General features: G+C 61.1%; 100 protein-coding genes, 1 pseudogene and 1 riboswitch (2 of these 102 cut by a window edge). Of the genes and pseudogenes, 64 read left to right on the top strand and 37 right to left on the bottom strand.

The annotated features are described in order from the left end of the window. From ABH945_RS24760 to ABH945_RS24750, 3 genes are all read right to left on the bottom strand, one after another. Positions 1-759 carry the 5' portion of an ATP-binding protein gene (locus tag ABH945_RS24760; RefSeq protein WP_429252252.1) on the bottom strand. Its footprint begins 324 nt before the window's first position, so only the first 759 of its 1083 coding nucleotides appear in the window; its start codon is at positions 757-759; its stop codon lies beyond the left edge, outside the window. Between the two features lie 665 nt (positions 760-1424). Beyond that, positions 1425-1946: a flavin reductase gene (locus tag ABH945_RS24755; RefSeq protein ID WP_429252251.1), complete on the bottom strand. Its 522-nt coding sequence runs from the start codon at positions 1944-1946 to the stop codon at positions 1425-1427. Positions 1947-1993: 47 nt separating this feature from the next. Beyond that, positions 1994-3376, bottom strand: a complete 1383-nt coding sequence (locus ABH945_RS24750; RefSeq protein ID WP_429252250.1) for an LLM class flavin-dependent oxidoreductase — start codon at positions 3374-3376, stop codon at positions 1994-1996. Between the two features lie 253 nt (positions 3377-3629). Here ABH945_RS24750 and ABH945_RS24745 point away from each other — a divergent pair, with 253 nt between their 5' ends. Further along, positions 3630-4199, top strand: coding sequence for a helix-turn-helix domain-containing protein (locus ABH945_RS24745; RefSeq protein WP_429252249.1), 570 nt, complete (start codon positions 3630-3632; stop codon positions 4197-4199). A 148-nt stretch (positions 4200-4347) separates the two neighbouring features. Here ABH945_RS24745 and ABH945_RS24740 read toward each other — a convergent pair whose 3' ends face one another. After that, positions 4348-4722 carry a BON domain-containing protein gene (locus ABH945_RS24740; protein ID WP_074768363.1) on the bottom strand — a complete coding sequence of 125 codons (375 nt, stop codon included), beginning with the start codon at positions 4720-4722 and terminating at the stop codon, positions 4348-4350. Positions 4723-5165: 443 nt separating this feature from the next. On the opposite strand from ABH945_RS24740, the gene ABH945_RS24735 reads away from it, so the two are divergent. Further along, on the top strand, positions 5166-5951 hold the full coding sequence (locus tag ABH945_RS24735; RefSeq protein WP_074771090.1) for an IclR family transcriptional regulator: 786 nt from the start codon (positions 5166-5168) through the stop codon (positions 5949-5951). 15 nt (positions 5952-5966) lie between these two features. On the opposite strand, the gene ABH945_RS24730 is transcribed toward ABH945_RS24735, so the two are convergent. Beyond that, on the bottom strand, positions 5967-7772 hold the full coding sequence (locus ABH945_RS24730; RefSeq protein ID WP_429252248.1) for an acyl-CoA dehydrogenase: 1806 nt from the start codon (positions 7770-7772) through the stop codon (positions 5967-5969). A 264-nt stretch (positions 7773-8036) separates the two neighbouring features. Here ABH945_RS24730 and ABH945_RS24725 point away from each other — a divergent pair, with 264 nt between their 5' ends. The 5 genes from ABH945_RS24725 to ABH945_RS24705 all read left to right on the top strand — a co-directional run bounded on the left by ABH945_RS24725 (position 8037) and on the right by ABH945_RS24705 (position 14455). Continuing rightward, positions 8037-8810, top strand: coding sequence for an SDR family oxidoreductase (locus ABH945_RS24725; RefSeq protein ID WP_074768367.1), 774 nt, complete (start codon positions 8037-8039; stop codon positions 8808-8810). Between the two features lie 75 nt (positions 8811-8885). Further along, positions 8886-10109, top strand: a complete 1224-nt coding sequence (locus ABH945_RS24720; RefSeq protein ID WP_429252247.1) for an acyl-CoA dehydrogenase family protein — start codon at positions 8886-8888, stop codon at positions 10107-10109. Positions 10110-10250: 141 nt separating this feature from the next. Beyond that, the gene (locus ABH945_RS24715) at positions 10251-11960 is read left to right on the top strand and encodes a long-chain fatty acid--CoA ligase (protein WP_074768371.1); all 1710 of its coding nucleotides are present in this window, start codon (positions 10251-10253) and stop codon (positions 11958-11960) included. Further along, the gene (locus ABH945_RS24710) at positions 11957-13513 is read left to right on the top strand and encodes a class I adenylate-forming enzyme family protein (protein ID WP_429252246.1); all 1557 of its coding nucleotides are present in this window, start codon (positions 11957-11959) and stop codon (positions 13511-13513) included. The genes ABH945_RS24715 and ABH945_RS24710 overlap by 4 nt, the downstream gene beginning before the upstream one ends. Positions 13514-13549: 36 nt before the next feature. After that, complete coding sequence (locus tag ABH945_RS24705) at positions 13550-14455, top strand: SDR family oxidoreductase (protein ID WP_074768375.1); 906 nt, start codon at positions 13550-13552, stop codon at positions 14453-14455. 105 nt (positions 14456-14560) lie between these two features. Here the strand turns inward: ABH945_RS24705 and ABH945_RS24700 are convergent, their stop codons facing one another. The 5 genes from ABH945_RS24700 to ABH945_RS24680 all read right to left on the bottom strand — a co-directional run bounded on the left by ABH945_RS24700 (position 14561) and on the right by ABH945_RS24680 (position 19188). Next, positions 14561-15745, bottom strand: coding sequence for an ABC transporter substrate-binding protein (locus tag ABH945_RS24700; protein ID WP_074768377.1), 1185 nt, complete (start codon positions 15743-15745; stop codon positions 14561-14563). Positions 15746-15854: 109 nt separating this feature from the next. Next, entirely contained in the window at positions 15855-16562 is a 708-nt protein-coding gene (locus tag ABH945_RS24695) for an ABC transporter ATP-binding protein (RefSeq protein ID WP_429252245.1), read from the bottom strand. Beyond that, entirely contained in the window at positions 16549-17313 is a 765-nt protein-coding gene (locus ABH945_RS24690) for an ABC transporter ATP-binding protein (protein ID WP_429252244.1), read from the bottom strand. The genes ABH945_RS24695 and ABH945_RS24690 overlap by 14 nt, the downstream gene beginning before the upstream one ends. Further along, positions 17306-18316, bottom strand: coding sequence for a branched-chain amino acid ABC transporter permease (locus ABH945_RS24685; protein WP_429252243.1), 1011 nt, complete (start codon positions 18314-18316; stop codon positions 17306-17308). The genes ABH945_RS24690 and ABH945_RS24685 overlap by 8 nt, the downstream gene beginning before the upstream one ends. Positions 18317-18324: 8 nt before the next feature. After that, positions 18325-19188 (bottom strand): branched-chain amino acid ABC transporter permease, encoded by an 864-nt coding sequence (locus ABH945_RS24680; protein ID WP_429252302.1) that lies wholly within the window; start codon positions 19186-19188, stop codon positions 18325-18327. Between the two features lie 585 nt (positions 19189-19773). On the opposite strand from ABH945_RS24680, the gene ABH945_RS24675 reads away from it, so the two are divergent. Beyond that, on the top strand, positions 19774-20541 hold the full coding sequence (locus ABH945_RS24675) for a class II aldolase/adducin family protein (RefSeq protein WP_074768386.1): 768 nt from the start codon (positions 19774-19776) through the stop codon (positions 20539-20541). 90 nt (positions 20542-20631) lie between these two features. Here ABH945_RS24675 and ABH945_RS24670 read toward each other — a convergent pair whose 3' ends face one another. Further along, positions 20632-21723, bottom strand: coding sequence for a porin (locus ABH945_RS24670; protein WP_083380039.1), 1092 nt, complete (start codon positions 21721-21723; stop codon positions 20632-20634). 717 nt (positions 21724-22440) lie between these two features. Between ABH945_RS24670 and ABH945_RS24665 the strand changes: the two genes are divergently transcribed. The 4 genes from ABH945_RS24665 to ABH945_RS24650 all read left to right on the top strand — a co-directional run bounded on the left by ABH945_RS24665 (position 22441) and on the right by ABH945_RS24650 (position 26339). Next, a complete protein-coding gene (locus ABH945_RS24665) occupies positions 22441-22755 on the top strand; it encodes a hypothetical protein (RefSeq protein WP_429252301.1) in 315 nt (104 codons plus the stop codon). A 504-nt stretch (positions 22756-23259) separates the two neighbouring features. Then, the gene (locus ABH945_RS24660; RefSeq protein ID WP_429252242.1) at positions 23260-24438 is read left to right on the top strand and encodes a quaternary amine ABC transporter ATP-binding protein; all 1179 of its coding nucleotides are present in this window, start codon (positions 23260-23262) and stop codon (positions 24436-24438) included. Beyond that, a complete protein-coding gene (gene choW / locus ABH945_RS24655; protein WP_074768390.1) occupies positions 24431-25333 on the top strand; it encodes a choline ABC transporter permease subunit in 903 nt (300 codons plus the stop codon). The genes ABH945_RS24660 and choW overlap by 8 nt, the downstream gene beginning before the upstream one ends. Before the next feature lie 7 nt (positions 25334-25340). Further along, positions 25341-26339, top strand: a complete 999-nt coding sequence (locus tag ABH945_RS24650) for a GlxA family transcriptional regulator (RefSeq protein WP_074768392.1) — start codon at positions 25341-25343, stop codon at positions 26337-26339. A 51-nt stretch (positions 26340-26390) separates the two neighbouring features. Here the strand turns inward: ABH945_RS24650 and ABH945_RS24645 are convergent, their stop codons facing one another. After that, on the bottom strand, positions 26391-27473 hold the full coding sequence (locus ABH945_RS24645; RefSeq protein ID WP_074771093.1) for a GlxA family transcriptional regulator: 1083 nt from the start codon (positions 27471-27473) through the stop codon (positions 26391-26393). Between the two features lie 239 nt (positions 27474-27712). Between ABH945_RS24645 and ABH945_RS24640 the strand changes: the two genes are divergently transcribed. The 7 genes from ABH945_RS24640 to ABH945_RS24610 all read left to right on the top strand — a co-directional run bounded on the left by ABH945_RS24640 (position 27713) and on the right by ABH945_RS24610 (position 36301). After that, positions 27713-29116 carry an L-serine ammonia-lyase gene (locus ABH945_RS24640; protein WP_429252241.1) on the top strand — a complete coding sequence of 468 codons (1404 nt, stop codon included), beginning with the start codon at positions 27713-27715 and terminating at the stop codon, positions 29114-29116. A 73-nt stretch (positions 29117-29189) separates the two neighbouring features. After that, the gene (locus tag ABH945_RS24635) at positions 29190-30434 is read left to right on the top strand and encodes a sarcosine oxidase subunit beta family protein (RefSeq protein WP_074768396.1); all 1245 of its coding nucleotides are present in this window, start codon (positions 29190-29192) and stop codon (positions 30432-30434) included. A gap of 13 nt (positions 30435-30447) precedes the next feature. Beyond that, positions 30448-30774, top strand: a complete 327-nt coding sequence (locus ABH945_RS24630) for a sarcosine oxidase subunit delta (protein WP_074768398.1) — start codon at positions 30448-30450, stop codon at positions 30772-30774. Continuing rightward, the gene (locus ABH945_RS24625) at positions 30771-33773 is read left to right on the top strand and encodes a sarcosine oxidase subunit alpha family protein (RefSeq protein WP_429252240.1); all 3003 of its coding nucleotides are present in this window, start codon (positions 30771-30773) and stop codon (positions 33771-33773) included. Before ABH945_RS24630 ends, ABH945_RS24625 begins: the two co-directional genes overlap by 4 nt. Beyond that, complete coding sequence (locus ABH945_RS24620; protein WP_074768402.1) at positions 33763-34419, top strand: sarcosine oxidase subunit gamma; 657 nt, start codon at positions 33763-33765, stop codon at positions 34417-34419. Before ABH945_RS24625 ends, ABH945_RS24620 begins: the two co-directional genes overlap by 11 nt. 39 nt (positions 34420-34458) lie before the next feature. Beyond that, entirely contained in the window at positions 34459-34722 is a 264-nt protein-coding gene (locus ABH945_RS24615) for a hypothetical protein (protein WP_074768404.1), read from the top strand. Positions 34723-34882: 160 nt separating this feature from the next. Further along, on the top strand, positions 34883-36301 hold the full coding sequence (locus ABH945_RS24610; RefSeq protein ID WP_429252239.1) for an MFS transporter: 1419 nt from the start codon (positions 34883-34885) through the stop codon (positions 36299-36301). 88 nt (positions 36302-36389) lie between these two features. Here ABH945_RS24610 and ampC read toward each other — a convergent pair whose 3' ends face one another. Then, complete coding sequence (ampC, locus tag ABH945_RS24605; RefSeq protein ID WP_429252238.1) at positions 36390-37562, bottom strand: class C beta-lactamase; 1173 nt, start codon at positions 37560-37562, stop codon at positions 36390-36392. A gap of 303 nt (positions 37563-37865) precedes the next feature. On the opposite strand from ampC, the gene fdhA reads away from it, so the two are divergent. After that, positions 37866-39065: a formaldehyde dehydrogenase, glutathione-independent gene (fdhA, locus tag ABH945_RS24600; RefSeq protein ID WP_429252237.1), complete on the top strand. Its 1200-nt coding sequence runs from the start codon at positions 37866-37868 to the stop codon at positions 39063-39065. 97 nt (positions 39066-39162) lie between these two features. Here the strand turns inward: fdhA and ABH945_RS24595 are convergent, their stop codons facing one another. Continuing rightward, positions 39163-40158: a GlxA family transcriptional regulator gene (locus tag ABH945_RS24595; protein ID WP_074768412.1), complete on the bottom strand. Its 996-nt coding sequence runs from the start codon at positions 40156-40158 to the stop codon at positions 39163-39165. A 468-nt stretch (positions 40159-40626) separates the two neighbouring features. Here ABH945_RS24595 and ABH945_RS24590 point away from each other — a divergent pair, with 468 nt between their 5' ends. The 10 genes from ABH945_RS24590 (at position 40627) to ABH945_RS24545 (ending at position 53221) form a co-directional block, all read left to right on the top strand. Next, positions 40627-41901: a serine hydroxymethyltransferase gene (locus ABH945_RS24590; protein WP_429252236.1), complete on the top strand. Its 1275-nt coding sequence runs from the start codon at positions 40627-40629 to the stop codon at positions 41899-41901. Between the two features lie 41 nt (positions 41902-41942). After that, positions 41943-42914 (top strand): dipeptidase, encoded by a 972-nt coding sequence (locus ABH945_RS24585; RefSeq protein ID WP_429252235.1) that lies wholly within the window; start codon positions 41943-41945, stop codon positions 42912-42914. Positions 42915-42958: 44 nt separating this feature from the next. Further along, positions 42959-43495: a DUF5943 domain-containing protein gene (locus ABH945_RS24580; RefSeq protein WP_074768418.1), complete on the top strand. Its 537-nt coding sequence runs from the start codon at positions 42959-42961 to the stop codon at positions 43493-43495. 76 nt (positions 43496-43571) lie between these two features. Next, positions 43572-45635, top strand: coding sequence for an FAD-dependent oxidoreductase (locus tag ABH945_RS24575; protein WP_429252234.1), 2064 nt, complete (start codon positions 43572-43574; stop codon positions 45633-45635). Between the two features lie 2 nt (positions 45636-45637). Continuing rightward, positions 45638-47551 carry a (Fe-S)-binding protein gene (locus ABH945_RS24570; RefSeq protein ID WP_429252233.1) on the top strand — a complete coding sequence of 638 codons (1914 nt, stop codon included), beginning with the start codon at positions 45638-45640 and terminating at the stop codon, positions 47549-47551. A gap of 4 nt (positions 47552-47555) precedes the next feature. Beyond that, positions 47556-48731, top strand: a complete 1176-nt coding sequence (locus ABH945_RS24565; protein WP_429252232.1) for an electron transfer flavoprotein subunit alpha/FixB family protein — start codon at positions 47556-47558, stop codon at positions 48729-48731. Next, positions 48728-49507, top strand: coding sequence for an electron transfer flavoprotein subunit beta/FixA family protein (locus ABH945_RS24560; protein ID WP_429252231.1), 780 nt, complete (start codon positions 48728-48730; stop codon positions 49505-49507). Before ABH945_RS24565 ends, ABH945_RS24560 begins: the two co-directional genes overlap by 4 nt. Positions 49508-49580: 73 nt before the next feature. After that, a complete protein-coding gene (locus tag ABH945_RS24555; protein WP_429252230.1) occupies positions 49581-50894 on the top strand; it encodes an aromatic ring-hydroxylating oxygenase subunit alpha in 1314 nt (437 codons plus the stop codon). Between the two features lie 32 nt (positions 50895-50926). Further along, entirely contained in the window at positions 50927-52216 is a 1290-nt protein-coding gene (locus ABH945_RS24550) for an FAD-binding oxidoreductase (RefSeq protein WP_429252229.1), read from the top strand. A gap of 147 nt (positions 52217-52363) precedes the next feature. Then, positions 52364-53221 (top strand): glycine betaine ABC transporter substrate-binding protein, encoded by an 858-nt coding sequence (locus ABH945_RS24545; protein ID WP_074768432.1) that lies wholly within the window; start codon positions 52364-52366, stop codon positions 53219-53221. 81 nt (positions 53222-53302) lie between these two features. On the opposite strand, the gene purU is transcribed toward ABH945_RS24545, so the two are convergent. Both purU and ABH945_RS24535 read right to left on the bottom strand, forming a co-directional pair. Next, positions 53303-54178 carry a formyltetrahydrofolate deformylase gene (gene purU / locus ABH945_RS24540; protein ID WP_429252228.1) on the bottom strand — a complete coding sequence of 292 codons (876 nt, stop codon included), beginning with the start codon at positions 54176-54178 and terminating at the stop codon, positions 53303-53305. A 170-nt stretch (positions 54179-54348) separates the two neighbouring features. After that, entirely contained in the window at positions 54349-55281 is a 933-nt protein-coding gene (locus ABH945_RS24535) for a LysR family transcriptional regulator (RefSeq protein WP_429252227.1), read from the bottom strand. A gap of 109 nt (positions 55282-55390) precedes the next feature. On the opposite strand from ABH945_RS24535, the gene ABH945_RS24530 reads away from it, so the two are divergent. Beyond that, positions 55391-56032 carry a glutathione S-transferase family protein gene (locus ABH945_RS24530; RefSeq protein WP_074768438.1) on the top strand — a complete coding sequence of 214 codons (642 nt, stop codon included), beginning with the start codon at positions 55391-55393 and terminating at the stop codon, positions 56030-56032. A gap of 32 nt (positions 56033-56064) precedes the next feature. After that, positions 56065-58125 carry a pyridoxamine 5'-phosphate oxidase family protein gene (locus tag ABH945_RS24525; protein ID WP_429252226.1) on the top strand — a complete coding sequence of 687 codons (2061 nt, stop codon included), beginning with the start codon at positions 56065-56067 and terminating at the stop codon, positions 58123-58125. A 55-nt stretch (positions 58126-58180) separates the two neighbouring features. On the opposite strand, the gene ABH945_RS24520 is transcribed toward ABH945_RS24525, so the two are convergent. From ABH945_RS24520 to ABH945_RS24505, 4 genes are all read right to left on the bottom strand, one after another. Continuing rightward, positions 58181-58897 (bottom strand): O-methyltransferase, encoded by a 717-nt coding sequence (locus tag ABH945_RS24520; RefSeq protein ID WP_074768443.1) that lies wholly within the window; start codon positions 58895-58897, stop codon positions 58181-58183. A 93-nt stretch (positions 58898-58990) separates the two neighbouring features. Then, the gene (locus ABH945_RS24515; protein ID WP_074768446.1) at positions 58991-59305 is read right to left on the bottom strand and encodes a hypothetical protein; all 315 of its coding nucleotides are present in this window, start codon (positions 59303-59305) and stop codon (positions 58991-58993) included. A gap of 12 nt (positions 59306-59317) precedes the next feature. Beyond that, positions 59318-59905, bottom strand: a complete 588-nt coding sequence (locus tag ABH945_RS24510; RefSeq protein WP_074768448.1) for an RNA polymerase sigma factor — start codon at positions 59903-59905, stop codon at positions 59318-59320. Positions 59906-60075: 170 nt separating this feature from the next. Continuing rightward, positions 60076-62337: a TonB-dependent siderophore receptor gene (locus tag ABH945_RS24505; protein WP_429252225.1), complete on the bottom strand. Its 2262-nt coding sequence runs from the start codon at positions 62335-62337 to the stop codon at positions 60076-60078. Between the two features lie 1007 nt (positions 62338-63344). Here ABH945_RS24505 and ABH945_RS24500 point away from each other — a divergent pair. The 13 genes from ABH945_RS24500 (at position 63345) to ABH945_RS24440 (ending at position 78768) form a co-directional block, all read left to right on the top strand. Then, positions 63345-64007: a MarC family protein gene (locus ABH945_RS24500; RefSeq protein WP_429252224.1), complete on the top strand. Its 663-nt coding sequence runs from the start codon at positions 63345-63347 to the stop codon at positions 64005-64007. Between the two features lie 167 nt (positions 64008-64174). Next, on the top strand, positions 64175-64993 hold the full coding sequence (locus ABH945_RS24495; RefSeq protein ID WP_429252223.1) for an ABC transporter substrate-binding protein: 819 nt from the start codon (positions 64175-64177) through the stop codon (positions 64991-64993). Positions 64994-65099: 106 nt separating this feature from the next. Further along, positions 65100-65849 (top strand): amino acid ABC transporter permease, encoded by a 750-nt coding sequence (locus ABH945_RS24490; RefSeq protein ID WP_429252300.1) that lies wholly within the window; start codon positions 65100-65102, stop codon positions 65847-65849. Beyond that, positions 65846-66541 carry an amino acid ABC transporter permease gene (locus tag ABH945_RS24485; protein ID WP_429252222.1) on the top strand — a complete coding sequence of 232 codons (696 nt, stop codon included), beginning with the start codon at positions 65846-65848 and terminating at the stop codon, positions 66539-66541. The genes ABH945_RS24490 and ABH945_RS24485 overlap by 4 nt, the downstream gene beginning before the upstream one ends. Positions 66542-66654: 113 nt before the next feature. Beyond that, complete coding sequence (locus ABH945_RS24480; RefSeq protein WP_429252221.1) at positions 66655-67884, top strand: SfnB family sulfur acquisition oxidoreductase; 1230 nt, start codon at positions 66655-66657, stop codon at positions 67882-67884. A 19-nt stretch (positions 67885-67903) separates the two neighbouring features. Continuing rightward, positions 67904-69115, top strand: a complete 1212-nt coding sequence (locus tag ABH945_RS24475) for an SfnB family sulfur acquisition oxidoreductase (RefSeq protein ID WP_429252220.1) — start codon at positions 67904-67906, stop codon at positions 69113-69115. Between the two features lie 30 nt (positions 69116-69145). Next, the gene (locus ABH945_RS24470; protein ID WP_429252219.1) at positions 69146-70519 is read left to right on the top strand and encodes an LLM class flavin-dependent oxidoreductase; all 1374 of its coding nucleotides are present in this window, start codon (positions 69146-69148) and stop codon (positions 70517-70519) included. Positions 70520-70675: 156 nt separating this feature from the next. After that, complete coding sequence (locus ABH945_RS24465) at positions 70676-72157, top strand: MFS transporter (RefSeq protein WP_429252218.1); 1482 nt, start codon at positions 70676-70678, stop codon at positions 72155-72157. A 23-nt stretch (positions 72158-72180) separates the two neighbouring features. Beyond that, complete coding sequence (locus ABH945_RS24460) at positions 72181-73728, top strand: sugar ABC transporter ATP-binding protein (RefSeq protein WP_429252217.1); 1548 nt, start codon at positions 72181-72183, stop codon at positions 73726-73728. Further along, positions 73725-74780, top strand: a complete 1056-nt coding sequence (locus tag ABH945_RS24455) for an ABC transporter permease (protein WP_074768466.1) — start codon at positions 73725-73727, stop codon at positions 74778-74780. Before ABH945_RS24460 ends, ABH945_RS24455 begins: the two co-directional genes overlap by 4 nt. A gap of 160 nt (positions 74781-74940) precedes the next feature. Beyond that, the gene (locus ABH945_RS24450; protein WP_429252216.1) at positions 74941-76179 is read left to right on the top strand and encodes an SfnB family sulfur acquisition oxidoreductase; all 1239 of its coding nucleotides are present in this window, start codon (positions 74941-74943) and stop codon (positions 76177-76179) included. 77 nt (positions 76180-76256) lie between these two features. Continuing rightward, the gene (locus tag ABH945_RS24445; protein ID WP_429252215.1) at positions 76257-77639 is read left to right on the top strand and encodes an LLM class flavin-dependent oxidoreductase; all 1383 of its coding nucleotides are present in this window, start codon (positions 76257-76259) and stop codon (positions 77637-77639) included. Positions 77640-77685: 46 nt separating this feature from the next. After that, positions 77686-78768 (top strand): substrate-binding domain-containing protein, encoded by a 1083-nt coding sequence (locus ABH945_RS24440; protein WP_429252214.1) that lies wholly within the window; start codon positions 77686-77688, stop codon positions 78766-78768. Between the two features lie 92 nt (positions 78769-78860). Here the strand turns inward: ABH945_RS24440 and ABH945_RS24435 are convergent, their stop codons facing one another. The 3 genes from ABH945_RS24435 to ABH945_RS24425 all read right to left on the bottom strand — a co-directional run bounded on the left by ABH945_RS24435 (position 78861) and on the right by ABH945_RS24425 (position 82630). Then, positions 78861-80039 carry a tyrosine-type recombinase/integrase gene (locus ABH945_RS24435; RefSeq protein ID WP_429252213.1) on the bottom strand — a complete coding sequence of 393 codons (1179 nt, stop codon included), beginning with the start codon at positions 80037-80039 and terminating at the stop codon, positions 78861-78863. Between the two features lie 1165 nt (positions 80040-81204). Next, complete coding sequence (locus ABH945_RS24430; protein WP_429252212.1) at positions 81205-81858, bottom strand: ureidoglycolate lyase; 654 nt, start codon at positions 81856-81858, stop codon at positions 81205-81207. A 43-nt stretch (positions 81859-81901) separates the two neighbouring features. Further along, entirely contained in the window at positions 81902-82630 is a 729-nt protein-coding gene (locus ABH945_RS24425) for an alpha/beta fold hydrolase (protein ID WP_429252211.1), read from the bottom strand. A 156-nt stretch (positions 82631-82786) separates the two neighbouring features. Between ABH945_RS24425 and ABH945_RS24420 the strand changes: the two are divergent. From ABH945_RS24420 to ABH945_RS24380, 9 genes and pseudogenes are all read left to right on the top strand, one after another. After that, positions 82787-82984: pseudogene (locus ABH945_RS24420) on the top strand (porin); the annotation flags it as partial. Between the two features lie 204 nt (positions 82985-83188). Beyond that, positions 83189-84145 (top strand): LysR substrate-binding domain-containing protein, encoded by a 957-nt coding sequence (locus ABH945_RS24415; RefSeq protein ID WP_429252210.1) that lies wholly within the window; start codon positions 83189-83191, stop codon positions 84143-84145. A gap of 316 nt (positions 84146-84461) precedes the next feature. Then, the gene (locus tag ABH945_RS24410; protein WP_429252209.1) at positions 84462-85436 is read left to right on the top strand and encodes an ABC transporter substrate-binding protein; all 975 of its coding nucleotides are present in this window, start codon (positions 84462-84464) and stop codon (positions 85434-85436) included. A gap of 86 nt (positions 85437-85522) precedes the next feature. Next, positions 85523-86548 carry an amidohydrolase family protein gene (locus tag ABH945_RS24405; RefSeq protein WP_429252208.1) on the top strand — a complete coding sequence of 342 codons (1026 nt, stop codon included), beginning with the start codon at positions 85523-85525 and terminating at the stop codon, positions 86546-86548. Positions 86549-86592: 44 nt separating this feature from the next. Next, complete coding sequence (locus tag ABH945_RS24400) at positions 86593-87480, top strand: amidohydrolase family protein (RefSeq protein WP_429252207.1); 888 nt, start codon at positions 86593-86595, stop codon at positions 87478-87480. Then, complete coding sequence (locus tag ABH945_RS24395; RefSeq protein WP_074770652.1) at positions 87477-88334, top strand: HpcH/HpaI aldolase family protein; 858 nt, start codon at positions 87477-87479, stop codon at positions 88332-88334. Before ABH945_RS24400 ends, ABH945_RS24395 begins: the two co-directional genes overlap by 4 nt. Beyond that, the gene (locus tag ABH945_RS24390; RefSeq protein WP_429252206.1) at positions 88335-89885 is read left to right on the top strand and encodes an acetolactate synthase large subunit; all 1551 of its coding nucleotides are present in this window, start codon (positions 88335-88337) and stop codon (positions 89883-89885) included. A gap of 28 nt (positions 89886-89913) precedes the next feature. After that, positions 89914-90807 (top strand): phosphate ABC transporter substrate-binding protein, encoded by an 894-nt coding sequence (locus tag ABH945_RS24385; RefSeq protein WP_429252205.1) that lies wholly within the window; start codon positions 89914-89916, stop codon positions 90805-90807. A gap of 150 nt (positions 90808-90957) precedes the next feature. Continuing rightward, positions 90958-92250 (top strand): MFS transporter, encoded by a 1293-nt coding sequence (locus ABH945_RS24380; protein ID WP_429252204.1) that lies wholly within the window; start codon positions 90958-90960, stop codon positions 92248-92250. Between the two features lie 482 nt (positions 92251-92732). Here ABH945_RS24380 and ABH945_RS24375 read toward each other — a convergent pair whose 3' ends face one another. Both ABH945_RS24375 and ABH945_RS24370 read right to left on the bottom strand, forming a co-directional pair. Beyond that, positions 92733-93965, bottom strand: a complete 1233-nt coding sequence (locus ABH945_RS24375; RefSeq protein WP_429252299.1) for an ABC transporter substrate-binding protein — start codon at positions 93963-93965, stop codon at positions 92733-92735. An 89-nt stretch (positions 93966-94054) separates the two neighbouring features. Next, the gene (locus ABH945_RS24370; RefSeq protein ID WP_429252203.1) at positions 94055-95299 is read right to left on the bottom strand and encodes a DUF1479 domain-containing protein; all 1245 of its coding nucleotides are present in this window, start codon (positions 95297-95299) and stop codon (positions 94055-94057) included. 97 nt (positions 95300-95396) lie between these two features. Between ABH945_RS24370 and ABH945_RS24365 the strand changes: the two genes are divergently transcribed. Then, positions 95397-96353 (top strand): helix-turn-helix domain-containing protein, encoded by a 957-nt coding sequence (locus ABH945_RS24365; RefSeq protein ID WP_074768502.1) that lies wholly within the window; start codon positions 95397-95399, stop codon positions 96351-96353. A 37-nt stretch (positions 96354-96390) separates the two neighbouring features. Here ABH945_RS24365 and ABH945_RS24360 read toward each other — a convergent pair whose 3' ends face one another. Next, positions 96391-97935 (bottom strand): methyl-accepting chemotaxis protein, encoded by a 1545-nt coding sequence (locus ABH945_RS24360; RefSeq protein WP_074768504.1) that lies wholly within the window; start codon positions 97933-97935, stop codon positions 96391-96393. A gap of 299 nt (positions 97936-98234) precedes the next feature. Here ABH945_RS24360 and ABH945_RS24355 point away from each other — a divergent pair, with 299 nt between their 5' ends. After that, entirely contained in the window at positions 98235-98675 is a 441-nt protein-coding gene (locus ABH945_RS24355; RefSeq protein WP_429252202.1) for an SET domain-containing protein, read from the top strand. A 100-nt stretch (positions 98676-98775) separates the two neighbouring features. Here ABH945_RS24355 and ABH945_RS24350 read toward each other — a convergent pair whose 3' ends face one another. Next, a complete protein-coding gene (locus ABH945_RS24350; RefSeq protein WP_429252201.1) occupies positions 98776-100848 on the bottom strand; it encodes a TonB-dependent receptor in 2073 nt (690 codons plus the stop codon). Between the two features lie 25 nt (positions 100849-100873). Between ABH945_RS24350 and ABH945_RS24345 the strand changes: the two genes are divergently transcribed. Beyond that, positions 100874-101251, top strand: a complete 378-nt coding sequence (locus tag ABH945_RS24345; RefSeq protein WP_429252200.1) for a hypothetical protein — start codon at positions 100874-100876, stop codon at positions 101249-101251. Between the two features lie 58 nt (positions 101252-101309). On the opposite strand, the gene ABH945_RS24340 is transcribed toward ABH945_RS24345, so the two are convergent. Continuing rightward, entirely contained in the window at positions 101310-101597 is a 288-nt protein-coding gene (locus tag ABH945_RS24340) for a helix-turn-helix domain-containing protein (RefSeq protein ID WP_429252199.1), read from the bottom strand. A gap of 335 nt (positions 101598-101932) precedes the next feature. Here ABH945_RS24340 and ABH945_RS24335 point away from each other — a divergent pair, with 335 nt between their 5' ends. Together ABH945_RS24335 and ABH945_RS24330 are read left to right on the top strand one after the other, a co-directional pair. After that, complete coding sequence (locus ABH945_RS24335) at positions 101933-102322, top strand: surface-adhesin E family protein (RefSeq protein WP_074768510.1); 390 nt, start codon at positions 101933-101935, stop codon at positions 102320-102322. A 144-nt stretch (positions 102323-102466) separates the two neighbouring features. Then, positions 102467-102646, top strand: a riboswitch (yybP-ykoY riboswitch). 12 nt (positions 102647-102658) lie between these two features. Next, on the top strand, positions 102659-103249 hold the full coding sequence (locus tag ABH945_RS24330; RefSeq protein ID WP_074768512.1) for a TMEM165/GDT1 family protein: 591 nt from the start codon (positions 102659-102661) through the stop codon (positions 103247-103249). 75 nt (positions 103250-103324) lie between these two features. Here ABH945_RS24330 and ABH945_RS24325 read toward each other — a convergent pair whose 3' ends face one another. The 4 genes from ABH945_RS24325 to ABH945_RS24310 form a co-directional block, all read right to left on the bottom strand. After that, entirely contained in the window at positions 103325-103939 is a 615-nt protein-coding gene (locus ABH945_RS24325) for a hypothetical protein (RefSeq protein WP_074768514.1), read from the bottom strand. A gap of 67 nt (positions 103940-104006) precedes the next feature. Further along, the gene (locus ABH945_RS24320) at positions 104007-104798 is read right to left on the bottom strand and encodes a molybdopterin-dependent oxidoreductase (RefSeq protein ID WP_429252198.1); all 792 of its coding nucleotides are present in this window, start codon (positions 104796-104798) and stop codon (positions 104007-104009) included. A gap of 2 nt (positions 104799-104800) precedes the next feature. Beyond that, a complete protein-coding gene (locus ABH945_RS24315) occupies positions 104801-105394 on the bottom strand; it encodes a cytochrome b/b6 domain-containing protein (RefSeq protein WP_074771098.1) in 594 nt (197 codons plus the stop codon). Between the two features lie 410 nt (positions 105395-105804). Then, positions 105805-106128: a hypothetical protein gene (locus ABH945_RS24310; protein WP_429252197.1), complete on the bottom strand. Its 324-nt coding sequence runs from the start codon at positions 106126-106128 to the stop codon at positions 105805-105807. A 210-nt stretch (positions 106129-106338) separates the two neighbouring features. Between ABH945_RS24310 and ABH945_RS24305 the strand changes: the two genes are divergently transcribed. Next, a complete protein-coding gene (locus tag ABH945_RS24305; RefSeq protein WP_074768520.1) occupies positions 106339-106554 on the top strand; it encodes a hypothetical protein in 216 nt (71 codons plus the stop codon). Between the two features lie 94 nt (positions 106555-106648). Here ABH945_RS24305 and yddG read toward each other — a convergent pair whose 3' ends face one another. Then, complete coding sequence (yddG, locus tag ABH945_RS24300; protein WP_074768522.1) at positions 106649-107554, bottom strand: aromatic amino acid DMT transporter YddG; 906 nt, start codon at positions 107552-107554, stop codon at positions 106649-106651. A 281-nt stretch (positions 107555-107835) separates the two neighbouring features. On the opposite strand from yddG, the gene ABH945_RS24295 reads away from it, so the two are divergent. Then, the gene (locus tag ABH945_RS24295; protein WP_074768524.1) at positions 107836-108039 is read left to right on the top strand and encodes a hypothetical protein; all 204 of its coding nucleotides are present in this window, start codon (positions 107836-107838) and stop codon (positions 108037-108039) included. A 75-nt stretch (positions 108040-108114) separates the two neighbouring features. Then, entirely contained in the window at positions 108115-108693 is a 579-nt protein-coding gene (locus ABH945_RS24290) for an NnrU family protein (RefSeq protein ID WP_074768526.1), read from the top strand. A 72-nt stretch (positions 108694-108765) separates the two neighbouring features. On the opposite strand, the gene ABH945_RS24285 is transcribed toward ABH945_RS24290, so the two are convergent. Then, complete coding sequence (locus tag ABH945_RS24285) at positions 108766-109932, bottom strand: mandelate racemase/muconate lactonizing enzyme family protein (protein ID WP_429252196.1); 1167 nt, start codon at positions 109930-109932, stop codon at positions 108766-108768. Between the two features lie 129 nt (positions 109933-110061). Here ABH945_RS24285 and ABH945_RS24280 point away from each other — a divergent pair, with 129 nt between their 5' ends. Next, complete coding sequence (locus tag ABH945_RS24280; protein ID WP_429252195.1) at positions 110062-111021, top strand: LysR family transcriptional regulator; 960 nt, start codon at positions 110062-110064, stop codon at positions 111019-111021. A 42-nt stretch (positions 111022-111063) separates the two neighbouring features. Here ABH945_RS24280 and lhpH read toward each other — a convergent pair whose 3' ends face one another. The 3 genes from lhpH to lhpI form a co-directional block, all read right to left on the bottom strand. Beyond that, positions 111064-112071 (bottom strand): trans-3-hydroxy-L-proline dehydratase, encoded by a 1008-nt coding sequence (gene lhpH / locus ABH945_RS24275; protein WP_429252194.1) that lies wholly within the window; start codon positions 112069-112071, stop codon positions 111064-111066. A gap of 54 nt (positions 112072-112125) precedes the next feature. After that, a complete protein-coding gene (locus tag ABH945_RS24270; RefSeq protein ID WP_074768534.1) occupies positions 112126-113247 on the bottom strand; it encodes a branched-chain amino acid ABC transporter substrate-binding protein in 1122 nt (373 codons plus the stop codon). 116 nt (positions 113248-113363) lie between these two features. Further along, the gene (gene lhpI / locus ABH945_RS24265) at positions 113364-114287 is read right to left on the bottom strand and encodes a bifunctional Delta(1)-pyrroline-2-carboxylate/Delta(1)-piperideine-2-carboxylate reductase (protein WP_429252193.1); all 924 of its coding nucleotides are present in this window, start codon (positions 114285-114287) and stop codon (positions 113364-113366) included. A 339-nt stretch (positions 114288-114626) separates the two neighbouring features. On the opposite strand from lhpI, the gene ABH945_RS24260 reads away from it, so the two are divergent. Beyond that, on the top strand, positions 114627-115343 hold the 5' portion of the coding sequence (locus ABH945_RS24260) for a FadR/GntR family transcriptional regulator (protein WP_429252192.1). 24 nt of this gene lie beyond the right edge of the window; only the first 717 of its 741 coding nucleotides appear in the window; it begins with the start codon at positions 114627-114629; the stop codon falls past the right edge of the window.

Below are 115343 nucleotides of genomic sequence, written 5' to 3'. Positions count from 1 at the left end.
ATTCGACATCACGCGTTCGAGGAACGTGCGCGGCAGGCAGAACTCCGCGCCTGCATCGAGTGTGCTGTTGAAAAGGCTGGCATCCAGCGAACTGGTCAACACGAACCTGTCACGGATGAATGCGTCCACCGGTATGTCGCTCTCCGGCGTCGTCGTGCATCCGCTGGCTTCGACAAACTGCGTGGCGATATGCGAGAACAGGTCGACATCTTCCACCAGCGCAACGCGCTTATGCCACTCGTTGATCTGCAGCGCGGTTCCACGCAGGCGGACCGCATGCGCTTCGAGGTCCTTCGCGAGCGCGGCCAGCGTCGCCGACTGTTGGGCGCTGGCGTGGCAACGCCGGGTCAGCATTTCGTCGAATGTGCGGGCGAGATCACGCAAGCGTTTCGGGCCTTTCTCCGTGATGCCATGACGGACGCGGCTGTCGCTCGCGACTGCGCAGAAGCTCGTCGCGAGGTTTCGCATCGGACGGCCGAGCAGCCAGCTTCCGGCCAGGCCGAGCGCGGCCGACAACAGCAGAATCAGGCCGGCACAGATCAGCGGGTTGTCCGCGGACAGATAGCTTGGGTCGTCGTCGAACAGGCTTGCGTCGTCCGGTGAGGCGTCACGCGCGCGCAAAAAGCGGCGATCTGCTGAGCCTGTCCAACTGTGATCGATATCGTCGCGCAGGCTGACCAGCTGTGCCCGGTCGACCAGCATCACGGCCGGCGGCGCGATCGAGAATGGCGAGGTTCGAGTGGAAGACGAACGCAGCACCGCGCGTTCCGCCCGAAACCTCGGCTGGACTCGCGGAAGTTGCGAAGCACGACCCTGTGACGAATCCACGAGGCCGGCATGCTGGATTGACGCTGCCACGGCGTACGAGTCGATGCTCGATATCAGCATCGCGGTTAAAACGATGGCTCGTTGAAGCAATCTGATCAATCGTTCCTCTTCGGCTCTGATCGAAAGTGGATGAATCCGGCGCGGGGCATGCCAATGCCATAAGCGACGCCGGACCACGCTTTATCGGGTATAGGGGTTTCCGCTGGTTTTTTTTCGTGAGACGGCCGTCCGCGAAAACTTCGCACGAGCAACCGTAAGCCAAAGCAATGATCGGCGATTCGGGCGGCTCAGGAAATTGCGAATACTGGGGGACATCGGCCAACTGCTTACGAGATGTTACGTATTTTATCGGCTCGATGCAGGATGCATGGCGAATATGAAAGCGTGCCGGTGTTCTGGAGACCGGTCTGCGGCCTTGTGCCGGAGGCTTGCGAGGAGGGCGGTGTCAAAGGCACGGCATCGACGCCGCGCGCAGCCCGGCTATTGAAAAATGACTGGAGCAATGCGGGAGAGAAATCCGCGCAAGCTCGCCCCGGCTTTGCGCGCAAACAGGCGAATAGACGACGGCGACCGCAAGCATCGCTTGCCAGGCGTACTCACTGTGCCGATTCAGCCAGCACCGCCGCATGCAGCGAATACTCGCCGACGCGATGATAACGGCGGCCGTAGTAAATCAGCGCGTCGCCGGCGACACGCGTGTGCGTGGCCTGCACCGCGCAGAAGAACACCGTGTGCGTGCCGACTTCAGTGGCCGATTCGATCTCGCAGTCGAGCGATGCCAGCGCCTCGCGCAACACCGGTGCGCCTGTCGCGAGGTGTTCCCATTGCGCGGCGGCGAAGCGTTCGGCCACCGGCAGCGCGCTATTGGCAAAATGCGCGGCGAGCGGTTGCTGTCCGGCATTGAGCACGTTCACGCAGAGCCTGCCGTTGGTGCGAAATGCGGCGTTGTTGCGGCTGCTCCGGTTGATGCAGACCAGCAGCGTAGGTGGCTCGTCGGTGACGCCGCACACTGCCGACGCGGTGCATCCCGCGAGACCTGCTGGGCCGTCGCTGGTGATGATGTTGACGGCCGTGCCGAGTCCGGCCATGGCGTCGCGAAAGGCGGTTTTCTCGAGCATGTGAGCCTCTGTGCTGAATGAACCCGACTGAACCCGGTTGAACAGACTCAACCCGCCGCGCTCTCCGCACTCGCGGGCGAACGGAATCGCGCCGCCGTGTGCGTATCGGGCAGACGTGCGTGACCGAACAGCTTCTCGCGCAAGGTGCCGTCGCGATACGCGCGCTTATACGCGCCACGCTCCTGAAGAAGCGGCACGACCAGTTCGATGAAATCTTCGAAGCACTCGGGCGCGACCGTGCGCGACAGATTGAAACCGTCCACGCCGGTTTCCTCGGTCCAGGCAATCAGTTCATCCGCGATGCGCTCGGCCGAGCCAACCAGCGGCGTCTGACGGCTGCCGAGCACCATCTGTTCGAGCAGCTTGCGCCGGGTCCATTGCGGACCGGCGGCGCGTGTCATCGCTTCGACATTCGACACGATCGCCTGGCTCTTGCCGGTCTCGATCGGCTCGTCAATGTCGTAGCGCGCGAAGTCGATGCCGAGCGACGCCGCCGCATGCACGAGCGCGGCCTCGGAACTCACGTATTGCCGGTAGTCCTCGAACTTCTCCTGCGCGTCGCGATCGGTGCGTCCGGTGATGACGGTTTGACCGAGCAGCACCTTGATATCGTCCGCGCGTCGGCCGCCCGCCAACGCGTGCGCGCGAATATCGTCGACGATGTTTTTCACCGCCGGCTTCGCCTGACCGTTGACGAACACGCACTCCGCATGCGCCGCCGCAAACCGCTTGCCGCGCGCCGACGAACCGGCCTGATACAGCACCGGCGTACGCTGCGGCGACGGCTCGCTCAGGTGCATCGCGTCGACCCGGTACTGCTTGCCGTGATGATGGATCACATGCACTTTCGACGCATCCGCATAGACGCCCCGGCTTTTATCGCGCAGCACCGCACCATCTTCCCAACTGCATTCCCACAGTTTGTAGACCAGTTCCATGTATTCGTCGGCCAGGTCGTAGCGGTCGTCGTGTGCCATCTGACCGGTCAGGCCGATTGCACGCGACGCGCTGTCGAGATAGCCGGTGACGATGTTCCAGCCGACCCGGCCGCGCGTCAGATGATCGAGTGTCGACATGCGCCGCGCGAACAGATACGGTTGCTCGACGGTGAGATTGGACGTGACGCCGAACGACAGATGACGCGTGACCGCGGCCATGGCCGGTATCAGCAGCGTGGGATCGTTGACGGGCACCTGCACCGCGCCGCGAATCGCGGCGTCCGGGTTGCCGCCATAGACGTCGTAGACTCCGGCGACATCGGCGAAAAAAATGCCGTCGAACAGACCCGCTTCGAGCGTGCGGGCGTAGTCGGTCCAATATTGAAGGTCGGTATAGCGGGACGATTGATCGCGTGGATGCGTCCACATGCCTTGCTGGATGTGGCCGACGCAATTCATGTCGAATGCGTTGAGAACGATTTCCTTCGGCATGGTGTCTTCCTGCTCAGGTGGACGAATGCTTACGGTTTCCATTCAGTGAATACGATTTTGCGCAGTGTGTGGCGTCGTATTCGTGCGTTGAATATAGTGGACGAAAAATTACTATGCAAGACGATGAGCGTGACTTTTAATGATTGCAGGGTCGCTGCGTAGCGTGCGTGATGTGCTCGTCGTGACGCCGTCACTCACGCAGACTCGCTCGATATAATTTCGCGGTGCTCACTTGTCCCATGACGATCTCTCCATGTCCGAATCCATTACCGTCGATCTGACTCTAGCGATTTCGTCGCGCGTGAAGGCCGAGCGCGAGGCGCGAAACTGGTCGCTGAGCGAACTGGCGGAACGCTCGGGTGTGTCGAAGGCGATGATCAGCAAGATCGAAAGAGGCGAGGCCAGTCCGACCGCGACGGTGCTCGGACGTCTGTCGGGCGCTTTCGGTCTGACCTTGTCGACGTTGCTGGCGCTGGCCGAGCAGACCGGCGAGCGGCTCGCGCGTCGCGCGGATCAGAGCATCTGGCAAGACCCGGAAACCGGTTATATCCGGCGACGCATATCGCCGCCTACGGGCGGCGTGCTGGAGTTACTCGAAATCGAATTGCCGGCGGGCGTGAGAGTGCCTTATCCACCGGATGCTTTCGTGTTTCAGCATCAGCAGATATGGGTGACGCAAGGGGTGCTGAATTTCCGCGAGGGCGAGCAGGAATACCGGCTGGAAACGGGAGATTGTCTGCAACTCGGCGCGCCGGTCGAGTGCGAGTTTTTCAATGCGGGCGATGACGTGTGCCGTTACGTTGTCGGTCTGGTGAGACGTTGAACGACACGTTGAATTACACGTTGAACTACAGCGGAAATTCCAGATACCAGGACACTGGCGTGAATGCAACGTGAGTGAAACAGCAGGTAACGCCACCTGCCCGCGAGATTCGCGGCAAGTGGCGCCACCCTGACCGATAACCGACCGCTCAACCTCCGCCGCCACCGCCTTGCACGCCAAGGGTGATCCGGTTATTCACCGACTTCACACCGGCCACGCCCTTGGCGACATCTCCAGCCTGCTGGATCTGGCCGCCTTCAGGCACCGTTCCCGTCAAGGTCACCACGCCGGCACGCGCCCGTACGAACACGTTCGATACGTTGAATCCCTGTGTCCTCGACAAAGCGCGGCGGACGTCCCGGCCCAGCTTCCGGTCGCCCGTGCGCATGGCGGTACTGGGATTGGTCGCCGGCGCGGCCGTGGTGGCGGGTGCCATTGCGTCGCTGGCCTGGGCGTAGGCGCCGGACGTGGTGGCCACGCACATTGCAAGTCCGAGCGCCTTCAAAAGATTGGCTGTTTTCACGTTTTCTCCATCCTCGATAAGTTGGTGTCGCTTCGTTGCATGCAAAAAACCGCGCGCTTGCGAGCTTGTCTCCGCCCACGAGGAACGCCCTGTCTTATAGAAGAGCGTTGCTACGGCGCTCCCGGCGCGCTTAAACAATACTCCAGCAAACGCGCAAATGCTGAAAAAATCGGTGCGGGTGTTGCATTGCGTGACAGCTCGCGGCAAAGCACCCGTGATTAACGTTCACTATTTCGGACTATAATTTTGCAGCCCGGATCACCCCCAATCCACCTTGCGGTTTGTCCTTCAGATACAGCCGTTTCGCGGGAGCGCGTTTCGTTTTGAGCAAAAATTATCCTGGTACGGTGGATCAGTCCGACGCCCCCGCGAGCGGCGACCCGGCAGTCGGCGACCCGGCGCACACCGCGTCTTCATCCGCGAAGGCGCCCGCGGTTCTCGCCATGCGAACCGCCCACGAAGCGCACAAGGACGACCGCCACTTCGTCACGGCGCTCGCGCGCGGGCTCGAAGTGCTGGCCTGTTTCCGTTCCGGCGACAAATCGTTGAGCAATCAGGAACTGGCGGCGCGCTGCCGCTTGCCTAAATCGACGGTATCGCGGCTGACTCATACGCTGACGCTGCTCGGCTATCTGATCCATTTGAAAGAGAGCGGCAAGTACCGGCTCGGCACGGCGTCGCTCGCGCTGGGCAGCGCGATGCTCGCGCGGCTCGACGTGCGCAAGATTGCGCGGCCCGTGATGCAGGAACTCGCCGATATTTCCGGCGCGACAGTTTCGTTGGGCACGCGCGACCGGCTCTCGATGATCTACGTGGAAAATTGCCGTGGCTCGGTCGCGCTCACGTTGACGCTCGAAGTCGGCTCGCGCATTCCGGTCGCGACATCCGCGATCGGCCGCGCGTGGCTCGCGGCGATTCCTGAACACGACCGGCTCAGCTTCATGGAGCAGGTGCGCGAACTGGACCATATTGCATGGCCGAAAACACGTCGCGGAATCGAAAAGGCGCTCGACGAATACCAGACGCTTGGCGTCACGACTTCATTCGGCGACTGGCAGAAAGACGTGAACGGCATTGCACGCGCTTTCCAGCCGGGCGGCGAATTGCCGATTATGGCGATCAACGTGGGCGGTCCTTCGTTCAAGCTTTCGAAAGAATTTCTGCTTGAAGAAGTCAGGCCACGACTGATCGATGTCGTGACCCAACTCGAAACCGCGCTGTCGCATTGAGCGGCGAGCTTCCGGCTAGAACCACTGCGGCGCCATGTTGAGCGTGGTGTCGTCGAGACTGCGGAGCGTCGCGAGCATCAGCGTGACGCGCGGCAATTCCCAACGGAAGAACCACTGGCACGCGTGCAGTTTGCCGCTGTAGAAGTCTTTATCCGCGTCGCTTTTCGCATGGGGTTGAGCGGCGTTTGCCACCACGGCCTGCTTCAACCACGTCCACGCCATCACGATATGACCAAATGCTTCGAGAAACGCGTTCGCGTTCGCGAGCGCGCGCCCGGTGTCGCTGGCGAGCGTCGGCAATAGAGCTTCTACAGTCGCAGTGAGATCACGCCATGTTCCTTCAAGTGCTTCTGCGTAAGCATGTAATGGCGCGTGGCTGCGCGCGTTGTTGATCGTCTCGCGTATTTCACGCCCGAGCAATTCAAGCGCGGCCCCCTGTTTCATCACTACCTTACGGCCCAGCAGATCGATTGCCTGAATGCCGTGCGTGCCTTCGTGAATCATGTTCAGGCGGTTGTCGCGATAGAACTGTTCGACCGGGTATTCGCGCGTGTAGCCATAGCCGCCATGAATCTGGATCGCCAGGCTATTCGCTTCGAGACACCATTGCGACGGCCACGATTTCACCACGGGCGTCAGCAGATCGAGTAGCAGGCCCGCTTCGTCGCGCGCGGTTTCGCTCTCGCCGGTTTTCTGTTCGTCGACCAGACGCGCCGCATACAGGCACAGCGCGTAAGCCCCTTCTACATAGGCCTTTTGTGCGAGCAGCATGCGCCGCACGTCGGCGTGTTCGATCAGCGGCAATTGCGGATCGAGCGGGTTCTTGTTGGTCGGATGACGTCCTTGCGGCCGTTCGCGCGCGTAATCGAGCGACGCCAGATAGCCACGATAGCCGAGCATCACCGCGCCGAGACCGACGCCGATACGCGCCTCGTTCATCATATGGAACATGTAGGCGAGGCCCTGATGCGGTTCGCCGATCAGCTCACCGATGCATTCGCCATGTTCGCCGAACGACAGCATGGTCGATGTCGTGCCGCGCCAACCCATCTTGTGGATCAGCCCCGCGAGCGCGACATCGTTGCGCGCACCGCGGCTGCCGTCGTCGTTGACGTGATACTTCGGCACCGTGAACAGCGAGATGCCTTTGACTCCCGGCGGGCCGCCCGGAATACGCGCGAGTACCAGGTGAACGATGTTCTCGCTCAACTCATGGTCGCCGGCGGAAATGAAAATCTTGTTGCCGCGAATCGAATAGGTGCCGTCGGGGTTCGGCGTTGCACTGGTGACGAGATCGGACAGGCTCGAACCCGCCTGCGGTTCGGTCAACGCCATCGTGCCGAACGTGCGGCCTTCGAATAACGCCTGCAAATACTTGCGCTTTTGCGATGCGCTGCCAAAGCGTTCGATCACGTTCGCATTCGCCGTGGTCAGCATCGCGTAAGAGGAGGTCGCGATGTTCGCGCTCTTGAACAACGACAGGCACGCAAACGAAATCAGCGACGGCAACTGCATCCCGCCATATTCGTAATCTTTGCCCGCTGCGAGAAAACCGGTGGCGCGCAACGCGTCGAGTGCTTCTTTCACTTCGAGCGGCAGCGTGACCCGCTGACCGTCGAATTGCGGTTCGTGCTCATCGAGCAGACGGTTGTGCGTCGCGAATTTTTCGACGGCCACCGCATGCGCGGTTTCGAGCGCCGCATTGAACGTTTCGCGGCTGTGGTCGGCATGACGCGCGCGCTGCGTGAGCGCCTCGGCGTCGAGCACTTCGAACAGCTGGAAATCCAGATCACGCGAATTGATGATCAGCGCATCTTGCATGGGAAAAGATCCGTCCAAAAGTAAGCCGCTATGCAGAACAGCTCGCTTAAACGTAGCGCGAAAGCTCGTTGAAGTGCCTGCATAACCCGTTTGAAAAGTGCGGTATTCGGGTAAGTCCCGATGACCCTTCCGTCGATGATGCGTGCCAGTTTATAACGAAAGTGAATGAGCGTGCTTTTATTTACACGCCGAATTCCGGCACGTATGATGGGTGAAAAATATGGAATCCAAATCTGCATAGCGGAACAACTGGAGGAGCGACGAATGTCTGTGAAAGACCTGTTTCAACTGGACGGCAAGGTGGCATTGATCACGGGAGGATCGCGCGGACTCGGTCTGCAAATGGCCGAAGCGCTCGGCGAGATGGGCTGCCGGGTGGCCATCACTGCGCGCAAGTCGGGCGAACTCGCCGAAGCGAAAACGCATCTGCAGGCGCGGGGCATCGAAGTGCAGACGGTGGTGAACGACCTGCAGCGTTTCGAGGGTATTCCCGGTCTCGTCGATGAAGTGCTGGGCGTGCATGGGCGCATCGACATTCTGGTGAATAACGCGGGCGCGACGTGGGGTTCGCCCGCCGAAGAGTATCCCGATGAAGCGTGGCACAAGGTGATGAACCTGAATGTCAACGCGCCGTTTTTCCTCGCGCGCGAAGTGGGCAAGCGCAGCATGATTCCGCGCCGCGCGGGCAAGATCATCAACGTCGCTTCGGTGGCCGGATTGAAGGGCTCGCCCCCCGGCATGAACACGATTGCCTACAACACATCAAAGGCCGCAGCGATCAATTTCACGCGCGCGCTCGCGGCGGAATGGGGCAAGTACAACATCAACGTCAATGCAATCTGCCCCGGGTTTTTCCCGTCGAAAATGTCGGAAGGCCTGCTCGACAAACTCGGCGACACGATCGTCGAGCGCACGCCGTTGCAACGTCTGGGTGGCGACGAAGATCTGAAAGGACCGGTGGTGTTTCTCGCGAGCGAAGCGTCGCGCCACGTCACGGGCCAGTATGTCGCGGTCGACGGAGGCTCGATCATCGTCTGAGTGAGCGCGTGCCATTTGCGAAGCGCGGCGCAATCAGTGCGCTGCGTTCATCGATAAAAATCAAGGAGACGCCGCGTGAATTTTGAGTACTCGGACAAGGTCAAGAGTTTGCAGAAGCGCCTGAACGCTTTCATGGACGACTACGTCTATCCGGCCGAAGCGGTTTTCGAAGCACAGATGGATGCGGCGCGCGAATCTGGCAACCGCTGGCAGCCCGCGCCGATCATCGAGGAACTGAAAGAGAAGGCGAAGGCCGCCGATTTGTGGAACCTGTTCCTGCCCGAATCGAAATACGGCGCGGGGCTCACGAATCTCGAATACGCGCCGCTGTGCGAAATCATGGGGCGCTCGCATATCGGCGCGGAGCCGTTCAACTGTTCCGCGCCCGACACCGGCAACATGGAAACGCTGGTGCGTTACGCGACGCCCGAGCAACAGCAGCAATGGCTGTTGCCGCTGCTCGACGGCACGATCCGTTCCGCGTTCGCGATGACGGAACCTGAGGTGGCTTCGTCGGATGCGACCAATATCGAAGCACGCATCGAGCGTGACGGCGACCACTACGTGCTGAACGGCCGCAAGTGGTGGACCTCGGGTGCGAACGATCCGCGCTGCAAGATTCTGATCTTCATGGGCAAGTCCAATCCGGATCATCCGAACCGGCATCAGCAGCAATCGATGATCCTGGTGCCGAGGGACACGCCCGGCGTGAATGTGCTGCGTCATCTGCCGGTATTCGGTTACGACGACGCACCGCATGGTCACGCCGAAATCGCCTTCGAAAACGTGCGCGTGCCTGCGAGCAACATGCTGCTCGGCGAGGGACGCGGCTTTGAAATCGCTCAAGGACGGCTTGGGCCAGGGCGCATTCATCACTGCATGCGCTTGATCGGACGTGCGGAGCGCGCACTGGAAGCGATGTGCCGCCGTTCGCTGGATCGTGTGGCGTTCGGCAAGCCCATCGCGGATCAGGGCGTGACGCGCGAGCGGATCGCCAGTGCCCGGATCATGATCGACCAGACGCGTTTTCTGGTGCTCAACGCTGCGTACAAGATGGACACGGTGGGCAATAAGGACGCGCGCCAGGAAATCGCGATGATCAAGGTGGCGGCGCCCAGCATGGCTTGTCAGGTGATCGACTGGGCGATGCAGGTGCATGGCGGCGGCGCGGTCAGCGACGATTTCGGTCTCGCGCGCGCGTATGCGAGTTCGCGCACGTTGCGGTTTGCGGATGGTCCCGATGAAGTGCATCGCAATGCGATTGCGAGCATGGAACTTGGACGGTATCTGGGGCGGTGAAGGTTTGCGAGATGTTGTGAATGACAGCTTTGCATGGGGTCCTAGTAAGCGCTAAAGCGCTAACTCTGGTCGACAGCTTTGCATGGGGTGGGAGTAAGGGCTAAAGCGCTAACTCCCACCGACAAAGGAGACGCGATACACATGAACGAACGCCATCATCCGCATTGGCCGCCGCAAGTGCCACTGCATCTGACTCTGCCTGAAACCAATATTTTCTATAACGCCGAAGTCTCGGCGGCGCGCTTTCCGAATAAGCCGTTCATCGTTTTCTACGACACCCCGATCACGTTCGCCGAGTTCAAAGACGAAGCCGAACGCGTAGCAGGTTTTCTGCAACAGGAATGTCACGTCAAGGCCGGCGACCGCGTGCTGCTCTATATGCAGAACAGCCCGCAATGGATCATCGCTTACTACGGCATCCTGCGAGCCAATGCCGTGGTAGTGCCGGTTAATCCGATGAACATGAAGGACGAACTCGCGCATTACGTCGAAGATAGCGGCGCGACTACGATCATTGCGCCGCAGTGCCTTTTCCAGAACGTCGAACCGCTGATCGGCAACGGTTCCGGGCAAGGGCTCGAACACGCAATCGTCGGGACGTATAGCGATTATCTGAAGCGTCCGTCGACGATTCCCGTCTCCGAACTCGTCGCCGCGCCGCGCAAGACATTCGATCTTCCCGGCGTCACGTCGTGGCAATCCGTGCTCGACCGGCGTATCGCACCTGGCCCGCTAACCGCCGGTCCCGACGATCTGTGCGTGATGCCCTATACGTCCGGCACCACCGGCAAGCCGAAGGGCTGCATGCACACGCACCGCAGCGTGATGAGCACCGCGCTCGGCGGATGCGTGTGGTTCTCGGTGCCGTCCGACGGCGTGCATCTGTCGATCCTGCCGTTTTTTCACGTCACCGGCATGCAGGGCGGCATGAACAGCGCGGTGTATTGCGGCTCGACTATCGTCGTGTTGCCGCGCTGGGATCGCGACGCCGCTGCGCTATGCATGCAGAAATATCGCGTGAGCGCATGGCAATCCATCTCGACGATGATGGTCGATTTTCTGTCGAATCCGAAGCTCGGTGAATACGACCTGTCGAGTCTGACTGGTGCGCGCGGCGGCGGCGCGGCGATGCCGGATGCGATCGCGAAGAAACTCAAGTCGCTGACCGGGCTTGATTATGTCGAAGGCTACGGGATGTCGGAGACGATCGCGGGCACGCACATCAATCCGCCGCATCGTCCGAAGCCGCAGTGCCTCGGTATTCCCGTGTTCGACGTGGATTCGCGCGTGATCGATCCGGTCACGCTGCAGGAACTGCCGCAAGGCGAAACGGGCGAGATCGTCGTCAACGCGCCGCAGGTGATGCAGGGCTACTGGCGTAATCCGAAAGCGACGCAGGAAGCGTTTATCGAACTCGACGGCAAGCGCTTCCTGCGTACCGGCGACCTCGGACATATCGACGAAGACGGCTACTTTTTCATGACCGATCGTCTGAAGCGGATGATCAATGCATCGGGTTATAAAGTGTGGCCCGCCGAAGTCGAAGCGCTGATGTACCGGCATCCTGCGATTCATGAGGTGTGCGTGATCGGCGTGAAAGACGAGAAGCGCGGCGAGACCGTGAAGGCGCTGGTGGTGCCCAACGCGGCTCAGGCGGCGGACATCACCGAGCAGCAGATCATCGACTGGGCGCATGAACAGATGGCGTCGTACAAGGCGCCGCGTATCGTTGAATTCGTCACCTCGCTGCCAAAGTCCGGCAGCGGCAAGATACTGTGGCGCAAATTGCAGGAAGAAGATGCGGCGCGCCAGGCATCGGTTGCGAATGGCGAAGGAGGCGCATCGCGATGAGTTGGCTCGAAGCGTTACTCGATGAACCGTTCGTCTGCATCACCGATATGCTGCGCCGTTTTACCAAAGAGCGCGGCGACCATCCGGCGTTAATCTGCGATGGCGAAGTCGTCACCTATGCCGAACTCGACGCGCGAGTCGATCGCTTCGCCGCCGCTTTGCAACGCGACGGCGTTCAGCCTGGCGATGCCATTGCGTTATGCGCGACGGCATCCGTCGATTACACGGTCGCGTTTCTCGGCGGATTGAGAGCGGGCGCAGCGGTCGCGCCGCTTGCGCCTTCATCGAGCGCGGCAAGTCTTGTCAGCATGATCGGCAATTCGGGCGCGCGATTGTTGTTTCTCGATGCAGAGGTCAAGCGTCTGCTCGAACCGGTCGCCGGGCAGATCGACGCGATGCCGGTTGCCCTGGATCCACACACCGGCAGTGCTCCGCTGAATGCATGGCTCGCGCCAATCGGTGCTGTGCCAGAAGCGGTGAAAATCGATCCGGCGTGGCCGTTCAACATCATCTATTCGTCGGGCACGACGGGCACGCCGAAGGGCATCGTGCAATCGCACGGCATGCGTTGGGCGTACGCGGTGCGCAGCATTCAGCGCGGCTACGGCCCCGACGCCACGACGCTGATCTCGACACCGCTCTATTCGAACACGACGCTCGTGAGTTTCATGCCGACGCTGACGTTCGGCGGTACTGTTGTGTTGATGCCGAAATTCGATGCCACGCGTTATCTCGAACTCGCGCAGCAATATCGCGCCACGCACACGATGCTGGTGCCCGTGCAATATCAGCGTCTGATGGCGCATCCGCAGTTCGACCGCTACGACCTCTCCAGTTTTCAGGCGAAGTTCTGCACGAGTGCGCCGTTCGCGGCGAGCATCAAGGCGGACGTGGTGCGCCGCTGGCCCGGCCGGCTCACCGAGTACTACGGAATGACCGAAGGCGGTGGCTCGTGCCAGCTGGAGGCCAACGACTGGCCGACCAAGCTGCATTCGGTCGGCCAGCCGATGGAAGGGCACGACATCCGTCTGATCGACGAACTCGGTAACGAAGTGGCGGCGGGCGAGGTCGGCGAAGTCGTCGGCCACTCGCCGGCGATGATGACCGGCTACTACAAACAACCCGACAAGACGGCAGAAGCGGAGTGGTACGACCCGAGCGGCAAGCGCTTCATTCGTACCGGCGATATGGGGCGTTTCGACGAAGACGGTTTTCTGACGCTGCTCGATCGCAAGAAGGACATGATCATTTCGGGCGGCTTCAACGTGTATCCGAGCGATCTCGAAGCCGAGGTCCGGCAGCATCCCGACGTCGCGGAAGTTGCAGTGGTCGGCGCGCAATCCGAACAATGGGGCGAGACGCCGGTGGCGTTCGTCGTGCGTGATCCGCGTGCGCAGATCGACGAGGCGGCCTTGCTCGCGTGGGTCAATGCACGGGTCGGCAAGATGCAGCGGCTCTCGGCCATCACCTTTGTCGACACTTTGCCGCGCAGTCCGATCGGCAAGGTGCTCAAGCGCGAGTTGCGCGAACAGTTCTATCCCTCGGCGCGCTGATCGGCGCGTGAAAAAATACTGGATACAGGACAACACATGGACAATTTCGCAGACAAAGTTGCGGTGATAACCGGGGCAGGCTCCGGCTTCGGCCGTGAGTTCGCGAGGCTCGGCGCGAAGCTCGGCATGCGGCTCGTGCTGGCCGATGTGCAGCAGGACGCACTCGACGAAACCTTCGCCGAAGTGAGCGCGGCAGGCGCGCGGGCAGTCGCGCATCGCGTGGATGTGGCGAAGGGCGACGAGATCGATGCGCTGGCGCGCGCCACGCTCGACACGTTCGGCGCTGTGCATCTCGTTTTCAATAATGCGGGCGTGGGCGGCAGCGGCGGACTCGTGTGGGAAAACACAGAGCGCGACTGGCAATGGTTGCTTGGCGTCAACCTGTGGGGCGTGATTCATGGTGTACGCGCGTTTACGCCGTTGATGCTGGACGCGGCGAAACGTGACGCGAATTATCGCGGGCACATCGTCAATACGGCGTCGATGGCGGGGCTGCTCAATCCGCCGCTGATGGGGCCGTACAACGTGTCGAAACACGCGGTGGTGTCGCTGACGGAATCGTTGTATCAGGATCTCTCACTGGTCACGCAGCAGGTCGCGTGTTCGGTGCTGTGTCCTTATTTCGTGCCGACGGGAATCGCCAAAGCGCATCGCAACCGTCCCGCAGATCTTGCTAACGGTACACCGCTCACGTTGTCCCAAAACGTGTCGCGTGCACTGAGCGAGAAAGCGGTGAACTCGGGCAAAGTGAGCGCGGAAGAGGTCGCGACGATGGTGTTCGATGCGATCCGCGAAGAGCAGTTTTATATTTTCTCGCATTCGCATGCACTGAGCGCCGTGAAAACCCGCGCGGACGATATCGTCACGCCGCGCAATCCGACCGATCCGTTTGCCGAGCGCCCGCATGTGCGCGAGCAGATCGTGGCGGCGTTGAAGGGGTAAAGGTTTTACGTTTCCACGCTTTACGCTTCAATAAAAAAGGCGCCGTGAATATCACGGCGCCTTTTCTATTCGTCACTCACTCCCGGTATCCGCAGCAGAAAACCTTCACTTCGCCGCTGTCAACGTACTCAACGCCGCCGGTTTCAACTGTCCGTTCTGAACCACTGCCGCCAGCGGATTGCCGATCACGAATCCGCCGTGATCGTCGACCGCGGTCACGCCATGCGGATTGTTTTGCGGCGGCAACATCTTCACGGCCTTGTCGAAATTATTGCGGATTGCCGTCGCGTCGCTGACGCTGCCCGCGAGTTTCATCGCAATGGCCGTCGCGTACACCGCCGTGTAATTCAGCGACACCTCCTGGCTAGGATCGCGCCCGCCATGCGTCTTGCGGAATCGCTCGACAAACGCTTTCGCGCTCGGCGTGTCGTCTGCGGCGAGCGGCAGTACGCCGATTGCGCCGTTCAGCGCGGCATAACCGTTCGTGACCTTCGCCACTTCGTCGAGCTTGGCCTGATCCATCACGATGAAGCCGCCCTTGAAGCCCAGTTCGCGTGCCTGCTGCGCGACGAGACCGGTCGGCTCGGACGGCCCGCCGATAAACATCACGTCCGGTTTGGCTGCGAGCACGCGGCTCACGCCGCTGTAGAAGTCGGTCGCGCGGTTATACGACATTGCGTTGTCGGCGACGACCGTGCCGCCGGCCGCTTCCCACGCCGGTTTGAAAGCGGCGACCCAGACCTTGCCATACTCGGTATCGGTGGCGGCCAGCGCGACTTTCTTGCCGTACGTCGCCATTTCGTATTTGACGAATGAGTTCAGATACGACGTGAAGGCAGGCGGAATCCGCACGGTCAGCTTGTTGCCGCGTTCGCTGATCTGCGGGACGCTGGTGTATGAGAGCAGCAGCAGCTTCTGCTGTTCGTTGCTGGTCTGCACCGCGAAGCCGCCGCCGGAATGCGGCACGAGCACGACAGCGGCCTGCTGTTCCTGCGCGAGACGCCGCGCGTTGATCGCGGTTTCGCTCGGGTTGTACTTGTCGTCGAGCGGGACGATTTCGAGCTTGATCTTCTTGCCCGCGACTTCGACGCCGGCCTGATTGACATCGGCGGCGGCCATCTGCATGCCGTCGAGCACTTCCTGCCCATACTTCGCCGCGCCGCCGCTCAACGGCCCCGAATAGCCGATGTGCACGACCTGCTGCGCCATCGCGGCACCCGCGCCCATCAGCGCGGTCGTGGCGACGGCGGCAACGAGTCCAGTGCGCTTGCACAAGCGTTTGATCGTCATACATGTCTCCTTGGTATGAATGGAATGTGCCGCGCTCAGGTGGCGCGTGTTGTTGCATCGAATGTGTCGATGTCGATCAGTTGCCGCTCAGTTCACGATCAGTTCACACTCAGCCGCCCACATAAGCGCGCCGGATCGCTTCGTTGTTCATCAGGGTCGCCTGATCGCCTTCGAGCACGATGCGGCCGTTCTCGATCACGTACGCACGATGCGCGATCTTCAGCGCCGCGAATGCGTTCTGTTCGGCGAGCAGCACCGTGGTTCCGGCGCGATTGATCTGCTGGATCACGTCGAACACCTGCTTGACCACCAGCGGCGCGAGTCCGAGCGACGGTTCGTCGAGCAGCAGCACCTTGGGCCGCGCCATCATCGCGCGGCCAATCGCGACCATCTGCTGCTGACCGCCCGATAGCGAACCCGCCGCGTGATCCTTGCGTTCCGCCAGCAGCGGAAACAGCGAGAACACCTGGTCGAGATTGCGCTGATTGCCCGCCTTGTCGCCGCGATGCACATACGCGCCGAGCGTGAGGTTCTTTAGCACCGACATGCCGGGAAACAGCTTGCGTCCCTCGGGACACTGAATCACACCACTGCGCACGATCTGCGCGGGCGTCAGGCCGAGCATCTGGCGATGGTTGACGAGCACGCTGCCACCCGAGGCGCGGCGCAGGCCGCTCATCGCGAGAAAGATCGAGCTTTTGCCCGCGCCGTTGGCGCCGAGCAGCACGACGAGTTCGCCGTCGTCCGCGTGCAGATTGATGCCGTCGAGTGCGCGGAAACTGCCGTAATCGAGTGCGACGTTGTCAAGCTTCAGCATGTTCGCTCCCGAGATAGGCGTCGATCACGGCCGGGTTGGCGCGAATCTCGGCGGGCGTTCCCTCGGCGATTTTCTTGCCGTAGTTCAGCACCATGATGCGGTCCGCGAGCTTCATGATCATGTTCATCTTGTGTTCGACCAGACAGACCGTCACGCCGTGTTTGACCAGCTTGCGGATCAGGTCGGCGAGACCCTCGGTCTCTTCCGGGTTGACGCCGCCGGCGGGTTCGTCGAGCAGCATCAGGCTCGGTTCGGTGGCGAGCGCGAGCGCTATAGCGGCGCGTTTGCGTTCTTCCTGCGAGATGTCGCCGGCCATGCGCGAGGCCATTGCCGAGAGCCCTACGAAGTCGAGCGCGTCGCGCGCCTTGTCGCGGCAAATCTGCTCCTCGTGTTTCAGGCGCTTCGAATGCGTGAGCACGTCCCATAGACCGGAATGCGTGCGCAGACGGTGCCCGACGATCAGGTTGTCGAGCACACTGGCCCGGTCGAACAATGCGGTGGACTGAAACGTGCGCGCGACGCCAAGACGCGCCATCTGATCGGCGCCGAGCTTCGTCACGTCCTCGCCTTTGAAGAGAATGCGCCCGGACGTCGGCAGATGTGTGCCGCTGATCAGATTGAAGAACGTGGTCTTGCCCGCACCGTTCGGCCCGATGATCGCGTTGACCTGGCCTGCGGCGATTGTCGTGCTCACGTCGTCGACGGCAACGAGGCCGCCGAACCGTTTGCTGAGCGAGTCGATTTCAAGCATGGCCGTCTCCTCGCGCGGGCGCCGACTGCGCCGCGGCGATGCCGCCTTGCGACGTGGGGCGTTGCACCCGGCGCATCTTTTTCGACTGATACAAACCGACGATGCCGTTGGGCAGGAAGATTACCAGCACGATCAATATCGGGCCGAATACGACGAAGCGGTATTCCTGCAGAAACTGCAGATACTGCGTGAGCCACGGGATAATCAGCGCGCCGAGCAACGGTCCCGCAAGCGTGCCGATGCCGCCCACCAGCATGTACATGGTCATGTCGAAGGTGTGATCGACGGCGGCCAGATCGGGCCCGAGAAAGCGTACGGAGCCCGCATACAAACCACCGGCAAGCCCCGCGTAAATGACCGACAGCACGAACGCCAGCACCTTGTTGCGCATCAGGTTGATGCCGAGCGATTGCGCGAGTCCGTCGCTATTACGGATTGCCATGAAAGTGCGGCCGAGCAGCGAGTCGACGATGCGATGCATCAGCCACACGCCGAGCACCAGAAACGCGAACACGAGGTAGTAGAGCGCACGCGGATTCTCGAACGACACAAGACCGAAGCCCGACGGCGCCGGAATGCCGATGATGTCCGATACACCATGCGTCAGGCCGTCCCATTTCTCGATGACGAGAAACATGATGTAGCCTACACATAGCGTGAAAATCGAAAAATAGTGACCGCGCAAACGCAGCGACACGAGGCCGACAAGCACGCCGAGTACCGCGACCACTACCCCCGATGCGATGAACGCGAGCCAGAACGGCACCTGATGATCGACGGTGAGAATGCCGACCGTGTACGCGCCCACCGCCATGAAACTGCCGTGCGCGAGATTGAACTGCCCCGTGTAGCCCGTGATCAGATTCAACCCGACCGTGGCCAGCGCGAAGATGTACGCGGTGGACATCACGGTGAGCATGTAGTCGTTGGTCGCGGCGAACGGGAACACCAGGCCGAGCACGAACAGCAGCGTCCACCCCGGCTTGCCCTCGAATAGTTTCATGGATGATTTCACGATGCGCGCAGTTCCCTGGTGAAGAGCCCTTGCGGGCGAACCGACAGAATCACCACCAGCAGCACGAACGCGATGATGTCCTTGTAGTCGGTCGAGATATAGAACGCGCCGAAGCTCTCCGCCATGCCGATGATCAAACCGCCGACAATCGCACCCGGTACGCTGCCCATGCCGCCGAGAATGATGATCACGAAGGCTTTGAGAATCACCAGTTGGCCCATCGCGGGATAGACGAGGTTGATCGGCGCGTAGAGCGTAGCGGCTACCGCGGCGAGCAGGCCCGAGATGCCGAAGGTGAGCATGGTCACCTTGTTCGCGTCGATGCCCATCAGCGACGCGCCTTCGCGGTCCTGCGCCATTGCGATGATGCTGGAACCGATCACGGTGAACCGGAGGAACAGTTGCAGCAGAGCCACCAGCGCAAAGGCGGCGGCAATAATCAGCAGACGCTGCAGCGGCGCACTGACGCCGCCGAGATCGACGATGCCCGCATAGGGCGTCGGCATACGATGAAAATCCGCGCCCCAGATCGCCTGTGCGCCTGCTTCGAGAAACAGCATCAGTCCGATCGCGGCGATCATCGGATGCAATTCGGACGACTTGCGCAGCGGCTGGAACACGAGCCGTTCCGCGAGAACGGCGAGCGCGGCGACGGCGATGCTGGAGCCGATCATCGCAAGCCAGTAGTTCAGGCCGAGTCGCGTCATCAGATAGAACGATACGAAGGCGCCGACCATGTAGAACGCGCCGTGCGCGAAATTCGGCACCGCGAGAATGCCGTAGACCAGCGTCAGACCGAGCGCGACGAGGCTGTAAATGCCGCCGAGAGTGAGCCCGTTGAGGACCTGCTGCAAAAACATATCCACGCTTTTAAACCCTCCAACCAGGCATCCGGCGAAAGCATGTCTCAGGCTTCAGGACATGCGCAGACCGGCGCCGGACTTGCGGACGGGACAACAGCCGCTGATCGAACCAGACGACGGTTGCCGACGGTTGATACGTCACTCGAACGCATCGTGCAGCACGCGCTGAGGCGCGGATTTCGAACACGCGATGTACTCTGTCGCGAGAGGAATTTGGCACGGGCGTTCACTTTTCGTCAATAGGGTTTTGCGTGCGCATGTTCTGCATTGCAGATTGTTAGGGAAGTTACTTAGACAATTTCCGGCGAGTACCAGCAACTTCGATGCGGGTCATGCATATGCGATAAAAATCCTGCGTTTATAGGGTTTTTTTGACTTGCGGCCGCACCGCAAGGACGTGCCGGCAAGACCTTCTTCATTGACGGAAAAGTCGTCTTGACACCGCTTTAATCGCACAAGTATTCTGCTGTGCAGAAATTATGAAGAGCCGCTTTGCGCTGTTACGGCACTTGCGCTGGTGAACCGCTCTCAAACAAGGCGGCTCTTTTCCCACAGTGTTTTTGCACCCATCAAGGTCCCCCCATGAACTCGGCAGTCGAGATTCCCAGCGTTCGTCAAATGGTGTCGCCCGAAGAGTGGCAAGTGCGTATCGATCTTGCCGCTGCGTATCGGCTGGTTGCGTTGTTCGGCTGGGACGATCTGGTGTTCACGCATATTTCGGCGCGCGTGCCCGGGAAAGAACATGAGTTTCTGATCAACCCCTACGGACTTTTCTTCGAGGAGATCACGGCGTCGAGTCTGGTCAAGGTCGATCACGAAGGACATCCCGTGATGCCGACTCCGTTCGACGTGAATCCCGCCGGTTTCGTGATTCATAGCGCCGTGCACGAAGCGCGCCCCAACGTCAATTGCGTGCTGCACACGCATACGGCTCATGGCGTGGCCGTTGCAGCGCAGGAGGGCGGCTTGCTGCCGTTGTCGCAGCAATCGGGTTTCGTGTTGACCAACCTCGCGTATCACGATTACGAAGGTGTCGCATTGCGCGATGCCGAGAAGGCGACGCTCGTCGCCGACCTCGGCAACGCCAACTTCATGATGCTGCGCAATCACGGTTTGCTGACGTGCGGGCGTTCCGTCGCCGAAGCGTTTCAGGCGATGTACCTGTTCGAGACGTCGTGCCGGATCCAGATTCTTGCGCAGGCGGGCGGCAAGCTGATCGAAGTGCCGCAATCGATCATCGCAACGATGGGCGAACAGGCGCGCGAAGTGAGTAAGGGCAAGGGCGCCAATCTCGTGTGGCCTGGTTTGCTGCGTCGGTTGACGCGGCGCAATCCAGGTTACGACGAATGATGCCGCTCGTCGATCCGCGCTAGCCGATGCGCCGCTTGCGCGGCGCATCGCATTCTTCATCGATCTGTTTCGCGTTCGGCGAAACAACCATCAGAACGTATGGCGGATGCCGATGTTCGCACCGGCTGTCGTCCCCGTCGCCAGATTGAGCGCATTGTTGACCGAGAGTCCCGTATGCGTGGCGCCGTGGTTGGTCACGAAGCCGACTTGTGCGTAGGTCATCGTGGCCTTCGACAACGAGTACTCGACACCGGTCGACGCCAGCACTGAATTGTTCGACGAGTTGTTGGCGTCGCGCGTGACCCACACGCCCGCGTCGACATTCAGCGCCGGTGTGACGCGATAGCTCGCACCGCCCGAGTAGACGCGGTCGTTGAACGACCCCGCAATCTTGTATTGCACGTAAGACGCCTTCACCGTCAGATTGCTGAACGTGTAGCTTGCGCCGAGCGCGCGGCCGTTGAATTCGATCGCACTGGGAACTGCGATCGTTGCCGCGCTGCCGCCCGCATTGCCGCTATAAAGCGCTGCGTCGACGACCAGCGTGCCGAGGTGATAGCGCAAGCTTGCCGAGTACTGACGGCCCGCCTGGAAATCGCCGGCGGTGCCGCCGAGCGCCATCAATGCGCTGGCCTGCAAGCCCGCAATCTCCGGTGACGTGTATGACACGCCGTTCGGGTTGAACATCCCCGTCACGTAGACGTTGTTGATATAGGAGACGAGGCCGCTGCCGAAGTACGACATATTGCGAGGATCGAAATCGTACGCGGCAAGGAAGAACGGCGAGAACTGCAAACCGGCCTTGACCGTACCGTACTTGCTGTCGATACCGATCCACGCCTGGCGTCCGAACAGATTGCCGTTCGAATTGCTGAGCGCGCCATTGGCCATGCTGATGCCGCTTTCGAGCTGGAAGATGGCGCGTAGGCCGCCGCCGAGATCTTCGACGCCGCGCAAGCCGAAATGCGAGCCGGACACGCCGCTGTCGTTGAACGAATATTGATGCGGGCCACTCTGGCCGTTCGCCGTATCGAGTGTTTTATTGGTGTAGAGCAGCGATGCGTCGAGCACGCCGTACAGCGTAACGCTGCTTTGCGCATGTGCGCTTTGCGTCGCGCCGAGTGCGCACGCGCCCATCAATCCGAGAATGACTCCAACCCGATTGCGATAACTTGCCGGCATGCTGCGTGTCTCCTTGTTTTATGTAATCGACTGACCTGACGAGATAAAACGGGTGCTGCGCGGTTCTGGCGATCTGTTGCTCGCTGCGTTGTCGATAGGCGGCAGAAAGCCTTCGCGACCTGATAAGGGATGCGAAATATGGCGTCTGTTGATGCACTCCTGGATTTGACCTCGCCTGGCCGATGAGTCTCCTGATGGCGAGAAGGGCAGCGCTTCAGCACGATCTTTTATTGCGAGCTTGCGCACAGGATGCAAGCGGAATTTCGCACGACCGTTCGTGCAGTGTCAACGAGGGAAATCGCGGGTTGGACTGCAATGCAGGCCTGAATAGGGAAAACACCTGGCGGGCGAATTGTGTTTTATCGCGCTGATATCACCGTGTAATAGAAGAAAATTAGCGGTAAGGCGGGTTTGAACTGCTGAGTCGTCATCTGTTTTTAGTTCTGCAATGCAGAACTAAAGTGAAGCTAAGTAGAGGGTCGTAAAAAGAGTCTGCGTGTTAGGTGCTATCTGAATTCCCTGTCGGCTTGATGTCGCCACGTGCAATAGTCCAATCAGTAAAAGCGAGCCGACGCATTCAGTCCCGCATCCGTCGTTTGCCTGTAAGCTTTAGGCGGCGAATCAGTCATCGAATACCGTGTGCTGTTTCGTCGCGTGAACGAAGATCCGCAAACAGGCTTCAACGTTATTGCCAATTTTCAAGAGGGGATGTCTGTGATGAAGAGTTCTGCCATTAAACGAATCATGCTTGGGGTTTCGGTCATGGCGATGGTGGCCGGCAGTATTCCGCTCGCTGTCGCGCAGGATGCAAGCGGCGTCGTGTCGGCGCAGCAGCCGGCTGCGACCACCGGCGCGAAGCCGACCAAGGCCCAGCGTAAAGAGGCCCGCAAGGAAGCCCGGGCAAAGAAGAATGCTGAATTGAAGAAACTCGAGGACGCGGGTTACAAGCCCGCCGCTAACGACCCGAACTATCCGACCGATCTGCAGAAGGCCGAAAAGAAGGCGGGTATTGGCGCAGCCGCGAGCCAGTAACCAGGACGGCGACGCCCCGCGCTACGAGCCGTTTCAAGGCGCGTCGGGTGTCGCCCGCCAAACTGTTTTTTTGCACCAAAACCCCTTCCACTTGCCTTGGCGCGACATACGCCGTCAAGCTGTCCCATCTGACCAAACCGTTGCCAGGCAAGGCTTTCGCCTGCCGCTAGCGCAGCATCTGCGACCCAGGTGTCGTATTTCCTCATGTGGTTGTCGCAAATAGTCGGCAACGCGTACTTTTTTCTGGCAACTATGTATGCACAGCGCGGACACACGTCTGCGACGCCGGTAATGGCTTTGCGTTGGGCTGGAGTAGGCGCGGAAGCGCTAACTCTGGTCGACAGCTTTGCATGGGGCGGGAGTAAGCGCTAAAGCGCTAACTCCCACCGACAGCTTTGCATGGGACCAGAGTAAGCGCTGAAACGCTAACTCTGGTCGACAGCTTTGCATGGGGCGGGAGTAAGCGCTAAAGCGCTAACTCCCGCCGACAAAGGAGATCGCTCGATGAATTCCCCGAAGGTCGTGGTCGAAGGGCTATGCAAGGTGTTCGGCACTAGCCCGAAAGAAGCGCTCGCGATGCTGGCCGCCGGCGCAACGAAAGAAGAAGTGTTCTCGCGCACAGGTCAGATCGTCGGCGTTCATAACGTGTCGTTCGACGTGAAAGAAGGCGAGATCTTCGTGTTGATGGGCCTTTCCGGTTCGGGCAAGTCGACGCTGATTCGCCTGATCAATCGGCTGGTCGAACCCACTGCGGGCAAGGTGCTGATCGACGGCCGCGACGTCGCCAGCGTGCCGCGCTCCGAATTGACCGCGCTGCGCCGCAAGGACATGAGCATGGTGTTCCAGTCGTTCGCGCTGATGCCGCAACGCACCGTGCTGTCGAACGCGGCGTTCGGGCTCGAAGTGGCGGGCGTGGGCCGCAAGGAACGCGAGCAGCGCGCGATGACCGTGCTCGAACAGGTCGGCCTCGCGCCGTTCGCCGGCAAGCTGCCCGCGCAGTTGTCGGGCGGTATGCAGCAGCGGGTGGGGCTGGCGCGGGCACTGGCGGTCAACCCGTCGCTGATGATCATGGACGAAGCATTCTCCGCGCTCGATCCGCTCAAACGCAAGGAAATGCAGAACGTGTTGCTCGATCTGCAACGCGAACAGCAGCGCACCATTCTGTTCGTGTCGCACGATCTGGAAGAGGCGATGCGCATCGGCACGCGTATCGCGATCATGGAAGGCGGCCGCGTGGTGCAGGTCGGCACGCCGCAGGAAATCATCACGAATCCCGCCGACGATTACGTACGCGCGTTCTTCGACGGTATCGACACGAGCCGCTATCTGACCGCCGGCGATCTGATGCAGACCGACGCCGTGCCGTTGATGCAGCACTCGCCGCAGATCGACGCATCGAGCGTCGCCGCGACGCTCAACGGCAGCGCCGACTACGCGTTCGTGCTCGATAGCGAGCGCAGGATTCGCGGCTTCGTGTGCCGCGATGCGATGGGCAGCGCGTCGCCGCAATTGAACCAGATCGAATGTATTCGCCGTACCACGCCGCTCGACGATGTGGTCGAACGCGTGGTGGCGAGTCGTGCGCCACTGCCGGTTGTCGAAGCGGACGGCTCTTATTGCGGTTCGGTCAACAAGACGAACGTCCTCAACGTTCTCACGCGCCATCGGAGTTCCCATGTCTGAAGTCATTCCACTTGGCGCCTGGGTCGATCACGGCGTTCACTATCTGCTGGACCACGACGCAAAAACTTTCGATTCGATCGGCAAGGTGATCGAGAGTTTTGCCGCGATGGTCGAGCACGGCTTGCAAGCCGTGCCGATGTGGGCGCTGATGGCGATTTTCGTCGGCATCGGATTGTGGCGCGTGGGCTGGCGTTTCGCGCTGTTCACGTTGCTCGCGATGCTTCTGATCTACGGCACCGGCTTCTGGGATCAGATGGTGATCACGCTCGGCCTGACATTGTCGTCGACGTTGATCAGTCTGTTGCTCGGCGTGCCGCTCGGCATCTGGACCGCGAAAAGCCGCACCGTCGAAATGATCGTGCGCCCGGTGCTCGACCTGATGCAGACCATGCCCGCATTCGTCTATCTGATTCCGGCCGCGATGCTGTTCGGCCTCGGCCGCGTACCGGGGATTCTGTCGACGGTGATCTTTGCGATGCCGCCCGCTGTGCGCCTCACGTCGCTCGGTATCAAACACGTGAACCGCGAGATTGTCGAGGCAGGGCAGGCATTCGGCTGCACGCCGTGGCAATTGCTCTACAAGGTGCAGTTTCCGAACGCGCTGCCGTCGATCATGACCGGCGTGAACCAGACCATCATGATGGCGCTATCGATGGTGATCATTGCGTCGATGGTCGGCGCAGGCGGTTTGGGTAACGACGTGCTCGCAAGTATTCAGCGGCTCGATATCGGGCTCGGCTTCGAAAGCGGTCTTTCCGTCGTGATGCTCGCGATCATTCTCGACCGCATCACCGAGAGTTTCGGGCGGGCACCCGGTATGGCAAGAGCGCCGCTGCTGTCCGGTCTGCGCAACGTGATGAAAGTGCGCCGCGAGCCGGCCGCGCAACACGGTTGAGCCGCCGATGAAGCGCGACGCGATGACACCGGTCGAGCCTGAAGCGGATTCGCCGCTATCCAGTCTCGCGCACGTCGGCTTCCTGACGCTGCCGAATTTTTCGATGATCGCGTTCACCAGCGCGGTCGAAGTGCTGCGCATGGCCAATTACGTGGGCCGCGCGCAGCACTACCGCTGGTCGGTGATCACGCCGGACGGCGAACCGGCGCGAGCGAGCAACGGCATCACGGTAAAGCCGACCACGACGCTGGCTGAAGCGGGCATGCCGGACGTGCTGTTCGTCTGCGCGGGCTGGCATGTACGCGATTACGTGGACGACGCGGTGATCGCGTTGCTGCGCGAGGTCGCGTCGCAACGCATTCCGCTCGGTGGTATTTGCACGGGACCGTACGCGTTGCTGGCCGCTGGTCTGCTCGACGGTTATCGCGCGACCGTGCATTGGGAGGACATGTCGCCGTTGCACAAGAGCTACCCGCACGTGCGTTTCGCAGACGAACTGTTCGTGATCGACCGCGACCGGATGACGTGCACGGGCGGCACCGCGCCGCTCGATCTGATGCTGAAGCTGGTTAGCATGCGCCTGGGGCATGCAGTGGCGGCGCAGGTATCGGAGCAGTTCATTGTCGAGCGGATTCGCGGCTCGACCGATTATCAGCACATTCCCGTCGATGCACGTGTCGGCTTTTCGCGCGCCGAGTTGATCGAAGTGGTGCGGCTGATGGAGGCGAATATCGAGGAGCCGTTATCGCTCGATGAACTCGCGCGGCTCGTGCATCTGTCGCAGCGTCATTTGCAGCGGATGTTCAAGATGTTCCTCAGCGTGTCGCCCACGCATTACTACCTGACCTTGCGTTTGCGGCGCGCGCGGGAATTGCTGCGTAATACGGATGCGTCGATTGCGCGGGTTACTACTGTCTGCGGTTTTCATTCGCCGTGTCATTTCAGCAAGGCGTATCGCGCGCAATTCGGACATGCGCCGAGTGTGGAGCGGCGGTTGTCGGCGTGAGTACTTTTAAGGCTGTTTCCGCATAGTGCGCCGCTGTTGCGTCGGCGTGGGTTAGAACGCCTGCGCCCGCCCCGGAAACGTCTCGTCATAGCCCGAACCGTCTTCCACTTCCGCCGCCGTGCCGCGCTGTTCGCGGTACATCACCGGCGGCAAGCCGAACTGTTTTCTGAACTCCCGACCCAGATGCGAAGCATCGGAAAAACCGCAGCTGGATGCAATGTCAGCCACGGTTTTATCTGAGCTTGTCAGCAGCCACGCAGCCGTGCGCAAGCGCACCTGCTTCGCGTATGCCTGCGGCGCTTTTCCCGTTTGCGCCTTGAAAAGCCGCTCAAGCTGACGCGGCGACAGGTCGAGCTTGCGCGCGAGTTCGTCGAGCGGCAAAGAGCGGCCCACATGCTGTTCCATCAGCAGAATCGCGCGTTTCACTTTCGGATGCGCAGCGGGCGCGAGCCCCGGTGGATGCGGCTGCGGTGCATTGCCTTTCTGCATGTCGTCGACCAGCAGAATACGCAACGCCTTCTGCACCGTAGCGGTTTCGAAGTGACGCAGCAGAATCGCCGCCGCCACGTCGATCGACGCGCGTCCGCCCGAACAGGTGATGCGCCGCCGGTCGATCACGAACAGCCGGTCGGCGACCAGCGACTCTTCATTGACCGACGGAAAGCGCTCGATGAAATCCCAATAGTGAAACCAGCTCACGCAGATGCGATGCCCTTCGAGCACGCCCGCGCGCATCAGCGAGAACACGCCGGTGCACATGCCGACGAGCGTCGCATCGGCCGCGGCTGCCCGGCGGATGAACGCCAGAGTGGCGTCGTTCGCAGCCGGCCCGGAATGCAGCAGGCCGCCGACCACGACGACGTAATCGAACGGCTCGGCGTTGTCGAAGGTTTCCCACGGTGTGATCTGGATGCCGCAACTCGCGCGCACCGGAGCGAGGGTTTCCCCTATGACGCTCCACGAGCAACGCACCGGTTTGCTGAAATCGCCTTCGTCGGCGGACAGGCGCAACAGGTCGACGAACCCCGAGAACGCGGTCAGCGTGAAGTTCGGCAACAGGATGATGCCGAAGCGAATGCGCTGCTTCGACGTGCCGTCGATCGATTGAGGAGGAAGCGGTTCAGCGGAATTCATGCATGCAGCCAGAGCATTGAGAATCGGGGTGAATTGGAGAATAGCAGCATCGCTAGCGGCGGTCTGAGCGCCTGTCGCAAATGCGTCAGAAGTCATCGCAAATGCGCCGCAGCGCTTTGCCGACCGCCTGGTTGACGCCACTATCCCACTGTCATGCCGTTTTTATTCTATCGATTCAAATTGACGTGCGGTGCAATAGGGGCCTATCCAACCCGGCACTGCAACGCACAAGGCACGCCATGAACGTCAGCGTATTCGATCTGTTCAAGATCGGTATCGGTCCGTCGAGCTCGCACACGGTCGGGCCGATGATCGCCGCCTGCCGGTTTGCGTCGCATATCGAAGATGCCAATTTGCTGGGCTTTGTGCGCCGCGTGAAGGCCGAACTGTTCGGTTCGCTTGGCGCGACCGGCAAGGGGCACGGCACGGATAAGGCGGTTCTGCTCGGGCTCGAAGGCAATCTGCCGGATCTGATCGACCCGGATCTGATCGAGCCGCGCTTGCAGGCGATCCGCGAGACGAAGCAACTGAATCTGCTGGGCAAGCACGCCGTGGCGTTCGACGAACGCGAGCAGCTTGGATTTTTTCGCAAGCTGATGCCAGGCGTGCCGGGTGGTCCAGGCTCCAGCTTCGTGCACCCGAACGGCATGCGCTTTCAGGCCTTCGATGAAAACGGGCAACTGCTGGTGGAGAAAGAGTATTACTCGATCGGCGGCGGCTTCGTGGTGAATCGCGAAGGCGATCGCGTGAATGGTTTGCGTGCCGGTGCCGAGGTGCCGTATCCGTTTCGTACCGGCGACGACCTGATGCGCATCTGCCGCGAAACCGGTCTTTCCATCGCACAGGTGACGTTGCGCAACGAAACGGCGTCGCGTCCCGAGCATGAAGTGCGTGAGGGGCTGCTGGCAATCTGGCGCGCGATGTCGTCGTGTGTCGAAGGGGGCTGCAAGGTGCGTGGCGAATTGCCTGGTCCGATGCATGTGAAGCGGCGCGCGGCCGATCTCTGTGCGCAATTGCGCTCGCGCTCCGAGGAGTCGTTGCGCGATCCGCTGTCGATGCTCGACTGGGTCAATCTGTACGCGATGGCCGTCAACGAAGAAAACGCGGCGGGCGGCCGCGTCGTGACCGCGCCGACCAACGGCGCGGCCGGTGTGATTCCTGCCGTGTTGAACTACTACGTGAAGTTCATGCATGCATCGAACGACGCGGGCATCGTCGATTTTCTGCTGACCGCGGCGGCGATCGGCATCATCTATAAAGAAACTGCTTCGATTTCCGGCGCGGAAGTGGGGTGTCAGGGCGAAGTGGGTGTCGCGTGTTCGATGGCCGCGGCGGCGCTCGCTGCGGTGATGGGCGGCACGCCGACTCAGGTCGAAAACGCCGCTGAAATCGGTATGGAACACAACCTCGGCATGACCTGCGATCCGGTCGGCGGGCTGGTGCAGATTCCGTGCATCGAACGTAATGCAATGGGCGCGATCAAGGCGCTGAACGCTGCGCGCATGGCGATGAAAGGCGACGGCAAACACTACGTGTCGCTCGATAACGTGATCAAGACGATGCGCGAAACCGGCGCGGATATGAAGACGAAATACAAGGAGACGTCGCGCGGCGGCCTGGCCGTGAACGTCATCGAGTGTTAGGCAACGACGCAGTACGAAACGAAGCAGCAAGCAACGACGCAGCATTCAGCACGAGTTTCCACAAGGACCAACGATGAGCCGCTATTCGATATTCAGCCTCTTGCGCAACGGGATGTCGTATCACGAGAACTGGGAGCGACAGTGGAAGAGCCCCGAGCCTAAACGCGAATACGACGTGGTGATCGTCGGCGGCGGCGGGCATGGTCTCGCCACCGCGTATTACCTCGCGAAAGAGCACGGTGTGCGCAATATCGCCGTGCTGGAGAAAGGGTGGATCGGCGGTGGAAATACCGCGCGGAATACGACGATCGTGCGCTCGAATTATCTGTGGGACGAGTCCGCCGCACTCTATGAGAAAGCGATGAAGCTGTGGGAAGGGCTCTCGCAGGATCTGAATTACAACGTGATGTTCAGTCAGCGCGGCGTGATGAACCTCGCGCACACGTTGCAGGATGTGCGCGATACCGAGCGTCGCGTGAATGCGAACCGGCTGAATGGCGTCGATGCCGAGTTCCTGACGCCCGAGCAGATCAAGGAAATCGAACCGACGATCAATCTGAATAGCCGTTACCCGGTTCTGGGTGCGTCGATCCAGCGGCGCGGCGGTGTCGCGCGTCACGATGCGGTGGCCTGGGGGTTTGCGCGCGGCGCGGATCAGGCGGGCGTCGACATCGTGCAGAACTGTCAGGTGACGGGGATTCGCCGCGACGGCAGTCAGGTGACGGGCGTCGATACGACGAAAGGTTTTATCAAGGCAAAGAAAGTGGCGGTGGTCGCGGCGGGCAATACGTCGACACTCGCCGACATGGCCGGTGTGCGCTTGCCGCTGGAAAGTCATCCGTTGCAGGCACTGGTGTCCGAGCCGATCAAACCGGTGGTGAATACCGTGGTGATGTCGAACGCCGTGCACGCGTATATCAGTCAGTCCGACAAGGGCGATCTGGTGATCGGCGCCGGGGTCGATCAATACACTGGCTTCGGACAGCGCGGCAGTTTCCAGATTATCGAAGGCACGCTGGAAGCAATCGTTGAAATGTTCCCGGTGTTCTCGCGTGTGCGGATGAACCGGCAGTGGGGCGGCATTGTGGATGTGTCGCCGGACGCGTGCCCGATTATCAGTAAGACCGATGTGAAGGGGCTTTACTTCAATTGCGGCTGGGGCACAGGTGGCTTCAAGGCGACGCCGGGGTCGGGCTGGGCCTATGCACACACGATTGCGCGAGATGAGCCACATCCATTGAATGCGCCGTTCTCGCTGGATCGTTTCTATACCGGCCATCTGATCGACGAACACGGCGCTGCTGCCGTTGCCCACTAAACGGAGACCCGCGATGCTACTGATCGAATGCCCATGGTGCGGGCCGCGCGCCGAAACCGAATTTTCCTGCGGCGGCGAAGCCGATATCGCCCGTCCGCTCGACACTGAAAAACTCTCCGACAAGGAATGGGGCGACTACCTGTTCATGCGTAAGAACCCGCGTGGCGTGCACCGCGAGCAATGGTTGCATACGCAGGGCTGCCGCCGCTGGTTCAAGGCGCAGCGCGATACGGTGAGCTATGAGATCCAGAGCTATGAGACGTTCGGACGTCCGTTGCTCTCGATGGATAACAACGAAGCCATTGCACAGGTTCAGCCACAAGAGGGCAAAGCATCATGAGCCAGAAAGAGCGACTCGCCAACGGTGGACGTATCAACCGCGCCATTGCGCTGAGCTTCACCTTCAACGGCGTCAAATATCAGGGTTATCCGGGCGACACGCTGGCGTCGGCGTTGCTCGCAAACGGGGTGCATTTCGTTGCGCGTAGCTGGAAATACCACCGCCCGCGCGGGATCGTCACGGCAGGCGTCGAAGAACCGAATGCCGTCGTGCAACTTGAAACGGGCGCCTACACGGTGCCGAATGCTCGCGCAACCGAAGTGGAGTTGTATCAGGGACTAGTGGCGACCAGCGTCAACGCGAAGCCGAGCATCGAGAAAGACCGTATGGCGATCAACCAGAAGATCGCACGCTTCATTCCTGCGGGCTTCTACTACAAGACCTTCATGTGGCCGCGTAAATTCTGGCCGAAATACGAAGAAGTGATTCGCGATGCCGCCGGTCTCGGCAAAGCACCGGAACAGACCGATGCGGATCGCTACGACAAGTGCTTCGCTCATTGCGACGTGCTCGTGGTCGGCGGCGGACCGACCGGCCTTGCGGCTGCGCATGCCGCTGCATTGTCCGGCGCGCGCGTGACGCTGGTCGACGATCAGCCGGAACTCGGCGGCTCGTTGCTGTCGTGCCGCGCGGAGATCGACGGCAAGCCCGCGCTGCAATGGGTACAAAAGATCGAAGACGAATTGCGGCAGATGCCCGACGTAAAGATTCTGTGCCGCAGCACGGCGTTCGGTTATCAGGATCACAACCTCGTCACGGTGACGCAGCGGCTCACCGAACACCTGCCCGTATCGCAACGTAAGGGCACGCGCGAACTGATGTGGAAAATCCGCGCGAAACGCGTGATTCTCGCGACCGGCGCGCATGAACGGCCCATCGTGTTCGGCAATAACGATCTGCCGGGCGTGATGCTGGCGTCGGCGGTGTCGACGTATCTGCATCGCTATGCCGTGTTGCCGGGGCGCAATGCCGTGGTCTTTACGAACAATGACGACGGCTATCAATGCGCGCTCGATCTGAAAGCAGCCGGCGCACAAGTGACGGTGATCGACCCGCGCGCGACGGAATCCAATGGAACCTTGCCTGCGCTCGCACGCCGTCACGGCATAAAAGTGATGAACGGTGCGGTGATTACAGCGGCCCATGGCAAATTGCGGGTCGCCTCGGTCGAAGTCGCGTCGTATTCCAGTGGACAGGTCGGTGCAAAACAGGGCGATGTGTCCTGCGATCTGCTCGCGATGTCGGGCGGCTGGAGTCCTGTGCTGCATCTGTTCGCGCAGTCGGGCGGCAAGGCGCATTGGCACGACGACAAAGCCTGTTTCGTGCCGGGCAAGGCGATGCAGCCGGAAACGAGCGTCGGTGCATGTTCGGGCGACTTCACGCTGGGCCAAGGCATCCGCTTTGCCGTCGATGCGGGCGTCGAAGCTGCACGCGCGGCGGGCTATATCGTCGCGCGGCCGAATCCGGTTCAGGTGGCCGAGATGACCGAAGCGAAGATGCAGCCGTTATGGCTGGTCGGCGGACGCGAACTGGCTACGCGCGGGCCGAAGCAATTCGTCGACTTCCAGAATGATGTATCGGCGGCCGATATCTTTCTCGCGGCGCGCGAAGGCTTCGAATCCGTCGAACACGTGAAGCGTTATACGGCGATGGGATTCGGCACCGATCAGGGCAAGCTCGGCAATATCAACGGCATGGCGATTCTCGCGCAGGCGCTCGGCAAAACGATTCCCGAAACCGGCACGACCACTTTCCGGCCGAACTATACGCCGGTAACGTTCGGTACTTTCGCGGGCCGCGAATTGGGCGAGTTTCTCGATCCCGTGCGCAAGACGGCCGTGCACGAATGGCATGTCGAAAACGGCGCGGCCTTCGAAGATGTCGGCAACTGGAAGCGGCCCTGGTATTACCCGAAAGCGGGCGAAGACATGCATGCGGCGGTCGCGCGCGAATCGCTCGCGGTGCGTGAGAGCGTTGGTATTCTCGACGCGTCGACGCTCGGCAAGATCGACATTCAAGGCCCAGATTCGGCAAAACTGCTCAACTGGGTCTATACGAATCCGTGGAGCAAGCTGGAGGTCGGCAAGTGCCGCTACGGTCTGATGCTCGACGAAAACGGCATGATTTTCGACGACGGCGTGACCGTGCGTCTCGCCGACCAGCACTACATGATGACCACCACCACGGGCGGCGCCGCGCGCGTGCTCACGTGGCTTGAACGCTGGTTGCAGACCGAATGGCCGGACATGCGCGTGCGTCTCGCGTCGGTCACCGATCACTGGGCCACGTTCGCGGTGGTCGGGCCGAACAGTCGCAAGGTATTGCAGAAAGTCTGCCACGACATCGACTTTGCAAATGCGGCGTTTCCGTTCATGAGTTATCGCGAGGGCACGATCGCGGGCGCGGCGTCGCGTGTGATGCGGATCAGCTTCTCGGGCGAACTCGCCTATGAAGTGAACGTGCCCGCGAACGTAGGGCGCGCGGTGTGGGAAGCATTGATGTCCGCCGGAGCCGAATTCGACATCACGCCGTACGGCACCGAAACGATGCACGTGCTGCGCGCGGAAAAAGGCTACATCATCGTCGGGCAAGATACGGATGGTTCGATGACGCCGTACGATCTCGGCATGGGCGGGCTCGTCGCGAAGTCGAAAGACTTTCTTGGCAAGCGATCATTGACACGTTCCGATACGGCGAAGGCGGGGCGCAAGCAGCTGGTCGGCCTGCTATCCGACGACCCATCATTTGTGATTCCCGAAGGCTCGCAGATCGTCGCTGGGCCGTTCCAGGGCGACACGGCGCCGATGCTCGGGCACGTCACGTCGAGCTATTACAGCCCGATCCTGAAGCGCTCGATTGCGATGGCGGTCGTCAAGGGCGGTCTCGACAAGATCGGCGAAACGGTCACGATTCCGCTCGCCAGCGGCAAACAGATTGCCGCCAAAGTCACCAGCTCGGTGTTCTATGACAGCGAAGGAGCACGTCAACATGTGGAATGAAACAGGCGGCACGGTGTCGATGGTGGATCGCGCTGTCGGCAAACAGACCGGCGTATGGCAGGAGTCGCCGCTGGTGGGCGCACACGCGCTGCTGAAAAAACATCAGGCAACGTCATCGGCGGCGTTCAGGTTAAGCGAGCGGCCGTTTCTGGAACTGGTGAATCTGCGCGGCGATACCCGCGACGCGGCGTTTATGCAGGCAGTGGAAAGTGTGATCGGTTGCCGGCCGCCCGAGAAAGCGAACACGTTTGCCCGTGGCAATGGGTACGACCTGCTGTGGCTCGGTCCTGACGAATGGCTGGTGCGCTCCGCCACCGCGCATGACGCGACTCGCGCCGCGCCGTTGCAGGCAAAATTCGGCGCCGTGTTTGCAGGGGTATTTGCGTCGGCGGTGGATGTCGGCAGCGGCTATACCGTGCTCGAAATCGGCGGCACGCGTGTGCGGGAAGTGCTGGCGCGCGGCTGTCCGCTGGACCTGCATCCCAAACTGTTCGGCGAAGGGCAGTGCGCGCAGAGCCACTATTTCAAGGCGTCGATGACGTTGCTGCCCACTGGCGCGGATAGTTTCGACATCATCGTACGCCGCAGTTTCGCCGACTACTTCGTCAAGATCATGCTCGATGCGGCTGAGCCGTTGATGCCGTAATTCGTGTCGTAACTCAAGTCGTAACGCCTTCAGCACCCCATGACGTCAACACGTCTAGCCACGACACGTCTGACCGAGCGTGCGTGTCACGAAGGCGATGCCGATGCCGCACTCGCGTTGCTCGATCAGAGCATCGTGTTGCGGCATCGTCGCATTGCGCTCATCCGTTATCTACTCGCGCAGCAACTCGGCGCGCCGCTTCAGGCGCGGCATCACCAATACGTCGAAGAGATCGCTGCGCATCTGAGCGCGGACACGCTCGCGCGTATTGCGGGCGCGGCGCGCGCGCGTCTGCGGCCATAGCATCCATTGGCTGATGACGGGACGCAGCAAACGACGCCCCCGTTCCATCCTGATGACGCATTTCTTCTATGTGGCCGATTTATGTCGGCGTCTACTGAAAACACTGGAAGCATTGATCGGAACACCCACGCGGCACGCGCCGCACTGACAAGGGGAACGCATGTCTACCGTTTTTCAGCCTCGCGCGAGTGCCGCCGCCCGACTCGAACGACTGCCGTTCTCCGGCTATCACCGAACCCTTTTCGTGATCATTGCGATCGCGTTCTTCTTCGATTCCGTCGACCTCGGCACGATGACCTTCGTACTCGGTTCGATCAAGACTGAGTTTCATCTGTCCACGGCGACGGCGGGCCTGGTCGCCAGTGCGAGTTTCTTCGGTATGGTGATCGGCGCGGCAATTGCGGGTCTGCTGGCGGATCGTTTCGGACGTCGGCCGGTTTTTCAGTGGAGCATGGTTTTATGGGGGCTTGCATCGTATCTGTGCTCGACAGCGCAGAGTGTTGAAGCGCTGATTTTCTATCGCGTGCTGCTCGGCTTCGGCATGGGGATGGAGTTTCCGATTGCGCAGACCTTGCTGTCCGAGTTTGTACCGGCCGCATCGCGCGGACGTCTGATCGCATTAATGGATGGCTTCTGGCCGCTGGGTTTCATCGCATCGGGCGTAGTGTCGTATTTCGTGTTGCCGGCTTTCGGCTGGCGTACCGAATTCGCGTTGCTCGCGATTCCCGCTGTATTCGTGCTGATAGTTCGCCGGGTTGTGCCCGAATCACCACGTTGGCTCGAACATCGCGGACGCCACGAAGAAGCGGACAAGATTCTCGCCGACATCGAATCGAAAGTGATGCGCGCAGAGGGGCTGAGCTGGTTGCGCGCACCGGCGGCGCTCGCCGAGCCGGTCACGGCCAAAGGCACGGGCGCGTTCCGCGAAATCTGGAGCGTTGCATACCGGCGTCGCACGATCATGGTGTGGACGCTGTGGTTTTTCGCGCTACTCGGCTTTTACGGGCTGACATCGTGGCTCGGCGCGTTGATGCAGCAGGCAGGCTTCGCGGTGACGAAATCCGTGCTGTACACCGTGCTGATTTCGCTCGGCGGCATTCCGGGCTTTATCTGCGCGGCGTGGCTGGTCGAACGCTGGGGGCGCAAGCCGACGTGTATCGCGTCGCTCGCGGGCAGTGCGGTCATGGCGTATGTGTACGGGCAGACCGCATTGCATGCGCAAACGCCGACGCTGTTGATCTGCGCGGGACTCGCGATGCAGTTCTTCCTGTTCGCGATGTGGGCCGTGCTTTACACCTACACGCCGGAGCTTTACGGAACCGGCGCACGCGCAACCGGCTCGGGCTTTGCATCGGCGATTGGCCGCGTGGGTTCGCTGATCGGACCTTACGTGGTGGGCGTCGTTCTGCCGATGTTCGGCCAGGGCGGCGTCTTCTCGCTCGGCGCGATGTGTTTTGTGATTGCCGCTGCGGCCGTGTGGATAATGGGAATCGAAACGCGAGGACTGGCACTCGAGACGCTGGTGTCGGAAGCGGTTGAAGCGGACCCGCAGGGGGGCTTGAGTCCGCTTCGGGAATAGTAGTCAGGCGTTGTCTTTGCGGATAAGAGAGTGCAGTCCGGCGACTGCACCTTTTGCTACCGGATCGAATCGTCCGCGAAATCAAGGCTTAATGTTCGCGCCTGGCAAGCTCCGTCAGGATCTGATGAGCTACATTCACGCGATCTTCAATGGGGAAGTTCTTGTTCGCGAGTATCACAATGCCGATATGTTTCGCTGGAACGAACGCTACATAGGCCCCGAATCCGTTGGTCGAGCCGGTCTTGTTGATCCACACGTCCTGGGTCGGCGCTTGCGGAGGCTTGATCTCGACAACCGGCGTCGCGTTGAAGGCCATAGCCGTGCCGTTGCCTTCCTGCAATGTCTTCAGTGCAACCGGATACGGGTACTGTTCCCATATCAAATCCTGAGTCAGTACGCCCGCCTTGAAATAGCCCGTGTGCGTAGCCGTCACCGCTTGCTGAAGTTTGCCGTCGAGACCGATTAGCTCCATGTTCTCCGCGACGAAGCGAAGCATATCGGCGGCAGTCGATTTGACGCCATAGGCTTCAGCGGATAAAACCCCCGGCGCTACACGAACCGGCGTGTCGTCCTTTTTATAGCCTTGCGCGTAGTCCGGCATTCTCGCTGGGGGCACGTCGATGTAGCTGTTCTTCATTCCCAACCCGGGAAACAGGCGCTGCTCCATCAACGCGGTGAAGTCCTGTCCCATGCTTTTTGCGGTGATCAGGCCGAGCGTACCAATGCCCGGGTTCGCGTAAGTCCGGTAAGTGCCGGGCGCATAGGTGGGTTTCCACGCGCTGAAATACTGCATTAATTGAGCGTTATCGTGGATATCGTCGGGAACCTGAAGCGGAAGTCCGCCCGGTGTGTGAGTACCGAGATTGAGAAGACTAACGTTGCCGAACGGCGTGTGTTCGAGTGCAGGCAAATACTTGCCGGTCATATCCGATAGAGACAGGTTACCGTTGACCTGCGCATAGGAAGCAAGCGTCGCTGTCAACGTTTTGCTGACCGAGCCGACTTCAAACAGCGTATCTCGCGTAACCGGCTTGCCGCTTGCTCTCGACGCGACGCCATAGTTGAACACATACGGCTTGCCTTCGGCGATCACGCCAATCGCCATGCCGGCAATATGATATTTCGCCATGACGGGCTGAATGGCGGCGTCTACTGCGGGCTTTATCCGCGCTTGCGTGTTATCGGCCGCACGGCTGGCGAGCGGAGCGGCGCACAGTGAAAACACAACGGTCGCGATAAGGCTGATCGCTTTTAACTTCATTTGCTGCGGTTCCTTTTGTTTGTCGGCGGGATGGCGAGGTTGCACTATCGGGCTTTTAAGCCGTGCCGACAATCGACTATATCTTGAGCGAGGGGAAAGAAAATCTTATGGGAAGAAGCAGGCAACGCACGCGCCGACGAACACGAATTTGTCGGTTCCGGCCAAACCCATGTCGCGTTCGCTGCGAGTGCTTTGTTCCGGCGGGCGCTACGCTCATTGGACGGCGTGCCGCGCAAAGCCTCGCATTATCCTGATTAGGCAACGCGCTCGGCAACGCCGCTCACAAGACATGGAGACAAGACAATGAGCAGCAATCGCGGCGTCGTGTATCTCGGGCAAGGCAAGGTGGAAGTGCAGTCGATCGACTATCCGAAGATGGTCGATCCACGCGGTCGTTCGATCGGCCACGGCGTGATCCTGAAAGTGGTCAGCACGAATATTTGCGGCTCCGATCAGCACATGGTGCGCGGCCGGACGACCGCCGAAGTCGGCCTGGTACTCGGCCACGAAATCACCGGCGAGGTGATCGAAACCGGCCGCGATGTCGAAACGCTGAAGGTCGGCGATCTCGTGTCGGTGCCATTCAATGTCGCGTGCGGACGCTGTCCAACCTGCAAGGCACAGCACACCGGCGTATGTCTGAACGTGAATCCGTCGCGAGCGGGCGGCGCATACGGCTACGTGGATATGGGCGGCTGGATCGGCGGCCAGGCCGAATACGTGATGGTCCCGTACGCGGATTTCAATCTGCTGAAATTCCCCGACCGCGCGCAGGCAATGGCGAAAATCCGTGACCTGACGTGTCTGTCCGATATTTTGCCGACCGGTTATCACGGCGCGGTGATGGCGGGCGTGAAGCCGGGCGCAACCGTCTATATCGCGGGCGCGGGGCCGGTGGGAATGGCCGCGGCTGCGTCCGCGAGATTGCTGGGTGCGGCCTGCACGATTGTCGGCGACATGAACGAGGCGCGGCTTGCGCACGCACGCAAGATGGGCTTCCAGACAATCGATCTGTCGAAAGACGCGACGCTCGGCGAGCAGATCGAACAGATTCTCGGCAAGCCCGAAGTGGATTGCGCGGTGGACTGCGTCGGCTTCGAGGCGCACGGCCACGGCAGCAGCGGCTCGCATGAAGAAGCACCGGCCACGGTTCTGAACTCGTTGATGGAAATCACGCGGGCCGCCGGGGCGATCGGCATTCCGGGCCTGTATGTGACCGACGACCCAGGCGCGACCGACGCCGCTGCGCGCAAAGGCAGCCTGAGCATTCGTTTCGGGCTAGGCTGGGCAAAGTCGCACTCGTTCCATACCGGCCAGACGCCGGTGATGAAGTACAACCATAATCTGATGCAGGCAATCTTGTGGGACCGCCTGCCGATTGCCGACATCGTCAACGTGACGGTCGTGTCGCTCGAAGAAGCGCCCGAAGGATATCGGCAATTCGACGGTGGCGCGCCGCGCAAGTTCGTGATCGATCCGCACGGGTTGTTGAAGGCGGCGTAACGGTTGCGTGTGTCAGGCCGCACAAGCAAAAACGCGTTGAACGGAGAACCGGTCAACGCGTTTTTGCCTTCAATCAGGAGCTGATCTGGCTCGACCCTCAAGCTGCCATCACAGGCACTGCAGAGAGAGAAGGCGCCTGCTTGCGCCGCTCGCGCGTCGGCGCCGTGCCGAACGCATCGCGATAGCTTTTCGAAAAGTGGCAAGCCGACTGAAAGCCGCAAGCCATCGTGATATGCATGATCGACATATCGGTTTGCAGTAGCAACTCACGCGCGCGCCGCAAGCGCAACGTCAGATAGTAATGCGTGGGCGTCATCCCCAGATGTTCGCGGAACAGCCGCTGCAATTGCCGTTGCGACATACCGGCAAGGCGCGCGAGTTCTTCGCGTGACAGCGGCTCTTCGATGTTGTTCTCCATCAGCGAGATCACTTCGAATAGCGACTTGTTGGCCGAACCGAGCCGTGCGACCAGTGGCATTTTCTGTTGCGCGCTGGTGTCGCGCACATGTTCGACGATGAACTGCTCGGCGATTTGCGTAACGCGTGCGGTGCCGACGCGCGGCGCGATCAGGTTCAGCATCATGTCGAGCGGCGCGACGCCGCCGGTGCAGGTGACGCGATCGCGGTCAATCACGAATAGCTCTTTCAGGAAGCGCGTTTCTGGAAATTCTTCCTTCAGCGCCGACATGTTTTCCCAATGAATCGCGCACGCATAACCGGCCAGCAGACCCGCGCGAGCCAGTGCGTAAGTGCCCGTGCACAGACTGCCGAGCACGCTGCCAAGGCGCGCGAAGCGGCGCAACGCGCTGAGGTGAGCGGGGCTGGTGGCACGCTGCACGTCGATCCCGCCGACGACGAAAACAATGTCCGGTTGGCCGACGCATTCCACCGGCCCGGTATCGACCGCGAGGCCATTGCTCGCGGTAACGGGTCCGCCCTCGGGACTCACGATCGACCAGCGATACAGCGTTTGTCCACTCAGATAGTTCGCCATGCGCAGAACTTCGATGGCATTCGTGAACGCGATCATCGTGAAGTTCGGGAGCGGCATGAACGCGAAGTGCGACAACGACGCCGTGCGATCGGTGGACATGGGGGAATTGATTCCTTCGAATCTGTTTATGTAGGTCGCCGTGGGGAGCAGCGACTCATTCAATTCTGAGGACTAGCGCAACTACCGTGCCATCAGGCTAAACCCTCGGTTGTTATAGAAAAGTGTTGGATAGCTAAACAACCGGCACCAGAACGGAGCCGGAGACGCGCAGCAGCGCACCCGAACAGCGCATCGGCGATCGGCCGCAGTGCAGCAAACGCACCCTGGTTTCAGGCACTCGTGGCGTCTTCGTAGGACGGCCACGCACACGCCGCCCACGCCGACTTGTCGAAAAAGGTCGCCTATGGCGGAAAAGGCAAAGAACGCGTCTGAATTCGTAAATTGGCGCGCAAGGCGAACGTCAAGAATAGACGCAATGCAGACCGGTCGCAGCAGCGAGCAAGCAGCGTGAAAGCGCCGCGCAGGCAGTGTCTTCCGGCCCTCCGTCAACGACTCCACGGAACCTCCATGTCGAACCCGAATCCTTTTTTCGAAGAATCGCTGGCCACGCGCGACACCGCGGTGCGCGGCGCAATTCTGAAAGAACTCGAGCGCCAGCAGTCGCAGGTCGAACTGATCGCGTCGGAAAACATCGTGTCGCGCGCGGTGCTCGAAGCGCAGGGTTCGGTGCTGACCAACAAATATGCAGAGGGTTATCCGGGCAAGCGCTACTACGGCGGTTGCGAATTCGCGGACGTGGTCGAAACGCTGGCCATCGATCGTATCAAGCAGCTGTTTAACGCGAAATTCGCCAACGTGCAGCCGCATTCCGGCGCGCAGGCGAACGGCGCGGTGATGCTGGCGCTGGTCAAACCCGGCGACACCGTGCTCGGCATGTCGCTCGATGCGGGCGGCCACCTCACTCACGGCGCGAAGCCCGCGATGTCGGGCAAGTGGTTCAACGCAGTGCAATACGGCGTAAATCGCGACACGATGCTGATCGATTACGTGCAGATCGAAGAGCTTGCGCAACAGCACAAACCCGCGCTGCTGATTGCGGGTTTCTCGGCGTATCCGCGAGAACTGGATTTTGCAAGGCTGCGCGCGATTGCCGACGGCGTTGGCGCGAAGCTGATGGTGGACATGGCGCACATCGCCGGGATTATTGCGGCCGGTCGTCATACGAATCCGGTCGACCATGCGCATGTGGTTACGTCGACCACGCACAAAACCTTGCGCGGTCCGCGTGGCGGCTTTGTCCTGACGAATGATGAGGACATCGCGAAGAAGATCAATTCGGCGGTGTTTCCCGGCTTGCAGGGCGGTCCGTTGATGCATGTGATAGCGGGCAAGGCGGTCGCGTTCGGCGAGGCACTGCAACCGGGTTTTAAAACCTATATCGACAACGTACTCGCCAACGCACAGGCACTCGGCGAAGTCCTGAAAGAAGGCGGCGTCGATCTCGTCACAGGCGGCACCGACAACCACCTGTTGCTGGTCGATCTGCGCCCCAAGGGGCTCAAGGGTAATCAGGTCGAGCAGGCGCTGGAACGTGCGGGCATCACCTGCAACAAGAACGGTATTCCCTTCGATACAGAAAAGCCCACGGTCACTTCCGGTATTCGTCTCGGCACGCCGGCTGGCACCACGCGCGGTTTCGGCGTGAGCGAATTTCGCGAGATCGGACGGCTGATCGTCGAAGTATTCGATTCGCTGCGCGACCACCCGGAAGGACATGCCGCCACAGAACAACGCGTGCGCCGCGAGATTTTCGCGCTGTGCGAACGCTTTCCCATTTACTGATCACGCGACTATTCCCTTACCCCGCACGCCTGGAGCAAACGATGAGTACTTTGCACGACAACAGCATCATCATCGACGGTCTGAACATTTCGAAGTTCGAGCGATCGGTATTCGAAGATATGCGCAAGGGCGGCGTGACCGCAGTGAATTGCACGGTGTCGGTTTGGGAGAGCTTTCAGAAGACCGTCGATAACATCGCGGAGATGAAGCAGCAGATCCGCGAATACGGTGAAATTCTCACGCTGGTGCGGACCACCGACGACATTTTTCGCGCGAAGAAAGAGAACAAGACCGGCATTATTTTCGGCTTCCAGAATGCGCATGCGTTCGAGGACAACCTCGGTTATATCGAGGCGTTCAAGGACCTCGGCGTGAACGTCGTGCAGCTTTGCTACAACACGCAGAACCTGGTGGGCACCGGTTGTTACGAGCGCGACGGCGGCCTGTCCGGTTACGGCCGGGAAGTGATTCAGGAGATGAACCGCGTCGGCATCATGGTCGATCTGTCGCACGTCGGCGGCAAGACTTCTTCTGAAGCGATTGCCGCTTCCAATAAACCCGTGTGCTATTCACATTGCTGCCCGTCAGGTTTGAAAGAGCATCCGCGCAATAAGAGCGACGAGCAATTGAAAGAGATTGCCGATGCAGGCGGCTTTGTCGGCGTGACGATGTTCGCGCCGTTCCTGAAGCGCGGCCCGGACGCGACCGTCGACGACTACATCGAAGCAATCGACTATGTGGTGAACCTGATCGGCGAAGACCAGGTGGGTATCGGTACCGATTTCACGCAAGGCTACAGCACCGAATTCTTCGACTGGATTACGCACGACAAGGGCCGTTATCGTCAATTGACGAACTTCGGCAAGGTCGTGAATCCGGAAGGCATCCGCACGATCGGCGAGTTTCCGAATTTGACTGCTGCGATGGAGCGCGCGGGATGGAGCGAGTCGCGCATCAAAAAGATCATGGGCGAAAACTGGGTGCGAGTGTTCGGTGAAGTCTGGAAGGTCTGATCTTTCCCCTGTCAAATCCGTTAAATAAAAAAGCGAGCCCCCACATGCAACCTCAATTGCCTATCGACGTCGATCCGGACACGGGCGTCTGGACCACCGACGCACTGCCGATGCTTTACGTGCCGCGTCACTTTTTCACCAACAACCATACCGCTGTCGAAGAGGCGCTCGGGCTCGATGCCTACGCTGAGATTCTTTACAAAGCGGGGTACAAGTCCGCGTATTTCTGGTGCGACAAGGAAGCCAAACAGCACGGTATTTCCGGCATGGCGGTATTCGAGCATTACCTGAACCGTCTGTCGCAACGCGGCTGGGGCATCTTCAGGATCGTCGAGTCCGATCCGTCGACCTCGCATGCGCGGATCGAATTGCACAACTCGTCATTCGTGCTGGCTCAGCCGGGCAAAGAGGGCAAGCTTTGCTACATGTTCGCTGGATGGTTCGCCGGGGCAATGGACTGGGTCAACGACACCGCGCCCGATGGCACACGCAAAGGTCCGCCGTCGCATTCGAAAGAAGCGCAATGCGCGGGCGAATGCCATCACCACTGCGTGTTCGAAGTATCGCCGCTCGCTTCATAACGGTGTCTCGTAGACCGCACGCAAACAGGCAAGCACGGCAGGCGCAATAAGCCTATTCATTCCGAGGTCGATCGCAATGCGTTACCCGAACCTTTTCAAGCCCCTCACGCTGAACAAGCTGACTTTGCGCAACCGCATTGTCAGCACCGCGCACGCGGAAGTCTATGCGGAACCCGGCGGCCTGCCCGGCGACCGTTATATCCGTTACTACGAAGAGAAGGCGAAGGGTGGCGTCGGACTTGCGGTATGCGGCGGGTCGAGTCCGGTATCGATCGACAGTCCGCAAGGGTGGTGGAAATCGGTGAATCTGTCGACCGACAAAATCATCGATCCACTTGCGCGGCTTGCCGAAGCAATGCATGCGCACGGCGCGAAAATCATGATTCAGGCGACGCATATGGGACGCCGTTCGGCGTTTCATGGCGAGCATTGGCCGCATCTGATGTCGCCTTCGGGCGTGCGCGAACCGGTGCATCGCGGCAACGCGAAGATTATCGAAGTCGAGGAGATTCACCGCATCATCGGCGACTTCGCTGCGGCGGCGAAACGGGTGAAAGATGCTGGCATGGATGGTGTCGAAATCTCGGCGGCGCATCAGCACCTGATCGATCAGTTCTGGAGCCCGCGCACGAATTTCCGTACCGACGAATGGGGTGGTTCGCTCGAAAACCGTCTGCGTTTCGGCACTGAAGTACTGAAGGCGGTACGTGAAGCGGTCGGTGCGGATTTCTGCATCGGCTTGCGGATGTGCGGCGACGAGTTTCACGAAGACGGGCTCGATCACGAACAGTTGAAGGAAATCGCGCAGGCCATGAGCGAGACCGGTCTGATCGATTACCTCGGCGTGATCGGCTCCGGTGCGGACACGCACAACACACTCGCCAACTGCATGCCGCCGATGGCGTTGCCGCCCGAGCCGTTCGTGCATCTCGCGGCCGGTATCAAGTCAGTCGTGAAGCTGCCGGTGATGCACGCGCAGAGTATTCGCGACGCAGGGCAGGCCGAGCGTCTGCTCGCCAGCGGCATGGTCGACCTGGTCGGCATGACGCGCGCGCAGATTGCCGATCCGCATATGGTGATCAAGATTCGCGACGGCCGCGAGGACGAAATCAAACAATGCGTCGGCGCAAACTATTGCATCGACCGTCAGTACAACGGACACGACGTGCTGTGTGTGCAGAACGCGGCGACATCGCGTGAAGCCACGATGCCGCACGTGATCGCGAAAACGCGCGGGCCGAAGCGAAAAGTCGTCGTGGTCGGCGCGGGGCCGGCCGGACTCGAAGCGGCGCGAGTGGCGAAGTCGCGCGGCCATGACGTGGTGCTGTTCGAGAAGAACGACTACGTGGGCGGCCAGATCATGCTTGCCGCCAAAGCGCCGCAGCGTGAACAGATGGCGGGCATCGTGCGCTGGTTCGACATGGAGACGAAGCGCCTCGGCGTCGATCGGCGTCTAGGTGTTGCCGCCGACGAAAAAGCCATCATGGCCGAGAAGCCCGACATCGTCGTGCTCGCTACCGGCGGTTCGTCGTTCACGTCGCAAGTTGCGGCGTGGGGCGTCGAAGACGGTCTCGCGGTGAGTTCGTGGGATGTGCTGTCGGGCAAGGTCGAACCCGGCAAGAACGTGCTCGTGTACGACGGCGTCAGCACGCATGCCGGTGCCGGTGTCGCCGATTTCATGTCGAGCCGTGGCTCGAACGTCGAGATCGTGACGCCCGACGTAAAAGTGGCGGACGACGTTGGCGGCACCACGTTCCCGATTTTTTACCGGCGTCTCTACGCGCAAGGCGTGATCCATACGCCGAATTACTGGCTCGACAAGGTCTACGAGGAAGACGGCAAGAAGATTGCCGTGATCCGCAACGAGTACACCGAGGAGCAGGAAGAGCGCGCGGTCGATCAGGTGGTGATCGAAAACGGCAGCACGCCGAACGACGCGCTTTACTGGACGCTCAAGCCGGAGTCGGTGAATCGCGGGCAGGTCGACGTGCACAAGCTGTTCGCGTCCGAGCCGCAACCGTCGCTTGACGAAGAACTCGGCAATGGCCGCTTCCTGCTGTTCCGCGTTGGCGACTGCATTTCCATGCACAACATTCACGGCGCGATTTACGACGCGCTGCGCCTTTGCAAGGATTTCTGACGATGAGCCCCGTGTTTGTCATCACCGTCCTGCTGTGGTTGTCGGTGGCCGGTCTCGCGTTCGCGGTCGCCAAACGCGCGGCTTACTGGCGCGAAGGCCGCGCGACTGCGGCAGGCGCTTACGGCTGGACCAATCTGCTCGCGATTCCGAAGCGCTATTTCGTCGATCTGCATCATGTCGTGGCGCGCGACCCGTACATTGCAAAGACGCACGTCGCCACGGCGGGCGGGGCGATTCTCGCGATGGCACTCGTATTCGTCAATTACGGCCTCGCTATCTATTCTCCGTGGCTCGACAGGCTGATCTTCCTGGCCGCACTTGTGATGCTGGTTGGCGCGGTTTTCGTGTGGCGTCGACGGCATGGGGCGAAGGCGGCTCCGGCGCGGCTGTCTCGCGGACCGTGGGACCATCTGCCGCTGTTGCTCGGTTCGTTTGCGCTCGGCCTCGCATTGTTTATCGTGCTGCCCGCCGCGGCGATGTCCGGTGCGCTCGCGATCATCGTTGCGTTGTTGATCGCGGTGGGCGCATTCACGATGACGTTTGGCGCGGCGCGCGGCGGTCCGATGAAACATGCGCTGGCCGGCCTGCTGCATCTTGCGTTTCATCCGCGTCAGGAGCGTTTTGCCGCGCGTCACGACAACGATGTGGTGCCGCCTACAGCGCTCAAGGCGCCGCTGCTCGATGCAAAGGAATACGGCGTCGGCAAGCCCGTGGAGTTTCGCTGGAACCAGTTGCTCAGTTTTGATGCGTGCGTGCAATGCGGCAAGTGCGAGGCGGCGTGTCCGGCGTTTGCCGCGGGTCAACCGCTCAATCCGAAGAAGCTGATTCAGGACCTCGTCACGGGGATGGTGGGCGGCACGGATGCCGATTACGCCGGCAGCCCGACGCCGGGTATTCCGCTCGGCAAGCATGCCGGCGCACCTGGAAAACCGCTGATTTCGAGCCTGATCGAAGCCGATACGCTGTGGTCCTGCACGACTTGCCGCGGTTGTGTGCAGGAGTGCCCGATGCTGATCGAGCATGTCGATGCGATCGTCGATATGCGCCGCAACCAGACGCTGGTCGAAGGCATCGTGCCGGGCAAGGGGCCGCTGACGCTCGCCAATCTGCGCGAAACGGGCAGCGCTAACGGCTATGACATTGGCGCGCGTTATGACTGGGCGGTCGATCTGCAAGTGCAGGTCGCGCAACCCGGGCGTCACGTCGACGTGCTGCTGATCGCAGGCGAAGGCGCGTTCGACATGCGCTATCAACGCACATTGCGCGCGCTGGTCAAAGTGCTGAACCGGGCGGGACTCGACTATGCGGTGCTCGGCGGCGTCGAAACCGATACCGGCGACACGGCCCGCCGTCTCGGTGACGAAGCCACGTTCCAGCAACTCGCGCACAAGCTGATCGGCACGTTGTCGCAATACTCGTTCAGCAGGATCGTCACGGCAGACCCGCACGTGCTGCATAGCCTGCGCAACGAATATCGCGCGCTGGGCGGCTTCTACGACGTTCAGCATCACACGGCGCTGATCGAACAACTGGTCGCGAGCGGCAAGCTGTCGCCGCGCGCCACGGCGGCATTCGCGGACCGCAAGATCACCTATCACGACCCGTGCTATCTGGGCCGCTATAACGGCGAGACCGAAGCGCCACGCCGGGTGCTGAAGAGTATCGGCATCAAGGTGATCGAAATGGAGCGCAACGGTATGCGCGGACGCTGCTGCGGAGGCGGAGGCGGCGCACCGCTGACGGACATTCCGGGCAAACGGCGCATTCCCGACATCCGTATCGACGATGCCCGCGCGAGCGGCGCTGACATCGTCGCGGTGGCTTGCCCGAATTGCACGGCGATGCTCGAAGGCGTGGTGGGGCCGCGTCCCGACGTGCTGGACGTTGCCGAACTGGTTGCTGCGGCGCTGGAGTAACGCGATGAATACGCTCAAAAGAATCGATCCGCGCAGGCCGTACACGGTGACGGCAGAGGGGCTCAAACGCATCACGCTGGGCGCGACGGGTGACGCGCTGGCTATGCAGTTCAACATGCCGGGTGGAGTTGTCGCGCATCATGAATCGGCCAGGCCGCGCCGCACGGCCGCTGCGCCGCAACGCGTAATGCTGGTAGCCGCACATGCCGACCGTGGCGCATTGGACGACCACGCACGTCAGACGCTGGCGGCCGCGGCCTTTATCGCCGATGCAGCGACGGAAATCGTGCTGCTCGTATTCGGCGAATTCACCGGCGACGCCGCCACGTCAGGAGCCGACAAACTGATCGAACTGCCGATGTTCGACCGCCGCCAATATGCGCCCGACGACGAATTGAATGCATTGGCCGCGTGCGTCGCGGCCTATGCGCCAGTGCATGTTTTTCTGCCAGACAACGCCACCGGCGACGGCGATCTGGGTCGCCGCTATGCCGCAGCCGCTAACGCAAGCATCGCAACCCACGTCGTAGAAATCGACGCGCAGCACGTCGCTGCTTATATCCACGCGAATACGGCGCTCGCTTCACGCAATCTACCGGACGTGGTGCTGCTCGCACCCAACGCGGTCGATCCGAAACTGCCGTTCGTCGGCGCAGGCGAACGTGTTGTGTGGCGCTTCGATAGCGCGACTATTTCGTCAAAAGGGGCCGTGCGCGATCTCGGTATCGAGGAAATCGACGCCGCGCAACTGGCGCTCGAAGAAGCGGATTTCATCGTGTCCGCAGGCAACGGCGTGAGCGACGTGCCTGCGTTCGAGAAGCTGGCGGGCACCTTGGGCGCGGCCATTGGCGCGAGCCGCGTCGCCGTCGACGACGGCAAATTCACCCGCGACAAGCAGATCGGCGCAACCGGCAAGACGGTCGAAGCGAGCGTGGTTATCGCGTTCGGCATTTCCGGCGCCGTGCAGCATCTGCAAGGGATCAAGGATTGCCGTCACGTGATTGCCGTGAATCTGGACGCCAGCGCGCCGATCGCGAAGCGCGCGAATCTGACCGTTATCGCGGATGCGCAGGAAACCATCGCGGCGCTCAACGAAGCGGCCGCAGCGGCGCGCAAGGCTCGTGGAACCGGCGCGGCCTTGCTCAATACGACGGCGGCTGCCGAAGGAGTGCTCGCATGAAGATCGCCGTTCTGGTGTCGGTGGGGCATCATCCGGTTAGCGGCGTTGCGCGCTATTGCCGCAACGATGCAGCGGCGCTGACCATCGCACTGTCGCTCGCAAAAGCGCACGACGCAACGCTCGACGTGCTGCATGCCGGCGATCCGTCGAATCCTGCGTTAAAGGAGTATCTGGCACTCGGCGCGCGCTCGGTCGACGTACTCGACCTGTCCGGCGAATCCGCTTCGCAGGCTGACGCCGCGACATGGCTTGCGGCGCGTCTGCGGGATTACGACCTTATTCTGACGGGCACTCGTGCAGAAGGCGCCTTCGACAGCGGTATGTTGCCGTATCGCGTCGCGCACGAGTTGGACATTCCGCTGGTGGGCGCAGCCGTCGACCTGAATGTGCGGGACGGACTCGCGCAAGTGCGGCAGTTCATGCCGAAGGGCTTGCGCCGTCGCGTGGAAGTCGAATTGCCCGCGCTGATAGCCGTGCATCCGCTCGCTAATGCCGCGCCGACTTACGCTTATGCAAGGTTGCGCGAAGGCACGATCCGCTCCGTTGCCGCGACTTCATCATTAAAAAACCCCGACCACCTCGCGTGGAGCGTCCGTCCCGCTACCGCAAAACCGGTGCGTCTCGCCGCCGCTGAAAAGCGCTCGGGCCACGCGCGGATGCTGTCGGCGACCACCACCGAGAGCCGGGGCGGCAGCGTCGTAATTGAAGGGAGTTCCGTCGAAAAAGCACAAGTGATTCTCGCGTATTTGCGCGAGCATCAACTCGTGGATTATTGAATTCCGGTTCGGGCCAGCGTGCGACCAGGAGGGCCTGGTGCAGCGCCAGACGTGACATGCAACGGAGCACACAATGAAAATTTCGGCAGACGTTCGCGCAATGATCGAACGCCGCAAAAAGAATTACACGCTGGAAGCGCCGTTCTATACGAGCGAAGATATTTTCGCGCTCGACATGGAAGCGATTTTCCGTCAGCACTGGATTCAGGTCGCAATAGAACCCGACGTGCCGGAACCGGGCGATTACATCACCGTGGAAATCGGCCGCGATTCGATTCTGATCGTGCGCGACGACGATATGCAGGTGCGCGCGTTTCACAATGTTTGCCGCCACCGTGGCGCGCGTTTGTGCAATAGCGACAAAGGCTCGCTCGGCAATATCGTCTGCCCGTATCACAGCTGGACCTATAACCTGAGCGGCGACCTGATGTTCGCCGAGCATATGGGTGAACAATTCGACCGCTGCAAACACAGCCTGAAGGCCGTGCATGTCGAGAATCTCGCCGGGCTGATTTTCATCTGTCTCGCCGACACACCGCCAGCTGACTTTTCTGTGATGCGCGCTGCCATGGAGCCGTATCTGCTGCCGCACGATCTGGCGAGTTGCAAGATCGCCGCGTCAATCGATATCGTCGAGGAGGGCAACTGGAAGCTCACGATGGAGAACAATCGCGAGTGCTATCACTGCGTCGCGAACCATCCAGAGCTGACCATTTCGCTGTATGAATACGGCTTCGGTTATCAGCGCACGCCCGCCAATGAAGAAGGCATGGCCGCGTTCGAAGAAACCGTCGCGCGTCGAACTGCGCAGTGGGAAGCGATGAACTTGCCGTCGGCGGAAATCGAACGGCTCGCCGATCTGGTCACGGGTTTTCGCACGCAACGCCTGCCGCTCGATCGCGACGGCGAGTCGCAGACGCTCGACGCGAAAGTGGCGTCGAAGAAGTTGCTCGGCGGCTTCGAGCAGGCCGATCTCGGCGGCCTGTCGTTCTGGACGCAGCCTAATTCGTGGCATCACTTCATGAGCGATCACATCGTCACGTTCTCGGTGATTCCGTTGTCCGCGGATAAAACGCTGGTGCGCACGAAATGGCTCGTGCACAAAGACGCGCGCGAAGGTATCGACTACGACGTCAACAATCTGACGGCCGTATGGCGCGCGACCAACGATCAGGACCGCGCGCTCGTCGAGTATTCACAACGTGGCGCAAGCAGCAGCGCGTATGAGCCGGGGCCGTATTCACCCTTTACCGAAGGGCTCGTTGAGAAGTTTTGCGAGTGGTACATCGGCCGGATGGCGGATTACGGCAATGCGCCGCAAACTCACGAGGCCGGCACGGGAACACCGGTTTCACACGGCGAAAAAGTCGTGTCCTTCAAGCGCTGAGCGCGACACCGCAACCAGGAGCTGAGAAAACAATGATGCGCGATCAGGCGACGTTTCAGCCCGGCGCCGGGCCGGTGCTACAGGGCGCGGCGAGTCTCGTTACCAGCCGTGTGACCCGGCCGCTGTTCTGGGACGCGCTGCCCGCGCGCTGGAATTGCGACGCCGACGACACGCTGGAGTGCTGCCAGGTCCGTGACGAAACGCATGACGTGAAGAGCTTTTTCTTCCGCGCGCCTTCCGAACGGGCGTTCGTGTTCGAGCCGGGGCAGTTCATTACGCTGGAGCTGGAGATCGACGGCGAGTCGATCAACCGCTGCTATACGATTTCGTCGCCGCCCACGCGGCCGCATACGATTTCGATCACGGTCAAGCGCGTGCCGGGCGGCAAGGTGTCGAACTGGCTGCACGACAATTTGCGAGCCGGTTCAACAGTTCGCGTGCTCGGGCCTTCCGGCGAATTCACCTGCGCGCGGCATCCGGCGCGCAAGTTTCTGTTTCTGTCGGCGGGTTCGGGCATTACGCCGTTGATGTCGATGAGCCGCGCGCATCACGAACTCGGTGAAGACAGCGACATCGTGTTCGTCCACAGCGCGCGCACGCCGGACGATATTATCTTCGCGCGCGAGCTTGATCTGATCGCGTCGAATCAGGCTCATTTTCGCACGGCCTTTGTTTGCGAGCGGGTCGGCGCGCGTACAAACTGGCCAGGTGTCACCGGTTTTCTGACGTTGCCGCTGTTAAAACTGATTGCGCCGGACTATATGGAGCGAGAGATCTTTTGCTGCGGGCCCGCACCGTATATGCAGGCCGTGCGCAATCTGCTGGGTGAGGGCGGGTTCGATCGCAATCATTATCACGAGGAAAGTTTCTCGTTCGAGACCGTCAGCGAAGTGGCCGCGCAATTGACCACCGCGCATGTCGCGGACGTGCTGCAATACGCGAGCGCGCCCGTCGCGGCGGAGAGTTTTGCCGAGGCGCGTGATGAGGCTCTGGGGTTTGCGCCTGAGCCAGCCTTGGCTCCAGTGCCGCTTGCTGTCGATGTCGAAGTCGAAGTCGAAACACGTTTCAAAGTCAGTTTCGCGAAAAGCAATCGCGAGATGGAATGCGGCAGCGGCCAGCATGTACTCGATGCCGCAAAGAAAGCAGGCGTGCGATTGCCCGCATCGTGTACGCAGGGCATGTGCGGCACGTGCAAGGTGAAGCTTGTGTCCGGCGAAGTGTCGATGAAACACGCGGGCGGCATTCGTCAGCGGGAGATCGATCAGGGCATGGTGCTGTTGTGCTGCAGCAAGCCGCTCACCGATCTCGTCGTCGATAAGTAAGACAAGACTCTGCAGTGAAAGCGCTCCAGATTCGTGAAGCAGGTCGCGCGCGGACAACTGGATGTCGCAAAACAACGCTACCCGGCATTTCTGGCTGGCGATTCTAAATGCTCAACAGGTTGTTTGACGGCGAACGGGAGAACGGCGATGAGACTGATGAAAACGATAGTGATGGCAAGCGCGTTGAGTGCGGCGCTCGCGGTGATGAGCGTGGGCGTGTCGGCCGATACGAAGCCGACCATCAAGATCGGTTACGTGGAAGGCTGGGACGATAGCGTCGCGACGTCCAACGTGGCCGCGCGCGTGATCGAAAAGCGCCTCGGTTACGAAGTGCAGCTCGTGCCGGTCGCGGCCGGCGTGATGTGGCAGGGCGTGGCGCGCGGCGACCTCGACGCGACATTGTCCGCGTGGCTGCCGGTCACGCACGGTGCGTACTGGAACAACTTCAAGGAGAAGGTGGTCGACCTCGGGCCAAACTTCAACGACGCGAAGATCGGCCTGATCGTACCGGATAACGCAGACGTGAAGACCGTCGGCGATCTCGAGGCGAAGAAGTCGGAGTTCGGCGCGCGCATTGTCGGTATCGACGCCGGTGCGGGCGTGATGCAGAAAACCAGCGAAGCGATCAAGGCTTACGGACTCGACTATCAGCTGATGCCGAGTTCGGGCAGCGCGATGACCGCTGAACTCGCGCGCTCGGAAGCGGCGAGCAAGCCGATCATCGTGACGGGCTGGAAGCCGCACTGGATGTTCGCGAAGTACAAGCTGAAATTCCTCGAAGATCCGAAGAAGGTGTTCGGCGAATCCGAGCATGTGGATAGCGTGGTGAATCCCGAGCTTGAAAAGAAAGCGCCGCCGGTCGTCGCGTTTCTCAAGAAGTTTCAGTGGAAGCCGGGCGAGATCGACAGCGTGATGCTGGCGACGCAGAACGGCGAGAAGCCGACCGCCGCCGCCGATGCGTGGATCAGCGCGCATGGTGACCGGGTGGATAGCTGGGTGAAGTGAGCCCGCTTTGCAGGTAACCGGTCTTCCGCATCATTGAAGCGGAAGTTCGCAGAAAACGCCGCTATTTCAGCGGCGTTTTTTTTATTGCAGCACCACAGTCCGATCGCCGTTGATAAAAACGCGCCGTTCGACAAACGCCTTCACCGCACGCGCGAGCGTAATGCATTCGACGTCACGTCCGGTCGCGAGCAGGCGTTCCGGGCTATACGAATGATCGACCCGTTCCACCACCTGCTCGATGATCGGCCCTTCGTCGAGATCGTCGGTGACGAAGTGCGCGGTGGCGCCGATCAGTTTGACCCCGCGCGTATGGGCCTGGTGATACGGTTTTGCACCCTTGAAGCCGGGCAAAAACGAATGGTGAATATTGATCGCACGCGCCGCAAGTGCGCGGCTCGTTTCGCCGGACAGAATCTGCATATAGCGCGCGAGAATCATTAATTCCGCGCCCGAACTGTCGAACAGATCGAGCAAGCGCGCTTCCTGTTGCGGCTTGGTGTCGGCGGTAATCGGCAGATGATGAAACGGTAGACCGTGCTGCTGCGCGAGCGGTTCGAGATCGCGATGATTCGAGCCGATGCCGACGATATCCATTTTCAGTTCGCCCATGCGCCAGCGGAACAGCAGATCAGCGAGACAGTGTTCGAGCTTCGAGACCATGATCAACACTTTCGGTCGCGCGCCGACATCGTGGATTGCCCAGGTCATCTGGAAGCGGTCGGCGATCGGTTCGAACTCGCGTTTGAGCGCGGCAAGTTGCAGCGTTTCGTCACGATCGACGCCATGAAATACGCAACGCACGAAGAAGCGTTCGCTGAGGTCGTCGTCGAAAACGGTGAGTTCGTCGATATAGCAGTGATGCCGGTCGAGAAAGCCGACTACGGCGGCAACCTGGCCCGCCGCGCTCGGACACGCGACGGTGAGGACCAGCTGGGCAGGACGGGAATCGGCGGACATGCGTTCTTCTCCACATAGACAGGATGCCAACGCCGCGGACGCGGCACGGATCATCGCAGTAGAGCAAACGGGCAGGCGTGACGGATAGAAGCTAACCGCCCTGGCGCTGGAATGGGAGCGTCAGATTCGAGAGCGGTTCAAAGCTGGCGACTGGCGTGGCCGAAAGACGACTATGAATAAGCAAGTTGCTTTTTGAACGTCTCGATCAGCGCGCGAACTTTCGCGGGCGGGTGGCTGGTAGGCGGGAAAACGGCCTGGATGCTCGCCGGTTCGGTCGACCATTGCGGCAGCATGCGCACCAGACGTCCGCTGGCGATATCGCCGGCAATCGAAAAATCGGTCAACAGGCCGAAGCCGCCGCCCGCGAGCGTGGCAGCGCGGCATGCGTCGGCGGTGTTGACCTGGAACGCGCTTTCGCAGCGCACGGTTTGCTTTTCGGCCTTATCAGCCTTATTGCCCGTATCGCCGTTCATGCAGTGGAGTTCCAGCGTCAACGGATGCGGCAGAACCGTCATCGCGTTGAACGGCAGCGCCGACAGATCAGCGGGCGCGCGCGGCATGCCCCATCGTTCGATAAACGCGGGACTCGCCACAATCCATTTGACGAACGTGCCGAGCTTCACCGCGCGGTAATTCGAATCCGCGAGACGGCCGAGGCGGATCGCGACGTCGATTCCGTCCGCAATGAGGTCCACGTAGTGGTCGATGCAGATCAGTTCAATATCGAGTTGCGGATGCTCGCGGCGCAATTCGACCAGCGCGGGCGCGACCGCCAGCGCGCCGTAATCGATTGGTGAACTGACACGCAAGGTGCCGCGCACCGGCGCAGTTTCGCCGCTGACCGCACTCAGCGCTTCTTCGGTGGCCCGCAGGATTTTCACGCTGGCGTCGTAGAACGCGCGGCCCGCTTCGGTGACGCTCAAACGTCGCGTGGTGCGGATCAGCAGGCTCGCGCCCACTTCCGCTTCCAGCCGCTGCATGTGCGTGCTGACCATCGTCTTCGCGAGCCCAAGCCGCGCCGCCGCGGCGGTCAGCGAGCCGGCGTCGACGACCGCGACGAAGATCACAAGGCGGTTCAGGTTTACGTCGCGTACGTCGGCCATGGTCGATTGTCCATCTTCGATTGATTGTGTTTCCACGATTATCAGGCTACCGCGGCGTCGCGCGAGAGCCTATTCTGCGTCAATACCTTATCAAATACCGGAGCCCGTTATGCCTGCTGCCCGCCCAGTTCAGCCAATCCGACTGTTCACGACCCTGCTTTCGGGGCATGGACATCGCGTCAAACTTTTTCTGACGATGCTCGATCTTCCATTCGAAGTGGTTGAATTGAATATGAAAGCGGGCGACAACCGCAAGCCCGAATATCTCGCGCTGAACCCGTTCGGTCAGGTGCCGACCATCCAGGACGGCGATCTCACGCTGTTCGATTCGAACGCGATTCTCGTGTATCTGGCGAAGCGTTACGGCGATTCGTCATGGCTGCCCGACGATCCGGTCGGCGCGGCTGCGGTGCAGCGGTGGTTGTCGCTCGCGGCGGGGCCGATTGCTTACGGACCCTGTACCGCACGGCTCGTGACGGTGTTCGGCGCACCGTACGACCATCAGAACGCGAAGAACGTGGCCGTCAAACTGTTCGACGTGATCGAACAGGAACTGGCCGGCAAGCCGTTCGCGGCGGGCGCTCAGGTGACGATTGCCGATATCGCCGCACATACGTACATCGCGCACGCACCGGAAGGCGGCGTGTCGCTCGAGCCGTACCCGAACATTCGCGCATGGTTGCGCCGTGTCGAGGCATTGCCGCGTTTCATCGCGATGCCGACGACCAAAGCCGGTCTGCTCGCAGCCTGAGTGACCCTCCCTGGTGATGCTGGAGTCCGCACATGTCCACTTTTATCCCGCTGAATGGTTGGGGCGTCGAAGCCTCGCCGTTTCACGCCGCCGAGTTGCTGGCGCAGCAGCGCGCGGGCGTGAGCAGTCAGGCGGATTCGAGCGGCCGTCGCGGAATCCGGCGTTATATGCCGGACCAGCATCGTCAGTTTTTCGCGGAACAACCGTTCATGGTGTTTGGCGGCGTCGATGCAAGCGGGCAGCCGTGGGCGACGTTGCGCGCGGCTGCGCCGGGGTTCGTGTCGTCGCCGGATGCGCACACGCTGCGTATCGACGGCGGTGCGTTGCCTGGCGATCCGCTCGAAGCGGCATGGCAGACCGGCACGATGATCGGCGGTCTGGGGTTGCAGCCGCAGACGCGTCGGCGTAACCGGATCAACGGCCGGGTGAGGTCTGCGGAAGGGGGCGCGCTGGTGATCGACGTGACGCAGAGTTTCGGCAATTGCGCCAAATATATTCAGAGCCGTACGCCGACTTTTGTCGAGCGTGGCGCTGCGGCCGGTTCGCTGCAATCCGAAGTGGCGACGCAACTCAGCGACGCCGACCGCGCGTTGCTCGCGAAAGCGGACACGTTCTTTATCGCCAGCGCGAATCTCGAAGAGGACGCGCAACTGGCGCGCGGCGTCGACGTTTCGCATCGGGGTGGGGCGCCGGGCTTTGTTCGCGTCGACGATGCGAATACGCTGACCACGCCCGATTACAGCGGCAATAACTTCTTCAATACGATCGGCAACCTGATTCACGATCCGCGCGCCGGGTTGTTGTTGATCGACTTCGCAACGGGCGATCTGCTGAATCTGGCGGTGCGCGCGGAAGTGATTTGGGAAGGCGAGGAACTGACAGCATTCGACGGCGCGCAGCGGCTCGTGCGTTTTCATATCGATGAAGTGCGGCGCAGTCGCGGCGTGTTGCCGTTCCGGTGGTCCGAGGTCGAGTTGGCGCCGCAATTTGCAAAAGTTGCGCGTGAGGTGGTGCAGGCACCGGCTCAACCTCAACCATCGGGCTGGCAGAATCTGAAAGTCGCGGCGGTTGTCGATGAAACGCCGTCGATTCGCTCGTTCTATTTCGAATCCATCGACGGCACGCCGTTGCCGGCATACAAGCCCGGACAATTCCTGCCGATTCGCGTGCCGGCGACGCAATCCGGCGAGCCGCTTCTGCGAACCTACACGCTGTCCGATTCGCACGATGCGCGGCGTTACCGGATCAGCGTGAAGCGCGAAGGCACCGTATCGAACTGGTTGCATGACCGGCTGGCTGCGGGCGCGCTGATCGAAGCGAAGCGGCCGGGCGGGGCGTTCTACTACGACGAAGCCAGCCCGCGACCGGCGGTGTTCATTTCAGCGGGCATCGGCATTACGCCGATGATCGCAATGCTGCATCACGCGTTGAAGCCAGCTGGGCAAGATGGCTCGCAGAGCGGCAAACGGCTGTTCTTCTTTCACGGTGCGCGTACCGATGGTGAGCGGCCATTCAGCGCTCATCTGAAGGAACTCGCGACGCGGCATCCGGCGGTTTCGTTGCATCTGTTCGATAGCGCGGGCGAGGTGCGGGCGCCAGGCGTATCGGCGGGGCGAGTCGGGATCGACGCATTGAAGCGCGTGCTGCCGTTCGACGACTACGACTTTTACCTGTGCGGCCCGGAGCGGTTCATGCGCGATCTGTACGAAGGATTGCGCGGCCTGAATGTCGCCGATGAACGGATCCGCTTCGAGGCCTTTGGTCCGGCGAGCGTGAAGCGCACGAGCACGCGTGCCGGGACAGAAATCGAGGCCGCGCCAGCCGTGACTGTGCCCGTGACCTTCGCCCGCTCGAAGCAAACGCTGCCGTGGTCGTCCGGCGACGGGAGTTTGCTGGAGTTCGCGGAAGCGCATGGCATTGACGCGCCGTCGAGTTGCCGCTCGGGAATGTGCGGAACGTGTTCGACGCGTTTGCTGTCGGGCAGTGTGCGATACGACGGCGAGGTCGAGGCGGAAATCGAAGCGGGGTCGGCGCTGGTTTGCATGGCCCGGCCCGTCGCCGGTGATGAAGCCCCTGTCGTGCTGGATCTGTGAGCGCGGGGCGCGGCTAATCAGAGCGCGACTCCGCCCCCTCTGCCCGAATCCTGAATCACGCCACGACGACGGTGAACTCCACGCCCGATTCGAAATCCAGCGTCGTGGTCGAAAAGCGCGGGTTGTCGTCGAGATACTGTTTGTATGGCCGCACGGCGTCCTCGGCGGTGTACATGTTGTCGGCGAGCACGATCGATCCCGGTCGCAGCAGATGCTCCGTGTGCCGGAACAGGTCGAGATACGTATTGGCCCATACGTCGATGAACACCATGTCGAACGTGCCGTCCAGTCCTGCAACAGTCTCGAACACGTTGCCTTCGCGCAGATCGACATAAGCGTCCACGTCAGCCAGGCAAACGTGCGCCCGAAGTTGCGCGCATTTGAGCGGATCGAGTTCGGTCGCGACGACCACGCCGCCGCCCAACGTGCGAAGCGCTTCGGCGAAATACAACGTGGATACGCCGCACGAACTGCCGAGTTCGAGAATGCGGGCAGGCTTGTGCGAGAGCACCATGTTCTGCAAGAACCGTCCCGTTTCCGCCGATACCGCCAGCGACAGCGCCGTGCCCTGCGAGGTTTCGAAGTCTTCGCTCGATAACCCGAGCGTTTCGAGGAAACGTCCGCGCAACCGGGGCGCAAGCGTGTCGTATTCGTCGGCGAGCGTCAGGAACTCTTCGCTCGATCCATGGAATTGCGCCCGTGCGCGGGCCATCACTTCGGTCTGGCTCTGCTCATGAAGCCGCCGCAGAAGCGTTGTGGCTGTTGATGTCATACGTTCTCCAGGAAGCTGACTCGATCTGGTCCGACAAGCTGGCGCGCGACAGCGGCAGTCGCGCGCGGCTCTGGTTGCAGCCGGTGCGGCGGCTCACTCCGCCGTCGGCCGCCCTGGCCGGTGACGTGACGCCCACGCCGCCTGCACGCGTTCGCGTTCTTCCGGCGTCATCGCGTTCCATTTGCGCCAGTGCCGCCGCTCGCGCCAGCCGCCGCCGCCGCGAAAGCCGCCGAACAGGATGCGGCTCAATACCAGCAGGCCCAACGCGTGCGCGAAGTCGATGGTCCGCGCGCCGACGAACAATGCCGGCACCACCCAGTTCCATAGCAGCATGACCGCCACCCCGAGCACGCCTATGCCGACCACCACCAGCAGCGCCTTGCCGATACATCGGGTTCGAAATTTCATCCGTCGACTCCTTTAGATATCCAGTTCGTCATAAATCGTCTTCAGCCGCGCGCGCAGATGCAGGACCGCGTAGCGTTTGCGCGCGAGCAGCGTATTGAGCGCGATGCCGCTTTGCGCCGCCATCTCCTTGAAGGAGCGTCCCTCCAGTTCGTGCGCGATGAACACGTCACGCTGATCGGGCGGCAATTCGTCGAGTGCGTCCTGCAAGGCTTCGAGCAGAATCGCGCGGGCATAGAGCGCTTCGGGACCGGCGTCGTGCGCAGGCAGCGCGAGATCGAGGCGATATTCGTCGCCGGCATCGTCGTCGTGCTCTGCTGCGGACAGGTCCGTCAGCGGCTCTTCCTTCTTCTTGCGAAAACGGTCGACGATGCGGTTGCGCGCCGCCCGAAAGAGCCACGCGCTCGCCTGTTCGATCGGCGCAGGAAGCCGGTAAGCCTGTACGAATTCGTGGAAAACATCTTGCAGGATGTCCTCGGCATCGTTGGGATCGCGAATCCGGCGCCGGATGAAATTGACGAGCCTCGTGCGCTCGCGGATCACCGTTGCGGTGATGTCGCTATCGCGTTGGTTCGTCGTATCCGGCGTGAGTGGCGGTTCCATGCGTCTGAAGACGTTTCAGCGGAGCGGATATTGTGGTGAGCGGAAAATAAATTTCTCGCAGCGGATGAGGCGGCCGTCTGGTCCCGGGCGACGAGTGGACGCGCCGCGTTGGCGACGCGTACCGGACTCATCGGGACGTGCAGGGGAGGGGCGTCAGGCGGGCTCCGTCGTCAATACCGCCACGTCAGATTAACACTGCCGTTCAACGGCGCGGCGTAGATCCCGGTCGAGTATTCCAGCGACGCAAAGTGCTTCTTGTTGAGCGCGTTATTCAGATTCCCCGTGATGCTGAAGTGCCGGTTGACGTCATAGCGCACCATGAAATCGAGGTCCGCATACGCGCCCTGTTTCACCGTGCCCACGCCTTCGGATTCGAAGCGCGTGGCGCTCTGCCAGCGCACGCTGCTGCCAACCGTCAGCTTGTGATCGAGATACGGAACCCGGTACGTGGTCGACAGATGCAAGGTCTTGCGCGGCACGAAGGTTTGCGTCGACAGGCCGTCGTCGCCGACCACGCGCAGAATCGTCGCGCCCGCGCTGACGTTCCAGTCGTGCGTGAGTTGCCCGGACACTTCCGCTTCCACGCCCTCGGAGGTGGCGTTGCCCGCCGTGTAGGCCTCGTTGCCGGTTTCGAGGTTCAGGCCCGCATCGGTTGCGACGTTGGTCTGACGCACATGAAAGACCGCGAGCGACGTATTCAGCCGGTTGTCGAAGAACGCGCCCTTGACGCCCGCTTCGGCGCTGCTGCCGCGCGCGGGGCCGAGCAACTGGCTGTCGATATTCAACTGGTATTGCGGATTGAAAATCTTCGTGAAGCTGGCGTATGCGGTGATCTGTCTCGTCAGATCGACCGTCAGGCCGACGTACGGCGACGAGCCGGCCGATTGCTGAGAATAGGGCGTGCCGCTCGCGTCGCCGCTGCTGCCTGCCTGCGTGTAGTTGATGCCGAGCAGCAGATTCACACGATCGCTGAGATTCCAGCGCGACGAGGCGTACACGCTGCGGCGCACGTCGAGGTAATGCGTGTAGTCGGTCGCGGCGCCGAAGGCCGGTTCCGGGAAGGTGCCCGCCAGCAGTTCGGACAGGCTCAGCGCAGTGCCGTCGGTATCGCCCTCGCCGGACGGATTGCTCAGTTCCGAGCGCGAGAAGCTTGCGCCGAATACAAGGTCGTGCGTGCGCCCAAACAGATCGACCTTGCCCGACACGTTCGAGTCCAGCACGATCTGCCGGTTCGACTCCTTCCACCACGACGTATACGACTCGATGCCGCTGCCGTCCGCATTCAGCGAGCCGTTCGGGTAGAAGATTTTCGCGTTGCTCGAGATGTCGTTGAAAGCGGCTGTCGTCTTCCATTTCCAGCGCTGGCCGAGTTGCTGGGTCAACTCCGCGAAGGCGCGCTCTTCCTGTGTGTTGAAGTACGCCCAACTCGGCGCCATGCTCGCGCCCACGCCGTAGCTGAGCTGATTGCCGTTTGCGTCGAGCAGCGGCAGGCCGCCCCACTGAGCGCCTTCGGAGCGGTTGTTTTCGTAGCTGAAGCCGAGCGTCGCGAGTGTCGTCGGCGTGAGGTTCGCTTCGACCACGCCATAGACGATGTCCTTGCTCGGCTTGTAGCGGTCGATATAGGAATTGCCGTCCTCGTGCACGGCGACGAGACGTCCGGCGACCGTGCCCGCCTTGTTCAACGGCCCCGACACGTCGACGTCGATACGCTTCGTGTCCCACGATCCGTACGAGATATCACCCGATGCCTGGAAGTCGTAAGTGGGCCGCTTACGGATGAAGTTGACCGTCGCCGAGGGGTTGCCGGTGGCCGCATTCAGTCCGTCGGCACCGCGCAGTACTTCGACCCGGTCGTATAGCGCCATGTCGATGTCGCCGTATTGCGACTGGTAGATCAGCGGCGTGCCGATGCCGTCGAACTGGAAGTTGGTGATCTGGAAGCCGCGCGACATGAAGTCGGTGCGGTCCGTTTCGTATTGATCGACGGTGACGCCGGTGACGTGTTTCAGCGCGTCGTTCACGCTATTGAGCTGGAAGTCGTCCATTTGCTGACGCGTCAGCACGGAGACGGATTGCGGCGTTTCCTTGGGCGACAGCGCGATCTTGCTGCCGGCGGTCGTCGAGTGGAAGGTGTAGGAATGGGTCTTTTCGGTCGGCGGCTGCACGTCGTCGCTGCTGGCGTTGACGGCGACCGTGGGGAGCTGGGCTTCCTGTGCGGCGGGGGTGTTTGTGCTGGTGCTGGCGTTGGTAGTGGCGTTGGCCGTATTGCCGGTGTCGCTGGACTGGGCCCACGACATCGTCGGCACGATGCCGGCGAGAGCGAGCATTACGACGATAGGACGCAGATGACTGCCCGCTTGTCGCCGCACGGATGCGGAAGCGGGCGGCCGTGCAGCCGCTGAAGGAAAGCGATGATTTGCACGATAACTCAAGCGATAACTCATGGAACGCATCAACCCGCAGACAAATAAAAGGCGAATGATAATCATTCCCATTTACTCTTACAAAGAAATTATGCGAATGCTTAATGATTCCGTCGTTTTTTTGAGACGGAGGTTGGGGCGCGGAAGGTGGGTTTGGGTTGGTTGAGTTTGGCGCGCGCCGAGGGCCGTTGGCGGAGGGACGGCATTGGCACGCAACGGTCGGAGCTTTGTTATCGCAGGCTTATTGGCAGCCGCGAAATAATTTTCGCTGGCGCTCAGTTCCAGGAGAACACCGAGTGATGTCCGGCATTCTCGTGGCACTTGGCCGGTGCCTTACTGCCCCTTACTTATTCGCGGCGTGTTGCGACCGAAACGGCATCGGCAAACTCGTCAACGCGATGCGCGCAGGGATGGATTCATCGCTGCGACAAGCACGGCGGCGTGCAGTTCGATCTGCAGACCATGTCGCATCGGCGGCTCGAACTTCTATCTCGCGGACGTTGCCGGCAATGCGCGGCCATTGCAGCACGAAGCCGCCGACGACGGCAGCATCGCGGGCCAGCACGACAACATGATTCGACTGTACGTCGAGCCGGACAGCGGCAAGCTGCTTGGCGCAGCGTTGTTTTCAGGGGCCTGGCGAGCATCTCGCGCATCTGCTCGCGTGGGCGGTTCAGCGACGGGAGACGGCGGAGGAATTACTGCGCTTGCCGTTTTACCATCCGGCCGTCGAAGAGCTGGTGCAGACGGCGCTTCACGACGCGGCGTCGAAACTGAACGTCCCTCCCAGGCTCGATCTCGATCGTCTCCGCCACGGCGGAAAGTGATCGTATTCTGTTGCAAGCTTCGGCACGAAGTACGGCACTATAGTGCCGTTCTGCTTCGGCGGCGCGTCGTCTTAGACTGCGCGATGGAAGAACCGGAGCATTCCGGCACGCCCCGTTCTGTCCACCAGAAATTGCTTCAGCGTCAAAGCAGACATCTTCACTGAACACAACAGGTCGAACGCCATGTTCATGTTGAGCGAATTCTTCAAGTCGGCCTTGTTGATCGTCACCACGCTCTTTCCGATCATCAATCCGCCTGCGGTCGCGCTGATCATCCTGAGCATGGTGCGCGGCGCCAGCGACGAAGACCTCGCCGAACTCGCGCGCCGCATCGCGATCAACGGGTTCGTGATTCTGCTCGCGTCGCTGTCGGTCGGCGCGTACGTGCTGAAGTTCTTCGGCATTTCGGAAGACGTGTTGCGCGTCGCGGGCGGCATCGTGATCGCAACCGCAGGCTGGGGCCTGCTGCAATCGCCGACCGACGACACCGCCGAGTCGACGCCCGCACCGGACCCGAAGCGCACAGCCTCGCTACGCAGCAAGGCCTTTTATCCGCTGACGCTGCCGATCACGGTCGGGCCAGGATCGATTGCGGTCGCGATTGCACTCGGCACCGGATCTCCACACGAAGGCATCCTGCCCGTGCATGTCGCGGGCGCTGCGCTTGCCCTGGTTCTGCTGTGCCTGAGCATCTTCTTCTGCGTGCGCTACGCCGGACGGATGGAGCGGCTGCTCGGAACCGTCGGCACGCAAATCGCCATGCGGCTCTTTGCCTTCGTGCTGTTCTGCATCGGTGTGCAATTACTGTGGATCGGTGTAGCCGGTCTGGTCGAAAGCCTGCATCTGCACTGAACCGCGGCGCGCGCGTACAAAGCGCCACCGTTATATGCCGATCGACTAAGCACCTGACAATTTGTTGGTTCTTTATGGCAGCACGCGCTGCTACAGTCGCCGCGCAGGTGCGCAAAACGCGCCGACGTAATGCAGAACCATCGAAATCAAAAATACGGGGCTTGGATATGAAACGCTTTACCCGCAGTGCTGCCGTCATCGGACTGCTGCTGACATTGTCCGGCGTCGCGCACGCCGACCGGCTCGACGACATCAAGAAAGCGGGCGTGCTGCGCGTCGCGACGTTCGACAGCAATCCGCCGTTCGGTTTCGTCGATCCGAAGACCAATCAGATCGTCGGCCTCGACGTCGACTACGCCCGCGCGGTTGCCGCGAAGCTGGGCGTCAAGCTCGAAATCCAGCCGACCAACCCGGCCAACCGGATTGCGTTCCTGAAGTCGAACAAGGTCGATCTGGTCTTCGCGAACTTCACGATCACCGACGAACGCAAGAAGGAAATCGATTTCAGCACGCCGTATTTCGCGTCGGGCACGCAGTTCATCGCGAAGAAGGGCGTCCTTAAATCGCCGCAGCAACTGGCCAGCCTGCGCATCGGCGCAGATAAGGGCACGACGAACGAACAGCAGGTGCGCGCGCAATTCCCGAACGCGACGATCGTCGCCTACGACGACACACCGTTCGCTTTCGCCGCGCTGCGCACGGGCAACGTGCAGGCCATCACGCAGGACGGCCCGAAGCTCGTCGCGTTGCTCGCCAACGTGCCGGACAAGGAGAAGTACGAGATCCCGCCGTTCACGATTTCGAACGACTACGAAGGCGTCGGCGTACCGAAGAACGAAGCGCGTCTGTTGAATGTCGTCAACGAGACGCTGGAAGGTCTTGAAGCCAACGGCAACGCCGGGAGGATTTACGACCAGTGGTTCGGTCCGACCAGCAAGGCACCGCTGCCGCGTCTGTTCAAGATCGGCGATCCGCAAAAGAGCTGAACTTTTCACACGTCTGCCAGCCGGCCTGCCGTTTTCATGACGGCGGGCCGGTTTGTTTTGTTTGCGCCTTTGCAATAGCTTCTGTTTTTCTGGATGGGTGGTCATGATGAACGCGTGGCTCGAACCTCGCTACGTCACGTGGATATGGCACGGCTTCGCGATGACGCTGGTGCTGTCGGCCTCGGTGATCGTATGCGCGACGCTGCTCGGTTTCGGGCTGGCGCTCGCGCGCACCGGACCTTATGCGTCGCTGCGCCGTGCGGCAGCCGGTTACGTGATGGTGTTCCGCAATTCGCCGCTGCTGGTGCAACTGCTGTTCTGGTATTTCGGCGCGGCAACCCTGCTGCCCGACAGTGTGATGACCTGGCTCAATACGCCGCACACGATCGCGCTCGGCCCGCTTACGCTCGCCTGGCCGAGCTTCGAATTCGTCGCCGGATGGCTCGGCCTCACGTGCTACACGACGACTTTTATCTGTGAAGAATTTCGCGCGGGGATGCAGGGTGTGCGCGCCGGACAGCATCATGCGGCTGCCGCGCTGGGTCTCACGCGATTCGCGGCGTTCCGCTATGTGATCCTGCCGCAGGCGGTGCGGATCGCGACGCCGCCGCTGGCTGGGCAATATATGAATGTGATCAAGAACTCGTCGCTGACGATGGCAATCGGTCTCGCCGAATTGTCGTATGCGTCGCGCCAGGTCGAGACGGAAACGTTGAAGACGTTCCAGTCGTTCGGCATGGCGACCGTGCTTTACGTCGTGTCGATTGCAGCGATCGAAGTTGCGTTGCTACTGTGGCAGCGACGCGGCGCTTCGGGCGCGCGCGGCTTGCGGCTTTCGCGTGGAGGCCGTTCATGAGCGCACTCGACTGGTTGCCTGTCGCGCGTTATCTGCTGCTCGGCGCGTTCCCCGCGGGGCCGCTCGGCGGCGTCGCGCTGACGCTGGTGCTGACCGTGCTGTCCGCCGTATTGTCCGCGTTGCTCGGACTCGCAGGCGGCGTCGCACTGGTGATGACGCGCGGCGTCGTGCATATGCTGCTGCTCGCCTTCGTCGGCTTTTTTCGCGCGATTCCGGTGCTGATGCTGATCTTCTGGACCTTCTTCCTGATGCCGGTGCTACTGCATATCGATGTGCCGGGACTCGCGACGGTCGTGTGCGCGCTCGCGCTGATCGGCGGCGCGTATCTGTCGCATTCGGTGCAGGCGGGCATCGTCGCGGTCGGCGACGGCCAGTGGCAGGCCGCGATGTCGCTCGGCATGACGCGCGCGCAGGCGTTGCGGCACGTGCTGCTGCCGCAGGCTATCAGGATGATGGCACCGTCGTTTATCAATCAGTGGGTGTCGTTGATCAAGGATACGTCGCTGGCGTATATCGTCGGCGTGCAGGAATTCACGTTTCTGGCGAACCAGGTCAATAGCCGGCTGATGGTGTATCCGGCGCAGATTTTCCTGTTCGTCGGTCTGGTGTATCTGGTGCTGTGCACCGCGTTTCAATGGGGTGCGACGAAGCTGCTGGCGGCAACCTCGGGCGGCCTCGGTGCGTCGCGTTAGTGTTGCCGCTGCGTGTGCCGCTCAATGGCGTTGCCGCAGATAAGTAAATGAAAAATGAATGGTTCTATGCGGCCATTCGACGCTTTAACCTCGGTTAACTCTGCCGAGGTAGCATGAACGACATCTCCAACACCGGTGTATTGCAGGCGCGGCCGCCGCGCCGCGCGCATGTGATTGAAAGCGATGCTGAAGCGCTGGCCGTCGCCGAAAAACTTGCGCTCGAATTTGCAGTGGGCGCGTCGGAACGCGACCGGCTGCGCCGTCTTCCGCATGACGAGATCGAGCGTTTCAGCGAGAGCGGTCTGGGCGGCATTACCGTGCCGGGCGAGTATGGCGGCGCGGATGTTTCGTTCGTCACGCTCGCGCGCGTGTTCGCGATTCTGTGCGAAGCGGACCCGTCGCTCGGGCAAATCCCGCAGAATCATTTTGGCTTTCTGAATGTGATCCGCACGTTTGGGTCGCCGTCGCAGAAAGAGCGCTATTTTGCGGGCGTACTCGCGGGCAAGCGGCTGGGCAATGCCGGGCCCGAGCGCAATTCGCGCAATACCACCGACGTGCAAACCCGCCTCGCTACAATCAACGGCGAACTGCGCGTGAACGGCCGCAAATACTATTCGACCGGCGCGCTGTTCGCGCACTGGGTGCCGGCCAAACTGCTCGACGACGAAGGGCGGCTCGTCACTGCGATCATCGAACGCGACAGTGCGGGGCTGACCGTGATCGACGACTGGTCGGGGTTCGGGCAGCGCACGACGGCGAGCGGTTCGGTCGTGTTCAACAACGTGCTGGTCGATCCCGATGCCGTGTTGCCGCTATGGCAGAACGCCGACGAGCCGTCGCTCATCGGACCGGTTTCGCAGATCATCCAGGCCGCGATCGACGCGGGCATCGCACGCGCGGCCGTGAAGGAAACCGTGCGCTTCGTGCAGACGCAGGCGCGGCCCTGGCTCGACGCCGGTGTTGAACGCGCGACCGACGATCCGTATGTGATTCGCGACGCGGGTCTGCTCCACGTCGAACTGCATGCCGCAGAAGCCGTGCTCGAGCGCGCGGCGCGCGCGCTCGACCGGATTCGCGCGCAACGCGTCACTGCGCAGACGCAGGCGGAAGCGTCGATTGTGGTCGCCAAAGCGAAGGCGCTGACCACCGAGGCCGCGCTGAACTCCGCCGAAAAACTCTTCGAACTTTCAGGCGCACGCGCAGTGCTGGCCGAACACAATCTCGATCGACACTGGCGCAACGCGCGCGTGCATACGCTGCATGACCCGGTGCGCTGGAAATACTTCGCAATCGGCAACTATGTGCTCAATGGCGTGCTGCCGCAGCGGCACGCGTGGATCTGATACGGACTCGGCAAGCACCATGACCCCAGCAATCGACACCTCTGCCGTTCAGGCCGCCACGCTGATCCGCTCCGACGACGAAGCACTCGATGTCGCCCACGCGCTCGCCGAATCGTTTGCACGCGAAGCTGCTCAGCGCGATGCGCAGCGACGTGCGCCGTATGAAGAACTGGCGCGTTTTTCCGCGTCGGGTTTGTGGGGCATCACTGTGCCGCGCGAATACGGCGGCGCGGGCGTGTCGAGCGCGACCTTGTCGCAAGTCGTCGCGCTGATTTCCGCAGCCGATGGCTCGCTCGGACAGATCCCGCAGAATCACTTCTACACGCTTGAAGTGATCCGCGTGCAGGGCAGCGCTGCGCAGAAAGACCGGCTTTTTCAGCGGGCATTGCGAGGCGACCGCTTCGGCAACGCGCTAGCCGAACGCAAATCGCGCACTGCTTCGGAGCGTACGACGCAACTCGTGCCGGATGGCGACGACGCATTCCGCGTGACGGGCGAAAAGTTCTACGCGACCGGCGCGTTGTACGCGCAGTGGATTCCCACCGCCGTCGTCGGGCCGGATAAGAAGACCTGGCTCGCGTTTATCGCGCGTGATGCGCAGGGTGTTGAGGTAATCGACGACTGGTCGGGCTTCGGTCAGCGGAACACCGCGAGCGGCACCGTCAAATTCGACAACGTGCGCGTCGCCGCCGCCGATGTGCTGCGAGCCGACGCAGACGGCGAACGCACCACCATCAAGGCCTACGCGCAGGTGATTCACGCGGCGATCGATCTGGGACTGGCGCGCGGCGCTCACGATGCCGCGCGTGCGTTCATCAGCACGCAATCGCGTCCGTGGATCGAAGCCAATGTCGAGCGTGCCGCCGACGATCCGTTGACGATCAGCGAATTCGGCCGCCTCGCGGTGCGGCTGGAAGCAGCCGATGCGCTAGTCGAACGTGCGTCGATTCTGATCGATGCGGCCCGCGACGATCCGCAACCGGACACGCTCGGCCGCGCGATCATCGCCGTCGCCGAAGCGCGCACGCTGACCACGGAAATCTCGCTTGCCGCATCGAGCAAACTGTTCGAACTGGCGGGCACGCGCGCGACGACCAGCGAACTCAACCTCGACCGCTACTGGCGCAACGCGCGCGTGCATACGCTGCACGATCCGGTGCGCTGGAAAATCGCCGCGGTCGGCGACTACTACCTGAACGACCGCTTGCCCGCGCAGAGCGGCACGACCTGAACCCGCAGCATTTCTCCGGCAGCCATCTTCATGACCAAGCAGATCCTGCTCAACGCGTTCAACATGAATTGCGTGGGCCATATCAACCACGGCTTGTGGACCCATCCGCGCGACCGCTCGGTGGATTATAAAAAGCTGTCGTACTGGACCGACCTCGCGAAGCTGCTCGAACGCGGCCTGTTCGACGGCCTGTTTCTTGCGGATATCGTCGGCGTGTACGACGTTTATCAGCAATCGGTGGAGTTGCCGCTGAAGGAGTCGATCCAGTTGCCGGTCAACGATCCGTTGCTGACCGTCTCGGCCATGGCGGCGGCAACGAAGCATCTCGGCTTCGGCGTGACCGTCAATCTGACTTACGACTTGCCGTACCTGCTCGCGCGCCGTTTCTCCACGCTCGATCATCTGACCGATGGCCGCATCGGCTGGAATATCGTGACCGGTTACCTCGAAAGCGCGGCACGTGCGATGGGCCTCGGCGAGCAGATCGCGCACGACGAACGCTACGATCGCGCGGACGAATTCCTCGAAGTCGCCTACAAGCTGTGGGAAGGCAGTTGGGAGGACGACGCGGTGCGCGCCGACCGCGCCGCACGCATCTACGCCGACCCCACGAAAGTGCGGCCAATCGAACATCACGGACGCTACTACGATGTCGACGGCTATCACCTGTCCGAGCCTTCGCCGCAACGCACGCCGGTGCTGTTTCAGGCAGGTTCGTCGGGACGCGGCCAGCAGTTTGCCGCGCGTCACGCGGAGTGCGTGTTCGTCTCGCAGCAGAAGCCCGCCGCGCTGCGGCAACTGGTGGCGGACGTGCGCACAGCCGTACGCAACGAGGGGCGCGATCCGGCCGATATCAAGTTCTTCATGGGCCTCTCCGTGGTCGTCGCGCCGACCGAAGCGCAGGCGCGCGAGAAGTACGCGGAATATGTGCGCTATGCGAGTCCCGAAGCCGGACTCGCGCATTACGCGAGTTCGAGCGGGATCGATTTTTCGCGCTATGCGCCGGACGAGCCGATCCGTTACGCGAAAAACAACGCAATCGAATCGGTGATGAAGAACCTGACCGGCGCGGGCCGCGAACGCACGGTCGCGCAGATTCTCAACGAGGAACTGCAACTGGGCGGACGCTACCCGGCGATTGTCGGAACACCGGAGCAGGTGGCCGATGAATTGATCGGCTGGATCGAGCAGACCGATATCGACGGCTTCAACCTGGCGCGCACCGTGACGCCGGAATGCTATAGCGATTTCATCGATCTGGTGATTCCGGTGTTGCAGGAGCGCGGCGCGTACAAGACTTCGTATGCCGAAGGCACGTTGCGCGAGAAGCTGTTCGGTGCGGGCCGCGCGAAGCTGCCAGACGAACATGCGGGCGCACAGGTGGGTCGAGGGATCGATGTCTGACGAAAAAGCGGTGACAGGTGGTCGTTTTATGAAGTTTTTAAGAAGCCGATCATTAGATCAGGATTCCCGATTTGCATAGTTGAATTCATCGTTTTGCCGGTAGCGGTGACATGACTACCATCCAACGTTCCAGCTATTCACGCGAGAAACGAGATCATGTCCACCGTTGCTTTCCCTTCGACTGCGGTCGACCCCCACGCATCAACGGATAGTGCGGCGCGTCCCGCCGTGATCCGCAGCGCACAGGATGTCTCGCGCATCGTCAACGCAGGCGCAGCGCAAGGCAGTAACGCGCGCATCGTGATTGCCATCGCGCTGGGCGGCGTTTTTCTCGATGCGTACGATCTCACGTCGCTCGCCTACGGTATCAAGGACATCGCGCGGCAGTTCTCGCTGTCGCCGGTTCAGGTCGGTTTCGTTTCTTCGGCGATCACGTTCGGCGCGATTCTCGGCGCGCTGTTCGGCGGCTATCTGACCGACCGTATCGGCCGGTATCGCGTGTTCATGGCTGACATGCTGTTCTTCGTGGTCGCGGCGATTGCCGCCGGTCTCGCGCCGAACGCGTGGGTGCTCGGTGGCGCGCGCTTTCTGATGGGTTTCGGCGTCGGGCTCGATCTGCCGGTGGCGATGGCCTTTCTCGCGGAGTTCTCGCGCGTGGCGGGCAAGGGCAACAAGGCGGCCAGCGTCGCCGCGTGGTGCCCGGCGTGGTATGCGGCCACCAGTACCTGCTATCTGCTGATCCTCGGGCTGTATGCGATCTTGCCGGAGCATCAGCTAGGTTGGCTGTGGCGCTTGACGCTCGCTTTCGGCGCGGTGCCGGCCATCGTGATTATTCTGGTGCGCAGCCGCTATATCAGCGAGTCGCCGGTATGGGCCGCGAATCAGGGCGATCTCGACGGAGCCGCGCGCATTCTGAAGCGCACGTATGGCGTGGATGCGGTAGTGGAACGCAGCGATGAGCCGATCGTCAAACCGCGCGCTGCGTCCTGGCGCAACTACGGCGTGCTGTTCAACGACACCTACCGCCGACGTACGATTCTCGCCGCCGTGATCGGCAGCGCTTCGTCGTTCGGCTATAACGCGATCATTTTCGGCTTGCCGGTGATCATCGCGAGCTTCTTCCACCAAGGCCCGCTCACGACGATCATCGCGGCGCTTGCGTTGAATCTGGTGTTTGCGTTCGTCGGCGGATTGATCGGCGTGTGGACCGCGCCAACGGTCGGCGCATGGAAGATGACCGTGCTCGGCCACTCGCTGCAATTCGCGTCGCTGATTGGTCTTGCCCTAATCGGAAAACCGGGCAGCGGGGCGCTCGTCGTCGTCGCGATTCTGTTGCTCGGCGGTTATCTGTTCGGTCAGGGCTTCGGACCCGGTTCGCATTCGATGACCTATGCGTCGCTGAGCTATCCCACGTCGATTCGCGGCATTGGCGTAGGCTTCAATCAGACGCTGGTGCGTTCGGCGTCCACGATTTCGCTGTTTCTATTTCCGGTGCTTGCCGCGTGGCTCGGCACGAAGGTGTTCTGGGTGATCGCGATTGCGCCGCTGACTTCGCTGCTGGTGCTGCTCGCGATCCGCTGGGAGCCTTCGGGATACGACATCGACGCAGAGGATTATGCACAGCCGGCATCGACGTAACGCTCAGGAAAAAAACTTAAAAAATGGCGTCCATTCGCGAAGATTGCCCTCGGTGCACTGACGGGTCGAACCATGACGAAGCCGCGCACGAACCGGTATTGACCGCACGCGCGTTGACCAAACATTTCGGCGCGACGCTCGCGTTGTCGAAGTTCGATCTGTCGATCGGGCGCGGCGAAGTCGTCGCGCTGATGGGCGCCAACGGCGCTGGCAAGTCGACCTTCGTCAAGCTATTGAGCGGCGTCTATGCGGCCGATGGCGGTACCCTGACGCTCGCCGGCAAACCCTATCGGCCCGCGTCGCCGCAGACTGCGCGGCAACTCGGCATAGCGACCGTGCATCAGTCGATAGCGGATGCCGTGGTGCCTACGTTGTCGATCGCGGACAACCTGCTGCTCGACCGTCTGTGCGATCCCGCATCGCCGTGGCGGGTGCCGCCTGGCGAGCGGCGCGACGCGGCCGCGCCGCTGGCAGCGAGAGTCGGGCTCGATGTGGATCTGTCCGCGCCGCTCGGTTCGCTGTCGCTCGCGAGTCAGCAACTGGTGACGCTGGCGCGTGCGCTGGCATCGCAGCCGCGTCTGCTGATACTCGACGAACCGACCGCGAGCCTTTCCGCCGCCGAAGCCGGACGGCTGTTCGCGCGGCTGGAGCCGTTGCGCGACGAGGGCGTGGCGATTCTGCTGGTGTCGCATCGGCTAGGCGATTTGCGGCGCATGGCCGATCGCGTCGCGATCATGCGCGACGGCCATCTGGTTGCCGACCTGCAACCGCCGATCGATTTCGACGCCGCGATAGAAACGATGATCGGCAGGCCCATGCCGCAAAGCCGCACCGTGGATGCCACGCGCGCGGCATCGCTCGAAGCGTGTTTCAGCGCGCGCGATTTGCAGTTGACGCCCACCAGCGTGCCGTTCGATCTCGACGTGCAGCGCGGCGAAATCGTGGCGATTGCGGGCCCGGTCGGCGGCGGCAAGTCGCGTCTTGCGCGTGCGATCTTCGGCGCGGCGCGCGCGAACGGGGGCGAGATGACGCTCGACGGCAAGCGCTGGCGTCCGCGTTCTCCCGCCGATGCCATTCGCGCCGGTGTGTTTCTCGCGGGCGAAGATCGCTGGCGCTCGTCGCTATTTCCCGACAGCGTGCCGTTCGCGTCGATTGCGGGCACGCTGAGCTTTCCGTTTCTGTCGCGCTGGTTCAAACGCGGCACAGTGCGCGGCGCAAGAGAGCGCGAAGCCGCCAGCGACGCGATCAAAACCTTCGGCATCCGCTGCACGGGACCGGACGACCGTCTCACCCGGTTGTCGGGCGGCAACCAGCAGAAAGTCGTGCTCGCGCGCTGGCATGTCGAACCCGCGCGGCTGTTGCTGCTCGACGAACCGTTTCAGGGTGTCGACGCCGGAGCGCGCGCCGATATCGTCGATACGTTGCGACGGCATGCGCACGAACGCGCGACGCTGGTGTTCGTCAGCGATCTCGAAGAAGCGCTCGAAATCGCCGATCGCGTCGTGTGGTTCGATCGCGCGACGCTCGATCGCTCGTCTACCTCCAACCCGAGTTCAGTGGTCCATTCATGAAACCCGTCACGCCTTCCATTGCCCGCGACGCGGGTGCCGTGCAACGCGCGCGGCCCACGTTGCGCACTCTGCGCGATCAGCTCGAACGCACCGGCATCCTGCTCGTGCTGGCGATACTGATTGCGGTGTTCGCCACCAAAGAGCCCGCGTTCCTGAATCTCGACAACCTGTTCAGCATTTTGCAGGCGGTATCGATCGTGGCCTTGCTCGGTATCGGCGTGACGATCACGCTGGCGGCGGGCGGCTTCGATCTGTCGGTGGGCAGCGTGGCTGCGTCGGCGCAGATGGCGGCAAGCTACGTGTTGATCGTATGGCACGGCAGCGCGCTCGCGGCGGTGGCGGCCTGTGTGGTGCTCGGTGTCGTCGCCGGATTGTTCAATGGCTTGCTGATTACGCGGTTGCGTGTGCCCGATCAACTGGCCACGCTCGGCACGCTGTTTCTGCTCGCCGGTCTGCAACTGATCCCGACCGGCGGACGCTCGCTCGCAACCGGCACGGTGTTGCCCGACGGCACCGAAGCGAGCGGCGTATTCACCGACGCGTTTCTCGCGTTGGGGCGCTTCCGGCTATTCGATGTCGTGCCGTTGCCGGTGCTGATTCTCGCGGTGCTGACCATCGTCGCCATCATCGTGATGGAGACGACCCGTTGGGGCCGCGTGATCTACGCGATCGGCGGCAACGAGACCGCCGCGCGTCTCGCCGGTGCGCCGACCGCGCGCTATCGGGTAGCGGCTTATGTGGCGTCGGGCGCGATTGCATCGCTGGGCGGCGTGCTGATCGCCGCTCGCGTGGGCCGCGGCGACGTCAGCGCGGGACATTCGCTGCTTCTCGATGCGGTGGCCGCCGCGCTGATGGGCTACGCGGTGTGGGGTGCAAAGCGGCCCAATGTGTTCGGCACGGTGGTGGGCGCGGTGTTCGTCGGCGTATTGCTGAACGGGCTGACGATGCTGAATGCACCGTATTACATGCAGGATTTCATTAAAGGCGTGTTGCTGGTGCTTGCGTTGGCGTTTACTTTCAGCGTGGGCCGACGGGTGGATTCGCGCGCCTGATCAGCCCGTTGCAAGCCGCCTTTGGAGCCAGTTCGCGCAGGGAATTTTCACAGCGTAATCCGTTTGCCATCCGAAGGAATATCGATTGCCGAATCGTTCAGTTTGCGCGCGCGATTCCCGCTGATAGATTGAGCGAACAGTCATTCAAGCGGAGACACTCATGGCGGAAGTTGACGAAACGGTTTCATCGAATATAGCCGGTACGGATCGGCCTGCGGTACGTGTAATCGCCGACGACGCGCAAGCCATCGCGGTAGCGCACGAACTGGCGGCCCGCGTTGCGCAGGACGCCGCCACGCGCGACGTGCAACGCCGGTTGCCGCGCGAGGAAATCGAATGGTTCTCGCAATCGGGGTTGTGGGCGATCACAGTGCCGAAGGAATACGGCGGAGCGGGCGTGTCTTTCGTCACGCTGACCGAGGTCGTGAAGATCGTTTCAGCAGCGGATTCGTCGCTCGGACAACTGCCGCAAAACCATTTCGGCCTGGTCGACGTGATCGCGCTGACTGGTTCGCCAGAGCAGAAAAAGTACTTCTTCTCACAAGTGCTGGCAGGCAGGCGCTTCGGTAATGGCTTTTCGGAAAAGGGCACAAAAAACGTGCTCGATCTGAAAACAACCGTCACGCGCGACGGTGACGATTACGTCGTGAACGGCACCAAATTCTATGCAACCGGCGCATTGTTCGCCGACTTCGTGCCCGTGCTCGGACTCGACAGCGAACGCAAGGGCTGGCTCGCCTACATCCCGCAAGGCACTCAGGGGCTGACCGTGATCGACGACTGGTCGGGCTTCGGTCAACGCACCACGGCGAGCGGAACCGTTGTGCTGGAGAGCGTGCGCGTGCCCGCTTCGCACGTGCTGCCCGCGCATCGCGTGTCCGATTTTCCGACGCTGAACGGCCCGATTTCGCAGATCATCCAGGCGGCCATCGACGCGGGTATCGCGAAGGCCGCGATCGACGACACGCTTGCCTTCGTGCGTTCGCGCTCGCGGCCGTGGATCGACAGCGGCGTCGAACGGGCCAGCGACGATCCGCTGACGGTGCGCGAGATCGGCCATTTGCACATCCAGTTGCATGCAGCAGAGGCGCTGCTCGAACGGGCCGCGCGCGTGATCGACGACATCGCGGCGAAAGCGGAGCCGACCGAGGACGACATCGCGCGTGCGTCGGTGGCAGTGGGCGAAGCCAAAGTGTTGACTACCGAAGTCGCGCTGCTCGCGGGCGAAAAGCTGTTCGAACTTTCCGGCACGCAATCGACGCTCAGCGAACACAACCTGGACCGCCACTGGCGCAACGCGCGCGTGCACACGCTGCATGATCCGGTGCGCTGGAAGTATCACCTCGTGGGCAATTACTACCTGAACGGCGTCAAACCCGTGCGGCACCCGTGGAATTGACGCGACAGACGACGACAAGCGCGCTGGCAAAAATCGCCGTCGCGATGACCACCCGAAATACCTGACCGAATCCAATCATGGCAAGAGAAATCCGCCTCAACGCGTTCGACATGAACTGCGTGGGGCATCAGTCGCCGGGCTTATGGGCGCATCCGCGCGATACGTCGTGGCGTTACAAGCAACTCGACTACTGGACCGATCTCGCGAAACTGCTGGAACGCGGCAAGTTCGACGGCCTTTTTATTGCGGACGTGCTGGGTACGTACGACGTCTACAACGGCAGTGCGGAAGCGGCGATTCGCCAGGCCGCGCAGGTGCCGGTCAACGACCCGGTGCTGCTGGTGTCGGCGATGGCGCACGTCACCGAACATCTCGGCTTCGGCGTGACGTGTTCGCTGTCGTACGAACATCCGTATCCGTTCGCGCGCCGCATGTCGACGCTCGATCATCTGACCAACGGCCGCATCGGCTGGAACATCGTCACGTCGTATCTGGACAGCGCGGCGCGCAATGTGGGCTTGCCCGCGCAGGTCAATCACGACGAACGTTATGCGCTCGCCGAGGAGTATCTGGAAGTCTGCTACAAGCTGTGGGAATCGTCGTGGGAAGACGATGCCGTGGTGCGCGATGCCGCGCGGCACGTGTTCACCGAGCCGTCGAAGGTGCATCCGATCAATCATCACGGCAAGCACTTCGACGTGCCGGGCATTCACCTGAGCGAGCCGTCGCCGCAGCGCACACCGGTGCTGTATCAGGCGGGCGCGTCGAAGCGCGGCAAGGATTTCGCCGCCCAGCACGCCGAGTGCATCTTTATCTCGGCACCGTCGCGCACGATTCTGAAGAGCTTTGTCGCCGACATCAGGGCGCGCGTGAAATCGTTCGGCCGCGATCCGCATGACGTTCTGATCTTTAATCTGCACACGGTCATTACCGGCAAAACGTCGGCTGAAGCGCACGCGAAGCACGCCGACTATCGCCGCTATACCAGCGACGAAGGCGCGCTCGCGTTGATGTCGGGATGGACCGGCATCGACCTGTCGAAATACGACCTCGATGAACCGCTGCGCTATGTCGAGAGCAATGCGGTGCAATCGGCGGTGGAAGCGTTGTCGAGCGCGGACCCGACGCGCGTGTGGACCGTACGCGAGATTGCGAAGTGGGGCGGCATTGGCGGACTTGGGCCGCTTTCGGTGGGCTCCCCTGAGGAAATCGCCGATGAGTTGCAGTCATGGGTCGAAGAAACCGACGTCGACGGATTCAATCTCGCCTATGCGCTGACGCACGAAAGTTTCGTCGATTTCGTCGATCTGGTCGTGCCCGAACTCCAACGTCGCGGCGTCTACAAGACCGATTACACGCAGGGTTCATTGCGCGAAAAATTGCATGGGCGTGGTGCGCGATTGAGCGACCCGCATCCCGGCGCCGCGTATCGCGCGCACGCGTCGGCTCATGCCGGATAGCACCGTTTGATTCATAACAACATCAATTCCTGGTTGGAGATCAATGATGAAATCGTTTCTTCGTCGCAAGCTGGACCGGCACGTGAATGTGAAGCTCAAGTCGGGCGTGCTCGCCGTGGCTGCTGCCGCGATGCTTGCGGGCGGCGTCGCACACGCGGACCCGCTCAAAGGCGCACCGGCTCCGTTCGATAAAGGCGGCGTGAAAATCGCGCTGGTCAACTATCTGTCGACCGGCGATTTTTTCCAGGCGTATGAAGCCGGCGCGCAGAAGCAGGCGAAGGCGCTCGGCGTCGATCTGCGTATCTACGAAGGACGTCAGGACGCGGCCGAACAGCGTGAGCAGATTCAACAGGCGATCAGCCTCGGCGTGTCGGCGATCATCGTCAATCACGGCTTGCCGGAATCGCTGAAAGATGTCGTGCAGCGCGCGTTGGACAAGGGCATCAAGGTCGTCGCGTTCGATGTCGACCTGGGCAATCCCAAGGTGCCGCAAATCGAGCAGAGCGATCACGATCTGGCCGAGTTGCTGCTGAATCAGGCCGTCAAGGATAACGGCGATACCTTCGACGCCGGCTATGTCTACGTAGCGGGTTTCGCGCCGCTCGACCGGCGCGATGCCGTGTGGCGAGATTTCAAGGCTGCGCATCCGAAGGTGCAGGAGAAGGCGCGCTGGGGCACGGTGGACAATCCGATTGCGCAGTCGGTGGCGAATCAGGCGTCGGCGGCGTATCGCGCGCACCCGGAGATTCGCGTGGTGTTCGCACCGTATGACGAATTCGCGCGCGGCGCGAAGCTCGCTGCCGACGAAGCGAATCTGTCGTCGAAGCTGCGTTTTTACAGCGCCGACATTTCGACTTCCGACATCGAAGCGATCCGCGCGCCGAACAGCGCGTGGGTCGCGACGGCGGCGACGAATCCCGCCGTGGTCGGCGCGGTGTCGGTGCGGACCGCCGCGTTGCTGCTCGCGGGTCAGGAGTCGGAGCATCGCATCGTCGTCAAGCCGACGCTGATTACCCGCGACGATCTGGTGAAGAACAACATCAAAACGATTGCCGAACTCGGCGAGAAATTCCCGGCATTCCGTTCGAGCGATGCAGCGACGGCGTCATGGATTCCGACGGCGAATTGATTGGAGTGTGCTGTTTGATACGCGCTGTGCTCTCGGCGATAGAGCACGGCGCGTTGTAAAGCGGCGATTGCCAGCAAACACGACCACTGAAACTACCAGTCGATCCGATGCTTCTCGTCGGTCTCCCGATGACGCCGGTCGTCGTCCACATGCAGATACTGGCTCGTCGTGGTCAGCGAGGCATGCCCGAGGTTGTCGCGCACGAGACGCACGTCCACCTGCTGATCCGCCATGTGCGACCCCGCGCTGTGCCGCAGCCAATGCGCCGAAGCCTGTTTCAGGTGATTCGCGCGCTGCGCGTAGTCGGCACCGCGTTCGCGAAGCGCCGTCGATACGTCGCCGAAAACCTGCTTGACGATGCGGTGCAGTCCGGCACGCGTGAGCGGCTTGCGCGATTGACCGATGGGCAGCACGAGCGGCGTGTCTTCATCGGCTGAAGGCAGCGCGGACAACCCCCGTTCGCGCCGATACACCGAAAGCTCCGCCATCATTTCGGCGGTAGCCGGCACGAGCCGCTCCTTGCCGCCTTTACCCATTACCTCAAGCCACCAGCGATCTTCGCCATTCGCGTCACGGCGCGCAAAAAATCCGCCCATGGTGTTTTCGCCGACCTCGGTAATACGCAATCCGCCGAGATAAAGCAGCGTGAACAGCCAGCGCACGCGCGCGTAGTGTTCGCGCTCGCGACTGGTTTGCTGCGGCATCGCCTGAATGCCTTTTTTTACGTCGAGCCACAATTCGGGCGACAGGTAACGGGTGATGCGCGGCTTCGCGCGACGCACCCGCTGACGCGCGAGCGACAGCGGATTGCCCGCCAGATAACCCGCCTGCACCAGCCACGCGAACATCACGTTGAGAATCACCATCGCCTGACGCTGGCTGGACGCGGAGAGCGGGCCGTAGAACGGCCGCCAGCGCGGATCGCCGCGCGGGTGTTTGCGGCCGCCGCTAGCAGTCCACTTCGCGGCGGGCTGCGGATCGGCGAGGAAGTGTTGATAGACGAGCAGGTCCTCGTGTGTCAGCGATGACAACGGTTTGCCCAATTGCAGCACCGACCAGAGCAGCAGGCGCTCGGCTTCTTTGCGGTAGTTGTCGAAGGTGGTTTTCGTATCGACGAAACGGGCGAGCCATGCGCGGATCGCGTCGAGATCGTTGTTGGCGGCGATCTGGGCGATGGTTTGTCGCGCGCGGTTGGCGCCGTGAGAGCCGTCGAGTTCGGCAGCGAGGACCAGGGTTTCGATGGGGCGCGGAGTGGGCGGGAGGAGGGGCACGGGCTGGTTTTACGAGGCTTATGAGAGTGCGGGCATTTTCAGAAGTGGCGACTTCTGAAAATTTCAACATTATAACCGTAATGTCAAAATATTTGTGCGCGATAGTTGGTTTTATAACGTTTTACGTAATATTATTTATTTTTTTGTGAGCTGAATTCGTCCCGGATTCCGTCGATGGCTTGCCGCATCAAGCAGGAGAGTTTTTGGCGAGGGGATGCGAGCAGAGAATGCGCTTCACATGCGGCGCAGATGCACTTATGTTTTCGGCATGCGAACAGGTTGGATATGTGCTGCCGTACTTGCCTGCGCGAGCCATAAAACGCGCTCTAACGACTTACGGTAAGACAGCCACGGGAGGAAACGCGCGGGTGTAACGGCGTCTGGAAATGCCGTCACGCAAAGAGTTGCGCCTGTCTTGCGAACAGAAGGCGAGGGCACTTGGCGACGGGATGTAACAGCGTCGCTTACCAGATACAAAGTGAAAGAGTTTGACGGCGCGGGGTGTGCGAAAATCGCAACTTTCGTTCCTGGGTGTCGATTCGAGCAGGGCTCTGGCTTCCTGTCGCAGCTTTCCTGGCCACTTTGCCGGAACGGGCAAGCGAGGGAAGCGGCACAACGCTCGAATTCAGGCCCAAGCCAATCCACAGCCCCCAGGAACAAACCCGTTTTCCGGATCAATTATTTTGTAAGGCATGAGGTGAATATGATTGCGCGCTGTGTGGGAATGTTGGTGCTGGCGGGGGCGTTGCTCTCATTGACGGGCTGCAATACCGTGGCCGGCTTCGGTCAGGATATCTCGGGGGCATCCCGCTCGGTACAGCGCGCTCTTTGACGCTGAATAGCGACAGCGCGGGTTGAAGGGGCTGGGTAATCGGCGATTGCCCGATACGCCTTGCTGGCGATGCTGAATTACTGGAAGCCGCCCCCCGCGTGACCGCACTCGTCGCTCGAGTGCGGATCTACGTTTTTTTCGCAGTATTGTCGTTCCTTGTCGCGATGTGGCCAGGTGACGCGTTATCGCTCACTTGCGCTGTCGCCGGTCTTGCCGTTCTCGCGCACCAATTCACACTTGTATTCTTCGCTCTGAATCCAGCGCAGCGATGATGACAGCGGCTGTACCAGCCGCGAGACGAGAGGCGGCTATTTCAATCACGCGTTCGCGGATTCAGGCCGCTTCAGCTATCGGCGCTTCCAGAAGACAACCAAACTCGCGCGCGAAATCCACCGACACTCGCGCATGCACGGCACCTTGCTTGTCGAAGAACCGCTGCGTGCCTTCCAGCGTGAAAACGCCCTCGTGCCAGATGTCCGGATGAATATAGAGACCGTGCCGTCCGTCAAACCGGAAGCACACGAATTTCTCCGGCGAGACATCGTCGCCGGGCAATGCCAGCGGAACATAGAACGGACGATGGTCGAGCGGAAAGAACAGTTGTCCGCCGTCCGGATGGTAGTTCGCGTGCCATAACAACATGCGCTCCGGCGTGCGGGCGTGGTCTTCGCGCGCTGCGCCGGGCTCCGTGGCGTACGCGAGAATATAGTGGCCGCTCACCGCCGCGTTGCGGCCATACAGAATGTCGCCGCGCCACTCGCTGACGAACGTGCCTTCGGTCGTGCCGGCTTCGTCGCCGGTTCCGGGATCGATGGGCCTCGATCCGGTGGCCGGCCACCGCACGATTTCGATCGCACAGTCGCTCGGGTCGGCGACAAGGCGGCCATATCCCTCGAGCGTTGCATCGGTCGCGTCGACAACGGGCATCGTCACGCGACGCAGGTCTGCGGGAAGGGCGGGATTGAGATAGTCGATTTCGTCGGGCATCGGCAAACTCTATAACAGTCAGATGACATTTTCAGGCAGGCGGTCAGTTCAAAAACCGCCGGATCGCCGCCGAGAATGCAGCGGGATTTTCGATCATCAATAAATGTCCGCAGTGATCGAGCGTCTCGCGGCCGGCGCTTTTTTCAAATGCCCAATGCGGCACATTCCAGCTACTGTGCGAACGCTCGCCAGAAAGCAGATACACGGAATGACGCGCGAATACCTGCTTCAAGGTGGAAAGATAGTCGACACTCCCCGTGACCGCCACAACGGATTGCCCCATTGCCCGTAATGTCGACGCGGGCTGATAGTCGAGCCAACGCGCGGCCGAGTCTGCCATTGTCGGCGTCGCATCGGGGATTGCGCTGCGCAGCCATTCGAGCGGATCGGCGCGGAAACTTTCCAGCATCGTCCCGGCTTCGGCGGGTGTCATGCGGCCGACCGAAGCGGACCAGAATGCATCGTCCAGCGTGAAGTTTCCTTCGACGTTGACGATCCGCCGCACGCGGTCGGGGTAAGCGTGTGCGAACAGCATCGCAATCGCACCGCCCACTGAGTGGCCGACAAGATCGACGCTCGTCGTGCCGAATTTGGCGTCGACGAACGCGCGAATATGTTCGACCTGTGCGGGCAGCGAAATGCGGTCGAAAGAAGTGCCTCGGTACTCGCCATAGCCCAGCAAATGTGGGGCGGCGTATTCCGCGTCGAACTCTGCTACGTCAAAGGTACCGATAAAGCCGTGAATAAAAATAACAGGCGGCTTGCCATTCATACGACGTTGTCTCCTCTCATCTCGATGATCCACGGACCTTCGGCATGCCGGTTATCAGGCGCATTTTCCGGTCCGTCCAGCGACTGACGACTTTACCAAACAGATAACGCATCGCGGCATTTATTCAATGGACGGTGCAAGTGCGCCGCTCACGCTCAATCTTCCGTGACGCTATACGGGATTGTCGATGGTGCCGTGAGGTACACGAATAATGGGCATGGTTCGGGGACGTCGATGAACACGAATGGCTGGCTTTCGTCGAATCGCGTCGGCTTTCCCGGTCAGGAAGATCTGCCGGACGACGACAACCCGATTGAAAATCCATCGAAGCCGGTCGTCGAGTTTTCTCATTGAGAGAATCGGCTCCCGCACGTCGCCGCGACTCTTCGGCATTAGTGGAGACACGTCGGATAACATGCTGATCTGCGGTGCCGGGAAATAGGTCATCGGATCGATACGGAAGTGCAGGGTGGTGCGGTGAGAGGCAACGCCAGGCTCTACGCCATGGTCTGCGTGTCACGATCTGCGGCACCCGCTTTTGCTCTATCCGGAGACAGCATGGGGAAACTGGACTGGTATCTGAACGTCAACCTGAAGGTGCGGCATCTGCGCCTGCTGGTTGCCGTTTACGATTTCCGAAATCTGCGTCAGGTCGCATCCAATTCATACATCACGGTGCCGGCGGTATCGAAGGCACTCGGCGATATCGAGCGGGCCCTGGGGGTCAAGCTGTTTGAACGCACGGCGAACGGGCTGCGGCCCACCGCGTATGGCGAAAGTGTGGTTCGGCATGCGCGAATCGTGCTCAGCACCCTGAACCAGACCGCTGAAGAAATTCGCGCGCTGCAAACGGGGAGCGCCGGCAAAGTGTATGTGGGAACGTCGCCCATCATGGTGTCGACCATCATGCCGAAAGCACTCACGCTGCTCAAACAGGACACGCCTCACACCAACGTCGAGATCCGCGAAAACCGCATGGGTGCGCTGGTGCAGGAGTTGCAACGGGGCGATCTCGACATGATCGTCGGACGATTGCCGAACAAGTCGGATACCGTCGGCCTGCGTGAGCAGGTGTTGCTCGCGCCGCAGACCAAACTCGTAACCGGGCCGCGTCATCCGCTCGCAGGTAAAACGAAAGTCGAATGGTCGGATCTCGAAGAATTCCCATGGGTGCTTCCGCCGGTGGGCTCGCTGCTGCGCGAGCCGATTGAAAACGCGTTTGCGCGTCATGGCCTCGCCATGCCCTCCAATTACATCGAAACACTGTCGAACCATTTGATCCGCGCATATCTGCAGTTCAACGACGCGATTGCAATCCATACCGGCGACGTGCTGTACCCCTACGCCGACGTGGGTCCGCTCAATGTGTTGCCGATCGATCTGAAGCTCGTGACGCGTCCGCTCGGTGCGCTCTGGCGTGACGACAAACCTCTCGCGCCTAGCGCCATGTCGTTGCTGCGCTGTCTCGAACAGGTTTGTTCGGCTGACGTCGCCGTCGCCAATCACGCCGACTAGGTTTCGACCGAAACTCGCCCCCGCAAGGGCCGACCGATTTGCCGACGCGCCCTGCGTCGGCGTCGGCCCTGCGTTGTCCTGCCGGACACGCATTCCACTGCATTCTTCCTTTCTGCTCCCACCTCGGCGCATCGCGTAGTTGCGTGGGGGGGCTTTACCAAACGGTTAACGCAACCGCTCTTTATTTCAATAGACGGAAATTGCGCACGGCAAGATCATGTCGTCAACGCGATCACCTGCCTGGCCAGGCCGGCTAGCCTCCGCACCAAGCGGCGACGGCGGGGATCCAGTAAGCCTATTCAAACAGGAGACACCGTTGACTAAAAAAGTCCCGCTCAAAATCGCGATTGCCGGTCACCCGCACACGGCGGCCATTCGCGATGGGGCCATCGAAATCGAAGGCGTCGACGCCGAATTCGTCAATGTGCAGCCGCAAATCGGCGCGTTTCGCCGGATGGTGCGCGACCTCGAATTCGACGTTTGCGAGCTGGCGCCGACCACTTACATCATCGCTCGCGCTCATGGTGCGCCGTTCGTCGGCTTGCCCATTTTCGTCACGCGCCGCTTCCACCACGGCGGCCTGCTGGTTCGCCCGGACGCCGGCATCAAGCATCCGAAAGACCTCGAAGGCAAGAAAGTCGGCGTGCGTGCGTACTCGGTTACGACCGGCGTGTGGACCCGTCAGGTGCTGATCGACGAGTTCGGTCTGGATTCGTCGAAGGTCACCTGGGTGGTCGATGACGAAGAACACGTCCAGCAACTGAAGCTGCCGGAAAACGTGATTCACGCGCCGGAAGGCAGCTCGCTTGCCGAAATGATGGCGTCGGGCGAACTGTCGGCAGGTTTCGCCGGTGCTGCCGGTATCGGCCGAACGGGTGCGCCGACGGGCGGCTGGAAGGAAGTCGAAGCCGACTACCCGGACCTGCTGCCGAACGCCGCGGAACTCGAAGCCGAATACTACGCACGCACCGGCGTTTATCCGATGCACGGCACGATCGTCGTGAAGGATTCGGTGCTGGCCGAGCATCCGTGGATCGCGAAGTCGATTTACGACGCGTTCGCGCAAGCGAAGAAGGAATGGCTCGCGCGTCTCGTTGCAGGCGAAGCCACGACTGCCAGCGACAGGAACTACCTCGAATTACGCAAGATCGTCGGACACGATCCGCTGCCTTATGGTCTGCGGGAAAACCTGAAGACGATTCAAACGCTGGAAGCGACCGCGTTCAAGCAGGGGCTCACGCCGCGACGCATGGATATCGATGAGCTGTTCGTCGATCCACTGGCTGGCTAAGGCGCTGCGACCGCACGATTACCGCAACAAGCTGGATAGGTCCGGAGTCAGCGCTGAAGCGCTAACACCGGTCGACAGGAGACACCATGATTATCGATTGCCACGGTCACTTCACGACCGTTCCCGCTTCGTTCCGCGCGTGGCGCGCGAAGCAGGTTGAATTTGCCAACGACCCCGCCAACGCACCGTCGCTCGACGGCGCACGTGTGAGCGACGACGAAATCCGCGAAGCCATCGGCAATGGTCAACTGAAGCTGCAACGCGAACGCGGCAGTGACCTCACGCTGTTCTCGCCGATCGCCGGCCTGATGAGCCACCACCTCGGCAACGAACGCACCAGCCTCGAATGGGCCCGCGTATCGAACGACCTCGTGCATCGCGTGACCGAACTGTATCCGGACAACTTCGCGCCGGTCTGCCAGTTGCCACAATCGCCGGGCGTCGCGCCTGCGAACAGCGTCGCCGAATTGCGCCGTTGCGTCGAGGAACTGGGCTTCGTCGGCTGCAACCTGAACCCGGACCCGAGCGGCGGCTACTGGACCGGCACGCCGGTGGCGGACCGCGAGTGGTATCCGATGTACGAAGCGCTCGTCGACCTCGACGTGCCCGCGATGATCCACGTCGCGGCATCGTGCAATCCGTGTTTCCACGGTACAGGTGCGCATTATCTGAACGCGGATACGTCGGTGTTCATGCAGATCCTGCAATCGGATCTGTTCAAGGATTTCCCGACGCTGCGTCTGGTGATTCCGCACGGCGGCGGCGCAGTGCCTTATCACTGGGGCCGTTACCGCGGCATGTCGCTCGAAATGCGCGACCGTCCGCTCGAAGGTCTGCTGAACAATATCTTCTTCGACTCGTGCGTGTATCACAAGCCGGGTGTGGAACTGCTGACCAAGGTGATTCCGTCGGACAACGTGCTGTTCGGCTCGGAAATGATCGGCGCGGTTCGCGGCAAGGATCCGGCAACGGGCCAGTACTTCGACGACACGAAGCGTTATATCGACGCGTGCGAGGCGCTGTCGGAAGAAGATCGCTACAAGATTTTCGAGGGCAATGCACGTCGCGTGTATCCGCGACTCGATGCACGCCTGAAGGCGCAAGGCAGGTAAGCGCGCGCAGCAGCGCCGTGCATCCACAAGAGACAGAGGAACTTATGGCTTCATCAATCGTTGATATTCACCCGCACATCATCTCCGATAACGAAACGCTGTATCCGCCGGCACCGTTGTTTGGCAAGCGTTCGGACTGGTCGCAGGAGCGTCCGAGCACGGTCGAAACATTGATTGCTTCGATGGATGCGGCAGGCGTCGCGAAGGCGGCTGTCGTGCATTCGTCGACCACGTATGGCTTCGACAACAGCTATGTGCTGGACGGTTGCGCGAAATACGCGGACCGCCTGGTAGCCGTAGGTTCGATCGATGTATTGCAGGCGGACGCGCCCAAGCTGATTCGTGACGCGGTCGAACGCGGGCTCGCGGGCCTGCGTCTGTTCACGGGCGGCAGCACGAAAGACTTCGACCCGAGCGAACTCGACGATCCGCGCTCGTTCGCTGCATGGGAATTGTGCGGCGAACTCGGTCTGCCGATGTGCATCCAGACCGGCCCGATCGGCTTGCCGCAAGTGACCGCGCTCGCGAAGCGTTTCCCGAACGTCGCGATCATCCTCGATCACCTGGCTCGTCCGGATGTTCTCGATGGCGCACCGTACGCAAAAGCGCAAAGCCTGTTCGATCTCGCGCCATTCCACAACATCTATTTCAAGCTCACGCCGCGCATTTTCGGCGATGTGAAGAAGGAAAAGGCCAGCGCGGAAACGTTTTTCCCGCGCGTGGTCGAGGCTTTTGGCGCGAAGCGGCTGGCGTGGGGCTCGAACTACCCGACGTCGCCGGGAACGCTTGCCGAAATTCTCGCAACCGCGCAAGCAGGTCTTGCAAGCGTGAGCGAAGAAGATCGCGAATGGATCTTCGGCAAGACAGCATTGCAACTGTATCCGGCTCTGGCCTCGGATGCACTCAGCACGCAAAACAAGGAACTGGCATGAGCGACACCCGCCTCAACAGCATCATTCGCGCCTTCGAATCGGGCAAGACTGCGTACACCGCGTTTTCGAAACTGGACAAGCAGAACGCAATCGAAATGAGCGATGCGCCGTACGACGGCATCGTCTTCGAAATGGAGCACAACCCGTACGACGTGTCCGCTCTCGGCGACGCGTTGCAGTACATGCTCAACCGCAAGCAGATCGCCGAATCCGGTTCGGTGGCTCCGCGTGTGACGCCGATTGCGCGCATCCCCGCGAACGGTGTCGAGATGAATCAGGCGTTTGCGAAGCAGGTGCTCGATCGCGGTGCTTACGGTGTCGTGTGGCCGCACGTCGCGACCGTCGAGCAGGCATATAACGCAGTCGCATCGTGCCGCTATGCACGTCCGAAGAATGCGCCGCTGTACGAGCCGAAGGGCGCACGCGGCGACGGTCCCGCAACGGCCGCACGCTATTGGGGCTTGAGCATGGCCGACTACTACAAAAAGGCCGACGTGTGGCCGCTCGCCCCCGAAGGCGAAATCCTGGTCGGCCTGATGTGCGAAAGCACCGAAGCCATCGACAACCTCGACGACATCCTGTCGAACGTGCCGGGCATCGGCTTCATCCTGATCGGCGAGGGCGACCTCAGCCAGCAACTCGGCCTGCCGCGTCAGTACGAACATCCTGAAGTGCTCGACGCGATGCGCCAGATCGTCGAGACCTGCCACAAGCACAACGTGGTGGTCGGCAATCCGCACACGACCGCGAAGAATCACGACCGTCTGGTCAAGGAAGGCTACCGCTTCCTGATGTCCGCGCCGCAACGCAGCTATGGCGTTGTCGGTGCAGCACGCGAGCTGGCGGGGTATTAAATGAACGGAGCCGAAAGCCTGGTCCAGACGCTGACAGCGCAGGGCGTCGATATCTGTTTCGCGAATCCCGGCACGTCGGAGATGCACTTCCTGAAGGCGCTGGAGAATCCGGCGATGCGCAGCGTGCTGTGCCTGTTCGAAGGCGTCTGCACGGGCGCAGCGGACGGCTACTACCGGATGAAGGGCACGCCCGCGTCCACGCTGCTGCACCTGGGGCCGGGCCTCGCGAACGGGCTGGCCAATATCCACAATGCGAAGCGTGCATCGTCGGGGATGGTCAACATCGTGGGCGAGCATTCGGCTTCGCACCTGAAGTACGATCCGCCGCTCACGTCCGATATCGAAGGGCTTGCGCGTCCGTTGAGTCACTGGGTGCGTCGTGTGGAGTCGTCGCATACGGTCGCGTGGGACGTGGCCGCGGCGGTGTCGAAGGCAAGCGAACACGTCGGCCAGATCGCGACGCTGATCCTGCCGGGCGATGCATCGTGGCAGGAAGCGGGTGAAGCGGTCGTGCCTTCGCGGTCAATGACGGCACCGAAAGCAAAAGCGCCTGACGTCGCACGCGTCGAGCACATCGCGAAGGTGCTGCACTCGGGCGAGCCGACGCTGATCGTGCTCGCCGGTCATTCGACCCAAGGCCGTGCGGTCGAACTCGCGGGCAAGCTGAAGGCGGCCACCGGCTGCCGCATCGCGACGCAGTTCTTCAGCGCGCGGATCGAGCGCGGCGCAGGGCGCGTGACGCTCGAACGCATTCCGTATGCAGTCAATCAGGCGGTCGACTATCTGAAGGGCTTCAAACACATCATCACGGTGGAAACCACCGAGCCGATCGCGTTCTTCAGTTATCCGGACAAACCGAGCCTGCTGAAATCAGCGGGTACCAGCGTGCATGAACTGGTCGAAATCGGCGAGGACGGTGTTGCAGGACTGGAGATGCTGGTCGAAGCCGTGGGCGCATCGAATGCGAAAGCCGTGCTTCAGCAACGCGCCGATTCCACACCGCCGACCGGTGCACTCGGACCCGCCAGCATCGCGCAGGCACTCGCCGCCGCGCTGCCGGAGAACTGCATCCTCGTCGACGAATCGCTGACCACGGGCCGCGAAACGATGGGCCTGACCGTCGGCGCCGCACCGCACGATCTGATCAACAACATGGGCGGCTCGATCGGCTACGGCACACCGGTGGCCACCGGCGCGGCGCTCGCGTGTCCGGACCGGCGCGTGTTCTGCATGGTCGGCGACGGCAGCGCGATGTACACGATCCAGTCGCTGTGGACCCAGGCGCGCGAGAACCTGAACATCACGACGATCATCTTCGCGAACAACAGCTACGCGATCCTGAAGGCCGAGTACGCGAACATGGGCGCGGGTGCGCCGGGCGAGCGCGCGCTGGCGATGATCGACATCGACCGTCCGCGCATCGACTGGCTCGCGATGGCGAAAAGCATGGGCGTGCCCGCTGTTTCCGTCGATACCGCCGAAGCATTCCACCAGGCCATGGCGAACTCGGCGAACGAGTCGGGCCCGTGCCTGATCGAGGTCAGGCTGTAAATCCAATCAAGCTTAAGGACCCCCATCAATGACAACGAACTTCACCGGCGTGCCGACGCTGCGCACGAACCTGGCCGATTACGCGGTCACGAAAGCGATGAAAGACGGCCGCGTCAGCTCAGATATCGTGAACCTCGATTTCTGCGGCCCGACGCCCGCGCACAACGGCTTCAAGGCGATGGTGCGCGAGAATAAATTCGACGCGGGCGAACTCGCGATCGTCACGTTCCTGCAGGCGAAGGCGTACGGCAAGCCGTACGCGCTGCTGCCGACGCCGATCTCGGGCCGCTTCCAGCATCACTGCGCGGGCTACAACCTCGACTTCGGTCATCTCGATCCGAAAGATATCGAAGGCAGGAAGGTCGGTGTGCGCACGTACACGCAGACCACGGCGCTGTGGATTCGCGGCATTCTGCGTCACGAATACGGCGTCGATCTCGACAAGGTGCAATGGATGACGCTCGGCGACGGTCACCTCGCCGAGTACCGCGATCCGAACAACTGCGAGCGTCTGCCGGCCGGTTCGTCGATTCCGGAGATGATGCTCAAGGGTGAACTGGCCGCCGCGCTGCTCGGCGAAGACATGCCGAAGGACGAACGCGTGCGCACGCTGGTGCCGAACGCGCAGGCGGCGGCGAAAGACTGGTTCGCGCGTGAAAACGTGGTGCCGATCAATCACATGTTCGTCGTGCACGAAGACGTGTCGAAGCAGCGCCCGGATGTGGTGCGCGAGTTGTACCGGATGGTGGTCGAGAGCCGCAATCTGGCTGAAGGCGTGCCGGCCGTATTTCCGCCGATTGGGCTTGAAGCGAACCGCAAGGGATTGCAGCTTGCGATTGATTGGGCGCTGGATCAGAAGATCATCGATCGTCGCTTGAGCGTCGACGAGTTGTTCGACGATGTAACCGGCAGCCTCGGGTAATCGCCGATGTCGTGTTGGATGCATCTGTGTTGAATTGAACCGGCCGGATGGCGACGTCGAGTCGCCATCCGGCCGGTACGTCGCATTGAACAATGCGTGCGGGCAGCAAGCTGGCGTCAAATATAAAGAAAATCGACTGGAGATGAAGTAATGGAGACAACGCGACAACAACGGCTGCTCCCCGAGAATCGCTGGGGCATTCTCGTGCTGCTCGCGCTCGGGTTAATGATTTCATTCGTGGATCGCACGAGCATGTCGGCTGCGCTCGCGGATCATCACTTCATCAGCGAATTTACGCTGACACACGTGCAGCGCGGATGGCTGGGCTCAGCCGTGTTCTGGTCGTACGGTTTGCTGCAGCTGCCGATGGGCTGGCTGGTCGATCGCTATGGCGTGAAGTGGCCGTACTCGATCTGTTTCGTGATCTGGTGTCTCGCGGCGGCCGCCACCGGCATGGTCGCGACACTTTCCGCGCTGATTCTCGTGCGTCTTCTGATCGGCGCAGCAGAAGCCGTAGTCGTTCCTGCCACTTACCGTTATCTCGCGAATAATTTCAAGGAGACGCAGAAGGGCACGGCGCTCGGAATCTATTCGATCGGCGGGAAAATGGGACCCGCCCTCGGTGCGCCGATTGCGGCATGGCTGATCGTGTCGAACTCGTGGAAGGTGATGTTTGTCGTCACTGGTCTGGTCGGGTTGATCTGGCTGTTGCCGTGGTTGCTGATGCTGCGCAACGACTTTCCTTCTAAAGCGGAACTGGTAGCGGCGAAACAGCGCGCTGCGTCGGTGCCGCTCGGCAATCTTCTGGCGAGTCCCGTGGTATGGGGCGGCCTTATCACTAACTTCTGCTATAGCTATTTCTCTTTCTACTGCATGACGTGGATGCCCGCTTATCTGGTCGAGCAGCGCGGTCTTTCGTTGAGGCAGTCAGGCTTATATACGTTCTTCAGCTTCATCGGCATCGCAATCGTCGCGGCACTCGCAGGCTTCGCCGCAGACCGGTTGATCGCGCGCGGATACGACGCGGTCGTTGTGCGCAAGTCGTTTATCGTTGCAGGGTTCATTGGTGGCACGACTGTGCTGCTCGGTGCTTATGCACCGTCGCCGCAACTGGCTTTGTTCTGGAATGTCGTGTCGCTGTCGCTGCTCGGTCTCGTGACGGCGAACAATCTGGCGCTTGTCAAACTGACGCTGATCCCGAAGCAGGCGGTCGGATTGAACACGGGCTTGCAGCAGGTGGCGACCAGCCTGGCGGGTGGCGTTTCCGCGAGCCTGTCGGGCTGGCTGCTCCATGTGGGCGGCAGTTACACGTGGCCGATGCTGGCTATTTTCGTGTTCCTGCTGCTCGGCGCGACCAGCACGGTGGTGCTGTTGCGGCGTAAATGGGCGCCGAAGGTCAATGACGATGGCTTTGAAAAACAGCCGGGCGAGGTGACGGTATAGCGATGCGTGATGAAAGCCGATAGCGAAGGGTGCGCGGCTCTTCGACGAGGAACCTCAACCCGGATCGGTCCGCGAGTGGGTGGCCTGCGGGCGGGACCGCGACCCGGCCGAGATCGAAGAAACTGTTGGCCGGCTCGACGTTCCACGGCGCATCATGCAGCGGCGATAGGCTTCGACCTCCGCCGAGTTCAACCTGGACAGGTGCGAGCATCGCGTCGAGCGATTGAATCGTCGCTTCACTGTGCTTCCAACTCAATGTCCAGCGTTGCATCGTATGTGTTTATCTGTTCCTCTGGCCGTCCGCATCTGCAACGGCTTTATTCAAAGCGAAACACAAGTGGAAAAAAGAAAGCCCGCGCGAATGGCGGGCTAAATCCATATCGAGAAGACATGGAGGAGACGTTCTTCAACCCCTTTCTCATTGCCTGAGAATGCGTTTTTACAGCCATTTAATTTCGTGAGACCGATTCAAAAGATCACACCTATTTGATCTTCGCCGCAGCGGCAACTTTGCGCATCCCATCTTGCGGATCTTCATTCGAGTTCATGAAGTTGGTCACGACATCGGTAATCGCACCTTCGGTTGCGGACGACTGAACATCGCCAAACGCGAACGACGGAAAGAACGAATTGGACTTGATGGTCGCCTGTTCATCTGCGCGTGATTTCTTCGCGCAAGCGTCGAACTTGTCCATTGAAACATCCTGCCTGACCGGAATAGAACCTTTGTAAAGACTGAATTGCTCCTGAAAAGCAGGGGACATGATTGTTTTGGCCAGCGCGAGTTGTCCGGGAGTTGCTTCCTTCTGGCCGTTCTGCTGGAAGAATACGAACGAGTCGACCGTGTACGTAAAGGAGTTCGACGTACCCGGCGCGGCCGCGCACACATAGTCGACATCGGCTTTCTTGTTCGCATTCGCGAACTCGCCTTTTGCCCAGTCGCCCATGAACTGCATTCCGCCCGATCCGTTGATGACCATCGCGGTGGCGAGATTCCAGTCGCGACCTGTAGAGCCTTTATCGAAGTAACCCTGAATCTTCCGGACAGTCTGGAACACCTGCAACATCTGCGGCGAAGTGAGGGTTTTCTGGTCCAGCTCGATCAAGGCCTTGCGATAGAAATCCGGGCCCTGCGAAAGCACTACCGTTTCCCAGATGGTCATGTCCTGCCAGGGCTGCCCGCCACGCGCGACAGGCGTAATGCCCGCAGCACGGAATTTGTCGGCGAGCGCGAAGAACTCCGGCCACGTGGTGGGCGGTTTGCCGCCGACTTTATCGAGGGCCGCCTTGTTGATCCACAGCCAGTTGATCCGGTGTACGGAGAATGGCGCCGCCACGTAGTGACCGTGCGACCTCATGGTCTTGTCGATTTGCACCGGCAGTTGGGCTTTCCAGTCGGTAGCCGATTTATCTATGTCGACCAGCACACCCTGATCGGCCCAGTCCTGTATCAGCGGCCCCTTGATCTGTGCAGCCGATGGCGCGTTTCCCGACATGACCTGGGTCTTCAGCGCGGTCATCGCAGCCGCGCCCGCGCCTCCGGCCACGGCGAAATCTTTCCACTCGTAGCCCTGTTTATTCATGTCGTCCTTAAGTACCCTGATCGCCTTCGATTCACCGCCCGAAGTCCACCAGTGCAATACAGAAAGCGACTCGGCAGCCGTTGCAATCTGTGCGCCCGCAGCGAGCGCCACAGTGACAATGGCAACTGACATGCGTGTTCTTTTCATTGCTGTCTCCGTTGATTTTGTTTGTGAATCTTCAGACGGGCGCACGCTGGAATAGCGTGCGCAGGTAGGGCTTTTTACAGATCGAATCCGAGTTGAGCTTTACCGAGAGGCGTCAGATCTTCGGCAGTAGCACGGCCCGCAAAGTCGACTTCGAAATGATCGGTCGGGAAATCCGGCGGGCTCTTTCCTTCGAGGAAACCCGGCAACTGGCGCTTCAGATATTCGTCGTTCTTGGCGCACGCGGGCGCGGACGCGATGTACATCACGTTGCTATAGCCTGCACCTCGGTGCGCGTCTTCCACGGCATGGATCACGTCGCTGTGCCAGAACACCGTGTCGCCAGCCTGCATGTGTGGAATCGACGACAGCGCCTCGAAAAGCGGCGCATGAAACTCCTGCTTGATCGAGAGCGCGCGGCCGGGCATCGCGCCGCACAGGTCGTCGTCGGCGACATCGTCCTGAAGGGCGCGCAACAGGATATACGCCATCGAATTCGCAATCGGCACGAGTTGCAGCGTGCCGTCGCCGGGGCCTTGCGGCGTCAACGCGGTCCAACCCTGGAACGTGCGGAACATCGAGCACACGGCGGGCGACGCAATCTCTTCGACGTCCGGGCGGAACGCGGCATCGAACGGATCGTACTGCCGCCAGTTGCCATCGAACACGTGCCGGTAAACCTGGCGGAAGTTGCCCTCGATCCATCGCTCGACCGAGCCGCCGTCGCAATGCGCGGACAGCCCCAGCGACTCGGAACCGGGCGGCCGCCGACGCATCCGGTCCGCGTAAGCCGGCACGCGTTCCGGGTCGAAATGCACGCGGCCTTCGCTCTCATGACGCCACAACCGGTTCAGAAAGACGCGAGCCGCCGTCAGCGATGATGCCTGACGTGCGAGCACCTGCGGCTTCGACCAGTACACGCCGTAAATCTGCGGCTTGCTCGATGCGAGCTGGCCGAAGTATTTATCTTCGGCGCGGGTTTTCAGGCGCGTATCCAGGTCGTTGCGTTCGACGTACTCCGCGATATCGCGGTCCCATCCTTCCACCAATGAACGGTCGAACACGTTGCGGATCACGCATGCGCCGCGCGTCTTGACGAGTTCGATTTGCGCTGCGGTCACACGCTGCTCCGCGATATCGGAAAACTGGATTTCGGGGATCACGTTTTCGCCGCGGCTGCGTTGCGCGGCGATTCTGCTGGCTTCGGCGCGGATCGCTTCATCGACTTGCGCGAAAACCTCGCGGTAGTTCGGAAGCCGCTCGCGAAGTTCCTGTTTGGCCTGCCGGATGGCTACCGGCAAATCGTCAATTTTGAGTGCCATGGTTGTCTCCTTTTGTGGGTTCTGCCATGTCCGCAGCATAGGCTGGGCGCCTGCACAAAAGTGATACCATCCAGACAATTTCTTTGCGATTCCAGCCATGAAGCCAGCCTACGAACGCGTCGAATTTGGCGACGACTGCTCGGTCAGGGTTTACCACCGGCGTTTGCCGCGTATTCCGTTCGAATGGCATCACCATCCCGAATACGAATTGACGCTGACTTTGAACAGTCACGGCAAGCGCTATATCGGCGATTCGATTGCAGATTATGTCGACGAAGACCTCGTGCTCGTGCCGCCGAATCTTCCGCATACGTGGTCGTCGAACCGCTCGATCGACCCGGCGTCTTCGCAAGTGGCGATCGTGATCTGGTTCGGTGGCGACTGGGCACGGCGTCTCGCGGATGTCTGTCCGGAATACGCGCCGTTGCGTCACCTGTTGCGCAGGGCGGCCTGCGGACTGGCGTTCGACCGGCAGGTAGGCGCGGCGATGCACGAGCAGGTCGACAAACTGTTGTCCAGTGCGCCACGAGAGCGCCTTGCCGCTGCATTGAATGTGCTGTGCATGTTGTCGGATGCACCCGGTGATCCGCTCGCTTCGCCTACCGCGTTCAGCGACCGGAGCGAGGGTCCTTCGGGCCACGAACCGGAGCGTATCAATCGCGTGCTGTCGATGATCGATTTACGCTTCGCCGAGCCGCTGCGTCTGTCCGATCTTTGCGAGGCGGCGAATGTGTCGGAGCGGTCCCTGTCGCGCTACTTCGAGCAGCACATTGGAGAGAGCGTGGGGCGATATATCGCGCGGGTCAGGATCGGGCATGCGTGCCGGATGCTTGCGCATACGTCCACCCCGATCTCAGTCGTGGCAACACGCTCCGGATTTCCGAACGTGGCTAATTTCAATCGCCAGTTCAAGGCGTTAAAGGAACTGACGCCCGCTGCTTACCGCAAGCAGTTTGCAGCGGGCGATATGGCGGAGACCGGTGATGGTCCACGGATCACTGAACGGTCTCCTTCGTTGCAACGGAATCCGCGACTGCCGAAATCCATTGCGTGATTAAAGTCTGACTGCGTTCAGGCGCTTGCGCGCGTGCTCAGCTCTCCAGCCGGAATACGGCGACCGTGGTGCGCAATCTCGCCGCCTGCTCGTCGAGCGACGCCGCCGCAGCCGCCGCTTCTTCCACCAGCGCCGCGTTCTGTTGCGTCACTTCGTCCATTTGCGACACGGCCCGGTTGACCTGTTCGATGCCCGTGCTCTGTTCGACGGATGCCGCCGCGATCTCGCCCATGATGTCGCTGACGCGCTTGATCGATTGCACGATCTCGCGCATCCGTTCACCGGCCACTGCGACCTGCCCGGTACCGTCATCGACGCGCGCGACCGACGAGCCGATCAGTTCCTTGATGTCTTTGGCCGCCGCCGCACTGCGTTGCGCCAGCGTGCGCACTTCGCCCGCGACGACTGCGAAACCGCGTCCTTCTTCACCCGCGCGTGCCGCTTCGACGGCTGCGTTCAACGCCAGAATGTTGGTCTGGAAAGCGATCCCTTCGATCACGCTGATGATCTGGCCGATCTTGCGGGATTCGTCTGCGATGCCTTGCATCGTGCCGATCACTTCGTCGACCGCGTTACCGCCGCGCTCGGTCGCGTCCGACGCGAGTACGGCCAACTGGCTCGCCTGACGCGCGTTTTCGGCGTTCTGCTTCACCGTCGCGGTCAACTGCTCCATGCTCGCCGCCGTTTCTTCGAGCGACGCTGCCTGCTCTTCGGTTCGTTGCGACAGGTCGGTGTTGCCCTGCGCGATTTCGCCGGAGCCGGTTGCGATCGAATCGCTCGAACGCTGGATGCTGTGCACCAGTTCACGTAGCTTCACACGCATCTCGCCGAGCGCATACAGCAAGCTCGAACGGTCCGACGGCGCGAGTTTGATATCGGCGGACAGATTGCCCGCCGCTATCTGCGCGGCAAATGCGGCTGCGTCGGCCGGTTCGCCGCCGAGCGCGCGGGTCACGCTGCGCGTCATGAACCAGGCCATCGCGCCGACCGCAGCGAAAATCGCGATCGCGATCGAGACCAGGGTTTTCGCGAGCTTCCAGTAGGCGGTGTTGATGTCGTCGTAGAAGAAGCCTGTGCCGATCCACCAGCCCCATCCCGGAATCGCCACGACGCCTTGCAACTTGGCTTCGAAAGGGCCGTTCTGAGTGCGTTGGATCAGCACGTCGACCAGCGCGATATGGTTGTTCGCGAGGCCTTGCGTGTAGGCCTGGGTATCGGTCAGATTGCCGTTGGTGGTTTTGTTGCCGCCCGTCTTGGTGCCGATCAGCGCCGGGTTCGGATGGACGAGGTTGATGCTGTCCGTGCTGGTCACCCAGAAGTAGCTCTTGGCACCGGGGACGTTCAGTTCGCTGAGCGCGCTTTTCGCGGCGGCTTGCGCATCGGCGCGGCTCATCTTGCCGCTGGTTTCGAGCGACTGGTAATACAGCGTCAGATGCTCTGCCTTGGTAAGCAGCGTCTGCACCTGACCCTGGCGACTCTCGATCAGAGCACTGTTGAGTTGCGACAACGCGATCGCGGCGATGCAGATCACGCCGGCCAGCGCGGTACTGACGAGAAGAATGAGCTTTGTCGAGACTTTCATTGGGTTCTAGCGCACACGGCGCACGGTTGAAATTTGAACTGTTCGGTACATATATCGGCTCGCTCGACCTGACCTTTAGCGTTCTCTTTTGTATGAAGAAACGGGCGGTAAGAATGATTCCCACGGCCATGCATCGTGTGCGTGATCGCGCGACGATGGACCGCCTGATACGGCGTGAAAAAATCACCGGTACTCGCGCCGACAGCAGAACGCCGCGGCAACAAAAATCTTCGTTCGACCCGTCAACGCGAAATTTTGCTGCTTCATACTTGCGCGAGGACGACCATCGGAGCAACAGAATGCGACGCGTCATCGTGCGGAGATCGCCGGTTCACGGCAAGGGTGTATTTGCAATGCGTCCTCTCGAGGCGGGCGAGCGCGTGTTCGAATACAAAGGGGAAATCACGACGTGGAAAAACGCGGTGCGTCGACACCGGCGCGAGGGCGTCGCGGGCCACACGTTCCTGTTTGGGCTGTCGGATGGACGCGTGATCGACGGTAGCCGCAGCGGCAACAGTGCGCGCTGGCTGAATCACGCGTGTACGCCGAACTGCGAAACCATCGAGGATCGCGGCCGCATTTTCATTCACGCGATCCGGCCGATCGTCGTGGGCGAAGAGTTGTTCATCGACTATCTGCTGGCCATCGACGAAACGGAAGACGAAGAGGCTCGCGCGCAATATGCGTGCGCCTGTGCGTCCGCCCGATGCCGCCGGTCGATGCTGGCGGCTAGCGTGTGAGAGGAACGGGGAAGGGCGGATGCAGCACGCGCATGAGCATGCGGGAACTCGCGTGCACGGCCGCTTGTCCACCAAGCCGCCATGCACGTCTTTCAGTTACTTACTGATAGAAGTTCATCGTGAGCATCGCCGAGCGGCCCGGCGCCCAGGTTGCATAGATCGGATACGCGGTCTGGTAATACTTCCTGTCGAAGATATTGTTCACGTTGAGTTGCAAGTCGATCTTCTTCGACACGCGCCACGTGGCCGATGCGTCGAAACGCGCGTAGCCCGGAATCCATTTGCGCGAGGTCGCGGCCACCGATGCGTAAGTCAGGCTCGACACCGTCGCGCCCGCGCCCAACGTGAGCTTGGGCAACACGTCATAGCTGGTCCACAGCGTGAAGTTGTGCTTCGGCACCATGACCATCGGCAAGCCTGATAGAGCCGGGCTCGTGGGGCCCGCATCGGTCGTGATCGCGTCGAGGTACGAGTAGCCGCCGAACACGGCCCACTTGCTGGTCACGTTGCCTGCAAAGCCGAACTCGAAGCCGCGTACGCGCTGCGAGCCCGCGTTGATCGTACCGCCCAAACCGTCGCTCACGCGAGCGTTGGTCTTCTCGGTCTGGAACAGCGCGGTCGTGAGCGACAGACGCTGATCCAGCACATCCCATTTCGCGCCCACTTCGATGTTGTTCGAGCGTTCGGGCGCGAGATCCTTGTTGGTCGTGGTGATCTGGTCGGTACCGCCGCCGAGGCCCGAGTTCGAGCCAGGCGGATTCGACGATGTGCCATATGACGCATACAGGCTGACGGTGCGGATCGGTTTGAACACCAGGCCGAATTGATAGCTGAACAGGTTCGACGAGTTGCTCAGATTGGCGACGCCCGCCTGCTCGGCGGTCACGTCGTAGCGGTCGAAGCGCATGCCCGCGTTGAAGATCCAGCGCTCGGAAAGCTGAACGCTGTCGAACAGATAGGCGGATGCGATGTTCGTCTGCGTGTGCGTTGCGGGGCCCGGAAAGCTTTTGTCGCCGTTCAGCGCGATGCTGCCCGTCCACGGATTGTCCGGATTCCAGCCGCCGAAGAGCGACGTGCAGTTGTAGGCGACCGAGCACGGTCCGCCCGAACGGATGTTGTTGCCCGCCGAATCGCTGACGAGATAGCCCTCGTAGAGATCCTGTTCGTGGCTGAATTCCACGCCGGCTGTCACGGTATGACGCATGCCGTAGAGGTCGAACTTGCCGCTCGCCTCGGTCTGGTTCGCCACGCTATTGGTCGCGTATTTGCCGCTCTTTGCCTGCAGACTCAGGATGTTCGAGGTCGCGCTCGTGAGTTGCGGATTTGTCGCGATGTAGTCGAGCGTCGAGCGGCCGAATACGGTCGTGTTCTTCACCTTCCATGCGTCGTTGATGCGATGTTCGACCTTCACTTCGCCCGTGTCGGTCTGGCCGCGCCGGTAATCGCGCGAGTTGAGTCCGAAGAACTGGCCGCGGTCTGTCGCCACCGGCGTGCCGCCCGTCGAGCGGAACGGCGAGCTGAAATCCGGCATGTCATAGGTGTTCAGATGGTAGTAGCTCACCGTGACCGTGGTCGGCGAGTTCAGGCCGAACGCGATCGACGGCGCGACGCCCCAGCGCTTGCTATAGATGTCGGTGCGGCCAGCCTGATCGGCATCGTGGCCCATGACGTTCAGGCGGATCGCGGTGGTGTCGTTGAGCTTCTGGTTCCAGTCGACGGTCGCGCGTCGGTAACTATCCGTACCCAGCCCGACGCTGCCATTGATGAAATTGTCGGCTTGCGGCGCCTTGGTGGTGATGTCGATGCTGCCGCCCACCGAGCCGCGTCCCGCGTACACCGAGTCGGGACCTTTGACGACGCTGATGTTTTCGACGTCGAAGGTCTCGCGGTTTTGCACGCCCGAATCCCGCATGCCGTCGACGAAAATCGAGTTGCGCGATTCGAAGCCGCGGATCACCGGACGATCCGCCGAAGGATTCGCCGCCGCATCGCCGCCGAGGAAGGTGATGCCCGGCACGGTGCGCAGCGCGTCGGTGAAGGTCGAGACGTTCTTTTCCTTGAGCACCTCCTGCGGGATGACCGTGATCGAGCGCGGCGTGTCGATGAGCGGCGAGGTGAATTTGTACGAAGACAGCGATTTCGTCTGCAGGTCCGACGGGGCCGACGAAGTCACTTTCACTGCAGGGAGCGTGGCGTCGGTGGCGGTGCTGCCGGCGTTGCTGGAGGGGGTCGAAGCCGCCGTTGTGGATGCCGGGGAGGGCGGCGTGGCGGGCGTCGCCTGCGCGTGGACGGCGGTGGTCGCGAAAAATCCGGAGCAATACAAGGCTGTAACGGACGCGATCGTGCGCATCCTGAACTGGGCGGAAGATGTCATGGCGTGTAGTCAGTTTTCGACGGTCCACTGCCTGACAACTCATGACCGTTCGTTAGAGGCGCCAAGCGTGGATTCGGTAATTGCAAATAGTCATGATTCGCATTTGCGGTTATGGATTGTAAAAATCAGAAAGCATGTTGTAAATGCGTGCTGGGGAAACGCAAACAAATTGTTGGAATTTGGTAAACGGGTGGATTGTTAAGGGAACGTTAAGGTTGGGTGTGGTTGTGGATGGTTGCCTGCCTGGGTGGGTTGGCGCGCTAGTCGGCCGTCTGGTGTTGGTCAAAATGGGCATAGCGGTCGCGCACCAGCGCCCTGGTTTGTGCCCGCAGGTTCGCCAGCAGTGTGCGGCTGGTGGGCTGTGCCGAAACGAGCCCGGCCGGTCCAGCAGCCTCGTAGCGCCACACCAGCTGGCTGACCTGACGCTCACACAGTTGCAGCCGTTCAGCGGCCAGTACGATCGTCTGCCGGTGCTGGATGACCGCCTCGATGATCTTCATGAGCTCGAGCTCATGCATGCGGATCGTGATGAATCCACGTGCGTTCATGGTCGGGCTCCGGGCTGGCTCTGATGCCGCTGCATGCACCACAGCAGCCAGCCCGGACATTTCTAACTGGCTCAAACCGGACATTACAACTTAGCCGCTACAGACTTTGTGTTGATAATTTATATTATGTCAAATTAAGATGCAGTCCCCAGCCCGTTTAGTAATCCCACACCACCTTCAAACTACAACAATCCCAAACCCTCCTTTTCCCATTGCCGATCAACCACTTACCCCAATCCACCACCCACTAGCAGAAACCCCAGACAAACCCGCTAATCCTCCACGCCCCAAGTGCCGTTATCATGCTGGCCAAACCAATACGAAGGAGACAAACGATGCTGAAAAAATGGGCCATTTGCGCCGCGCTTTTTGCCACTGCAGCCGTCGCCTACGCGGACGCAAAATGGGAGGTCGTCAGCCAGAATCCCACCGCGACGTTTTATGTCGACACGGAATCCATCACGCGCACCGGCCAGACGGTGAACGTCTGGACTAAGGCTGTCAACAGCACGCCGCGGATTCAATCCGGTGACCAGATCGCCACTGCCTACGGGCTGGATCACTTCGTCTTCAACTGCGCGGATAAATCCGGCGCGCTCGTGAGTTTCGCCCGGTTCGATCAGACCGGCGCGACCATCCAGTCGCTCGCACGCAAAAAATACGAGATGGAAGCCGTCGCTCCCGACACGCCCATGGCGATCCTCCTGCATCGCGTTTGCCAGTAGCTGCGAAAGTTTGCCAGTAGTTGCAAAAGTAACGCAGCCAGCCGTTTCGTGAATCGCCAACGCGTTGCTTGCTAAATGCTTTCATCGAAGAGGGTTTGTCTGAATCGCCTTGCCTGGGGCGCTGTCAGACCGCTATAATCGGCGCCTCTTCGGGGAGTAGCCGCCTTGGACGAAATGTTCAGGGGCTCGCGTCAACATACTTGGAGCGGTCGTCAGACCGTCCATGGCGCGCGCAGCAATCGCCTGGCAAGACCGATGACTCACACTCCCACCAGCCGGGTCGCGGGAGTGCGTGTCATCGTGATTTGACCGTGCGGCCCGGTTATAACAAACCCCATGCAATCATTCCTCGTATCCACAAGCGTTGTCGGTCTCGCTGAGATCGGCGACAAGACCCAGTTGCTGTCTCTGGTTCTTGCGGCGCGCTATCGCAAACCTATCCCTATCGTGCTCGGCGTGTTCGTCGCGACGCTGATCAATCACGGCTTCTCGGGTGCGCTCGGCGCGTGGCTTGCCAGCATCATCAGGCCGGAAATCATGAACTGGGCCGTGGTGGCGTCGTTCGCGGTCATGGCCGTGTGGATCCTGATTCCGGACAAGCTCGATGATGCCGACGCTCTACCCGTCAAAGATTCAATGGGCGTGTTCGGAACAACGGCAATCACGTTCTTCATCGCGGAAATGGGCGACAAAACCCAGATCGTGACAGTGGCGCTCGCGGCGCGATTCCACGAATTCTTCGGCGTCGTGGCGGGCACGACGCTCGGCATGATGCTGGCGAACGTCCCGGTTATCTATCTTGGCCACAAGTTCGCTGACCGCTTGCCGACCAAGGCGGTTCATATCCTGGCGGCGCTTATTTTCGTCGTACTCGGCGGCCTCGCACTGCGCACGGCGCTGTATCCGGAAACTCACTCGATGTTCTGATCTTCCGGCGTGACGTGACGGCTCCCGTGGATTAGCGGAAGCCGTCACGCAGAACTTGCAGCGCGAGAAAACCGCTTACATCGGCGGAGCGACGCCGTCCTTTTCCACGACCACGCGTTGCGCGACGAAGGTGCCTTGCGACGCGGGCGTGGCGACCACAAACACTTTCTTGCCGGCGGTCAGGTCGGTGCGCGCGGCCGACGTGAACGTGACGATGGGCACATTCGCGGGGACCGTCACCGTGTTGTTGCCGCCCTTGTACGACAGCTTCAGATCGCGGCCGCTGGTGCCCTGAACGACCGTGTCGACGTTCGCGTTGGTCATCGAGCTATTCGGGCCGAGATCCCAGTCATAGTGCCCTTCCCCCGTGCCGCGCGCGGATTCCGGGAACACCACCACTTCGGTCGCCGTCAGCTTGCCGTCAGTGCCAGTCGTCGCGGCCGTGCCGACGAAAGAGCCCTGTTTAATATCGGACAGTTGCATGGCCTTGACGGCGGACACGGTGACCGTCGGCTTGAGGTCGATCGACACGGTGTCGCCGCTGCGGCGGTGCACCTTCAGCACGTCGCCGTCGAGCGAAACGATATCGCCGCGGATGCGCGATGGTTTGACCGCCGGGGTCTGCGCAAGCGCGACGCCGCTAATAGCCAGCGTCACGAGAGTAACGCCGAGATTCAGACGAATAGACATGGATGCTCCGTAAAAAACCGTTGGTTTGACCTGCGACTAAAGAAAAAAGACTGAAGACCGGTGAACCTCAGGAACCGCCGAACCAGTTGTAGCCCTGGTTCTCCCAGTAGCCACCGGGGTATTCGTTCGTCACGCTGATCGCGACGATATGTTTCGGATTCTTGTAGCCGAGTTTCGTCGGCATGCGCAGCTTCATCGGAAAGCCGTACTTCGGTGGCAAAACCTGGCCGTCGTAGGTCAGGGTCAGAAGCGTCTGCGCGTGTAGCGCGGTCGGCATGTCGATACTGGTCGAGTAGTTATCGGCGCAATGAAACGCGACGTAGCGGGCCGTGGTATCGGCGCCAGAGCGTCTGAGAAAATCGGCGAAACGCACGCCTCCCCATTTGCCGATCGCGCTCCACCCTTCTATGCAGATGTGCCGCGTAATCTGACTTTCCTGCGGCAACGCGCGCAATTCTTCGAGCGTCCACACACGCTTTCCATGCGCGAGGCCGTTCACCTCGAGCCGGTATGTCGCGGGATCGACCTCGGGTACATCGTCGATGTCGTAGAACGCGTTGAACGGAAACGGCCGCGTGATCATCGACTCCGGATAGGTCGGCGCCATTTCGTTCGGGTTGAACAGCAGAGCCTGCACGTCGTCGTTGAAGAACGACATTTTGCGCAGCATGGTGTTCACCGATTTGTCATTGGACAGGTCGCAACCCGACAGCATCGCAATGCCGCCGAGCGTGAGAATCCGCTTTCCGAGCAGCCTGCGTGCGGGGTTTTTCAGTTCGCGGCTCACATCCTTGATGATCGCGTCGGCGTGGGACGAAAAAATTGCGGCCGGCTTTTTAGCCTGTTTTCTGAACGTCATGGTTACCGTCCGCGAATCATCAGAAGCAGCGAGCGCGGCACCAGCGCGACCATCACGACGTGCAACACGAAGAACGCAACCAGTACGCTCATCGCGACGAAGTGCACGACGCGCGCGTTGTCGTACCCGCCCATCAGCGTGCGCAGCAGCGGGAATTGCACTGACTTCCATACGGCCAGGCCCGACACGATCAGAAGCGCGATATCGACGATGACAACGAGGTAGGCAAACTTCTGCACGGCGTTGTAGCGCGAGAGATCCTGGTGACCGAGCTTGCCGCGCAATGCGGCCAGCAGGTCCGTTACAAGCGACCTGGGACTGACCGGCAGGAGCTTTTTCCGCAGACGCCCGGAGGCGATATTCACGCCGACATAGACGAGGAAATTCGCGACGAGCACCCACATCACCGCGAAATGCCAGAGCAATGCGCCACCGAGCCAGCCGCCGAGCGTGATCGCGGGAGGAAACTGAATGGCCCGGAAGATCGGCGACGCGTTATAAATCTGCCAGCCGCTCGTGACCATCAGCACGACCGCGAGCGCGTTGACCCAGTGCGTGATGCGCACCCAGGCGGGTTGAATCGTTGCGTGACTCAAAGTTGTCTCGTCATGGATGATGTTGCCGGTTGTTTGCACGGCTGTCGTGTGGGATGCCTGATCGGCGAGCGCCGGCTCACCTTGCAATCCAGCCTGTGCCTTATCGACGTAAACACCACCTGGGAGGGATTATTCCGCGACGGATATAGAAATTTTTCTTACGGAACGGTAAGACGTCATGGACGCGTGGGAGATGTGCAGGAGCGTTCGAGCGACGCGCCGAAGGAGATGTAATTCGCGTGGCCGGAAGCGTGGGTGTGGATGGCGAGCAGCCGTGCCGAGCCAATTCAAGGATCGAGCCTTGAGCATCGAGCGCGGCAAATGAATCCAACCTTGCCGTCTCAGTAACGATTGAAGCGGCAACCGCAACCGGGTGCGGGCAGCGCCCCTTCAATTCAATCGGTACCTGCCTACATCGCACCGGCAGCGCCGGCATGTCGGTCCCACGTATCGCGTGACTTGCCGGACGAAATGAAATCGGAGGACTGAAGCGCAACCGTATCGCGACTTGCAGTCGAGCGCTTCGCGGTGGCTTTAGCCAGAATGCGACTGACGCATGAATAGAACAATTCGAGTTGTCGTGCGTCTGAGGTGTTTCGCTCCAACTCGAACACATCTTCGAGCACGCGACGCGAAATATGGAAGCGTTGTAGTCCGCGGGCAATACGAACCGAGAAAACGACGCCATCACTGTTATGTGGCACCGCAGCCCAAATGAGCGCATGGTTACTCATGAAGCCCCCGTGAATCCAGTTCTTCAGATCTAAACCGGTTAATCGATGGTGGCACAGCTCAAAATGGGTGAATACGTTTCAAAATTATGACTTGCCATTTATGCGACATTTTTACAACGGGTTATATTGCGGCGCAGCAAAAATGTTTTAGACTGAAGAACGGGCGCGGTCTGAAGCGCCCCCATGGAAAAAAGGACGGGAGAACGGACCATGATCTCTCATGCATCAACGAGCCGGACCGAACCGGAGTTGCATATTTTCGAGCAGGCCGGAGGCTGGCACTGGGGAATCACTGTCCCGCGCGCAATGGGCAGCGGATTCAAGGTGATTGCATACAGCGAACAAACCTTCCCGGCAGAGGACATTGCCCGCATCGACGGAAGTCATGCGCTGGAATCTCTGCAGGTGGCGGCACATACGAACTGACGCGCCGCCCTCGCCTCGACGCTTTAGTCGTCACTCTATTCGCGCCTCATTTCTTGACTTGAGGCGCCCTCACCCACGTTGCGATTGTCGGCCGCTATTCGAATACCGGTTCCGGGCGCAGTTCACGCGTGGCGATCCAGCAAAGGATCGATCCGGTGCAAACCATGATTGCGCCCTTCCAGAAAGCGAATGGGAGCGGCGCATTCAGCAGTTTCGCCGCGAGCACGGACGACAAAACCGGAATCAGATAAGACGCGCCCGCGAGCACTGTCACGTTCCCATGCAGAATTCCGACATTCCACGCGGCGTAACCGAATCCGATCGCTGAGGCCGCAAGGAACAGGTAGATGACCGTGTGTGGACTGAAGTCCATCGCGCCGCCGCCATTGATCGCGTACTTGATCCACAGCGCGGCGGCCGTCAGCATGAAAAACAGCGTCACGCCGTTGCTTCCCTTTGCATGTCGCGCTGTGACGGTGCAATACCCCGCCCAGATTAAAGCGCCGGTAAAGGCCAAGCCGAAGCTCAGCGGATTCGCTTTGACGTTCGCCAGCATTTCCGCAACATCGAAGCCCTGATCGCCTCCGAGAACCCAGCCAATTCCGATTAAGGAAAGGACAAATCCCGGAAAGATCAAAAGATTCGATCTCTGGCCGTTAAAGAGAATGGCGGCGATCAGCGTGAAAGTCGGCCAGAGATAATTGACCATGCCGACTTCGACGGCCTGACGGCCGCTGTCGGCATAGCCGATCGAAAGCGACAGGCAAAGCTCGTACGTGACGAACAGCAGGCTGCCCCAGATCAGATAGGGACGCGGAAATTTTCTCAGATCGGGAAATCCGACCGTGAAGAACAGCATGACGGATGCCACCGTGTAAATCATTGCGGCGCCCGCGGTCGCGCCGAGTCCTTCGCTGACACCGCGCATCAGACCGACGATAGAACTCCATAGGAGCACCGCAACCAGGCCTATCAGCGTGGCCTTTTTTCCTTGGTCCATGGATATTTGAAGATATTGAGTTAGTTGTTACGCGTGGCCGACATGGGGTGTCGGCGATGCTGCGAGATGGAGTGAAAATGAAACGCCGGATTATCCCGCAATCCGGATCGTTTTGACTTCGAGATGTTGGTCGTGCGCGCAGACCGGCGCGTTGCGGCTGTCAGCACACCGCGCGTTCACACGCATCCGCATCCGCATCCGCACAACTGCCACATTTCTGTATAATTGCGAACGATTCTCAATTGCGTTTGACCCGGCCACGAGTCTCCGACCTCTGAACTATGAAAACCTTTCTGTCCAACGATCTTATCGAGCGCTTCGGCTACGGCATGGCCGTCTACATCTCGGCGAAAATGTCGTCGATGCAGCGAAGCATCGACGCAATCAATGTCGAACGGAACGCGGCCGGTACGTCGCCGCTGAAGAGCATCCATATCGACGAGGTCGTCGGCGTGCTCCGCAGAAAGGGCAAACTGCCGGCCTGAGCCTGGGCGGCGCACGGGTCACGTCACACGGGATTATCATGACTCTCCGTCGACGTCTGTCGCGAGGAGTCCACCGTGCCGGTACTGATTCTGGGGCTGCTGATATTCCTTGGCTTGCATTCGATCCGTATCTTCGCGGACGAGTGGCGCAAGGCGCTAATCGCTCGGATCGGAGACAACGGCTGGAAATCGGCCTATTCGGTTCTATCCATCATCGGGCTCGCGCTGGTCGTGTGGGGATACGGAATGGCGCGGCGCGAACCGGTCGTTCTGTGGACACCGCCGGCCTGGGCACCACACGTCGCAGCAGTCCTCACTCTCGCGGCATTTATTCTCTTTCCGGCTGCCTACGTGCCGGGGAATCACTTCAAGGCGATATTCCGGCATCCGATGGTAGTCAGCGTGATGCCGTGGGCCGTCGCGCATCTGCTCGCGAACGGCACGCTAAACGCCGTCGTGCTGTTCGGCGCGTTTCTCGTTTGGGCGCTGGTCGATTACGCCGCCGCGCGACGGCGCGATCGCGTCGAACATATCGTTTATGCCGCCGGGACTCTCTCACGCGACGTGATTCCGGTGGTAATCGGCGTTGTCGCGTGGTTCGTGTTCGCGTTTTATATCCACGGCTGGATGACCGGCGTGAAGCCGCTGGGGTGAACGCAGCTCATCCATCGCGACGCGCCGCCCTCCCCGTCAACGCGCCGCCGCGACCTGGCCGCCGCCCCACGCTTACGCCGACAACTTCTGCATCTCCGCAAACAGATCGGCCTTCCCTTCAAAGCCGATGCCGGGCAGATCGGGCATCGTGATATAGCCGTTTTCGACCTTCACGCCGTCGGGGAATCCGCCATACGGCTGGAACAGATCGGGATAGGATTCGTTGCCGGCCAGTCCCAAACCCGCCGCGATATTCAGCGACATCTGGTGTCCGCCGTGCGGAATGCAACGGCTCGGCGACCACCCATGCTGACGCAACATGTCGAGCGTCCGCAGATATTCGACCAGACCGTAGCTCAGCGCGCAGTCGAACTGCAGCCAGTCGCGATCCGCGCGCATGCCACCGTAACGGATAAGATTACGGGCGTCCTGCATCGAGAACAGGTTTTCGCCGGTTGCCATCGGCTTGTCGTAGTAATTGCGCAGCGTGGCCTGCAATTCGTAGTCGAGCGGATCGCCGGCCTCTTCGTACCAGAACAGATCGTATTGCGAGAGCGCCTTCGCATATTGAATCGCCGTGTCGAGATCGAAGCGGCCGTTCGCATCGACGGCCAGCTTCTGACCGTCGCCGAGCACGCTGAGGATCGAGTCGATGCGGCGCAGATCTTCGTCGAGCGACGCGCCGCCGATCTTCTTCTTCACGACCGTATAGCCGCGATCGATATAGCTGCGCATTTCGTCTTTCAGCTTGCCGTGGTCCTGGCCCGGATAGTAGTAGCCGCCCGCCGCGTACACGAAAATCTTGCGATCGGGCTCGCCGTTGCCATAACGGTCAGCGAGCAGCTGGAACAGCGGCTTGCCTTCGATCTTGGCAACCGCGTCCCACACGGCCATGTCGATCGTGCCGATGGCGACCGAGCGCTCTCCATGACCGCCGGGCTTCTCGTTCGTGAACATGGTCGCCCAGATCTTGTGCGGATCGAGGTTATCGCCTGCGTCGTTGACGAGGCTGGCAGGATCGGCTTCGAGAAGGCGCGGAATGAAGCGCTCGCGCATCAGCTTGCCCTGGCCGTAGCGGCCGTTGGAATTGAAGCCGTAACCGACCACCGGCTTGCCGTCGCGGAACACATCCGTCACCACGGCGACGAGACTCAGCGTCATCTTGCTGAAGTCGATATAGGCATTGCGGATCGGCGAGCTGATCGGAACGGTCTTTTCGCGGATTTCGACGATTCTCATGACGGTGTCTCCTGAGTGTTGAGCACGTTTTGCAGACTTGGGGCCGCGATGGACCGTAGCTTATCCGCGAAATGGCGGCCTATAATTCGCCTGAATTCATATCACTTTTTACCTTTGGCGAATAATCGAATGGCTCTCGACGCCGGATCGGATTTCGAATTTTTCATTCTCCTCGCCCGGCTCAAGAGCATGTCGGGCGCGGCGCGCGCGCTTGATCTCACGCCGCCTGCGGCGACCAAGCGTCTGGGCCTGATCGAGCAGAAACTGGGTGTGCGCCTCGTCAACCGGACTACCCGCAGTGTCAGCCTGACGCCCGAGGGCGAGACCTATCTGCGCTACGCGACGCAAATCGTCGGTCAGGTCAGGCAGATGGAAGAAGAGATATCTGGAGCACGGCCCGATCCCCAAGGGCTGTTGCGCGTCAATGCAACGCTCGGCTTCGGACGCACGACCATCGCGCCGCTGGTGTCGGAGTTCGCGAAGCGCTTTCCTCAAGTGGAAATCCAGTTCGAAGTGACCGATCGGCCCATCGATCTGGTCGCGGATGCGTTCGATCTGGCGATCCGTTTCGGCGAGCTTCCCGACAGCCGTCTGAGTGCGCGGCGGATCATGAGCAACCGGCGTTTCTTCTGCGCGTCGCCCCGATACCTGGAGCGGTTCGGCGTGCCGGAGCGCGTCGAGGATCTGGCGCGCCACCGTTGCATCGTTCATCGCCAGAACGATGAAGCGTATGGCGTGTGGAGGTATCTGCAAGGCGACCGGATCGAGGCGCTGAAAGTCAAAGGCGCGCTGTCGAGCAACGATGGCGATATCGTGCTGCGCTGGGCGCTCGACGGACACGGCATCCTGATCCGCTCAGAATGGGATCTCGCGAAATATGTTCAGAGCGGCCGCTTGAAACTGGTGCTGCCGGAGACGCCGCTGCCGTCCGCCGATCTCTTTGTCTACTATCCGAGCCAGCGCAACCAGACCGCGCGTGCACGAGCCTTCATCGACTTTCTGATCGACCACTTTCAGGCGCCGTTCGTGCCGGTCGAAACGGGCGCTCTGATCTACGCGCAGAAAAAGAAAGCGGCGAAGAAGACCTGAGTTTGTTAAGCCCCTCAGGTCAGCTTCACCGCTCTGCCCGCTTTATCGAACGAGAAATCCGTAAGTCAAAGGGTCTCTGGAATCGATGATCCAGTTGGCAAACCCGCAGACGAAAGCGTTGCCCTCCACCTCTGGAATGACCGCCTTGAATTCGCCGACCGTGGTCTCGCTCAGCACGCGTCCCTTGAACACCGTGCCGATGATCGACTCGTTCACAAGCGTCTCGCCCTTCCCCAACTGTCCGCGCAGATAAAGCTGCGCAACGCGGCCGCCGGTGCCTGAACCGGTCGGCGAACGATCCACCTCACGGTCCGCGAAAACGCAGCAGTTGGCCTGCGTTGAACCCGCGTGCCGCGGCGCGTTCGCGATGATGGTGCCGTAAATGTGGTTGATCTCAGGAATGTGCGGATGCTCGACCGGAAACGCCAGATTGGCCGCCGCCTTCACCTCCGCCCCGAAGCGGATCAGTTCCTCCACCGACGACTCGCGCACTTCGAGCCCGTGCGGCTCGCCATCGGTATAGAAGTAGAACGCGCCGCCGAACGCGATGTCGCCGCTCACCTTGCCGAACGACGGCGTGTCGACGGTCACGTCCCGCTTCCAGATGAACGACGGAACGTTGACGAAGCGCACGTTACCGGCGTGCTCGCCGTCCCACTGCACGAACGCTTCGATGAACCCGCACGGCGCGTCGATCCCGATGCGCGTCTCGGGAACCTCGCGCTGCACCCATCCCAACTCGACGGCCGCAGTCGACAGCGCGATCACACCGTGGCCGCAGTGATCGCTATAGCCCTCGTTATGCAGAAAGATGATGCCGAAATCGGCGTTCGGGCTGACCGGCTCGGTCAGATAGCCGCCGTACATGTCCGCGTGGCCGCGCGGTTCGAACATCAGCGCGCGGCGGATGTCGTCGGCGTTCTCTTTCAGCCACGCGCGCCGCTTGACGATCGTGTCGCCAGGCAGCCTCGGCAAACCGCTCGTGACGATGCGGAACGCTTCGCCGCCGGTGTGAACTTCAACAGTCGAGATGGTGCGGGTAATTTTCATGTTGGCTTCGGGAAGTCGAAGGACGGCTGCATCGAATGTGCGCTCCGTGGTCGCTTATTGGCCGTACGGAACCGGCAGGCCGCTTTTGATCACGTAGACCGTGGTCGGTGCGCCTTTCAGGTCGCCGTACTCGTCGAACGAATAGGTGCCGGCCACGCCCTTGTAGTTTTCCTTCGCCAGTTGACCCATGAGTTTGGCTTTGTCGGTCGTCGTGCCCGCCTTCACCATCGCATCGGCCAGCATCTTCACGCCGTCGTAATAGCTGACGGCGTAGACCTGCGTATCGGTGTTGTACGCGGCCTTGTATTTCTGCAGGAACTCGCGACCCGCCGCCGTTTTGTCGAGCGAGATGCCGCCTTGCGCGCAATACACGATGGACGCGGCATCGCCCGCCACCTTGCCCATGTCGGCCGAGCAGATGCCGTCGCCGCCGAGCAGCTTCGCGCGCAGGCCGCGCTGACGCATCTGTTTAGCCATCGGTGCGCCCTGTGCGGCGTAGCCACCGAAGAAAATCACGTCCGGGTTCTTCGCCTTGATCGTCGTCAGAATGCCGAGGAAATCGGTTGCCGACGAACTGGTGAATTCCTGATCGACGATCTGGATGCCGTTCGCCTTGGCTTCCTTGATGAACTGCTCCGCGACGCCTTGACCGTACGCCGTGCGATCGTCGATCACCGCGGCCGTTTTGGCTTTCAGCGTCTTCGCCGCGAATTGCCCCATCGTGCCGCCGAGCTGCTCGTCGCTCGCGCCGATCCGGAAAATGTTCTTGAAGCCCTGCTTCGTCAGCGCCGGATTGGATGCGACCGGCAGCATCGGCACGCCGCCGGTGCTGTACACGCGCGACGCCGGAATCGCCACCCCCGAGTTATACGGCCCGACCACGGCGATCACGCCGCTGTCCACCAGCTTCTGCGCGACCTGCACGCCGACTTTCGGATCGGCCTGATCGTCCTGCGAATCGAGTTTGAAGGTGACTTTCTGACCCGCGACGCTCACGCCGGATTTATTCAGCTCGTCGATGGCGAGCCGCGCGCCGTTTTCGTTGTCTTTGCCATTGGGCGCCTGCGGGCCGGTGAGCGGCGCCGAGTGACCGATCGTGACGACGACCTGTGCATGGGCGGACAGGGTGAATCCGGTGGCCACCACGGCAGCCATGATTGTTGTGAGACGGCGCATACGAACTCCAGGTAGACCAGGAAGGAACCCGACCATTGGGGTCGGGCCGGTGCACGGCATGACTTCGGTAAAGCAGACCACTGACTACTGACACTTCACGACCCACGGACCCACGACTATCGACCGGCCAGGCCCTCGCGCGCGACGCGGCAGGCAGCCAGATCCCACGCGGCGCAGCCGACGCTCTTGAAGAAAACCGGCGCATCGATTTCAAGCTCACCGGCGATGGCGTCGGCGAGCGCAGCAACGCTCTTCCAGTCGACGTTCGCCTGAATCAGATCGCCCGCTTCATTCTTGGCGCCGACGGGGTCGTCCACGATCAGGAAACTGCCGTCGATCGTCGTCTGAGCAACTTCGGCCGCATCCGGCGTGAAAGCGCCGACGCCGACCACCAGCCGTCCCGCGCATGCCGGCTCCGAATAGACCGGCGATTTAGTCGTCGTCAACGTGATGACCACTTCGACGCTGGCGGGAATCGCATCGCTGTCCAGCACGGCGAGATTCGGCGCGCTGGGCTGCATCCGCTCGACGAATGCCGCCGCCGCTTCGCGCGACCGGCTTTTCACGTACAGACGCGCGTCGGGAAAAATCGCCGCCAGTGCTTCGGCGTGATTGGCCGCCTGTTTGCCGGTGCCGATCAGGAGCACTTCGCGCGGAGCCGAGCCGTGCAGCGTCTGGATGCCGAGCACGGTGACGGCGGCGGTGCGGCGTCCGGTGACCGTCGGGCCGTCCAGAACGAAGAGCATTTCACCTGTGTGCGCATCGCACGCAACGACCTGGCCGTGAATGGTCGGCAGCCCAATTTTTCCGTTCGACCGGCATACGTTGACGAGTTTGTGAATGGCGATATCCTCCGCGCTCGCGGGCATCGACAGCATGAGGCCGCCCTCTTGCAGCGGGATCACCATGCGCTCCGGGCTGACGATTTTTCCCGCGCCATACTCGACGATGGTTTGCCGCAAACCTTGCACGAGCGACGGATAGTCCAGCAGATCGGCGGTCGCCTGGGCGTCGAAATTCCGGGTGATAACGGCAGTCATTCGGCTCACTTATAAAAAGGACGCTCACGACGTCGAGCAGGCACAACTGGAAAGAATTACGGCCAATCCACGAGGATGGCCATTTGCTGTTTCAGACCACTCATCTCAAATTCTGGGCAGAATCTAAGCCAAAAAAATTAGATAAACAAGCCATTTTCAAAAATGTCTGCGTTATTTGGTTTAAAACGGAACCAATTTTGCACGCAAAGCGCATCGATGCAGGCTACTATAGGACCAATTTTGTCGTTCCGGTTTCGTGACAAACCCTCGGTTGCGCGTCGTGACGACAGTCCGACTTTGGTATATTCAAGAACCACATCCGACCTGCAGAAAGCGAAAATGGCCTCCCCCCTCGGCGAATTCGAGAGCAACTTCCGTCCGTTGCAGATTTACGAGCAGGTCTCGGAGAAGATTCGCGCGGCAATCCGCGCCGGCGTATTTTTGCCGGATGCGCGTCTGCCGTCCGAACGGGAACTGGCGGCGCGCTTCGGCGTCGGCAGACCGGCGGTGCGCGAAGCAATCGGCGCGCTGCAGAATGAAGGACTGGTCGTCACGCGGCGCAATTCAGGAACCTATGTCGCCGCCACGGCGGGGCAAATTCTCGCGTCCGCCGCGACGGCGAACGCGGCCGAATCGGATGCATTCGACTTCAGCCCGTCAGCCACGTTAGACGTTCGGCTGATCCTCGAACCGGCGATTGCACGACGGGCGGCGGCGCATAAAAAACGCGACCGCCTCGCCGAGCACTACCTCGCGCAAATGGAAACGCTGACCGATGTCGCCGATGCCGAGCAACGGGCGTTGTGGAATAACAGCGACCGGCTTTTTCATCGGCAGCTTGCGGTCATGACCGGCGATGCGTTGCTCGCCAAGCTGGCTGAAGAGATTGCCGCGACGATGGACCAGTCGCTGTGGAAGCGACTCAAAGACGACGGCATTTACGACCCGACGCGAATCCGGCTGTATGTCGCGGAACATCGGCTGATCTACGAGGCGATCGTGACGGGCAATGCGGACGCGGCGGCGTTCTATGTGGAACAGCACATCCACCGGGTG

This window comes from Paraburkholderia sp. GAS333 (assembly GCF_050435665.1).
Classification (GTDB): Bacteria; Pseudomonadota; Gammaproteobacteria; order Burkholderiales; family Burkholderiaceae; genus Paraburkholderia; species Paraburkholderia fungorum_A.
Note: the sequence above shows the minus strand (reverse complement) of the source record. Positions and strands in the feature narration are given on the sequence as shown.

What these genes read in the sequence shown, in the direction of transcription:
- ABH945_RS24755 (WP_429252251.1), bottom strand. Translation starts at nt 1,946, where the DNA reads ATGCTCGAGAAAACCGCCTTTCGCGACGCCATGGCCGGACTCGGCACG.
- ABH945_RS24750 (WP_429252250.1), bottom strand. Translation starts at nt 3,376, where the DNA reads ATGCCGAAGGAAATCGTTCTCAACGCATTCGACATGAATTGCGTCGGC.
- ABH945_RS24745 (WP_429252249.1), top strand. Translation starts at nt 3,630, where the DNA reads ATGTCCGAATCCATTACCGTCGATCTGACTCTAGCGATTTCGTCGCGC.
- ABH945_RS24735 (WP_074771090.1), top strand. Translation starts at nt 5,166, where the DNA reads ATGCGAACCGCCCACGAAGCGCACAAGGACGACCGCCACTTCGTCACG.
- ABH945_RS24730 (WP_429252248.1), bottom strand. Translation starts at nt 7,772, where the DNA reads ATGCAAGATGCGCTGATCATCAATTCGCGTGATCTGGATTTCCAGCTG.
- ABH945_RS24725 (WP_074768367.1), top strand. Translation starts at nt 8,037, where the DNA reads ATGTCTGTGAAAGACCTGTTTCAACTGGACGGCAAGGTGGCATTGATC.
- ABH945_RS24715 (WP_074768371.1), top strand. Translation starts at nt 10,251, where the DNA reads ATGAACGAACGCCATCATCCGCATTGGCCGCCGCAAGTGCCACTGCAT.
- ABH945_RS24710 (WP_429252246.1), top strand. Translation starts at nt 11,957, where the DNA reads ATGAGTTGGCTCGAAGCGTTACTCGATGAACCGTTCGTCTGCATCACC.
- ABH945_RS24705 (WP_074768375.1), top strand. Translation starts at nt 13,550, where the DNA reads ATGGACAATTTCGCAGACAAAGTTGCGGTGATAACCGGGGCAGGCTCC.
- ABH945_RS24700 (WP_074768377.1), bottom strand. Translation starts at nt 15,745, where the DNA reads ATGACGATCAAACGCTTGTGCAAGCGCACTGGACTCGTTGCCGCCGTC.
- ABH945_RS24695 (WP_429252245.1), bottom strand. Translation starts at nt 16,562, where the DNA reads ATGCTGAAGCTTGACAACGTCGCACTCGATTACGGCAGTTTCCGCGCA.
- ABH945_RS24690 (WP_429252244.1), bottom strand. Translation starts at nt 17,313, where the DNA reads ATGCTTGAAATCGACTCGCTCAGCAAACGGTTCGGCGGCCTCGTTGCC.
- ABH945_RS24685 (WP_429252243.1), bottom strand. Translation starts at nt 18,316, where the DNA reads ATGAAACTATTCGAGGGCAAGCCGGGGTGGACGCTGCTGTTCGTGCTC.
- ABH945_RS24680 (WP_429252302.1), bottom strand. Translation starts at nt 19,188, where the DNA reads ATGTTTTTGCAGCAGGTCCTCAACGGGCTCACTCTCGGCGGCATTTAC.
- ABH945_RS24675 (WP_074768386.1), top strand. Translation starts at nt 19,774, where the DNA reads ATGAACTCGGCAGTCGAGATTCCCAGCGTTCGTCAAATGGTGTCGCCC.
- ABH945_RS24670 (WP_083380039.1), bottom strand. Translation starts at nt 21,723, where the DNA reads ATGCCGGCAAGTTATCGCAATCGGGTTGGAGTCATTCTCGGATTGATG.
- ABH945_RS24665 (WP_429252301.1), top strand. Translation starts at nt 22,441, where the DNA reads ATGAAGAGTTCTGCCATTAAACGAATCATGCTTGGGGTTTCGGTCATG.
- ABH945_RS24660 (WP_429252242.1), top strand. Translation starts at nt 23,260, where the DNA reads ATGAATTCCCCGAAGGTCGTGGTCGAAGGGCTATGCAAGGTGTTCGGC.
- choW (WP_074768390.1), top strand. Translation starts at nt 24,431, where the DNA reads ATGTCTGAAGTCATTCCACTTGGCGCCTGGGTCGATCACGGCGTTCAC.
- ABH945_RS24650 (WP_074768392.1), top strand. Translation starts at nt 25,341, where the DNA reads ATGAAGCGCGACGCGATGACACCGGTCGAGCCTGAAGCGGATTCGCCG.
- ABH945_RS24645 (WP_074771093.1), bottom strand. Translation starts at nt 27,473, where the DNA reads ATGAATTCCGCTGAACCGCTTCCTCCTCAATCGATCGACGGCACGTCG.
- ABH945_RS24640 (WP_429252241.1), top strand. Translation starts at nt 27,713, where the DNA reads ATGAACGTCAGCGTATTCGATCTGTTCAAGATCGGTATCGGTCCGTCG.
- ABH945_RS24635 (WP_074768396.1), top strand. Translation starts at nt 29,190, where the DNA reads ATGAGCCGCTATTCGATATTCAGCCTCTTGCGCAACGGGATGTCGTAT.
- ABH945_RS24630 (WP_074768398.1), top strand. Translation starts at nt 30,448, where the DNA reads ATGCTACTGATCGAATGCCCATGGTGCGGGCCGCGCGCCGAAACCGAA.
- ABH945_RS24625 (WP_429252240.1), top strand. Translation starts at nt 30,771, where the DNA reads ATGAGCCAGAAAGAGCGACTCGCCAACGGTGGACGTATCAACCGCGCC.
- ABH945_RS24620 (WP_074768402.1), top strand. Translation starts at nt 33,763, where the DNA reads ATGTGGAATGAAACAGGCGGCACGGTGTCGATGGTGGATCGCGCTGTC.
- ABH945_RS24615 (WP_074768404.1), top strand. Translation starts at nt 34,459, where the DNA reads ATGACGTCAACACGTCTAGCCACGACACGTCTGACCGAGCGTGCGTGT.
- ABH945_RS24610 (WP_429252239.1), top strand. Translation starts at nt 34,883, where the DNA reads ATGTCTACCGTTTTTCAGCCTCGCGCGAGTGCCGCCGCCCGACTCGAA.
- ampC (WP_429252238.1), bottom strand. Translation starts at nt 37,562, where the DNA reads ATGAAGTTAAAAGCGATCAGCCTTATCGCGACCGTTGTGTTTTCACTG.
- fdhA (WP_429252237.1), top strand. Translation starts at nt 37,866, where the DNA reads ATGAGCAGCAATCGCGGCGTCGTGTATCTCGGGCAAGGCAAGGTGGAA.
- ABH945_RS24595 (WP_074768412.1), bottom strand. Translation starts at nt 40,158, where the DNA reads ATGTCCACCGATCGCACGGCGTCGTTGTCGCACTTCGCGTTCATGCCG.
- ABH945_RS24590 (WP_429252236.1), top strand. Translation starts at nt 40,627, where the DNA reads ATGTCGAACCCGAATCCTTTTTTCGAAGAATCGCTGGCCACGCGCGAC.
- ABH945_RS24585 (WP_429252235.1), top strand. Translation starts at nt 41,943, where the DNA reads ATGAGTACTTTGCACGACAACAGCATCATCATCGACGGTCTGAACATT.
- ABH945_RS24580 (WP_074768418.1), top strand. Translation starts at nt 42,959, where the DNA reads ATGCAACCTCAATTGCCTATCGACGTCGATCCGGACACGGGCGTCTGG.
- ABH945_RS24575 (WP_429252234.1), top strand. Translation starts at nt 43,572, where the DNA reads ATGCGTTACCCGAACCTTTTCAAGCCCCTCACGCTGAACAAGCTGACT.
- ABH945_RS24570 (WP_429252233.1), top strand. Translation starts at nt 45,638, where the DNA reads ATGAGCCCCGTGTTTGTCATCACCGTCCTGCTGTGGTTGTCGGTGGCC.
- ABH945_RS24565 (WP_429252232.1), top strand. Translation starts at nt 47,556, where the DNA reads ATGAATACGCTCAAAAGAATCGATCCGCGCAGGCCGTACACGGTGACG.
- ABH945_RS24560 (WP_429252231.1), top strand. Translation starts at nt 48,728, where the DNA reads ATGAAGATCGCCGTTCTGGTGTCGGTGGGGCATCATCCGGTTAGCGGC.
- ABH945_RS24555 (WP_429252230.1), top strand. Translation starts at nt 49,581, where the DNA reads ATGAAAATTTCGGCAGACGTTCGCGCAATGATCGAACGCCGCAAAAAG.
- ABH945_RS24550 (WP_429252229.1), top strand. Translation starts at nt 50,927, where the DNA reads ATGATGCGCGATCAGGCGACGTTTCAGCCCGGCGCCGGGCCGGTGCTA.
- ABH945_RS24545 (WP_074768432.1), top strand. Translation starts at nt 52,364, where the DNA reads ATGAGACTGATGAAAACGATAGTGATGGCAAGCGCGTTGAGTGCGGCG.
- purU (WP_429252228.1), bottom strand. Translation starts at nt 54,178, where the DNA reads ATGTCCGCCGATTCCCGTCCTGCCCAGCTGGTCCTCACCGTCGCGTGT.
- ABH945_RS24535 (WP_429252227.1), bottom strand. Translation starts at nt 55,281, where the DNA reads ATGGCCGACGTACGCGACGTAAACCTGAACCGCCTTGTGATCTTCGTC.
- ABH945_RS24530 (WP_074768438.1), top strand. Translation starts at nt 55,391, where the DNA reads ATGCCTGCTGCCCGCCCAGTTCAGCCAATCCGACTGTTCACGACCCTG.
- ABH945_RS24525 (WP_429252226.1), top strand. Translation starts at nt 56,065, where the DNA reads ATGTCCACTTTTATCCCGCTGAATGGTTGGGGCGTCGAAGCCTCGCCG.
- ABH945_RS24520 (WP_074768443.1), bottom strand. Translation starts at nt 58,897, where the DNA reads ATGACATCAACAGCCACAACGCTTCTGCGGCGGCTTCATGAGCAGAGC.
- ABH945_RS24515 (WP_074768446.1), bottom strand. Translation starts at nt 59,305, where the DNA reads ATGAAATTTCGAACCCGATGTATCGGCAAGGCGCTGCTGGTGGTGGTC.
- ABH945_RS24510 (WP_074768448.1), bottom strand. Translation starts at nt 59,905, where the DNA reads ATGGAACCGCCACTCACGCCGGATACGACGAACCAACGCGATAGCGAC.
- ABH945_RS24500 (WP_429252224.1), top strand. Translation starts at nt 63,345, where the DNA reads ATGTTGAGCGAATTCTTCAAGTCGGCCTTGTTGATCGTCACCACGCTC.
- ABH945_RS24495 (WP_429252223.1), top strand. Translation starts at nt 64,175, where the DNA reads ATGAAACGCTTTACCCGCAGTGCTGCCGTCATCGGACTGCTGCTGACA.
- ABH945_RS24490 (WP_429252300.1), top strand. Translation starts at nt 65,100, where the DNA reads ATGAACGCGTGGCTCGAACCTCGCTACGTCACGTGGATATGGCACGGC.
- ABH945_RS24485 (WP_429252222.1), top strand. Translation starts at nt 65,846, where the DNA reads ATGAGCGCACTCGACTGGTTGCCTGTCGCGCGTTATCTGCTGCTCGGC.
- ABH945_RS24480 (WP_429252221.1), top strand. Translation starts at nt 66,655, where the DNA reads ATGAACGACATCTCCAACACCGGTGTATTGCAGGCGCGGCCGCCGCGC.
- ABH945_RS24475 (WP_429252220.1), top strand. Translation starts at nt 67,904, where the DNA reads ATGACCCCAGCAATCGACACCTCTGCCGTTCAGGCCGCCACGCTGATC.
- ABH945_RS24470 (WP_429252219.1), top strand. Translation starts at nt 69,146, where the DNA reads ATGACCAAGCAGATCCTGCTCAACGCGTTCAACATGAATTGCGTGGGC.
- ABH945_RS24465 (WP_429252218.1), top strand. Translation starts at nt 70,676, where the DNA reads ATGTCCACCGTTGCTTTCCCTTCGACTGCGGTCGACCCCCACGCATCA.
- ABH945_RS24460 (WP_429252217.1), top strand. Translation starts at nt 72,181, where the DNA reads ATGGCGTCCATTCGCGAAGATTGCCCTCGGTGCACTGACGGGTCGAAC.
- ABH945_RS24455 (WP_074768466.1), top strand. Translation starts at nt 73,725, where the DNA reads ATGAAACCCGTCACGCCTTCCATTGCCCGCGACGCGGGTGCCGTGCAA.
- ABH945_RS24450 (WP_429252216.1), top strand. Translation starts at nt 74,941, where the DNA reads ATGGCGGAAGTTGACGAAACGGTTTCATCGAATATAGCCGGTACGGAT.
- ABH945_RS24445 (WP_429252215.1), top strand. Translation starts at nt 76,257, where the DNA reads ATGGCAAGAGAAATCCGCCTCAACGCGTTCGACATGAACTGCGTGGGG.
- ABH945_RS24440 (WP_429252214.1), top strand. Translation starts at nt 77,686, where the DNA reads ATGAAATCGTTTCTTCGTCGCAAGCTGGACCGGCACGTGAATGTGAAG.
- ABH945_RS24430 (WP_429252212.1), bottom strand. Translation starts at nt 81,858, where the DNA reads ATGCCCGACGAAATCGACTATCTCAATCCCGCCCTTCCCGCAGACCTG.
- ABH945_RS24425 (WP_429252211.1), bottom strand. Translation starts at nt 82,630, where the DNA reads ATGAATGGCAAGCCGCCTGTTATTTTTATTCACGGCTTTATCGGTACC.
- ABH945_RS24415 (WP_429252210.1), top strand. Translation starts at nt 83,189, where the DNA reads ATGGGGAAACTGGACTGGTATCTGAACGTCAACCTGAAGGTGCGGCAT.
- ABH945_RS24405 (WP_429252208.1), top strand. Translation starts at nt 85,523, where the DNA reads ATGATTATCGATTGCCACGGTCACTTCACGACCGTTCCCGCTTCGTTC.
- ABH945_RS24400 (WP_429252207.1), top strand. Translation starts at nt 86,593, where the DNA reads ATGGCTTCATCAATCGTTGATATTCACCCGCACATCATCTCCGATAAC.
- ABH945_RS24395 (WP_074770652.1), top strand. Translation starts at nt 87,477, where the DNA reads ATGAGCGACACCCGCCTCAACAGCATCATTCGCGCCTTCGAATCGGGC.
- ABH945_RS24390 (WP_429252206.1), top strand. Translation starts at nt 88,335, where the DNA reads ATGAACGGAGCCGAAAGCCTGGTCCAGACGCTGACAGCGCAGGGCGTC.
- ABH945_RS24385 (WP_429252205.1), top strand. Translation starts at nt 89,914, where the DNA reads ATGACAACGAACTTCACCGGCGTGCCGACGCTGCGCACGAACCTGGCC.
- ABH945_RS24380 (WP_429252204.1), top strand. Translation starts at nt 90,958, where the DNA reads ATGGAGACAACGCGACAACAACGGCTGCTCCCCGAGAATCGCTGGGGC.
- ABH945_RS24375 (WP_429252299.1), bottom strand. Translation starts at nt 93,965, where the DNA reads ATGTCAGTTGCCATTGTCACTGTGGCGCTCGCTGCGGGCGCACAGATT.
- ABH945_RS24370 (WP_429252203.1), bottom strand. Translation starts at nt 95,299, where the DNA reads ATGGCACTCAAAATTGACGATTTGCCGGTAGCCATCCGGCAGGCCAAA.
- ABH945_RS24365 (WP_074768502.1), top strand. Translation starts at nt 95,397, where the DNA reads ATGAAGCCAGCCTACGAACGCGTCGAATTTGGCGACGACTGCTCGGTC.
- ABH945_RS24360 (WP_074768504.1), bottom strand. Translation starts at nt 97,935, where the DNA reads ATGAAAGTCTCGACAAAGCTCATTCTTCTCGTCAGTACCGCGCTGGCC.
- ABH945_RS24355 (WP_429252202.1), top strand. Translation starts at nt 98,235, where the DNA reads ATGCGACGCGTCATCGTGCGGAGATCGCCGGTTCACGGCAAGGGTGTA.
- ABH945_RS24340 (WP_429252199.1), bottom strand. Translation starts at nt 101,597, where the DNA reads ATGAACGCACGTGGATTCATCACGATCCGCATGCATGAGCTCGAGCTC.
- ABH945_RS24335 (WP_074768510.1), top strand. Translation starts at nt 101,933, where the DNA reads ATGCTGAAAAAATGGGCCATTTGCGCCGCGCTTTTTGCCACTGCAGCC.
- ABH945_RS24330 (WP_074768512.1), top strand. Translation starts at nt 102,659, where the DNA reads ATGCAATCATTCCTCGTATCCACAAGCGTTGTCGGTCTCGCTGAGATC.
- ABH945_RS24325 (WP_074768514.1), bottom strand. Translation starts at nt 103,939, where the DNA reads ATGTCTATTCGTCTGAATCTCGGCGTTACTCTCGTGACGCTGGCTATT.
- ABH945_RS24320 (WP_429252198.1), bottom strand. Translation starts at nt 104,798, where the DNA reads ATGACGTTCAGAAAACAGGCTAAAAAGCCGGCCGCAATTTTTTCGTCC.
- ABH945_RS24310 (WP_429252197.1), bottom strand. Translation starts at nt 106,128, where the DNA reads ATGAGTAACCATGCGCTCATTTGGGCTGCGGTGCCACATAACAGTGAT.
- ABH945_RS24305 (WP_074768520.1), top strand. Translation starts at nt 106,339, where the DNA reads ATGATCTCTCATGCATCAACGAGCCGGACCGAACCGGAGTTGCATATT.
- yddG (WP_074768522.1), bottom strand. Translation starts at nt 107,554, where the DNA reads ATGGACCAAGGAAAAAAGGCCACGCTGATAGGCCTGGTTGCGGTGCTC.
- ABH945_RS24295 (WP_074768524.1), top strand. Translation starts at nt 107,836, where the DNA reads ATGAAAACCTTTCTGTCCAACGATCTTATCGAGCGCTTCGGCTACGGC.
- ABH945_RS24285 (WP_429252196.1), bottom strand. Translation starts at nt 109,932, where the DNA reads ATGAGAATCGTCGAAATCCGCGAAAAGACCGTTCCGATCAGCTCGCCG.
- ABH945_RS24280 (WP_429252195.1), top strand. Translation starts at nt 110,062, where the DNA reads ATGGCTCTCGACGCCGGATCGGATTTCGAATTTTTCATTCTCCTCGCC.
- lhpH (WP_429252194.1), bottom strand. Translation starts at nt 112,071, where the DNA reads ATGAAAATTACCCGCACCATCTCGACTGTTGAAGTTCACACCGGCGGC.
- ABH945_RS24270 (WP_074768534.1), bottom strand. Translation starts at nt 113,247, where the DNA reads ATGCGCCGTCTCACAACAATCATGGCTGCCGTGGTGGCCACCGGATTC.
- lhpI (WP_429252193.1), bottom strand. Translation starts at nt 114,287, where the DNA reads ATGACTGCCGTTATCACCCGGAATTTCGACGCCCAGGCGACCGCCGAT.